This window comes from Pseudonocardia humida (assembly GCF_023898865.1).
Lineage (GTDB): Bacteria > Actinomycetota > Actinomycetes > Mycobacteriales > Pseudonocardiaceae > Pseudonocardia > Pseudonocardia humida.
The window spans coordinates 1-108,743 of the sequence record NZ_JAGSOV010000003.1 but is presented as its reverse complement, the minus strand read 5'-3'; the positions used below and the strand labels follow the sequence as shown (position 1 = coordinate 108,743).

General features: G+C 75.5%; 88 protein-coding genes. 42 read left to right on the top strand and 46 right to left on the bottom strand.

The window, feature by feature from the left end:
* Positions 1–65: 65 nt before the first annotated feature.
* Entirely contained in the window at positions 66–2,282 is a 2,217-nt protein-coding gene (treS, locus tag KDL28_RS00910) for a maltose alpha-D-glucosyltransferase (RefSeq protein ID WP_252435191.1), read from the bottom strand.
* A 483-nt stretch (positions 2,283–2,765) separates the two neighbouring features.
* On the opposite strand from treS, the gene KDL28_RS00905 reads away from it, so the two are divergent.
* The gene (locus KDL28_RS00905) at positions 2,766–3,758 is read left to right on the top strand and encodes a LacI family DNA-binding transcriptional regulator (protein ID WP_252435190.1); all 993 of its coding nucleotides are present in this window, start codon (positions 2,766–2,768) and stop codon (positions 3,756–3,758) included.
* A gap of 16 nt (positions 3,759–3,774) precedes the next feature.
* Here the strand turns inward: KDL28_RS00905 and KDL28_RS00900 are convergent, their stop codons facing one another.
* Positions 3,775–5,316, bottom strand: coding sequence for a hypothetical protein (locus tag KDL28_RS00900; protein WP_252435189.1), 1,542 nt, complete (start codon positions 5,314–5,316; stop codon positions 3,775–3,777).
* A 475-nt stretch (positions 5,317–5,791) separates the two neighbouring features.
* On the opposite strand from KDL28_RS00900, the gene KDL28_RS41230 reads away from it, so the two are divergent.
* Complete coding sequence (locus tag KDL28_RS41230; protein WP_252435188.1) at positions 5,792–8,200, top strand: putative bifunctional diguanylate cyclase/phosphodiesterase; 2,409 nt, start codon at positions 5,792–5,794, stop codon at positions 8,198–8,200.
* 12 nt (positions 8,201–8,212) lie between these two features.
* Here KDL28_RS41230 and KDL28_RS00890 read toward each other — a convergent pair whose 3' ends face one another.
* The gene (locus tag KDL28_RS00890) at positions 8,213–9,709 is read right to left on the bottom strand and encodes a PAS domain S-box protein (protein ID WP_252435187.1); all 1,497 of its coding nucleotides are present in this window, start codon (positions 9,707–9,709) and stop codon (positions 8,213–8,215) included.
* Positions 9,710–10,034: 325 nt separating this feature from the next.
* On the opposite strand from KDL28_RS00890, the gene KDL28_RS00885 reads away from it, so the two are divergent.
* Together KDL28_RS00885 and KDL28_RS41225 are read left to right on the top strand one after the other, a co-directional pair.
* Positions 10,035–10,268 (top strand): hypothetical protein, encoded by a 234-nt coding sequence (locus KDL28_RS00885; protein ID WP_252435186.1) that lies wholly within the window; start codon positions 10,035–10,037, stop codon positions 10,266–10,268.
* 8 nt (positions 10,269–10,276) lie between these two features.
* Positions 10,277–10,963: a helix-turn-helix transcriptional regulator gene (locus KDL28_RS41225; RefSeq protein ID WP_252435185.1), complete on the top strand. Its 687-nt coding sequence runs from the start codon at positions 10,277–10,279 to the stop codon at positions 10,961–10,963.
* On the opposite strand, the gene KDL28_RS00875 is transcribed toward KDL28_RS41225, so the two are convergent.
* The 7 genes from KDL28_RS00875 to KDL28_RS00845 all read right to left on the bottom strand — a co-directional run bounded on the left by KDL28_RS00875 (position 10,956) and on the right by KDL28_RS00845 (position 19,939).
* The gene (locus KDL28_RS00875) at positions 10,956–12,998 is read right to left on the bottom strand and encodes a glycoside hydrolase family 3 N-terminal domain-containing protein (RefSeq protein ID WP_252435184.1); all 2,043 of its coding nucleotides are present in this window, start codon (positions 12,996–12,998) and stop codon (positions 10,956–10,958) included. The two genes, KDL28_RS41225 and KDL28_RS00875, sit on opposite strands and share 8 nt — an antisense overlap.
* Positions 12,999–13,103: 105 nt before the next feature.
* Entirely contained in the window at positions 13,104–15,131 is a 2,028-nt protein-coding gene (locus tag KDL28_RS00870; protein ID WP_252435183.1) for a glycoside hydrolase family 3 N-terminal domain-containing protein, read from the bottom strand.
* The gene (locus tag KDL28_RS00865; RefSeq protein ID WP_252435182.1) at positions 15,128–16,147 is read right to left on the bottom strand and encodes a branched-chain amino acid ABC transporter permease; all 1,020 of its coding nucleotides are present in this window, start codon (positions 16,145–16,147) and stop codon (positions 15,128–15,130) included. Before KDL28_RS00865 ends, KDL28_RS00870 begins: the two co-directional genes overlap by 4 nt.
* The gene (locus KDL28_RS00860; RefSeq protein WP_252435181.1) at positions 16,144–17,013 is read right to left on the bottom strand and encodes a branched-chain amino acid ABC transporter permease; all 870 of its coding nucleotides are present in this window, start codon (positions 17,011–17,013) and stop codon (positions 16,144–16,146) included. The genes KDL28_RS00865 and KDL28_RS00860 overlap by 4 nt, the downstream gene beginning before the upstream one ends.
* Positions 17,014–17,072: 59 nt before the next feature.
* Positions 17,073–17,795 (bottom strand): ABC transporter ATP-binding protein, encoded by a 723-nt coding sequence (locus tag KDL28_RS00855; RefSeq protein ID WP_252435180.1) that lies wholly within the window; start codon positions 17,793–17,795, stop codon positions 17,073–17,075.
* Positions 17,792–18,583 (bottom strand): ABC transporter ATP-binding protein, encoded by a 792-nt coding sequence (locus tag KDL28_RS00850; RefSeq protein WP_252435179.1) that lies wholly within the window; start codon positions 18,581–18,583, stop codon positions 17,792–17,794. Before KDL28_RS00850 ends, KDL28_RS00855 begins: the two co-directional genes overlap by 4 nt.
* 9 nt (positions 18,584–18,592) lie before the next feature.
* Positions 18,593–19,939, bottom strand: a complete 1,347-nt coding sequence (locus KDL28_RS00845) for an ABC transporter substrate-binding protein (RefSeq protein WP_252435178.1) — start codon at positions 19,937–19,939, stop codon at positions 18,593–18,595.
* A gap of 344 nt (positions 19,940–20,283) precedes the next feature.
* Between KDL28_RS00845 and KDL28_RS00840 the strand changes: the two genes are divergently transcribed.
* The 8 genes from KDL28_RS00840 to KDL28_RS00805 all read left to right on the top strand — a co-directional run bounded on the left by KDL28_RS00840 (position 20,284) and on the right by KDL28_RS00805 (position 31,256).
* Positions 20,284–23,676 (top strand): sensor histidine kinase, encoded by a 3,393-nt coding sequence (locus tag KDL28_RS00840; RefSeq protein ID WP_252435177.1) that lies wholly within the window; start codon positions 20,284–20,286, stop codon positions 23,674–23,676.
* Positions 23,677–23,890: 214 nt separating this feature from the next.
* Positions 23,891–24,763 carry a DivIVA domain-containing protein gene (locus KDL28_RS00835; protein WP_252435176.1) on the top strand — a complete coding sequence of 291 codons (873 nt, stop codon included), beginning with the start codon at positions 23,891–23,893 and terminating at the stop codon, positions 24,761–24,763.
* A gap of 145 nt (positions 24,764–24,908) precedes the next feature.
* Positions 24,909–26,597 carry a monocarboxylic acid transporter gene (locus KDL28_RS00830; RefSeq protein WP_252435175.1) on the top strand — a complete coding sequence of 563 codons (1,689 nt, stop codon included), beginning with the start codon at positions 24,909–24,911 and terminating at the stop codon, positions 26,595–26,597.
* A 360-nt stretch (positions 26,598–26,957) separates the two neighbouring features.
* Positions 26,958–29,057 carry a sensor histidine kinase gene (locus tag KDL28_RS00825; protein WP_252435174.1) on the top strand — a complete coding sequence of 700 codons (2,100 nt, stop codon included), beginning with the start codon at positions 26,958–26,960 and terminating at the stop codon, positions 29,055–29,057.
* Entirely contained in the window at positions 29,051–29,485 is a 435-nt protein-coding gene (locus KDL28_RS00820; RefSeq protein WP_252435173.1) for a roadblock/LC7 domain-containing protein, read from the top strand. Before KDL28_RS00825 ends, KDL28_RS00820 begins: the two co-directional genes overlap by 7 nt.
* A gap of 68 nt (positions 29,486–29,553) precedes the next feature.
* Complete coding sequence (locus KDL28_RS00815) at positions 29,554–29,874, top strand: DUF742 domain-containing protein (RefSeq protein ID WP_252435172.1); 321 nt, start codon at positions 29,554–29,556, stop codon at positions 29,872–29,874.
* Positions 29,864–30,433 (top strand): GTP-binding protein, encoded by a 570-nt coding sequence (locus KDL28_RS00810; RefSeq protein ID WP_308215901.1) that lies wholly within the window; start codon positions 29,864–29,866, stop codon positions 30,431–30,433. Before KDL28_RS00815 ends, KDL28_RS00810 begins: the two co-directional genes overlap by 11 nt.
* Before the next feature lie 76 nt (positions 30,434–30,509).
* Positions 30,510–31,256: a flavin reductase gene (locus tag KDL28_RS00805; protein ID WP_252435171.1), complete on the top strand. Its 747-nt coding sequence runs from the start codon at positions 30,510–30,512 to the stop codon at positions 31,254–31,256.
* Here the strand turns inward: KDL28_RS00805 and KDL28_RS00800 are convergent.
* Positions 31,243–33,678, bottom strand: coding sequence for a putative bifunctional diguanylate cyclase/phosphodiesterase (locus KDL28_RS00800; RefSeq protein ID WP_252435170.1), 2,436 nt, complete (start codon positions 33,676–33,678; stop codon positions 31,243–31,245). The genes KDL28_RS00805 and KDL28_RS00800 overlap by 14 nt on opposite strands.
* A gap of 176 nt (positions 33,679–33,854) precedes the next feature.
* On the opposite strand from KDL28_RS00800, the gene KDL28_RS00795 reads away from it, so the two are divergent.
* A complete protein-coding gene (locus KDL28_RS00795) occupies positions 33,855–35,462 on the top strand; it encodes a peptide chain release factor 3 (RefSeq protein ID WP_252435169.1) in 1,608 nt (535 codons plus the stop codon).
* Between the two features lie 7 nt (positions 35,463–35,469).
* On the opposite strand, the gene KDL28_RS00790 is transcribed toward KDL28_RS00795, so the two are convergent.
* From KDL28_RS00790 to KDL28_RS00780, 3 genes are all read right to left on the bottom strand, one after another.
* Positions 35,470–35,808, bottom strand: coding sequence for a MoaD/ThiS family protein (locus KDL28_RS00790; RefSeq protein ID WP_252435168.1), 339 nt, complete (start codon positions 35,806–35,808; stop codon positions 35,470–35,472).
* Positions 35,805–36,920: a WD40/YVTN/BNR-like repeat-containing protein gene (locus tag KDL28_RS00785; protein ID WP_252435167.1), complete on the bottom strand. Its 1,116-nt coding sequence runs from the start codon at positions 36,918–36,920 to the stop codon at positions 35,805–35,807. Before KDL28_RS00785 ends, KDL28_RS00790 begins: the two co-directional genes overlap by 4 nt.
* Positions 36,921–37,008: 88 nt before the next feature.
* Positions 37,009–37,614: a TetR/AcrR family transcriptional regulator gene (locus tag KDL28_RS00780; protein ID WP_252435166.1), complete on the bottom strand. Its 606-nt coding sequence runs from the start codon at positions 37,612–37,614 to the stop codon at positions 37,009–37,011.
* A 92-nt stretch (positions 37,615–37,706) separates the two neighbouring features.
* Between KDL28_RS00780 and KDL28_RS00775 the strand changes: the two genes are divergently transcribed.
* Complete coding sequence (locus tag KDL28_RS00775; protein ID WP_252435165.1) at positions 37,707–38,600, top strand: alpha/beta fold hydrolase; 894 nt, start codon at positions 37,707–37,709, stop codon at positions 38,598–38,600.
* A gap of 5 nt (positions 38,601–38,605) precedes the next feature.
* On the opposite strand, the gene KDL28_RS00770 is transcribed toward KDL28_RS00775, so the two are convergent.
* The 5 genes from KDL28_RS00770 to KDL28_RS00750 form a co-directional block, all read right to left on the bottom strand.
* Complete coding sequence (locus KDL28_RS00770) at positions 38,606–39,712, bottom strand: mandelate racemase/muconate lactonizing enzyme family protein (RefSeq protein ID WP_252435164.1); 1,107 nt, start codon at positions 39,710–39,712, stop codon at positions 38,606–38,608.
* Between the two features lie 3 nt (positions 39,713–39,715).
* A complete protein-coding gene (locus tag KDL28_RS00765; RefSeq protein ID WP_252435163.1) occupies positions 39,716–40,699 on the bottom strand; it encodes a glycine betaine ABC transporter substrate-binding protein in 984 nt (327 codons plus the stop codon).
* Positions 40,700–40,760: 61 nt separating this feature from the next.
* Positions 40,761–41,534: an ABC transporter permease gene (locus KDL28_RS00760; protein WP_252435162.1), complete on the bottom strand. Its 774-nt coding sequence runs from the start codon at positions 41,532–41,534 to the stop codon at positions 40,761–40,763.
* The gene (locus KDL28_RS00755; RefSeq protein WP_372496843.1) at positions 41,531–42,610 is read right to left on the bottom strand and encodes an ABC transporter ATP-binding protein; all 1,080 of its coding nucleotides are present in this window, start codon (positions 42,608–42,610) and stop codon (positions 41,531–41,533) included. Before KDL28_RS00755 ends, KDL28_RS00760 begins: the two co-directional genes overlap by 4 nt.
* Entirely contained in the window at positions 42,603–43,286 is a 684-nt protein-coding gene (locus KDL28_RS00750) for an ABC transporter permease (protein WP_252435161.1), read from the bottom strand. The genes KDL28_RS00755 and KDL28_RS00750 overlap by 8 nt, the downstream gene beginning before the upstream one ends.
* 381 nt (positions 43,287–43,667) lie before the next feature.
* Here KDL28_RS00750 and KDL28_RS00745 point away from each other — a divergent pair, with 381 nt between their 5' ends.
* The 11 genes from KDL28_RS00745 to KDL28_RS00695 all read left to right on the top strand — a co-directional run bounded on the left by KDL28_RS00745 (position 43,668) and on the right by KDL28_RS00695 (position 53,415).
* On the top strand, positions 43,668–44,045 hold the full coding sequence (locus KDL28_RS00745; RefSeq protein WP_252435160.1) for an allophanate hydrolase-related protein: 378 nt from the start codon (positions 43,668–43,670) through the stop codon (positions 44,043–44,045).
* A complete protein-coding gene (allB, locus tag KDL28_RS00740) occupies positions 44,042–45,340 on the top strand; it encodes an allantoinase AllB (protein WP_252435159.1) in 1,299 nt (432 codons plus the stop codon). Before KDL28_RS00745 ends, allB begins: the two co-directional genes overlap by 4 nt.
* A gap of 7 nt (positions 45,341–45,347) precedes the next feature.
* A complete protein-coding gene (locus KDL28_RS00735; RefSeq protein WP_252435158.1) occupies positions 45,348–46,775 on the top strand; it encodes a four-carbon acid sugar kinase family protein in 1,428 nt (475 codons plus the stop codon).
* 62 nt (positions 46,776–46,837) lie between these two features.
* Positions 46,838–47,974 carry an allantoicase gene (gene alc, locus KDL28_RS00730; protein ID WP_252435157.1) on the top strand — a complete coding sequence of 379 codons (1,137 nt, stop codon included), beginning with the start codon at positions 46,838–46,840 and terminating at the stop codon, positions 47,972–47,974.
* A 185-nt stretch (positions 47,975–48,159) separates the two neighbouring features.
* Complete coding sequence (locus KDL28_RS00725; RefSeq protein WP_252435156.1) at positions 48,160–49,251, top strand: sensor histidine kinase; 1,092 nt, start codon at positions 48,160–48,162, stop codon at positions 49,249–49,251.
* Positions 49,248–50,081, top strand: a complete 834-nt coding sequence (locus KDL28_RS00720; RefSeq protein WP_252435155.1) for a LytR/AlgR family response regulator transcription factor — start codon at positions 49,248–49,250, stop codon at positions 50,079–50,081. Before KDL28_RS00725 ends, KDL28_RS00720 begins: the two co-directional genes overlap by 4 nt.
* A gap of 7 nt (positions 50,082–50,088) precedes the next feature.
* Entirely contained in the window at positions 50,089–50,490 is a 402-nt protein-coding gene (locus KDL28_RS00715) for a hypothetical protein (RefSeq protein WP_252435154.1), read from the top strand.
* Positions 50,491–50,498: 8 nt separating this feature from the next.
* Positions 50,499–52,175 (top strand): sodium/solute symporter, encoded by a 1,677-nt coding sequence (locus KDL28_RS00710; protein WP_252435195.1) that lies wholly within the window; start codon positions 50,499–50,501, stop codon positions 52,173–52,175.
* A gap of 27 nt (positions 52,176–52,202) precedes the next feature.
* Complete coding sequence (locus KDL28_RS00705) at positions 52,203–52,685, top strand: DUF5709 domain-containing protein (RefSeq protein ID WP_443698366.1); 483 nt, start codon at positions 52,203–52,205, stop codon at positions 52,683–52,685.
* An 80-nt stretch (positions 52,686–52,765) separates the two neighbouring features.
* Entirely contained in the window at positions 52,766–53,086 is a 321-nt protein-coding gene (locus KDL28_RS00700) for a sigma factor-like helix-turn-helix DNA-binding protein (protein ID WP_252435153.1), read from the top strand.
* Positions 53,086–53,415 (top strand): cupin domain-containing protein, encoded by a 330-nt coding sequence (locus KDL28_RS00695; protein WP_252435152.1) that lies wholly within the window; start codon positions 53,086–53,088, stop codon positions 53,413–53,415. The genes KDL28_RS00700 and KDL28_RS00695 overlap by 1 nt, the downstream gene beginning before the upstream one ends.
* A gap of 3 nt (positions 53,416–53,418) precedes the next feature.
* On the opposite strand, the gene KDL28_RS00690 is transcribed toward KDL28_RS00695, so the two are convergent.
* Positions 53,419–54,636: an ROK family protein gene (locus KDL28_RS00690; protein ID WP_252435151.1), complete on the bottom strand. Its 1,218-nt coding sequence runs from the start codon at positions 54,634–54,636 to the stop codon at positions 53,419–53,421.
* A gap of 159 nt (positions 54,637–54,795) precedes the next feature.
* On the opposite strand from KDL28_RS00690, the gene KDL28_RS00685 reads away from it, so the two are divergent.
* Genes KDL28_RS00685 through KDL28_RS00665 form a run of 5 tightly spaced genes read left to right on the top strand, consistent with a single transcriptional unit; the run spans position 54,796 to position 60,710 of the window.
* On the top strand, positions 54,796–56,301 hold the full coding sequence (locus tag KDL28_RS00685; protein WP_252435150.1) for a sugar ABC transporter ATP-binding protein: 1,506 nt from the start codon (positions 54,796–54,798) through the stop codon (positions 56,299–56,301).
* Complete coding sequence (locus KDL28_RS00680; protein ID WP_252435149.1) at positions 56,294–57,379, top strand: ABC transporter permease; 1,086 nt, start codon at positions 56,294–56,296, stop codon at positions 57,377–57,379. The genes KDL28_RS00685 and KDL28_RS00680 overlap by 8 nt, the downstream gene beginning before the upstream one ends.
* Positions 57,380–57,436: 57 nt before the next feature.
* Positions 57,437–58,507, top strand: a complete 1,071-nt coding sequence (locus tag KDL28_RS00675; RefSeq protein ID WP_252435148.1) for a substrate-binding domain-containing protein — start codon at positions 57,437–57,439, stop codon at positions 58,505–58,507.
* A gap of 41 nt (positions 58,508–58,548) precedes the next feature.
* Positions 58,549–59,703 (top strand): Gfo/Idh/MocA family protein, encoded by a 1,155-nt coding sequence (locus KDL28_RS00670; protein WP_252435194.1) that lies wholly within the window; start codon positions 58,549–58,551, stop codon positions 59,701–59,703.
* Positions 59,703–60,710, top strand: coding sequence for a sugar phosphate isomerase/epimerase family protein (locus tag KDL28_RS00665; protein WP_252435147.1), 1,008 nt, complete (start codon positions 59,703–59,705; stop codon positions 60,708–60,710). The genes KDL28_RS00670 and KDL28_RS00665 overlap by 1 nt, the downstream gene beginning before the upstream one ends.
* A gap of 60 nt (positions 60,711–60,770) precedes the next feature.
* Here the strand turns inward: KDL28_RS00665 and KDL28_RS00660 are convergent, their stop codons facing one another.
* From KDL28_RS00660 to KDL28_RS00620, 9 genes are all read right to left on the bottom strand, one after another.
* The gene (locus KDL28_RS00660) at positions 60,771–62,870 is read right to left on the bottom strand and encodes a hypothetical protein (RefSeq protein ID WP_252435146.1); all 2,100 of its coding nucleotides are present in this window, start codon (positions 62,868–62,870) and stop codon (positions 60,771–60,773) included.
* A 107-nt stretch (positions 62,871–62,977) separates the two neighbouring features.
* Complete coding sequence (locus KDL28_RS00655; protein ID WP_252435145.1) at positions 62,978–64,417, bottom strand: GH1 family beta-glucosidase; 1,440 nt, start codon at positions 64,415–64,417, stop codon at positions 62,978–62,980.
* A gap of 103 nt (positions 64,418–64,520) precedes the next feature.
* Complete coding sequence (locus KDL28_RS00650) at positions 64,521–65,417, bottom strand: carbohydrate ABC transporter permease (protein WP_252435144.1); 897 nt, start codon at positions 65,415–65,417, stop codon at positions 64,521–64,523.
* A complete protein-coding gene (locus KDL28_RS00645; protein WP_252435143.1) occupies positions 65,414–66,397 on the bottom strand; it encodes a carbohydrate ABC transporter permease in 984 nt (327 codons plus the stop codon). Before KDL28_RS00645 ends, KDL28_RS00650 begins: the two co-directional genes overlap by 4 nt.
* Positions 66,394–67,698 carry an ABC transporter substrate-binding protein gene (locus KDL28_RS00640; RefSeq protein WP_252435142.1) on the bottom strand — a complete coding sequence of 435 codons (1,305 nt, stop codon included), beginning with the start codon at positions 67,696–67,698 and terminating at the stop codon, positions 66,394–66,396. Before KDL28_RS00640 ends, KDL28_RS00645 begins: the two co-directional genes overlap by 4 nt.
* A 163-nt stretch (positions 67,699–67,861) precedes the next feature.
* On the bottom strand, positions 67,862–68,878 hold the full coding sequence (locus KDL28_RS00635) for a LacI family DNA-binding transcriptional regulator (protein WP_252435141.1): 1,017 nt from the start codon (positions 68,876–68,878) through the stop codon (positions 67,862–67,864).
* A gap of 63 nt (positions 68,879–68,941) precedes the next feature.
* Positions 68,942–69,868: a pseudouridine synthase gene (locus KDL28_RS00630; RefSeq protein WP_252435140.1), complete on the bottom strand. Its 927-nt coding sequence runs from the start codon at positions 69,866–69,868 to the stop codon at positions 68,942–68,944.
* Positions 69,869–69,972: 104 nt separating this feature from the next.
* Positions 69,973–70,875 carry a Sco1979 family transcriptional regulator gene (locus KDL28_RS00625; RefSeq protein ID WP_372496841.1) on the bottom strand — a complete coding sequence of 301 codons (903 nt, stop codon included), beginning with the start codon at positions 70,873–70,875 and terminating at the stop codon, positions 69,973–69,975.
* A gap of 238 nt (positions 70,876–71,113) precedes the next feature.
* Positions 71,114–71,344, bottom strand: coding sequence for a DUF397 domain-containing protein (locus KDL28_RS00620; RefSeq protein WP_372496840.1), 231 nt, complete (start codon positions 71,342–71,344; stop codon positions 71,114–71,116).
* 105 nt (positions 71,345–71,449) lie between these two features.
* Between KDL28_RS00620 and KDL28_RS00615 the strand changes: the two genes are divergently transcribed.
* Positions 71,450–71,653: a hypothetical protein gene (locus tag KDL28_RS00615; RefSeq protein ID WP_214406347.1), complete on the top strand. Its 204-nt coding sequence runs from the start codon at positions 71,450–71,452 to the stop codon at positions 71,651–71,653.
* Positions 71,654–72,424: 771 nt separating this feature from the next.
* On the opposite strand, the gene ggh is transcribed toward KDL28_RS00615, so the two are convergent.
* The gene (gene ggh / locus KDL28_RS00610; RefSeq protein ID WP_252435138.1) at positions 72,425–73,768 is read right to left on the bottom strand and encodes a glucosylglycerate hydrolase; all 1,344 of its coding nucleotides are present in this window, start codon (positions 73,766–73,768) and stop codon (positions 72,425–72,427) included.
* Positions 73,769–73,878: 110 nt separating this feature from the next.
* Positions 73,879–74,796: an EamA family transporter gene (locus KDL28_RS00605; protein ID WP_252435137.1), complete on the bottom strand. Its 918-nt coding sequence runs from the start codon at positions 74,794–74,796 to the stop codon at positions 73,879–73,881.
* A gap of 114 nt (positions 74,797–74,910) precedes the next feature.
* On the opposite strand from KDL28_RS00605, the gene pdxR reads away from it, so the two are divergent.
* The 5 genes from pdxR (at position 74,911) to yjfF (ending at position 81,300) form a co-directional block, all read left to right on the top strand.
* Positions 74,911–76,302 carry a MocR-like pyridoxine biosynthesis transcription factor PdxR gene (gene pdxR, locus KDL28_RS00600; protein WP_252435136.1) on the top strand — a complete coding sequence of 464 codons (1,392 nt, stop codon included), beginning with the start codon at positions 74,911–74,913 and terminating at the stop codon, positions 76,300–76,302.
* Positions 76,303–76,454: 152 nt separating this feature from the next.
* The gene (locus tag KDL28_RS00595; protein WP_252435135.1) at positions 76,455–77,486 is read left to right on the top strand and encodes an ABC transporter substrate-binding protein; all 1,032 of its coding nucleotides are present in this window, start codon (positions 76,455–76,457) and stop codon (positions 77,484–77,486) included.
* A 52-nt stretch (positions 77,487–77,538) separates the two neighbouring features.
* Positions 77,539–79,128, top strand: coding sequence for a sugar ABC transporter ATP-binding protein (locus KDL28_RS00590; RefSeq protein WP_252435134.1), 1,590 nt, complete (start codon positions 77,539–77,541; stop codon positions 79,126–79,128).
* Complete coding sequence (locus tag KDL28_RS00585) at positions 79,121–80,221, top strand: ABC transporter permease (protein ID WP_252435133.1); 1,101 nt, start codon at positions 79,121–79,123, stop codon at positions 80,219–80,221. The genes KDL28_RS00590 and KDL28_RS00585 overlap by 8 nt, the downstream gene beginning before the upstream one ends.
* Positions 80,218–81,300: a galactofuranose ABC transporter, permease protein YjfF gene (yjfF, locus tag KDL28_RS00580; RefSeq protein WP_372496838.1), complete on the top strand. Its 1,083-nt coding sequence runs from the start codon at positions 80,218–80,220 to the stop codon at positions 81,298–81,300. Before KDL28_RS00585 ends, yjfF begins: the two co-directional genes overlap by 4 nt.
* A gap of 122 nt (positions 81,301–81,422) precedes the next feature.
* On the opposite strand, the gene KDL28_RS00575 is transcribed toward yjfF, so the two are convergent.
* From KDL28_RS00575 to KDL28_RS00550, 6 genes are all read right to left on the bottom strand, one after another.
* Complete coding sequence (locus tag KDL28_RS00575) at positions 81,423–83,120, bottom strand: substrate-binding domain-containing protein (RefSeq protein WP_252435132.1); 1,698 nt, start codon at positions 83,118–83,120, stop codon at positions 81,423–81,425.
* Positions 83,121–83,293: 173 nt separating this feature from the next.
* Entirely contained in the window at positions 83,294–84,043 is a 750-nt protein-coding gene (locus KDL28_RS00570) for a TVP38/TMEM64 family protein (protein ID WP_252435131.1), read from the bottom strand.
* A 213-nt stretch (positions 84,044–84,256) separates the two neighbouring features.
* Complete coding sequence (locus KDL28_RS00565; protein ID WP_252435130.1) at positions 84,257–85,864, bottom strand: alpha-amylase family protein; 1,608 nt, start codon at positions 85,862–85,864, stop codon at positions 84,257–84,259.
* Positions 85,861–86,832 (bottom strand): TIGR03885 family FMN-dependent LLM class oxidoreductase, encoded by a 972-nt coding sequence (locus KDL28_RS00560; RefSeq protein WP_252435129.1) that lies wholly within the window; start codon positions 86,830–86,832, stop codon positions 85,861–85,863. The genes KDL28_RS00565 and KDL28_RS00560 overlap by 4 nt, the downstream gene beginning before the upstream one ends.
* Positions 86,833–86,974: 142 nt before the next feature.
* Positions 86,975–88,174, bottom strand: coding sequence for a GNAT family N-acetyltransferase (locus KDL28_RS00555; protein ID WP_252435128.1), 1,200 nt, complete (start codon positions 88,172–88,174; stop codon positions 86,975–86,977).
* Positions 88,175–88,260: 86 nt separating this feature from the next.
* Positions 88,261–88,866: a TetR/AcrR family transcriptional regulator gene (locus KDL28_RS00550; protein ID WP_252435127.1), complete on the bottom strand. Its 606-nt coding sequence runs from the start codon at positions 88,864–88,866 to the stop codon at positions 88,261–88,263.
* Positions 88,867–89,079: 213 nt separating this feature from the next.
* Between KDL28_RS00550 and KDL28_RS00545 the strand changes: the two genes are divergently transcribed.
* Positions 89,080–90,036, top strand: a complete 957-nt coding sequence (locus KDL28_RS00545; RefSeq protein WP_252435126.1) for a hypothetical protein — start codon at positions 89,080–89,082, stop codon at positions 90,034–90,036.
* A gap of 3 nt (positions 90,037–90,039) precedes the next feature.
* Here the strand turns inward: KDL28_RS00545 and KDL28_RS00540 are convergent, their stop codons facing one another.
* Both KDL28_RS00540 and KDL28_RS00535 read right to left on the bottom strand, forming a co-directional pair.
* Positions 90,040–91,020, bottom strand: a complete 981-nt coding sequence (locus KDL28_RS00540) for an RNA polymerase subunit sigma-70 (RefSeq protein ID WP_252435125.1) — start codon at positions 91,018–91,020, stop codon at positions 90,040–90,042.
* Positions 91,017–91,433 carry a glyoxalase superfamily protein gene (locus tag KDL28_RS00535; RefSeq protein ID WP_252435124.1) on the bottom strand — a complete coding sequence of 139 codons (417 nt, stop codon included), beginning with the start codon at positions 91,431–91,433 and terminating at the stop codon, positions 91,017–91,019. The genes KDL28_RS00540 and KDL28_RS00535 overlap by 4 nt, the downstream gene beginning before the upstream one ends.
* 355 nt (positions 91,434–91,788) lie before the next feature.
* Here KDL28_RS00535 and tuf point away from each other — a divergent pair, with 355 nt between their 5' ends.
* Positions 91,789–92,967 (top strand): elongation factor Tu, encoded by a 1,179-nt coding sequence (gene tuf / locus KDL28_RS00530; protein ID WP_252435123.1) that lies wholly within the window; start codon positions 91,789–91,791, stop codon positions 92,965–92,967.
* Between the two features lie 72 nt (positions 92,968–93,039).
* Here the strand turns inward: tuf and KDL28_RS00525 are convergent, their stop codons facing one another.
* Entirely contained in the window at positions 93,040–94,155 is a 1,116-nt protein-coding gene (locus tag KDL28_RS00525; RefSeq protein ID WP_252435122.1) for a glycosyltransferase family 4 protein, read from the bottom strand.
* A 174-nt stretch (positions 94,156–94,329) separates the two neighbouring features.
* Here KDL28_RS00525 and KDL28_RS00520 point away from each other — a divergent pair, with 174 nt between their 5' ends.
* Both KDL28_RS00520 and KDL28_RS00515 read left to right on the top strand, forming a co-directional pair.
* Positions 94,330–96,615, top strand: a complete 2,286-nt coding sequence (locus tag KDL28_RS00520; RefSeq protein WP_252435121.1) for a glycerol-3-phosphate 1-O-acyltransferase — start codon at positions 94,330–94,332, stop codon at positions 96,613–96,615.
* The gene (locus KDL28_RS00515) at positions 96,602–99,523 is read left to right on the top strand and encodes an HAD-IB family hydrolase (protein WP_252435120.1); all 2,922 of its coding nucleotides are present in this window, start codon (positions 96,602–96,604) and stop codon (positions 99,521–99,523) included. Before KDL28_RS00520 ends, KDL28_RS00515 begins: the two co-directional genes overlap by 14 nt.
* Before the next feature lie 21 nt (positions 99,524–99,544).
* On the opposite strand, the gene KDL28_RS00510 is transcribed toward KDL28_RS00515, so the two are convergent.
* The 3 genes from KDL28_RS00510 to hrpB all read right to left on the bottom strand — a co-directional run bounded on the left by KDL28_RS00510 (position 99,545) and on the right by hrpB (position 103,596).
* Positions 99,545–100,417: a metallophosphoesterase family protein gene (locus tag KDL28_RS00510; RefSeq protein WP_252435119.1), complete on the bottom strand. Its 873-nt coding sequence runs from the start codon at positions 100,415–100,417 to the stop codon at positions 99,545–99,547.
* A gap of 77 nt (positions 100,418–100,494) precedes the next feature.
* The gene (locus KDL28_RS00505) at positions 100,495–101,037 is read right to left on the bottom strand and encodes a DUF6319 family protein (protein WP_252435118.1); all 543 of its coding nucleotides are present in this window, start codon (positions 101,035–101,037) and stop codon (positions 100,495–100,497) included.
* Positions 101,038–101,142: 105 nt separating this feature from the next.
* Positions 101,143–103,596: an ATP-dependent helicase HrpB gene (hrpB, locus tag KDL28_RS00500; protein ID WP_256500502.1), complete on the bottom strand. Its 2,454-nt coding sequence runs from the start codon at positions 103,594–103,596 to the stop codon at positions 101,143–101,145.
* A 10-nt stretch (positions 103,597–103,606) separates the two neighbouring features.
* Here hrpB and KDL28_RS00495 point away from each other — a divergent pair, with 10 nt between their 5' ends.
* Positions 103,607–104,209, top strand: coding sequence for a GNAT family N-acetyltransferase (locus tag KDL28_RS00495; protein WP_252435116.1), 603 nt, complete (start codon positions 103,607–103,609; stop codon positions 104,207–104,209).
* Between the two features lie 15 nt (positions 104,210–104,224).
* Here the strand turns inward: KDL28_RS00495 and KDL28_RS00490 are convergent, their stop codons facing one another.
* The gene (locus KDL28_RS00490; protein ID WP_252435115.1) at positions 104,225–104,644 is read right to left on the bottom strand and encodes a M15 family metallopeptidase; all 420 of its coding nucleotides are present in this window, start codon (positions 104,642–104,644) and stop codon (positions 104,225–104,227) included.
* A gap of 674 nt (positions 104,645–105,318) precedes the next feature.
* On the opposite strand from KDL28_RS00490, the gene KDL28_RS00485 reads away from it, so the two are divergent.
* On the top strand, positions 105,319–106,413 hold the full coding sequence (locus tag KDL28_RS00485; RefSeq protein WP_252435114.1) for a sensor histidine kinase: 1,095 nt from the start codon (positions 105,319–105,321) through the stop codon (positions 106,411–106,413).
* Positions 106,414–106,516: 103 nt separating this feature from the next.
* On the opposite strand, the gene KDL28_RS00480 is transcribed toward KDL28_RS00485, so the two are convergent.
* Both KDL28_RS00480 and KDL28_RS00475 read right to left on the bottom strand, forming a co-directional pair.
* Positions 106,517–107,506 carry a ferritin-like domain-containing protein gene (locus tag KDL28_RS00480; RefSeq protein ID WP_252435113.1) on the bottom strand — a complete coding sequence of 330 codons (990 nt, stop codon included), beginning with the start codon at positions 107,504–107,506 and terminating at the stop codon, positions 106,517–106,519.
* A gap of 111 nt (positions 107,507–107,617) precedes the next feature.
* A complete protein-coding gene (locus tag KDL28_RS00475) occupies positions 107,618–108,589 on the bottom strand; it encodes a hypothetical protein (protein WP_252435112.1) in 972 nt (323 codons plus the stop codon).
* Between the last annotated feature and the right edge of the window lie 154 nt (positions 108,590–108,743).

The following is a 108,743-nucleotide window of genomic DNA, read 5'->3' as shown; positions in this document are numbered from 1 at the left end:
GGGTGGACCCCCCGGCCGGCCCGGGGGTGGGGGCGGCGGGGCGGCGCGCCCCCCCCGACGGTAGCTCAGGCCCGACCGGCCTCCGGGCGCCGGACCAGCAGGGCGTGGCCCTGGTGCGGTTCCAGCACCACCGGCACGCCGTGCCCGGCGTCGACGGTGGCGACCCGGCGCTCGGTGAACATGTCGGTCACCTCGGCGCCCGGGGGCAGGTGCGCGGAGGTCACCGAGGTGCTGATGGGGCGGTCGCTGAAGTTGAGCACCGACAGGTGCAGCTGCTCCGGGTCGGGCAGCTCGTGCACCAGCACCAGCAGGCCGGGGTCGGGCACGTCGGGGACGTCGACCTGGGAGCCGGTGGGGATGCCGTAGCGGTCGCGCACCGCCAGGATCGCCTGCAGCTGGCGGGCGAAGCTGGTCTCGTCGGCCAGCTGCTCGGGCAGCGGGCCGTAGAGCGAGCGCCCGCGCGGGATCCCGGCGGGCGAGCGGGTGGCGTCCGGGGCCACGCCCATGAGGTCGTGCGCCGAGCGGTGGATCCACCGGGTGTCGCCGTGCTCGAGCAGCGTGGCGACCTCGGAGGGGTGCAGGGTCAGCATCCCGCAGAGGTCCCAGCCCGACAGCGCGAAGACCCCCGGCTGCAGCGCGTTGAACATGGCCAGCAGCAGGTGCACGCGCATGATGCGGGCCCTCGCCTCGTCGTCGACGGCGTCGAGGTCGGCGAGGCCGAGGGTGGCGGCGATGACGGTCGCGGTGGTGCACGCGATCCCGTTGGTGGTGAAGATCAGGTTGTACGCCGCGGCCGGGCCGGTGAGCCGCTCGCACAGGTCGCGGCGCACGGTGTCGGCCAGCTCGGCGCCGGTGACCGCGCGCCCGCGGAAGGTGTAGACGTCGTCGCGGTGACCGGTGGACCAGTGCACCAGCTCGTAGGTGAGCTCGTCGTGGTTCTGCAGGGCGTGCACCAGCGAGGCCGGGTCGACCCCCAGCTCCAGCGAGGTGCGCAGGGTCAACCGCAGGAACTCGGTGTCGCCGGTGGCCAGCGCGTGGTGGTAGGCGGGCCGGTTGACGAAGTCGTAGGACAGGTCGGCCCCGGTCTGCGCGGTGGCCCGGATGTCGTCGATGGTGAGGTTGAGCTCCTGGAAGGTGAACCCGCCCAGCTTGCGCACCATCGAGCCGATCAGGTGGTTGGCCGCCTCGGACAGCGGGTGGCCCTCCGACCAGCCAGGTAGACCCTCGGCGCTCTTCTCCACCCCGAGGAAGCCGTTGGCGTCCAGGCGCAGCGCACCCGCGCCCAGGTCGGCCAGCGAGTGCAGGGCGTCGCCGATCACCAGCCGCATCCCGGCGAAGGACGGGTCGAGCCAGTTGATCGAGGGCTGGCCGTCCTTGAAGTAGTGCAGGTAGACCCACCGGCGCTCGAGGCCGTCCGCGCCGACCACGGGCGCGGTGGCGCTCCAGTTGGTCTCCTTGATCCCCTCCGCGTAGAAGATCACCCGCTGCAGCCTGCCGATGATGTATCCGGCCTTCTCCAACTGCTCCTCGGTGGACGGGTCGATGTTGACCGAGTCGTGCCCGGGCGGGACCTCGGGCAGGATCACCCAGTCCTCCGGCTCGATCTCGATCATGTGGTAGATGCCGGGGTAGTCGCCGTAGTTCATCTCGGCGAGCCGGAAGTCCGCACCCTTGCCGGTGTGGCCGGGCACGATGTCGTCGATGACGGTGCCGCCGAACCAGGTGGCCATGCCGACCATCGCGCGGTACTCGGCCTCGGTGCCGAACGCCGGGTCGATCTCGGTGCTCATCCGGTCGAAGTGGCCGTCCACGCTGGGCGTGGTGCGCCAGCCGGTGATCCCGCCCGCGCGCTTGACCGGCCCGGTGTGCACGGCGTGGATGCCGATCGTGGCGAACGCCTCCCAGAGCGCCTCGTCGGCCAGCGCGGCCAGGAACGACTCGCCGGGGCGGGTGATGAACGACAGCGGGTAGGCGGTGAACCAGACCGGGGCGGCCTCCACGGCGATCCGCGGGCTCGGGTTGGCGAACGGGTTCTGCCACATCGTGGCCTGCCCGGAGAACTGCCGGCTGATCTCGTTGGCGTCGGCCAGCATGGACTGCCCCAGCAGCCAGGAGACGTAGATCGGGTTCGCGCCGACCGGCTCGCCGTCGGTGGAGGCCGACCGGCGCCGGGTGAACGGCGCCTTGACCCGGGCGCGGTGGCGCAGGCTGCGCGGGCGGGCCGGATGGAAGTGCTCGGCGTAGGTGATCTCGCTCGGCTCGTGGGGCTGGTCGTCCGGCATGTCTTACTCCGTGCGAGAAACGCCGTGCGGGCGCGACCGGACGGCGGGGGGTCCGGGGCGGCACGTGGGTGGGTGGCGGCACCGTCGGCGCCACCGGGATTTCGCCGATCATCATTTCCCGGTCCGGACGCCCGTTCGCCGTCGACCCGCCGTCCGTGTGCGCGTCGTCGGCAGGGGGTCAGGCGCCGCGCCCGGTGGTCGCCCGACCGGGTCGGCGCGCGCCTGCTACGCGCCCGCGGGGCGGCCGGACCGCGGGGGAGCGGTCGGCCGCGGGCGCCGGTCAGCCGGTGGTCGGCCGTCCCCCGCGCGGTCCCGCCGGTCGGCGCGGAGGGAGGACCGTCCGCCGTGGTGGGCGCACCCGCCCGTGGGCGGCGTCGTTGCGCTGTCTGGGTCTGCGCGGTATCGGGTCGCGGCGGGGTCGGGGTCGCGTGGTAGGACTGGCGCGGGGGTCGGAGGGGGTGCCGGCTCCGATCGGGGGCGGGGATGGAGCGGCGGCGCACCGCGGTGACACTGGAGGACGTGGCCCGGGCGGCGGGGGTGTCGCGGGCCACCGCGTCGCGCGCGCTCCTGGAGGACGGGCCGGGCTCGACACCGGCCCGGGCCAGGGTGCGGGCGGTCGCGGAGGGCATGGGCTTCCGCCCCGACCCGACGGCCCGCGCGCTGGCCGGTGGAGCCGGTACGCGGGTGGTGATCGCCGTGCTCGGCGAGTCCCGCGCGGCGATCGAGAACTGCGAGTACGTCGGCCGGGCGCTCAGCGCGGCCGCCTCGGCGGCCGACCGGCACGGCGTGGGGGTGTCGCTGCGGTGGGCGCCCGTGCACGACCGGGGGCTGCTGCCCGGGCTCGCCGCCGAACGCGGCGTGCACGGCGTGGTTCTGGTCAACACGACCTGGCCGGTGCTCGAGTCGATGCCGGCCGACCTGCGCGGGCGGGTGGTCTCCATCGGCATCGGCGGCGGCGACATGCCCTCGGTCGACGTCGACAGCCTGGCCGGCTCCACGGCCGTGCTGCGCCACATGTGCGCCTCCGGGCGCAGGCGGGTGGCGATGATCCAGCCGCCGGCCTGGCTGCCCTGCGCGCGCCGGTTGACCCTGGCCTACCGGCACGTGATGGCCGGGGAAGGGCGCCCCGAGCGGTTGGTCGCCGGCGGGTTCGACCTCGACAGCGGCCGCCGGGGCGCGGCCGAGGTGATGGCCCGCTGGCCGGACACCGACGCGATCTTCGCCGCCTGCGACGAGGTGGCCTTCGGCGCCATGGCCACGCTGCGCTCGCTGGGCGTGCGCGTGCCCGGCGACGTGGCCGTGGCCGGGTTCGACGACGTGCCGGCGGCCGCGCTGGGCCCGCTGTCGCTGACCACGGCCAGCCACCCCGTCGAGCGGATCTACGCCGCCGCCGTCGAGGCGCTGCTCGGGTCGCCGGGCGCGATGGCGCCGCGCACGCTGCTGCCCTCGGAGCTGGTGCTGCGCGAGAGCGCCTGACGCCCGCCGGCTCGGCTCAGCCCAGCCCGAGCAGCCCGGTGACCGGTGCGGTCACCGGCTCCACGGCTCGGGCCACCGGGGCGACCAGCGGCGCGACGGGTGCGGCGGCGGTCTCGGCCGCCTCCGCGACCGGTTCGGTGACGGGCCGCAGCGCCGAGGTGACCGGCTCGACCACCGGGGTCACCGGTTCGGTCGCGATGGCCACGAGCTCACCGGCCGGTTCCACCACGGGTCGCGCCGCGGCCGCGAGCGGCTGCGCGACGGGCTCGACGACCGTCTCGGCGGTCGTTTCGGCCACGGCGGCCACCGGCTCGGTCACCGGGGCCAGGGCCTGGGCGGCCGGTGCGACGACCGCTCGCGTGGCCCCGCCGACGAGCTCGCCGGCCGGCTCGGCCACGGGGGCGACGACCGCGGTGGCGACGGCGCCGGTCGCGGCGGCCACCGGCTCGGTGACCGGTCGCAGGGCCTGCGCGGCGGGCTCCACCACGGCGTCGGAGACGAGCCCGGTCCCGGCGTCGAGGACATCGCCGACGGGGCGGGCGACCTCGCCGACGGGCGCGGCGACGGTCGTCGCGACGCCGCCGAGCACGTCGCGCACCGGGTTCCCCTCCTGAGGGGCGCCCGGCGTCGACGGGGTGCCGGGGCCCTGCGGGGTGCCGGGGCCCTGCGGGGTGCTCGGCGGGCCCGTCGGTGGCGTAGCCGGCGGCGCGGTGGGCGGCCCGGTCGGCGGCCCGGTCGGCGGCGACTCCGGGGCGGGGCCACCCGGTGCGCCGGGTCCGGCGCCCGGGCCGGTGCCGGGATCCGGCCCGGGAACCCCGCCGAGTCCCGGTGCGGGTCCTGGTGCGGGGGCCGGCGCGGGCGCGCTCGGGGCCGCCCCGGGTCCGGACGGACCGGGCGGCCCGAGCACGTCGACGGCGACCGCACCGACCGGGCGACCCGGGTCCGCGGCCGGCAGGTCGACGGCGCCGGCACCGCGCGGGAGCGGGATGGCGGCCAGTGCGGGGACCTCCGCGGCCGGACGCGGCACCGCCCCGAGCCCTCCGCCGGCCGCGGCGGGAGTCGTGGCCAGCGCGGCGAGCGCCCGACCGCCGGCCACCGGGAGGTCGGCGGCCGAGCGCTGAGCGGGCAGGGCGAGGGGCGCCACCACGGCGGCGGCCAGCGCGATCGGGGGCTCCACCGCGGTCCCGCGGAGCGCGTCGGCCCCCGTCGGTGGTGCGGTCCCCGCCCCGGAGGGGACGGCGGGGGCGGTGTCGCGCGCCTCGATGTCCGGGCGCAGGTGCTGCAGGTCGCTGAGCACGGCCGGGCCGAGCACGGCGGTCGCGGTGAACAGCACCCCGGCGGCCCCGGTGGCCCGCCGGAACCGCGTGCCGCCGGGGGTGGGGGCGGCGGGGACCGGCACCGGGCGGGAGTGGCCGCGCGGGAGCAGCGGCCGGTCGGCCGCGCGCCGCGCCCGTCCTTCGCGGCGCAGCAGCGCGCCCACCGAGACGGGGGCGGCGGGGCAGGGCGGCCCGGGCGGGGCGGCCGGTCGGTAGCGGGCGATCAGCTCGTGGACCGTCACCGGGTGGGTCTGGCCGTGGTGGGCGGCGGATCGACGACGATCGGACATGTCCACGGTCGGTGACCCCTCTCCGAGACGTGCGTTCAGCGGGCGGTGGCGGCTCACTTACTACTTGTGTTGGAGCGGTCACCGCCAGATGTCATTCGTCCGTTCGTCGCTACTCACCCGTTCAGCGCAGACAGCGTCTCGGCGCAGGCGGACGACCGGTAGGCGCCCCGTCAACTGGTGCATTACTCTGTTCGGGTGTACTACAGTAGTCAAATTGTCCGTAAACCGTGCGGCGTTACAGCCGCATCGGCACCGTGATCTGCACCGCTGCGACCACGGAGGGTGAGCAGGGCTACTCTGCCTGCCCGAATGGGCGGACGGTGTCGGGGACTGTGATGCGGGTGCTCGGCGTCCGATCGGTCTAGTGCACGTGCCGCTCTGAGTGGCTCGGTCAGCTCCGGGTGGCCGGGGACGGGAGAGGCTGGGAGTGGGACTCGACGGCTCGCCGGACGACGGCCCGACCGCCGCGTGCGCGCGACCGGTGGGGCCCGCGCGCGTCTGGGCCGCGCTGCGCCGCCCGCGCGGCCTGGTCGAGCAGGCCCGGTGGCTGTTCACGCTGAGCGCGGTGCTCTCGTTGCTGTCCACACTGCCCAAGCCCGTGCTGACGATGGACCCCGACGGGCTCGCCGTGGTCGCGGTGGCCGTCGTCGTCCTCATCGGGGCGTGGGTGCGGCGCTACCGCACCCGCCACGACGCGCTCCCGCTCGACGTGCTGGAGGCCGGGGCGCTGACGGCGATCGCCGCGGTGTTCCCGAACCCGACGGCCGTGTGGATCTTCACCTTCGCCGCGGTCTGGCTGCGGGCGCTCTACGGGACGGCACTGCGGGCCGTGCTGTACTGCGCGCTGGTCCCGGCCGGCGTGCTGGCCGCGGTCCCGCTGTGGGCCGACCTCTACGGCGGCGACGCCGCGGCCGAGGCGCTGAGCATGGCCCTGCCGATCCCGGCCCTGTGCTTCACCATGCTGGTGGCGCGGTCGCTGGCGCGCAGCCTGTTCGCCAGGGACCAGGCCCAGCAGCGCGACGCCGCGCTGGTGGAGCTGGGCAGGCGGCTGATCGGGCCGACCGACGGCGTGGCGATCGACCGCGAGGCCCGCCGCGTCGTCACGGCCATCTGCGCGGCGACGCCGGGGCTGTGCGCGATGCTGATGCGCGGCGAGCCGGGCGGGCTGCGGGTGCTGGCGCGCTCGGGGCCCTGCGGCGAGGAGGCCGGCCTGCTGCCGCGGTCGGTGCTGCCCGCGGGGGTGGCGCTGAACGAGGTCGCGCCCTGCGCCGACGACGCCGCGATGGCGCGGCTGGTCGGCTTCGCGGGTCAGTGGCTGTTCATGCCGGTGGCCGGCGGTCCCGACCGCTGGTTCGCGATGGGGTCGGCGGACAGGGTCCCGGGTGACGCGGTCGTGGCGGTGCGGTCGGTGGGCAACCAGATCGCGCTGGCCCTGCGCACCAGCGAGGCCCACCGCGACCTCACCGCGCAGGCGCTGGTCGACCCGCTGACCGGGTTGGCCAACCGCTCGGCGTTCACCGCCGCGCTGGCGGCCCAGCGCGACGCCCCCGACCGGCGCTTCGCGCTGCTGTTCCTCGACCTCGACGACTTCAAGGTCGTCAACGACGGCCTGGGCCACGCCGCGGGCGACGAGCTGCTGCGCCACGTCGCCACGCGGCTCGGCCGGGCGGTGCGCCCGCAGGACCTGTGCGCCCGCCTCGGCGGCGACGAGTTCGCCGTGCTGCTGCCCGACTCCGACGACACCGCGCTCGCGGTCGCCCAGCAGCTGGTCCGGCTGCTGGCCGCGCCGGTGTCGGTCAACGGGCGGCTGGTGCACGTCGGGGTGAGCATCGGGCTGGCCTTCGCGACCGCGGGCGTCTCGCCCGACGAGCTGCTGCGCCACGCCGACGCCGCGATGTACGCGGCCAAGGCCGCCGGGAAGAACCGGGTGCGCGTCTTCGACGCCGGCCTGCTCGGCGACGACGACCGCGCCGACTTCGAGGCCGAGCTGGCCGCGGCGGCCGACGCCGGCCAGCTCGAGGTGCACTACCAGCCGATCGTGTCGGTCTCCCGGGGGCACCCGGTGGCGGTGGAGGCCCTGGTGCGCTGGCGGCACCCCACCCGGGGCCTGCTGCCGCCGGGGGAGTTCGTGCCGGCCGCGGAGCGCAGCGGGGCGATCGTCGGCATCGGGGCGCACGTGCTGCGCCGGGCGTGCGCGGAGGCGGCGGGGTGGAGCGGTCCGGGCGGCCCGCTGGCCCTGCACGTGAACGTCTCGGCCGCGCAGCTGACCGAGGCGCCGTTCCTGGACGCCGTGCGCTCCTGCATCGCCGACTTCGCGCTGGCGCCGGGGCGGCTGGTGCTGGAGGTGACCGAGAGCATGGTGCTCGACTCGCCTGCCATCGAGGACGCCCTCGACCGGCTCATCGAGCTGGGCGCGGCCATCGCGATCGACGACTTCGGCACCGGCTACTCGGCGCTGAGCACCCTGCGCACGCTGCCGCTGGACATCGTCAAGATCGACCGCTCGTTCCTGGCCGGGTGCCCGGGCCGGGCAGCCGACGAGGCCGTGGTGGAGGCGATCATCGAGGTCGCCGGGCGGCTGGGTCTGACCGTCGTCGCCGAGGGCGTGGAGCGGGTCGAGCAGCAGGGCTTCCTGCGCGCGGTCGGGGCGCACGCGGCCCAGGGCTACCTGCACCTGCGCCCGGCGCCGGCCGAGGAGTTCGCCCGGTGGCTGCATGGGTGCAGCGGCAACGGGGCGGTCGAGCTGCTGCACCCGCCCGTGAGGGCCGCGGTCCGCGGCGCGGGCGGGCGCTGGGGCACGGTCGCCCCGCCACCCGCCCCGCGGCGCACCGGCTGAGCGCCCGCCGGCTCAGCCCGCGCCTTCGGTGCGCTCGTCGGGCTGCTGCGGCTCGGCCACCCGCGGCGGCCACACCGCCGGGTGCAGGATGCCCAGCGCGTAGGCCCGGGCGATGAGCGCCGCGCTGTTGGCCGGGGCGCCACCCGGGCCGTCGGCGCGCAGCTTGTGCCGCAGCCGGGTGATCCGGTAGTCCACCCCGCGCCGGCTCATGCCCAGGTCGGTGGCGATCTGCTGCAGGCTCGCGCCGGCCGCGAGCCGCTCCAGGACGGCGGCCTCCCCGGCCGAGGGCATGCTGCGGGCGGGCACCGTGACGGTCTCGGCGTCGGCGGCGAGGGGGGCGACGAGCCCCAGCCCGAGCGCCGGGGCGCCCTCCCGGGTGCGCACCAGCGTGACGGTCAGCCGGGCCGGGCGCTGGCGGCCCTCCGCGCTGCGCACCGTGACGGTCAGGTCGTAGCGGCTGCGCCGCCCGGCCACGAGCTCGGCCCACAGCGGGTCGTGGCGCTCCACGTCGGCGGCGGTCAGCGCGATGTCGATCGGCTGGCCGCGCACCTGCTGCGGGGTGCGCCCGGTGAGCCGCAGGGCGGCCGGGTTGGCGTCGACGACGCGCGCGTCCGGCGCGAGCAGCAGCACCCCGATATCGGCGGCGTTGAACAGCGCCCGGAAGCGCTGCTCGGAGTCGGCCAGCTCGCGGCGGGCCCGCTCCAGCGCGGTGACGTCGACGAAGACCTCGCCCACGCCGGGCCCGCCGTCCTCGGTGGGCAGCGCGAACACGTGGCCGTGCAGGTCGACGAGGTGGCCGTCGGGGTGGGGGATGCGGCCCTGCCAGACGCGCGACGCGCCGGACTCGCGCACCCGCCTGCCCGTGTCGAGCAGGTCGGCGACGTCGCTGTCGTCGGCGCCGGGCAGGTCGGGCCGCGGCCGGTAGCCGACGACGTCGGCCAGGCCCACGCCGAACGTGCGCAGGAACGCGGGGTTGGCCTGGGTGATGCGGTCGTCCGCGTCGCGCACGTCGATGACGGCGGGGGAGTTGTCCACGAGCCGGCGGAACTTCTCCTCGGCGACCTCGGCGCGCCGCCCGGCCCGCTCGGCGTCGGTGACGTCCAGGACGAGGGCGACGGCGCCGCCGGGCTCGCCGCCGTCCGCGCGCAGCGGGCCGGTCCACTGGTCGAGCCGGGCGCCGTCGGGACGGCGGCACTGCGCGCGGGCCTGCTCGCCGCCGAGCGCGATGCGCAGCGGCGCGATGCACGGGTGGTCGGGGTCGTCGGTCCCGAACGCCTCCCCGGCGCTGCGACCGATGAGCGTCCGGGCGTCGGGGTGGCCGGTGGCCTCGCCCGCCGCCCAGGTGATGCGCAGGTCGGCGTCGGTGACCAGCACCAGCAGGGGGGCGGTGTCGAGCACGCGGGCCAGTGCGGCCGCGGCGTCCGGGCCGAGCCCGCGGGACGGGCCGGCGCCCCCGCCGGTGGTGCGGACCCGACCGGTGCCGCGACCGTTGTCGATCCCGGTCGTCATGCGGGCGGCACCGGGCCGGTGGTCTGGTCGCCGTGGCGGCGCGTCACCGCGGCCACGGTCGAGCGGACGGTCATCGGAACTCCTGTGGCGGAGCGTGGTGGGGGAGGGGATCGACCGTATCCGCTCCGTGACGGGACGCGATACAGAGCACAAGCTGTTCACTCGGACGCACTAGTGATCGGTTCAGCAGGTGCGCGAACAGGCGTACGTTGTGGCTCTGGCGCGCGGTGAGTGCAGATGCACATGCATTCGTTCGTGCAGAGATCGTGAACGTTGGCATGCTCGGCGCACGGACGACCGGGCCCGGCCGGAAAGGGGAGCAGTGGTGGTGCCACGCGGAGAGAAGCGCTCGCGACCGCGGGCCAGTGCCTTCGCCGACGAGCTGGCCCCGATGGTGGGGGTCTGGTTGCGCCTGCTCAACGCCCACGTGCCCGACGCCTCCGGCCGCTGCCGGGCCTGCACCGCCGGTGGGACCGGGGTGCCCAGCGAGCCGTGGCCGTGCGTCATCCGCGGGATGGCCGAACTGGCCCGGATCAGCCACTCGGCCGGCGCCGCATGATGACCGGGGTGGGGCTCGGGGTCGAACGCGGCTCGCCGCCCGCGGGTGCCGAGACGTTCGTGCTGCGCCGGGTCCTGCTGGTGCACCCCGACCCGACCCAGCGCGCCCTGGTCACCGCCCAGCTGCACGAGTTCGGCGCGGTCCAGGTGCTGGAGGTCGGCGACCTCGCCGAGGCCCGCACCGCCGCCCGCTCACCGGGCGCGCGCGACCTGGCCGTGCTGGGTTGCGACCCCGGCGACCCCGAGTTCAGCAGCCTGCTCGCCGAGCTCGACGGCCAGGGCTGGTACCGCGTGGTCGTGGTGATGCCGGGGGGCGGCACCCGCCAGATCGTCTCGGCGCTGCTGGCCGGGGCCACCGGGGTCCTGACCGCGCCCGGCCCCGCCCCGGCCGACGGGGCCGCCCCGGGCACCGGCGCGCGCACCTGGAACGGTGCCGACGAACCGGAGGCGGGCCCCCGCCCGCCGGGCGTGCGCTACGTGCCCGACCTGCGCGGGATGCCGCGCGCGCTGACCCACCGCGAGCAGGAGATCCTGCAGCTCGCCGCGAACGGGCACCCCAACCGGGAGATCGCCGAGGAGCTCGGGCTGTCCCCGCTGACGATCAAGAGCCACCTCGGCCGGATCGGGCGCAAGCTGGGCTCGGGCGACCGGGCCCAGCTGGTGCTGCTGGCCCTGCGGGCCGGCGCCATCAGCTGAGGCGCGCCCCCCGCGCGGGGGGCGGGCGGTCGTCGGGCAGCACGACCAGCTCGGCGGCGAGCAGGACGTCGCGCGCCGACCTCCCGACCAGCACGTCGAACACCCCCGGCTCGACGATCCGGCGCATCCCGCGGTCCCAGATCGCGAACCGGTCCGCGGGCAGCAGCAGCCGCACGTCGCGCCCCTCGCCGGGGGCGAGGCCGATCGAGCTGAACGCGGCCAGGGACTGGTCGGGCCGGACCACCGAGGCGACCCGGTCGCGCACGTAGACCTGGACCACCTCGCGGCCGGGCAGCGCTCCGGCGTTCTGCACCCGGCAGGACACCTGCACCGTCTCCCCGGCCCGCACCCGCTCCGGCCCGACCAGCAGGCCGGAGTACTCGAAGGCGGCGTAGGAGCGGCCGTGCCCCAGCGGCGTGCCCACCCCGCGGCCCGCGCCCAGCGACACCGGCAGCCGGCCAGAGGGGGTGCGGGCACCGGTCAGCATGTCGGCGACCCGCTCCGCGGTGGCCGGGCCCGCTCCGCAGCACCACAGCACGCCCGAGAGCGTGGCCAGCACCGGCTCCAGCCCGTCCAGGCGCGGGCCGGTGAGCAGCAGCACGCAGCCCAGCCCGGCCGCGGCGAGCCGGGTGATCTCGGCGGTGGCCTGCGCGGGCGGGCCAGCGCTGACCACGATCACCGGCTCGCCCCGGCGCGCCGGGACGAGCTCGGTCACCGGGACGGTCGTGCGGCGGGGCGCGAGGTGGCGGCGCAGGGCCGCGGCCAGCGCGTCCGCGGGGCCGGGTCCGGGCAGCGCGACGACCGCGCACCGGCCGTGGCGCAGCGGCAGCAGCCGGCGCGGGTCCGACAGCAGCACCGCGCCGCCGGTGACGGTGGCGTCGAGCAGCTTCTCGTCGGGCGGCGGCACGGCCGGGGCGCCCGCGGCCGCCACGGTCCGCCCGGTGGCGTCGGTCGGCGCGGTGGCGGCCCGCGGGAAGGGGTCCTCGAACAGGCCCAGCCGGAACTTCAGGCCCAGAACGGCGGCCACGGCGTCGTCGAGCTGCCACTCCGGCAGCCCGCCGCGGCGCACCAGCTCCAGGAGCCGCTCCGCGGCCTGGCGCGGGCCGTCGGTACCGGTGGCGCCGGTTTCGACGGCGGTGGGGCAGACGGCGTCCACCCCGGACTCCACGGCCAGCGCCAGCGCCGCCGTAGGCGACGCGGCGACGCGGTAGGGCTCGTGCAGCCCGGCGACACCGGCCCGGTCGCCGAGCACGGCGCCGGTGAAGCCCCACTCGCCGCGCAGCACGGTGCGCAGCAGCCACGGGTCGGCGTGCGCCGGCACCCGCCCGTTGGCGGTGGCCGCCGGCACCACGGCGGCGACCCCGGCCAGCACGGCGGCCCGGGCGGGCGGGAGCAGCCTGCTGCGCAGCATCCGCTCCCCGACGGTCGCATCCGCGTCGGTGCCCAGCCCGAGCACGGCCCCGCCGACCTCCCCGCCCTCCTGCAGGCCCTGCACGTGGGCCGCGGTCAGCTCGGCGGCCAGCAGCGGGTCGCCGCCGAAGCGGTCCGGGCCGGGCTCGGTCCCGGCCGGGACGCTCACGACCGGCCCGAGCACGAGCCGGACGCCGAGCGCCCTGGCCCGTCGCGCGACGGCCCCGGCGACCCGGCGCACCAGCGCGGTGTCCCAGCCGGCGGCCAGTCCGAGCGGCGGCGGGAACGGCTCCTGTCCGGGCAGTGGGGCGGCCATCACCGGTAGCGCCGGGATGCCCGGCGCGGTGCCGGTCAGCGCGTGGCGCTGGGCGTCGCGCACGGCGCGGGCCACCGCGTCCGGGTCGGTGCCGGTGACGCGCAGCAGCCCCGCGGCGACGTTCTCGGCGGGCGCGGCGCCGTCCTCGAGCGCCAGCAGCGCGCCGCGCGGGGCGTCCGCGGTCGGGCCCAGCTCGGCCGTGACGACCTGGGCGGCCTTCTGGGCCAGCGACATCCGGGCCAGGAGGTCGCGGGTGCGGTGGGCGGGTGGTGCGCCGGGGTCCCGGTACACCGCCGCGGGCCCGCCCAACGTCCGTCCCTCCCCGACACACCGGCCGACACCGCCGACCGCGCCGTCAACGTCAGACGACGCCGATCGACGCTAACAGGCTGGGAAGATCCGGGCCCGCGGGCCTCACCCGAACGGCGTGACCGACTGCTCCGAGCGGGAGTGTCCGGCGGTCGGGGGCTCGGGCAGCACGGCCGTCGTCCGGCCCGACAGCCGGATGTCGGTGGCCGAACGGCCCACCAGCACCTCGAACTCGCCCGGCTCCACCGCGCGGCGCATGCCCCGGCCCCAGACGGCGAAGCGCTCGACCGGCACGCTGACCTCGACCCGCACCGCGGCGCCCGCGGGCACCCGCACGGCGGTGAACCCGCCGAGGCCGCGCTCGGGCGTGGTCACCGAGGCGATCCGGTGGCGCAGGTAGACCTGCACGACCTCCTTGCCGTCGCGGCGGCCGGTGTTGGTGAGCAGGCAGCCGACGCGCAGGGGCGCCCCGCCCGCGGGCAGCCGCGCCGGCAGCTCGAGGTCGGAGTACGCGAAGCCGGTGTAGCCCGAGCCGTGGCCCAGGGGCAGGTGCCCGCCCGCGCCCGGTCCCACCGGCATCCGGCCGCCGGGCTCGGCGGCTCCGCTCAACACGGCCGCGAGCGTGCCGGCCCACTCGGCCACGCCCTCCCAGCACAGCAGCAGCGCGGTGGGGCGCTCCAGCAGTTCGGCGACGCCCCCGGTCGAGCCGCCGGTCAACACGGCCACGACCGGCCGTCCGGTCGCGGCCTCGGCGACCGCGCGCAGGCGGGCGGTCGGGCGGTGCTCCGGCAGGAGGGCGACCAGCGTCTCCGCCCCCTCGGGCGGGTCGTCGGCGATGTCGAGCGCCACGGCCGCCCCGGGCAGCGCCGCGGCCAGCCTGCGGGCCAGCAGGGCGGCGCCGGGCAGGTCGGGAGGGGCCCACAGCCGCACCCCGCCCGACCCGCGCAGCGGCAGCACGCCGGTGGGGTCGGCGAGCAGCACCATCGACTCGACGGCGGCCCGGTCGGCCAGCTCCGCGGCAGCGGCGACCCGCGCCGGCCGCTCGTCCGGGTCGGGGGGCAGCGGGCGCGCCCACAGCCCGAGCCGCCACTTGAGCCGCAGCAGCGCGGCCACCGCCTCGTCGACGAGCCACTCCGGCAGCGAGCCGCGCCGGACCATCCCGGTGATCCGCTCCCCGCGCACGTCGGGGTGGGTGGCGATGAGCGAGGCGTCCACCCCGGACTCCCAGACCATCGCCCTGGCCGCGTCCAGGTCCTCGGCGACGCGGTGGCGGTGCACCAGCGCGGCCACCGCGCCGGGCGCGGCCAGTACCGGGCCGGCGAACTCCCACTCGTCGCGCAGCAGGGTGCGCAGCAGCGCGTCGTCGACGTGCGCGGGCAGCCCGTCGTTGCCGCCGTGGGTGGGCACGACCATGGCCACACCGGCCCGGACGGCGGCCTCGGCCGGCACGAGCACCTCGGCGCGCAGGGTGCGCCGGTCGAGGTCGGTCATCACCGCGGTGTCCGGCGACCGGCCGACGCCGCCGAACCCGGTGGCCGCCGCGGCCACGTGCTCGGCGTCGATCAGGTCGGGGTCGGGGCCCTGCGCCCCCCGCACGTGCGCCGCGACCAGCTCGGCGGCCAGCACCGCCGAGCCGCCGAAGCAGCCGCTCATCCGCGCGGTGTCGGGTCCGACGGCCAGCGCCACCGCGGGCGCGAGCTGCCCGACGACGCCGCCCGCCCGCAACTGCGCCGCGGCGGCCGCGGCGATGGCGCCGACCAGCTCCCGGTCCCAGCCCGCGGCCCGGGCCATCGGCGGGGGGAAGCGGGTCGCCCCGCGCGGCTCGGCCAGCGCGACCGGCAGCGCCGGGATGCGCATGCGGGTGCGGGTGGTCAGCTCCAGCTGCAGCCTGCGCACGGCCCGGTTGGACTCGGCCGCGGTCATCGCGGGCACGGCGAGCACACCGGGGGGCATGTCCAGCAGGCCGGGGGCCAGCTCGGTGTCGGCCGCCGGGAGCAGGGTGCCGACCAGCTGGCCGATCTTCTCGCCCAGCGTCATGTGCTCGAGCAGCGCGGTGATGAACGGCTCGGGCCGCTCGTCCGGCCCGGGCACCGCGACGACCGGGCCGCGCCGGGGGGACGGCGCTGGGCTCACCGGTCCTGCCGCAGGCGGTGGCCGGTGGGCAGCAGCCGCACGTCGCGGTGCAGCGTGACCAGCCCCCACAGCCCGCGCCGGGCCAGCAGCGCCGCGGCGATCGCGACCGCGCCGAGCACCACCAGGTACCAGGCCCCGTACGGCGCGAGCAGCTGCTGGATCGCGAAGAACACCACGGCGCCCAGCACCGGGCCCTCGATGGTGCCCAGCCCGCCGATCACCACCATGAAGATCATGAAGGCCGACCACTGCACGCTGTAGACCGAGTCGGGCTGCACGCGCAGCGAGTCGACCGCGATCAGCGCGCCGGCCAGCCCGCAGCCGGCCGCGGCGACCACGAAGACGATCCGCTTGGCCGACCGCACGCGCACGCCCAGCGTGGCCGCCGCGGTCGGCTCGTCGCGGATCGCGGTGAGCGCGAGGCCCAGCCGCGAGCGCATCAGCAGGTAGACCCCGCCGATCGCGACGACCACCGCGGCCAGGGCGCACCAGTAGGTGATCGCGCCGCGCAGCACCGGGGGGACGGCCGACAACCCGGTCACCGAGGCGCCCGATCCGGCGCCGACGGCCCGGAACTCCACGGTCACCAACCGGTAGACCTCGGCGACCACCCAGGTGCCGATCGCGAAGTAGCCGCCGTGCAGCCGGAAGACCAGCAGCGCCGTCGGCAGCGCCAGCACGGCCGCGGCGACCATCGCCAGCACCAGGCCCAGGTAGGGGTTGACGCCGAACAGGTCGGCGACGAGCACCGCGTAGGCGCCCAGGCCGATGAAGCCCTGCTGCCCGACCGAGATCATGCCCCCGTAGCCGGCCAGCAGGTTCCACATCGTGGCCAGCAGGACCAGCGTGAACAGGTCGACCAGCAGCCGGGTGACGTTCGGCGCGGCCAGGTAGGGCAGCGCGGCCAGCAGGAGCACCACGGGCAGCGCGACCACCGCCGCCACCCGCGACGCCGCCGTGGTCCGGCTGACCCGCGGCGCGGTCGTCGGCGCCGGGGTCGTCGGCACGTCGGTCATCGCAGCTCCTTGCGCCGCAGCAGGCCGCTGGGCCGGGCGGCCAGCACGACCAGGAACACCAGGTGCCCGGCCAGCACCCCGTAGCTCGGCTGGATCTGGGCCCCGACGGCCTGGGCGACGCCGAGCACCAGCCCGCCCAGCAGGGTGCCCCACAGCGAGCCCAGCCCGCCGATGATCACCGCCTCGAAGGCGAAGATCAGCAGCTGCGGGCCGAGGGTGGGGGTGAAGGTGCCGCGCATCCCGTAGAAGACCCCGGCGAGCGCGACGGTGGCCAGCGCGATCGCCGTGGCGATCGCGTAGACCCTGCGGTCGTCCAGGCCCATCAGCGCGGCGGTCTCCGGGTCGTCGCTGGTGGCCCGCATCGCCCGGCCGATCGGGGTGCGGGCCAGCACGACCTGCAGGCCGGCCAGCACCGCCACCGCGACCACCAGCGTGCTCAGCGCCAGCCAGCCCACGGCCAGGCCGTCGCCCAGCTGCAGGCTCGCGGTGCCGAACTCCCCGGCCGGCAGCGAGCGGGTGTCCGCGGAGAAGGTCTGCAGCAGCGCGTTCTGCAGCACGATCGACAGGCCGAAGGTGACCAGCAGCGGGGCCAGCTCACCGCCCTGCAGGCTGCGGTGCAGCAGCGCCCGCTGCAGCACGAAGCCCAGCAGCGCCATCACCGGCACCACCACGACCAGCGAGACCAGTGGGTTCACCCCGAGCGTCCCGGTGGCCACGACGGCGAGGAAGGCGGCCAGGACCGTCAGGTCGCCGTGGGCCAGGTTGACGATCCGCAGGACGCCGAAGACCAGCGAGAGCCCGCAGGCGAACAGGGCGTAGACCCCGCCGAGCAGCAGGCCCTGCACGATGGCGTTGACCCAGGTCACAGTTCAGTTCCGATCCCAGTCCCGGTCCCAGTCCCGTTCACAGCCCCACGTCCCGTGCCTCACTTGCCGAAGTAGGCCGCGGTGACCGCGGCCGCGGTGACCTGCGAGGCCGCGCCGGTGAGCGCCGTGCGCCCGGCCCGCAGGCACAGCACCCGACCGGCCAGCCGCAGCGCCGCGCCGACGTCCTGCTCGACGACGAGCATCGCCATCCCGGACGCGGCGATGGTGCCCAGCGCGGCGTAGAGCTGCTCGACGACCACCGGGGCCAGCCCGAGCGAGACCTCGTCGAGCAGCAGGACCCGCGGCTCGGCCATGAGCCCGCGGCCGATGGCCACCGCCTGCTGCTCACCGCCCGAGAGTGCCCCGCCCGGCCGGTCGCGCAGGCGCCCGACGTTGGGGAACAGGTCGTAGACCGCGTCCAGCGACCAGCGCCGCTCGCCGTCGCGGGAGCGCCCCGCCGCGGCGCTCGCCGCGATCAGCAGGTTCTCCCGCACCGTCAGGCTGGGGAAGAGCTTGCGGCCCTCGGGGACGAGGCTGACGCCCATCCGGGCCCGGCGGTGGGCCGGTACGCCGCGCAACTCGACGCCGTCGAGCTCGACGTGCGCGCCGGCCGGTTGGGCCACCAGCCCGGCGATCGCCCGCAGCAGCGTGCTCTTGCCCGCCCCGTTGGCCCCGATGACGGCGACGGCCTCCCCGGCGTCGACGTCGAGCTCGATGCCCGACAGCGCCTGGAAGTGGCCGTAGTAGGCGTCGAGGTCGCGGACCCGCAGCAGCGCACTCACGGGCGCTCTCCCGGCTCCGCGGCGGGCAGGCCCTCGCCCGCCGCCGGGACCGCGGTCACCCCGCCCAGGCCCTCGACGCTGGAGCCGAGGTAGACCTCGCGGACGGCCGGGTCGTCCAGCACCGCCGCCGGCTCGCCCTCGGCCAGCACCGCGCCCTGGGCCAGGCACAGCATCCGGTCGGCCACCTCCAGCAGCGCGTGCACGATGTGCTCGATCCAGATCACCGCCGTGCCGCCGTCGCGGACCTCGCGCACGATGGCGATCAGCTCCGGCAGCTCGGCGTCGGTGAGCCCGCCGGCGATCTCGTCGAGCAGCAGCAGCCGGGGGGCGCAGGCCAGCGCCCGCGACAGCTCGAGGCGCTTGCGGTCGAGCAGCCGCAGGTCGCCGGCCAGCTCGTTGGCCCGGTGCAGCAGCCCGGTGCGCTCCAGGCACCCCACCGCGGAGCGGTGCGCGGCCCCGGCCGACAGCCCGGCCCCGTGCACCGCTCCGACCAGCACGTTCTCGAACACGGTCATGCCGGAGAACGGGCGCGGCGTCTGGTGGGTGCGCCCGACGCCCGCCCGGCACCGCTGGGCGGCCGAGGCGCGCGTGACGTCCCGGCCGTCCAGCTCGATGCGCCCGGCGTCGGCGGCCAGCACGCCGTCGAGCAGGTTGAGCAGCGTGGTCTTGCCCGCCCCGTTGGGTCCCACGACCCCCAGCGCCGTGCCCGCCCCGACCTGCAGGGAGACGTCGTCGACGACGGTCAGGCCGCCGAACGAGCGCGACAGGCCGTGGACCGAGAGGATCACGTCCGGAGGCTAGCGGGCGACTGGGGCGCCCAGCGGCTGGACCTCGCCGGCCACCGGGATGTTCGGCGCCTGCTTGTTGCTGACGATCGTCAGGTCGAAGGCGAAGTCCGTGCCGGTGCGCCACTGGCCGCCGACCACCGGGGTCTTGGCCACGTTCGGCACCGGACCGGAGGTCCAGTCCAGCGAGCCGACCACGGTGTCCAGCTTCATCGTCGAGATCGCCGAGGCCAGCCCGGCCTTGTCGTCGATGGCCTGCACCGAGCCGAACGCCTTGGCGGCCACCTCGAACAGCGCGTGGGCGAAGCCGATCGGCTGGGTCCACTGCTTCTGGGTGGCCGCGGTGTAGGCCTCGGCCAGCTGCGCGGCGGTCTGGCCGGTCAGCGAGGAGGTGAACGGGTGGCTGGGGGACCACCAGACCTCGGTGCCCAGGTTGACCCCGAGCGGACCGAGGGCCTCCACGCTGGACGGGAACAGCAGCGCCTTGGCCACCGTGGCCAGCTTGGGCTGGTAGCCCTGCTGGGCGGCCTGCCGCCAGAACGTGGTGAAGTCCGGCGGGATCGGCACGCCGAGCAGGATCTCGGCGCCCTCGTTCTTGAACTGGGTGATCTGCGCGGAGAAGTCCTGGGTGCCGTTCGGGTAGTTGCCCGGGTCGACGATGGAGTAGCCGCGTTGGGCCTGCGCCGGTGCGAAGCCGGTGGTCGGGTCACCCCAGGCCAGGCCGTCGGGGTCGTTGGGCCAGAGCGCGCCGGCCTTCTTGTTGGTGGGGACCTCGTCCCACATGTCGGCGTAGACCGCCTCCACGTCCTCCAGGCCCCAGAAGAAGTTGAACGTCCATTGGAACTTGCTGCCCTCCTGGCCACCGCGGCCGAAGAACCAGGGCTGCCACGGGGTGACGGTCGCGATGCAGGGCATCCCCTGCGCTTCGCACTGGTCGCTCACGGGGTTGGACGTGTCCGGAGTGGACGACACCAGCATCAGGTGGATGCCGTTGTTCTGGATCAGGTCAGCGGCGACGTCGGCCGCGCGATTCGAGTCCGATTGGCTGTCGCGCTTGAGGACCTCGACCGCGTAACTCTGTCCGCCGACCTGGATCGGGTTCTGGGAGAAGTGTTCCTGTATCGATCCGATGACGAAATCATCGGCCTCGCCGAAAGCGGCGAGGGGGCCCGTGCTCGGGCTCACGTAACCAATCCTGATGGTGTCGCCGCCACCGTCGCCGTCGCCGCCGTCGGACCCCTGGAGGCCCGAGCTGCACGCCGCCGTCGCACCTCCGGCCGCCACCGCAGTGCCGGCCACGCCCACCGTGCGCAGGAAGCCGCGCCGGTCCAGCCGGAGGGCGCTCGCCCTGTCCGCCATGACACCTCTCGTTTCCATAAATGATCATCGGGGGGAGGGACGCGTCAGCATCTTCGGGTCTCAGCGGAGTGTCAACTCGACGTTCACCGATTGAGCGCTCCACAGCCGTCGTTGCGCCGTTCGACGTATCGGTTTCCGCCGCTGGGCACACAACGTAACGATTGTGCCCGGGCGCCAGCAACCGGGTGAAAGGGGGTCACTCCCCGGGTCTACACTCCGGGCGCCAACGGCCGGATTGCCCCGACGACGGTACGAACGGGCCCGCTGAGCAGGTCCGATCCGGACTCGACCGGTCGCTGCGGTGGCCGCCGCATCGAGCTTCACCGAGCTTGGAAGAGGTCGACGTGAGGAAGGATCAGCGCCCGTCGCCCGGCGGGCGTCCGGACAGGATCGCCCCCCGCAACTGGAGTCTGCGCACCAAGCTCGCCATCGTGCTCGCGGTGCCCGCGGTGCTGGCGGTCGTGCTGGGCGGTCTGCGGATCGTCGACCAGGTCTCGCAGGCCGACGAGCTGGACCGGGTCTCGCGCTTCATCGCCGCGCAGGGCGAGGTCTCCGACCTCGTCGCGCTGCTGCAGCAGGAGCGCCTGCGCGCCACGGAGTACGTGACCAGCAACCGCACCGAGGACGTCGGTGCGTTCGAGTCCGCAGGCCAGGCCACCGACCAGGCGGGCGCGGCCGTGCGGCCCGCGGTGGAGGGCCTCTACGCCGACGACGCCGGGCTGGTGGGCGCGCACCGCCAGGCCGACCAGGCCCTGGCCCGGCTGCCCGGCCTGCGCACCCTGGTCACCACCTCCAACGCCCCTCCCTCCGCGGTCATCTCGCGCTACGGCGATCTGATCGGCCAGATCGTGCAGCTCGACAACGCGCTCCTGCGCGGCGTGAACACGGCCGGTGCCAGCGGCCTGGCCAACGCGCTCACCGGGCTCACGCTCGCCCGCAACGAGGCGTCGCTGCAGGAGTCGCTGATGAACGTGGTCGCGCGCAGCCCCCAGCCGGCCCCGCCGGACCTGGTGGAGCTGCAGTCCAGCCAGGCGCGGTTGCAGCAGGGGCTCAACGAGTTCCGCGGCGCGCTCGACGCCGGCCAGCGCGTCCGCTACGCGGGGCTCATCGCCGGCCCGACCAACAACGACCGCGTCGGGCTGCTCAACGGGGTGCTCGCCGGGTCGATCCAGCGCGGTCCCGACGGCTTCGACGACCGGTCCTCCGCGGCGCTCTACGACGCCTTCCTCGGCGAGCTCGACCAGGCCGACGACGGCGTGCGCAACGAGCTGACCGGCACCGCGGCCGCCGCCCGGCAGTCCGCGGTCACCTTCGCCGGCATCAACGCCGTGGTGCTGGTGCTCGCCCTGCTGATCGGGGCCACGGTCGTCGGCCTCATCGCCCGGCAGATGATCCGCTCGCTGCGCACCCTGCGCCGCGGCGCGCTCGAGGTCGCCGACGCCCGGCTGCCCGACGCGGTCGCCCGGATGCGCCAGGGCTCGGTGCCCGACACCGACATCGTCCCGGTGGCGGTGGACACCCGCGAGGAGATCGGCCAGGTCGCCAGGGCGTTCGACGCCGTGCACGCCCAGGCGGTCCGGCTCGCCGCCGAGCAGGCCACCCTGCAGTCCAACGTCAACGCGATGTTCGTGAACCTGTCGCGGCGCTCGCAGACGCTGGTCGACCGCCAGCTCAAGCTCATCGAGGAGCTGGAGGCCGGCGAGGAGGACCCCGACCAGCTGTCCAACCTCTTCCGCCTCGACCACCTGGCCACCCGCATGCGGCGCAACAGCGAGAACCTGCTGGTCCTCGCGGGCACCGACCTGGGGCAGCGGTCCGCCCGGCCGGTGCCGGCGATCGAGGTGCTGCAGGCCGCGGTGTCGGAGGTGGAGCAGTACCGGCGGGTGGTCGTGCAGTCCACGCCCGACCTGGCCATCACCGGCCGGGTCAGCAACGACCTGCAGCACCTGCTGGCCGAGCTGCTGGAGAACGCCACCAACTTCTCCCCGCCCGAGTCCCGCGTCGTGATGACCAGCAGCCGCACCGCCGACGGCGCCCTTCTCGTGGAGATCACCGACGAGGGCGTGGGCATGTCCCCCGCGGAGCTGGCCCAGCTCAACGACCAGCTGCGCAAGTCCTCCGACGCCACGGTCGAGGCGTCGCGGCGGATGGGCCTGTTCGTGGTCGGCAGGCTGGCCGCCCGGCACGGCATCGACGTGGGGCTGTTCGCCGGCTCGTCGGTCGGCGGCGGCAACCCGGCCGAGCGCGGGTCGGCCAAGGCGGGCTCCGGGCTCACCGCGCGGGTGTGGCTGCCGCGCCAGCACATCGCCGAGCGCCACGGCGCCGCGCCGCAGCCCGCCCCGCCGTCGCTGCCGCAGCGGATCGGCGGCCAGCGCGACGACGGGCAGTTCCCGCGCGGCGGCGCGGGCCAGGGCCCCGGGCGCAACGGGGGCGCGGGCTCCGGGACGGGCGGTGCCGGCGTCCGACCGGGCCAGTCGCACCCCGCGGCGCCGACGCAGCCGACCGGGCCGCTGGGCGGTGCGCTGCCGGTGCGCTCGCCGCGTCCGGCGGCCGCCCGCAACGAGGCGCCCGAGCCGTTCCGCGACGCGTTCACCGAGCCGGAGTCCCGGCCCCGGCCCGCGCCGGCGCAGCGCACGGCGCCGCAGGTCGAGTCCGTCCCGCAGGCGCCGGGCGTGCCCGCTCCGCGCCCGGAGCGGCCGTCCCCGGTCGAACGCCCGGTGGTGGAGGCCGTGGCGGTGGACCTGCCGCCCTCGCAGAGCGACTCGGCCACGCTGTTCGCGGCGCAGACCCCGCCCGCCCCGCTGCCCGACCCGTTCGCGGCCGAGCGCCCGCGGGATCCGTTCGCGCAGCCGGACCCGCAGGCGAGCGCCCCGCTGACCGCGCCGCCCAGCCCGCAGCCCAGCCCGCTGCCGACGCCGCAGGCCTCCGTCGACGTCCCGTCGGGGTGGTTCCGGGTCGTCCCGCCGGCCGTCGAGCGCGCCGCGGCGGCGGCCGCCTCGGCGGAGCCGGCCGGCCGCGCGGCGCCGCTGTGGGAGGAGCCCGGTCGCGACCGGACCGAGCACAGCCGCGAGCCCGTCGGCGACACCGCGGGCAGCCGGTCGGGCGGGGTCTGGGAGCAGCCCGCGCCCCGGCCCGCGCCCGCGATGGCCCAGGGCAGGTCCTGGCCGGAAGCGGGGGAGCCCGGCGGTCGCGGGTCGCGCCCGGGCGACGCCCTCCCGGAGCGCCGCGGCGGTGCGGCACCGCCGCCCCGCCCGCCGTCCCCCGCGCCCCACGGGTCCGGACCCGGCGGGTCGGACCCGTCGTGGGGCTACCCCGGCCGGCAGCAGCCGCCGACCTGGCCGCCGCGGGAGCCGGGGCTGCCCGAGCAGCGCTGGCCGGAGGAGCAGAGCAGGCCCGACGACCAGCGCAGGCCCGGAGACCAGCGCAGGCCCGATGAGCAGCGCGAGTCCGACTTCGCCACCGCGGCGGACCAGGGCTGGCGGGCGGCGGAGGCGGTACGCGGGCAGAGCGCGCCGCCCGAGGTGACGGCGGCCGGGCTGCCCCGGCGCACGCCGCTGGCCCGGCTGGTGCCCGGCAGTGCGGCGACCACCGACACCACGGCCCCGGTGGCGCAGCGGCGCGACGCCGAAGCGGTCCGCGGCCGGCTGGCCAGCTACCAGCGCGGGGTCCGGTCGGGCCGGGAGAGCCGCGAGCGCTCCGCGGAGGGCGAGCAGCCCGCGGCGCCGCCCGAGGAGTAGGGGCGCGCAGCGCGGACGAAGGGGCGGGTGCCGCGGGCACCCCGCCCCTTCCCCCGCGGGCCAATGGTCCGTTCGCGCCCCGCTGCGGCCCGACTACTCGGCGCAGCAGCTCCGGGTAGGGCTGACCCGAACGTCGTACCGCTCACCAGATCGCCCGGGCTGACGCACCCGAACGGTCCATGACAGTGTGATCGTTCGTCGGCAGGATCTGCGCGTGGCTGAATCCGACCGGCCCGCGGAGCCCGCGGCCGCTCCTGGCCAGTCCTCCCCGAGCTCCCCGGCCGCGCCGGCCACCCCGTCCGGTGCCGCGCCCCGCCCCGACGGCCGGCGCTTCGACACCGTGCTGCGCGGGTACGACCGCGCCCAGGTCGACACCCACCTGGCCCGGCTCGCCGAGGAGAACTCGGCGCTGCGCCGCTGGGCCGCCGAGGCCGACCGCCGTCGGCAGACCGCCGAGCAGCACGCCGCGGCCGCCGAGAGCGAGTTCCGCGCGCTGCAGTCCCGGCGCCAGGGTGACGGGGGCGCGGAGGAGAGCGTCGGGTTCCGCGCCGAGAAGCTGCTGCGCCTGGCCGAGCAGGAGGCCGCCGACCTGCGCGCCGCGGCGGCCAGGGAGGCCGCCACCGTCGTCGAGCAGGCCAGGGCGCAGGCCGAGAAGCACCGCCACGAGGCCGAGCAGTCGCTCGTCCAGCGCTCGACCCGGCTCGACGAGCAGGTGAGCCGGCGCTCGGCCGAGCTGCAGGAGCGCGAGCGGCAGATCGCCGAGCAGTCGGCCGCGGCCCGCGGCGAGGCCGAGTCGCTGCATTCCGCCGCCCGCCGCGCCGCCGACGAGCTGCGCAAGCAGGCCGAGTCGGCTGCCGAGACGGTGCGCCTGCGCGCCGCGCAGGACGCCCAGCGCTTGCGCGAGCAGGCCCAGCAGGACGTGGCCCGGCTCGCCACGGTCCAGCAGGACGTGCGCACCGAGCTCACCCGGCTCGCCGACGCGCTCGCGGACGGCATGCGGACCGACGGCGAGCCCGGCGATACCGAGCGGCCCGCCGACGACCGGCCCGGTCGGCGCCGGCACCCGGCCGGGGCCGCCGGCGGCTGAACGCCGCCCACGTGTGCGGGCTGTGACGCCGGCTGGTCCTCCCGATACCCCCGCACGGCGTGTCGTCCGGTGAGCCGGGGGGCGGAGTGACGCATGGTCACGTGCAGTACCGTCGCGACAACTCCGAGTCAGCGACAGGTGAGCGATGCAGCCCGTTCCGGTCCCGGCCCCGGCCCCCGCCGGGGTCGGCAGCCCGTTCCTCAACATCGCCGTCTTCGGCGTCTTCGTGCTCGTCACGCTGGTCGTGGTGTTCCGGGTCAGCCGGAACAACAAGACCGCGTCGGACTACTACGCCGCAGGCCGCGGCTTCACCGGTCCGCAGAACGGCGTGGCGATCGCCGGGGACTACCTGTCCGCGGCGTCGTTCCTGGGTATCGCGGGAGCGATCGCGGTCAACGGCTACGACGGGTTCCTCTACTCGGTGGGTTTCCTGGTCGCCTGGCTGGTGGCCCTGCTGCTGGTGGCCGAGCTGTTGCGCAACACCGGCAAGTTCACGATGGGCGACGTGCTGGCGTTCCGGATGCGCCGGCGCCCGGTGCGGGCGGCCGCGGCGACCTCGACGCTGGTGGTGTCGTTCTTCTACCTGCTGGCCCAGATGGCCGGGGCCGGGGCGCTGGTGGCGCTGCTGCTGCAGATCCCCAACGACGACCCGATCGGGCAGAGCGTGGCCATCGCCGCGGTCGGCCTCGTCATGATCGTGTACGTGCTGGTGGGCGGCATGAAGGGCACCACCTGGGTGCAGATCATCAAGGCGGTGCTGCTGCTGGTGGGCGCGGGCGTGCTGACCACCTGGGTGCTGGGCTACTTCGGGTTCAACCTGTCCGCCCTGCTGGAGCGGGCGGTGCAGCGCAACCCCGAGGTGCTGCGCCCCGGCGCCACCGAGGCGGTGGCGCTGGGGGAGCGGCTGCTCGTGCCCGGCCTGCAGTACGGCGAGGACACCCTGTCGAAGGTCGACTTCCTGTCGCTGGGCCTCGCCCTGGTGCTGGGCACCGCCGGGCTGCCGCACATCCTGATGCGGTTCTACACCGTGCCCAACGCCCGCGAGGCCCGCCGCTCGGTGGTCTGGGCGATCTGGTTGATCGGTGTGTTCTACCTGTTCACCCTGGTCCTGGGCTACGGCGCGGCGGCGCTGGTGCCCGGCGGGGTCCAACGCATCATCGACGCGCCGGGCGGCAGCAACTCGGCGGTCCCGCTGCTGGCCCACCAGCTCGGCGGGGAGCTGATGCTGGGGCTGATCGCGGCCGTCGCGTTCGCCACGATCCTGGCCGTGGTGGCCGGGCTGACGATCACCGCGTCGGCGTCGTTCGCCCACGACGTCTACGCCAACGTGCTGCGCCGCGGCGCGGCCTCGCCCGACTCCGAGGTCCAGGTCGCCCGGACCACCGCGCTCGTGGTGGGGATCGTCGCGGTCGCGGCCGGGATCCTGGCCCGCAACCAGAACGTGGCCTTCCTGGTCGGGCTGGCCTTCGCGGTGGCCGCGTCGGCGAACCTGCCGACGCTGGTCTACTCGCTGTTCTGGAAGCGGTTCACCACGACCGGGGCGCTGTGGAGCATCTACGGCGGGCTGATCTCGTGCGTGGCGCTGATCGTGCTCTCGCCCGCGGTCTCCGGGCAGCCCACGTCGATGATCAAGGGCGCGGACTTCGACGTCTTCCCGCTGGCGAACCCCGGGCTGGTCTCGATCCCGCTGTCGTTCCTGCTCGGCGCGGCGGGCACGCTGTTCGGCCCGGCGGAGCCCGGCGGCCGGCGGCGCGCCGCGATGATGGAGGTGCGGGCGCTCACCGGCGCCGGGGCCGAACGGCCCGACGGGCGACCGGCGCGTCGGGCGCACTGATCCATCCGCGATGCGGGACCGGGGACGTGCGGCCACCGCGCCGCGCCGATGCGGCGTCCGCCCTGATCAGACGGTCTCACGCGGTGTCCCACGAGAGCTACATGGAGCTAACGTTACTGCGCCGTTCGCGTGATCCGCCTGCCCGGGTGGTTGGGCCGATCCGGCGAATCCTGTGGTGGGGCTGCGACTTTGCGTCAGCTGGACTGGACAGCGCGGGTCACCCGGGGCTGTACTTCATCCGGCTTGGCACGCCTCGAGCCGCTCCCCCGTTCAGTCGTATCGCGTACCGCCGTTCGTCCTCAGCGCAGACCACTGCGCAGCTCCCCAGGCGCAGGGCGACCGGGCGCAGGCGAGAGAGAAATGGTGCAGAGCACGATGTGGCAGGCACTGCTCGCTCAGCTCCCCCGTGGCTACACCCTCGACGAAGAGGACTGGCAGCGGCGCCACCGCCTGCTGCTGTGGGTGCTGGCGCTGCACATCCCCGGACTGGCGCTCTTCGACCTGGTGATGCAGGGCGGTCTGCTGACCCTCGTGGGCGCCCTCTCGGTCCCGCTGCTGTGCCTGGTCGTCGGCCGGTTCATCGGGAAGTACCGGCGCACGGCCTCGGTCGTGGTGACCGCCGGGCTGTCCTACAGCTCGGCCGCCCTGGTGGTGATCACCAAGGGCAGCATCGAGGCGCACTTCCACTTCTTCATCATCATCGGCTTCATCGCGCTCTACCAGGACTGGGCGCCGTTCCTGTTCAACATCCTGTTCACGATCCTCAGCCACGGGCTGGGGTCGATCTTCACCCAGAGCCTGATCTTCTCCCACCTGGCCGGGCAGACCAACCCGTGGATGTGGTCGCTGATCCACGGCGTCGCCGTGCTGCTGGCCTGCGTGGGCATGATGCTGTTCTGGCGGATCACCGAGGAGTCCCAGCAGCAGAAGGAAGCCCTGCAGCAGCGGCTGGCCGAGGCCGAGATCGGCCGCCGCCAGTTCGCCTCGGACATGCTGGTCAACCTGGCCCGCCGCAATCAGGGCATGGTCTACCGGCAGCTGGACATCATCAACCAGCTCGAGGAGTCCGAGCAGGACCCCGACGCGCTGGCCGAGCTGTTCAAGCTCGACCACCTGGCCACCCGGGTGCGGCGCAACGCCGAGAGCCTGCTGGTGCTCTCCGGTGAGCAGCCCGCCCGCGTCTGGAGCGAGCCGATCCCCCTGCGCGACGTCGTGCGCGCCGCCATCGCCGAGACCGAGGACCTCGACCGCGTGGTCTTCCTGGTCGGCGACGAGCCCGCGGTGACCGGCAGCGCCGTCACCGACCTCACCCACCTGCTGGCCGAGCTGACCGAGAACGCCGTGCGGTTCTCCCCGCCGGACAGCTCGGTGACCATCCGCGCCCGCCCCGACCCCCGCGGGTCCGGCGCGCAGCTGCTGACCGTGGAGGACTGGGGCGTCGGCATGCCCTCCGAGCAGCTCGAGGCGACCAACCAGCTGCTGGCCGACCCGCCGGAGATCGACCTGTCGGTCTCCAAGCGGCTGGGCTTCCACGTCGTGGCGCGCCTCGCCGCCCGCCACGACATCAGCGTGACCCTCTACGCCACCCCCGGCTCGGGCATCACGGCGGCGATCTCGCTGCCCGCCTCGCTGTTCGAGGCGAGCGGGCGCCCCTCGGCGCCCTCCGCGCCGCCCCCCGTCGTCGCGCCGCCCGCCGTCAACGGGCTGGCCGACCCGGAGCGGGTGCGCAGGCGGATCGCGCCGGCCCAGCGCGGCCTGAGCGCGGTCGCCGGCGGCCCGGGCAGCGGCCCCGACGAGACCACGCGCCTGCACGCTGTGCCGGTGGCCACGGCCGATCCGGCACCCGCTCCGGCGGCCCCCCGCCCGGCGCCCGCCGCCCGGGTCGAGCCCCGCGTGGAACCGCGGGTCGAACCGCCGCGGGAGCAGCCGGTGCCGGGCGCGGAGAGCCCCACGGTCGCCGCCCGCGTCCTCGGGACCGACGACGACCCGTTCCAGCAGACGGGTTGGTGGGGCGACGGCCAGACCGGCTCGGACGCCCCGGCGGCCCCGCTGCCCGCGCGGCCGTCGCCGTCCCCGCGCCCGGCCGCGGCCAACGGGAACGGGGTCGGCAACGGCAACGGCAACGGCCACGCCGCCCTGCGCCCGACCGCCGAGCTGCGGGTGGTGCCGGCCCCGCGCGACGAGCCCGCCGCCGAGTCGACCCCGGCCGAGGCCGAGGGCATCGCGCCCGACCGCGGCGAGACCGCGGGCGAGGCCGCGCCGTTCACCCTGCGCCGCCGCGTCCCGCAGGCCCACCTCACGCCGGAGCTGCGCCAGCCGACGACGACCCAGCCCGCGCCGCCCGCCGTCCCGGCGGCGAGCGCGGCGAGCGCCCTGTCGCGCTACCAGGCCAGCCGGCAGGCGGCCCGCGACGTGGTCGACGGCGACTCCGACGGCGGCGGTCGGGGTGCGGGATGGTGAGCGGCGGGCTCGACGGGCAGATGGACTGGCTGCTGGTGGACTTCGCCCGGGACACGCCCGGCGTCATGCGCGCCATCGTGGTCTCGGCCGACGGGCTGCGCCTGGCCACCTCGCCGGGCACCGACGCCGCGCTCGCCGACCGGCTCTCCGCGGCCTCGTCCGGGCTGGTCAGCCTGGCCAGGGGCACCGCGCACCTGCTGGAGGCGGGTCCGGTGACCCAGACGATCCTGGAGATGGCCGGCGGCTACCTGTTCGTCACCGCGATCAGCTACGGCGCCACCCTCGCCGTGCAGGCCGACCGGCGCTGCGACCTCGGCATCGTGGCCTACGAGATGACCATGCTGGCGGCGCGGGTCGAGCACGCGCTGACCCCGGCGCCGCGCGGCGACGCCCGGGCGGACGTGACGGGCGGTGCGAAGGGGTGGTGATGGGCCACGATCCCGGGGCGTCCTCCCGGCCGGCGAGCTCGGCCGGGCGGGTCGTCCCCGTCTTCGCGGTGACCGGCGGCCGGACCCGATCCACGGGGACCGACCTGCCCATCGAATCGCTGGTCACGCTCACCAGGCAGGCATCGCTCGGCGGTGACCTGCAGATGGAGTACCGGATCATCGTCCAGCTCGCGGCGCGCCCGGTGTCACTCGTCGAGATCGGCGCCGCGCTGCGCGTGCCGGTCGGCGTGGCCCGGGTGCTCGTGAGCGACCTGGCCGAAGCCGGATACCTCGAGGTGCACGCTCCGCAGGCCGCGGCCGACGGAACGGGCGGCGGCCCCGCGCCGGAGATCCTCGAGCGACTGCTGGAGGGACTTCGTGCACGCTGAGAGCCGGCCCGTACCGCTCAAGATCGTCATCGCCGGTGGGTTCGGCGTCGGCAAGACCACCATGGTGCGCACGCTGTCGGAGATCCCGCCGCTGCTCACCGAGGAGGCGATGACGACGGCCTCGCTGGGCATCGACGACAACGACTCCGTCCCGGACAAGACGACCACCACGGTCGCCATGGACTTCGGCCGGATCACCGTCGACGAGTCGCTGATCCTCTACCTGTTCGGCACCCCGGGCCAGGACCGGTTCTGGTTCATGTGGGACGAGCTGGCCCGCGGCGCCGTCGGCGCCGTCGTGCTGGTCGACCTGCGCCGCATCGACGAGTGCTTCGCCGCCGTGGACTACTTCGAGAACCGCAGGCTGCCGTTCGTGGTGGCCATCAACGGCTTCCCGCACTCCTCGGCGTTCAGCCCGGACGCGGTGCGCGAGGCACTGGCGATCAGCCGCGACACCCCGGTCGTGCACATGGACGCCCGCCGGGCCGACTCGTGCACCGAGACCCTGATCGTGCTGGTGCAGCACGCGCTGTCGCGCACGAGCGTGCAGGCCAGCTGACCGGCAGCCGCGCGCCGACCGCGCCGTGCGAGACTCCGCCCGGCCCGGGACGTCGACCCGGGAGGGACGAGGTCGGATGCGCGCCGTCGATCCGGCCGCGCTCGCTCCGCAGCAGCGCCACCGGCTGCTCGCCGGGCTGGCGCGGCCGCACACCGTCGCGGTGATCAGCACCGCCGACGCCGACGGCGCCCCGCTCGTCGCGCCGCTCGGGTACTGCCTGCCGATGCGCGGGCAGCGGGCGACGGTCGGGATCACCCTGGCCGCGGTGCGCGACGCCGGCGGCGAGCCCGAGCACGTGCGGGCGGCCGCCCTGGCCCGCGGCGAGCTGGTCGCCCACCTGACCAGCACCGACCTGGCCGGGCACCTGGTCGCGCTGGCCGCCGCCGAGCGCGACGCCACGGGCGCCGTGCGCTGGACGGCGGTCCAGTCGCACCGCGTCGGGGTGCCGTCGCTGGCCACCGGGCGGGCCCGGCTGGAGTGCCGGGTCCACGGACCGACCGGACCGCCCGGCGCCCCCGGCGCGCCCGCGGTCCGCACCTCGGCGCCGGCGGCCTCCACCTCGCCGACCGACTACGTGCTGCTCGCCGAGGTGGTCTGCGTCGTCGCCGAGGACGACGAGCTGGCCGCGATGGGCGAGCTCGCGCCGGTGGCGCCGCGCGCCCGCCCGGTCCCGGGCACGGTGTTCCCCTGGTTCCTCGGCCCGACCGACGGGTCCGTCGTCGACGGCGGCGCCGCCATGCCGGGGCGGGCCGGTGCCGGGCCGCTGGTCATCGACGGCTCGACCGGGCCGCCGACCGGGGACGGCCCGGTCACCAGGCGCTGAGCGTGCGGCCGCGGACCACCGCGGGGCGGGGCCGTGGGGGCACCGGGAGCACGGTCTGCTCGATCAGCCCGCGCGGCAGCAGCGACTGCTGGGCCAGCACCACGGGGGTCAGCTCGGCGGCCGTGGCCGGCCCGGCCACCAGGTGGCCCTGCACGAAGTCGCAGCCCAGCCTGCGCAGCTCCAGCAGCTGCCCGGTGCGCTCGACGCCGTCGGCCACGCTGCGCAGCCCGAGGTGGTGGGTCAGGGCCAGCACGCCGCGCAGCAACCGGCAGCGCCCGCCGTCGTGGTCGACGTCGGCGACGAGGTCGCTGTCGATCCGCACCGTGTCCAGCGGCGCGCCGGACAGCCAGGCCAGCGTGGCGTAGCCCGAGCCGAGCCCGCCCAGCCCGAGGCGCACCCCGAGGTGGCGCAGCCGGTGCAGGGAGTCCAGCGCCGCGGCCGACCGCTCGGGCAGCGCCCCGTCGTCGATCTCCAGCGTGAGCTGGCCGGGGGCCAGCCGGTAGCGGGCCAGGACGCGGTCGACCCTGGTCGGCAGCGTGGTGTCGGCCAGCTCGCCGACTCCCACGGTGACCACGATCCGCAACCGGTGGTGACCCAGCTGGTCGCTCCAGCGGGCCAGCTGGTGGCAGGACTGCTCCAGCAGGACCGCGGTCAGCGGCGGGGACGGGTGCAGCAGCGGCCCCACCGGCACCGCGCCCACCGCCTCCGACCAGCGCGGCACCGCCTCCAGGGCGACGATGCGGCCGTCCAGGGTGGACACGACCGGGCGGAAGACCGTGCGGACCGCGCCCAGCTCGATGGCCGCGGTCAGCGCCCGCTGCGCCGGCGGTTCGGCCCGGCGCGGCTGGTCGTGCACGGTGGGCGAGTGGATCTGCACACCGTCCTTGCCCGAGGTCTTGACCGCGTACATGGCCACGTCGGCGCGGTGGATGAGGGCGGGCGCCTGGTCGGCGCCCGCGCCCGGGTCGGCCATGGCCACCCCGATGCTCGCCGACACCGCCAGCTCCCGCCCACCCAGGACGAACGGCCTGCGCAGCGAGGCCAGCAGCGTGCGGGCCACCACGGCGGGGTCGCTGCCCTGCTCGGTCAGCACGGCGAACTCGTCGCCGCCCAGGCGGGCCAGGGTGTCGGTGGCCCGGATCGCGCCGCGCATCCGCCGGGCCACCGCCACCAGCAGCTCGTCGCCCGCCGCGTGCCCGAGGGTGTCGTTGACCGCCTTGAAGCCGTCGAGGTCGACGAAGACCACCGCCACCCGCCGCGGCTCGCGGGTCGCCAGCTCCAGCGCGTGCCCGAGCCGGTCAAGGAACAGGGTCCGGTTGGCCAGGCCGGTGAGCGCGTCGTGGAAGGCGAGGCGGTGCAGCTCGGCCTCGCGCTGGGCGATGGCGCGGGCGTGCCGGTGGTTGACCCGCAGCACGCAGTACTGGCGCAGCAGCACCAGCGCGACCAGCAGCGCCGTCAGCGCCGTCCCCACGGCGTCGAGCCCACGTCCGCGGGTGGCGTACTGCACGGCGGCCGCCCCGGCTACCGCCAGTAGCGGCAGGTAGGGCAGCAGCCCGGGGCGCCGCGGTCGCGGCTCCTCGGCGTCGGGCGCCGCGGCCGGACCGGCCGGCTCGACCACGCCGGCCATCCCCACCGTCGCCCCGGCCGTGGTGAGCAGGCAGAACGCCGCCCACCAGCCCCAGCCGGCCATGGTGAGCGCGCCGTGGTGCCCGCTGCCGCGCAGCAGCGCAACCGCGACGTCGGAGGCCGCCATGGCCAGCACCGCCGCGCCCAGCAGCGCCCAGCGCCATGGCAGGCGCCGGTCCTGGGCGACGGTCAGCACCACCACGGTCAGCAGGACCGCGTCGCCGACCGGGCGGGCCAGCCACAGCGCCACCGCGACCGGTGAACCGGCCACCAGCCCGCCGACCGCCGAGTCGACCACCACCGTCCAGGTGACCAGGGCCAGCGCGCAGCCCACGGTGAGCGCGTCGACGACGCGGCGCGACAGCGTCCGGTCCTGCGACCGGGGCGCCAGCAGGCACACCGCCACCAGCGCCACGACCGGGAACGCCAGCCCCACCACGTCGGCGGGGGTCGGCCCGCCGCCCGCCGCGGGCGGGGCGCCGGTGAGCACCCCGGTGGTGGCCGCCGCGCCCAGGTGCGCCGCGCCCCACGACCAGCTGGCCACGGCCAGCGTGCTCCAGCCCGCCCTGGCCCCGCCCGACGCCCGGCGCGAGGCCCGCAGGCAGCCCAGGCCCGAGCAGGCCGCGAACGCGACCGTGCCCAGCTCGGCCGCCCACATCGCCAGCGGCCCGCTCGAGGCCGTCGTCAGGCCGGCCAGCAGCACGAACGCGGTGGCGCGGCGCAGCGCGACGGCGGCCACCGTCCGCCGTGACCAGCCGGCGGTAGTGGCGGGCCGGTAGTGCCCACCTGCCGGCATGTTGAGCTCCCGTCCCCGGTCGGGAACCGGTCCGGCCCGGCTCCTCGTAACGCAAACGAGCCCGTCGGCGTTACGGCACGCCCGATCCGGTGGCAATTCGGCCGAGCTCCGTGGTCGTTCCGGGTGCCCGACGCGGCGCGGGTCGGCGGAGGGCGGCACGTAGCATGGTCGGTGAGATGTCAACGGATGCGGGGGAGTCGGCCCGGGTACCGACCGAGGCGCTGCGGCGCCGGACGTTCGCGGTGATCAGCCACCCGGACGCGGGCAAGTCGACGCTGACCGAGGCGCTCGCGCTGTACGCGGAGCGGATCGACCAGGCGGGCGCCGTGCACGGCAAGGCGGGCAGGCGCGGGGTCACCTCGGACTGGATGGAGATGGAGCGCAAGCGCGGCATCTCCATCACCTCCGCGGTGCTGCAGTTCTCCTACCGCGACCACGTGGTCAACCTGCTCGACACCCCCGGTCACGGCGACTTCTCCGAGGACACCTACCGGGTGCTCGCCGCCGTCGACGCCGCGGTCATGCTGCTCGACGCGGCCAAGGGCCTCGAGCCGCAGACGCTGAAGCTGTTCGACGTCTGCCGCGCGCGCGGCATCCCGGTGCTGACCTTCGTCAACAAGTGGGACCGGCCCGGCCGGGAGGCGCTCGAGCTGCTCGACGAGGTCGAGCAGACCATCGGGCTGCGGCCGATGCCGCTGACCTGGCCGCTGGGCATCGCCGGGCACCTGCGCGGGCTGATCGAGTGCGCGACCGGCGAGTTCAGCCGGTTCACCCGCACGGCGGGCGGAGCGACCCGGGCCGCGGTGGAGGTCGTGCCGGCCGCCGAGATCGCCGCCGCGGAGCCGGAGTTCTGGTCCGCCGCGCAGGACGAGCTGGCCCTGCTCACCGAGATCGGCGCCGGGTTCGACGAGAAGGCCTTCCTGGCCGGCACGGCGACCCCGGTGCTGTTCGGCGCCGCGCTGACCGGCGTCGGCGTGGCCCGGCTGCTCGACGCGCTGGTCGACCTGGCGCCCGCCCCCGAGGCCCGCGACGACGCCACGGGCACCCCGCGCCCGCTGCAGGCGCCGATGTCCGGGCTGGTGTTCAAGGTGCAGGCCGGCATGGACCGCTCCCACCGCGACCGGATGGCGTTCGTGCGGATCTGCTCGGGCCGGTTCGAGCGCGGCATGGTGCTCACCCACGCCGGCACCGGCCGCCCGTTCGCCACCAAGTACGCCCAGGCCGTCTTCGGCCAGCAGCGCACCACCGTCGAGGAGGCCTTCCCCGGCGACATCGTCGGGCTGGTGAACGCCGGTGCGCTGCGTCCCGGCGACACCCTCTACGCCGCCGACCCGGTCGAGTTCCCGGCGATCCCCAGCTTCGCCCCCGAGCACTTCGCCGCGGTCCGCGGCGCCGACGCCGGGTCGTTCAAGCAGTTCCGCCGGGGCATCGACCAGCTCGACAGCGAGGGCGTCATCCAGGTGCTGGTCTCCGACCTGCGCGGCGACCAGGCCCCGGTGCTGGCCGCGGTCGGGCCGCTGCAGTTCGAGGTCGTGCTCGACCGCCTGGAGAACGAGTTCCGCGCCCCCGCCCGCCTCGAGCACCTGGACTTCACGGTGGCCCGGCGCACCGACCAGGCCGGCGCCGAGCTGCTGCACGGGCAGAGCGACGTCGAGGTGCTCACTCGCCGCTCCGACGGGGTGCTGCTGGCGGTGTTCAGCACGAAGTGGCGGCTGGAGAACATCCGCCGCAAGTTCCCCGACGCCACCCTGGACCCGCTGCCCGCGGGGTCGGTGGCGCGCTGAGCCCGGTTCAGCCGCCCGCCATCGCCCCCACCACCAGGAACGGCTCCTCGCCCCGCGCCACCGCGGCGGGCAGCGGGTCGCCCGCCGGCTCGTGGGACAGGTCGCGCCCGCAGGCGAAGAACCGCACGAACGCCCGGCGCTTCCCGGTGCCGTGGTCGCGGACGGTGCCGCGCAGCGCCGGGTAGCGCGCCTCCAGGGCGTCCAGCACGGAGCGCTGGGTCACCGGACCGGCCACGGCCAGCGCCACCTCGCCGTTCACCCGCGCCAGCCTGCGCAGGTGCTCGGGGAGCTTGACCCGCACGGTGTGCTCCCGCTGTGCCGACGGTTCGCTCGCGAGCTCGCTCACGGCAGCGTCTGCACCTCCACCGACAGCACGGCGGGCAGGTCGCGCACGATCGCCGACCAGCTGTCCCCGCCGTCGGGGGAGCAGTAGACCTGCCCGCCGGTGGTGCCGAAGTAGACGCCGCAGTCGTCGAGGGTGTCGACGGCCATGGCGTCGCGCAGCACGTTGACGTAGCAGTGCTGCTGGGGCAGGCCCTCGGTGAGCGGCTCCCACTCGCCGCCGCCCGTGCGGCTGCGGTAGACGCGCAGCCTGCCTTCCGGCGGGACGTGCAGCGAGTCGCTGGTGATCGGCACGACGTAGACGGTGTCGGGCTCGTGGGCGTGCACGTCGATCGGGAAGCCGAAGTCCGATGGCAGGCCCTCGCCGATGTCGTACCAGCTGTCGCCGCCGTCGTCGGTGCGCATGACGTCCCAGTGCTTCTGCATGTAGAGGGTGTCGGGCCGCGACGGGTGCATGGCGAGGTTGTGCACGCAGTGGCCGACCTCGGCGTCGGAGTCCGGGATGCCATCGGACTGCAGTCCCCGGTTGGTCGCCTGCCAGGTCTTGCCGCCGTCCTCGGTGCGGAACACACCCGCGGCGGAGATGGCCACGTGCATGCGGGTCGGGTCGCGCGGGTCGGGCACGATCGTGTGCAGGCACATGCCCCCGGCGCCCGGCTGCCACTGCGGGCCGGAGCCGTGCTCGCGCAGGCCCGCCAGCTCCTGCCAGGTGGCGCCGCCGTCGACGGAGCGGAACAGCGCCGCGTCCTCGACCCCGGCCAGCACGGTGTCGGGGTCGGTCGCCGAGGGCGCGAAGTGCCACACCCGGGCGAACTCCCACGGGTGCGGGGTGCCGTCGTACCACTGGTGGGTGCCGGGCACGCCGGCGTAGGCGAACTCGTTGCCCACCGGCTCCCAGCTGCGCCCGCCGTCGTCGGAGCGCTGGATCACCTGCCCGAACCACCCGCCCGACGGCGCGGCGTAGACCCGCCGCGGGTCGGCGGGGGAGCCGGCGAGGTGGTAGACCTCCCAGCCGCCGAAGTGCGGCCCGTCGACCACCCAGTCCCTGCGCGCGCCGTCCGCGGTGAGGACGAACGCACCCTTGCGCGTGCCCACGAGTACCCGAACCGAGCTCATCCCCGCTCCTCCCGTGCCGGACGACCGCTGGCCACCGAACGTGGGCAGCGGCCGGCACCGATGGTTGGACCCCCGCCGGGCCGCGAACTCATCGCTCGGCGGAGCGGGGCCCACCCAACACCCGGTCGAGCAGCTCGTCCAGAGCGTCCTGGGCGCCGGCGAGCGCGGCGGCGGGGTCGTCGGCGCGGGCGACGAGCAGCGCGGTCTCGTTCGCCGAGGCGAGCAGCGCGTGCGCGAAGACGTCGACGTGCCCGCGGTCGAGGACGCCCTGCTCCGCGGCCGCGGCGAGCGCCCGGCGCAGATCGCCCAGGAACGTCGCCTCGTCGCGCTCGCGCCAGCGCTGCCAGCCGAGCACAGTGGGCGCGTCGATGAGCATGATCTGCTGCACCACCGGGTCGACGGCCAGCCGCACCCAGGCCGTGCAGCCGGCCCGGACGAGCCCCGCCGGCGTGCCCACCCCGACGGCCGCGCGGCGCAACGCCGCCTCGATCCGCGCGTCCAACCCGCCCAGGACCGCCTCGAACAGCGCGTCCTTTCCGGGGAAGTGGTGGTAGAGGGCGCCCTTGCTGACCCCCGACGCGCGCATCACCGCCTCGATGGAGGTGGCCTCGTAGCCGTCGGCGGCGAACAGGTCGGTGGCCACCGCGACGATGTGCTCGCGGGTGGCCCGGCCGCGGGTGGCGTTCCGGTTCACGGTCTCCTTCTCCGTTGACAAACAGACCGACCGTCGGTCTACTCAGTGACAGACCGGCGGTCGGTCTTTCGTAGGCTATCGGGAGGCACGGGATGGCACTCGCACGGCAGGACGACCGGTTCGCCGACTTCGACCGCCACCGGCGCGTGGTCGACACGGCGTCGGGCCCGGCGGGCTACGTCGACGTCGGCGACGGGCCCGTGGCGCTCTTCGTCCACGGGGTCGGGACCAGCAGCCACCTCTGGCGCCGGGTCATCGACCTGGTCGACGCGCACCGCCGCTGCATCGCCGTCGACCTGCCGGCGCACGGGTCCACCCCGGTGGCGCCGGACCAGGACCTCTCGCTCGGGGCGCTGGCGCGGTTCGTCGCCGACGTCCGCACCGCGCTCGACCTGGGGGAGGTCGACCTGGTCGCCAACGACACCGGGGGAGCGGTGGCCCAGATCGTCGCGGCGCGCGACCCGGCCCGGCTGCGCAGCCTGACGCTGACCGACTGCGACACCCACGACCGGGTCCCGCCGAAGGCCTTCCTGCCCTCGGTGCTGGCGGCCAGGGCGGGACTGCTGGCCCCGGCCCTGCGCAGGCTGGCGCGCGACCCCGACCGCGCCCGGCGGCGGATGTTCGGCTCCGGCTACCAGGACCCGGACCGGCTCGGCGACGACCTGCTCCGGGAGTGGATCCGGCCGCTGGCCACCGCGGAGTCGGCCCGCCGCTACCAGAGCCTCATCGCCGCCCTGCGCCCGGACGACCTGCTGGCCGTCGAACCGCAGCTGGCCCGGCTGCAGGTCCCGACGCTGATCGTGTGGGGGACCGACGACGCGTTCTTCCCGCTCACCGACGCCTACTGGCTGCGCGACACGATCCCCGGGGCGGGCGAGGTGGTGGAGCTGGCCGGGGCTCGGCTCTTCTTCCCCGACGAGCGGGCCGATGAGCTCGCCGAGCCCTTGCTGCGGCACTGGGCCGCGACCGCGCCGACGGTCTCCTGAGCCGGTCAGACCGCCCAGCGCGTCAGGGCGTCCGGGGCGAGCACGGCGCCGATGCCGGGCGCGGACGGCACGGCCACGCAGCCGTCGGCGTCGATCCGCACCGGCTCGGCGAGCATGAAGTCGCGCCGCTGCGGGGTCCAGCCCGGCGGGTCGTAGGGGAACTCCAGGTACGGGCCGCCGCCCACGCCCGCGACCACGTGCAGGTTGGCCAGCAGCCCGATGCCGTTGGTCCAGGTGTGCGGGGTGAAGGCCCGGTTGCGCAGCAGCGCCAGCTCGCCGATCGTGCGCGCCCGCGACATCCCCAGGGCCAGCACCACGTCGGTCTGGTAGACGTCGAGCAGGTCGTGCTCGAGGTGGGCGAGCACGTCGGCCACCGAGTCGAGCATCTCGCCCCCGGCGATCCGCGCACCGGTGCCGGCGCGCAGCGCGGTCAACCCGGCGCGGTCGGCGTAGGGCAGCGGCTCCTCCACCCAGAACACGTCCAGCTCGACCAGCCGCTCGACGATCCGGCGCACGGCGGGCAGGTCGTGCGCCCGGGTGGGGTCGCCCGCCATCCGCCAGGACTGGTTGAGGTCGACCATGATCGCCATGTCGGGCCCGACCGCCTCGCGCACGGCCGCCACCGCGGCCAGGCCCTCGGCCGGGCGGGTGCGGTCGATGCGCAGCTTGAGCGCCCGGAAGCCCCGCTCGCGCAGGGCCAGCGCCGACTCGGCGCGCTCCGGCGCCGCCATGGCCGCCCCGCAGGAGGCGTACGCGGGCACCCGGTCGAGCGCTCCGCCGAACAGGGTCGCCACCGGCAGCCCGGCCACCTGCCCGACGACGTCCCACAGCGCCACCTCCAGCGGCCAGCACCGCCCGCCGTGGAAGTTGATCGACTCGATCGTCCGGACGTGCCGCTGGACCTGCAGCGGGTCGGTGCCCACGAACAGGTGCTCGCGCCCGGCGAGGCCGGCCATCGAGTCGCCCGACCCGATGCCGACCACGCCCTCGTCGGTCTCCACCCGCACGACCACCGCCTCCGCCGCGCGGCGCGGGACGGGGTCCCACGCCGCGACGAACGGCGGGTCGAGGTCGAACCGCAACCGGTCCACCCGGACCGCGGTGATCCGCACGGTTCAGGACCCGCCGATGAAGCCCTTCTCGGTCATCCAGTCCCTGGCCACCTGGCGCGGCTCCATCCCGTCGGCGGACACCTTCTTGTTCAGGTCGGCCATGGTCTGGTTGTCCAGCGCCGCGGTGATCGGCTCGAACACCTTGGCGATGTCGGGGTTGCGGTCGAAGGCCTCCTTGCGGACGGTCAGCGACGCGTTGTAGTTCGGGTGGAAGCTCTTGTCGTCCTCCAGCACCCGCAGGCCCAGCTGGGGGATGCGGCCGTCGGTGGTGAAGACCTCGCCGAACAGGCACGGGTTCTGGTCCGCGGTCGCCTGGTAGATCACGCCGGTGGCCAGCACCTGCGGGCTGGGCACGGTGAAGCCGTAGGCCTGCTGCAGGCCCTGCAGGCCGTCGTCGCGGCTGGCGTACTCGGTCTCGATGCACACCGCGCCGGGCTGGCCGGAGTTCACGTAGGCGGCCATGTCCGACAGCGTCGTGAGGTTCAGCTCGGCGGCCTTCTCCTCCTTGACCGCGAACGCGTAGGTGTTGTTGAACGGGGTGCGCCCGATCCACTCGATCTGGTTCTCGGCGAGGTCGCGCTGCTTGACCGCCTCGTACTGCTCCTGCTCGTCGGCGATCGGGGTGGTCTCCTTGAGGAAGGTCACCCACGCCGTGCCGTTGTACTCCCAGTACAGGTCGATGTCGCCGCCGAGCAGCGCGTTGCGGGTGGCCTCGGTCCCGCCGGTGTTGCACTTGTCGTTCACCGTCGCCTGGACCGACTCCAGCGCGGCCACCGCGACCTGGCACAGCACCAGCTGCTCGTCGAAGTCCTTGCCCCCGACCGAGTAGGTCTGGCCCTCCAGCGAGACGCCCTCGGCCAGCCCGCCGCCCTCGGCGCTGGGGCCCGATGCGCTCAGCCCCCCGCAGCCGGCCACGGCCATCGCGACCGCCCCCGCCATCGCGGCGACCTTGGCGCCCCGCGCCCGTCCTGCTCGTCCTGCGTGCACGCGTTCTCCTCCTCGATGGTGGCCGGCCGCTCCCGGAACGGGGCGGCCGACCGGGTTCGGCTCAGCCGCCCCGCCGGCCGACCAGGTGCTCGGCCACTCCGGCCAGCCAGTCGATGATCAGGGCCAGGGCCGCGACCAGCGACGCGGCCACCAGCACGGCGGTCGGTCGGCCCAGCCGCAGCGAGCCGTCGATGATGGTCCCCAGGCCGCCCGCGCCGATGTAGGTGGCCAGCGTCGCGGTGCCGACGTTGAGCACCAGGGCCACCCGCACCCCGGCCACCATGACGGGCACCGCCAGCGGCAGCTCCACCTGGCGCAGCGTCTGGGCCGCCGACATGCCCACGCCGCGGGCGGCCTCGATCATCGCCCGGTCGACCTGGCGCAGCCCGACGACGGTATTGGTCACCACCGGCAGGAACGAGGCCAGCACCAGCGCGACGATCGCGGTGGTGGCGCCCAGCCCGAGCGGGGTGAAGGCGATCAGGATGATCACCCCGAACGGCGGGAGCGCCTGCAGGAAGCCGCTGATCGCGAGCACCGCGGGCTGCACCCGGCGCAGCGCCGGGCGGCTCAGCGCGATGCCCAGCGGGATCGCCAGCACGATGACGACCACCGTGGACAGCGCGGTCAGGTAGAGGTGCTCGCCGAGGCGGGTGGTGATGGTCTCGACGTTGATCGTGCGCCGCTCGACGCTGTCCAGGGTCTGGGTGGCCAGGTAGCCGAACACCAGGCCCAGCCCCACCAGCACGATGACCGGGGTCACCCACAGCCGCGACGGCGGCCCGGCGACCCCGCCCGTGGCCGCCGGGGGGGCGGTGGTGGTCGGCGCGGTCACGGGCGGCCCTTCGTCGGCAGCTCGCGCACGAGCGCCTCCCAGCGCAGCGCGCCCTTGGGCCTGTCCTCGTCGTCCACCACGGCGACCAGTGGTGCCCTGGCCTCCAGCATGACGTCGACGGCGTCGTAGACCGTGCCGGTGAGCGGGACGGTGACCAGCGGCGGCAGGTCGCCCGCCCCGGTGCCGGGCAGGTGCGCCCAGGCGACCGCGCGGCCGTCGGCGTCGGCGCGGTAGGTGGGGTGGCCGTTGGTGGCGCCGACGCCGTCCACCGTGACCTCGTCCAGCTCCAGCCGGTTCAGCTGCAGCAGCGACAGCCTGCGCACCGCGGCCCCGCTGCCGACGAACTCGGCGACGAAGTCGTTGGCCGGGTGGGTGAGGACCTGTTCGGGCGTGTCGTACTGCTCGACCACGCCGCCCGGTCCGAACACCGCGATCCGGTCGCCGAGCTTGACCGCCTCGGTGAGGTCGTGGGTGACGAAGCAGATGGTCTTGGCCACCTGGCGCTGGATCTCCAGGAACTCGTCCTGCAGCCGGTCGCGGGTGATCGGGTCGATGGCGCCGAACGGCTCGTCCATCAGCATCACGGCGGGGTCGGCGGCCAGCCCCCTGGCCACCCCGACCCGCTGCTGCTGGCCGCCGGAGAGCTGGCGGGGGTAGCGGTCGCGGAACTGGCCGGGCTCCAGCCCGACCAGGTGCAGCAGCTCGTCGACCCGGGCCGTGATGCGCTTGCGGTCCCAGCCGAGCACGCGCGGCACCACGGCGACGTTGTCGGCCACGGTGAAGTGCGGGAACAGGCCGACCTGCTGGATGACGTAGCCGATCCGGCGGCGCAGCTCGTCGCCGCCGACCGCGGTGACGTCCTCGCCGTCGAGCAGGATCCGCCCGCTGGTCGGCTCGATCAGCCGGTTCATCATCTTCAGCGTGGTGGTCTTCCCGCAGCCGGAGGGCCCCACCATCATCACGATGGCCCCGGCGGGCACGTGCAGGTCGAGCTCGCGCACGGCGGGCGCGGACTGGCCGGGGTAGGTCTTGGAGATGGCCTCGAGGGCGATCATCGGTCGGCTGCCGTCAGACACGGATCCCCCTCGGGGTGGTGAGGCGCTGGATGGCGAAGAAGGCGATCTCGTAGATCGCGGCGACGACCAGGCAGCCGAGGGTCCCGCTGAGCACCTGGTTGAAGGAGTTGACCGCGCCGAGCCGGGCCAGCCCGGTGAACAGCGGCTGGCCGAGCCCCGGTCCGCTCACGCTCGCGGCCACCACCGCGATGCCGATCAGGATCAGGGTCGCCACCCGGATCCCGGACACGATCACGGGCCAGGCCAGCGGAAGCTGCACCCGGACCATCCGCCAGGCCGGTCCCAGCCCCATGCCGCGGGCCGCCTCCAGCACCGCCGGGTCCACCGAGGACAGGCCGGCGACGGTGTTGCGCAGCACCGGGTAGACGCCGTAGATCGTCAGCGCCACCAGCGAGGGCGCGATCCCGATCCCCAGCGCCGGTTGGAGCAGCCCGAACAGGGCGAGCGACGGGATGGTGAGCGCGGCCGAGGACACCAGCAGCAGCGTCTCGCGGCTGCCCGCCCGCACCGGCCGCGACCAGCTCGGTGGGCTGACCGAGCTGGTGTGCAGCAGCACCCCGGCCGCCAGCGCGATGGCGGTGGCCGCGGCCACGGAGTAGAGCACGAGCAGGAAGTGCTGCTGGCCGTAGAACACCAGTGACGAGAAGTTGCTGGACACGTACTCGGTGAATCCCATGCCACCCCCTCTGCGCGACGGCGCTGCTCTTCGGGACTGCCTCCGCGCCTGCGGCGTTCACCCGACCGTCGTAGTCGTTTCGGAGGCTAACCGTCCGGTGACCGGCTTGGCACCACTGCGGGGCGACAGGCGGCGTGCCCGGCGGGGCCGTGGTCGGCGCCCGGAGGCGTTCCATCAGGCAGAACGCCGGGGTGCGGAGGCGGACCCGGAGGCACCTCTCAATTGGGTAACGCAGCGTGTCAGGCGGCTCCGCCCGCCCGAGATCGACGCCCGCACGCCCTGCGGGCGGGGCGCGGGGGCGCGGGTGATCGGGATCGGGGGCTCCCGCGCGGTGACCGCGGGCGGGATGATCCGGGGCAAGAGGCGAGCGAGGGGATCCGCATGAGGATGTTCCTGAACGGCACCGCGATGTCCGGCGGCGCCGACCACCACCTCGTCGGGGACTCCCCGCTGGTGGCCCGCACCACGACCGCGCCGCGCTACCGCTTCCACGCGGTCGACGGGCGCTACCCGGCGCTGGAGGACGTCGGCCCGGGCGGGGCGGCGGTGGTGGGGGAGGTCTACGAGATGGACCCCGCCCAGCTGCGCGAGGTGCTGCTGCCCGGCGAGCCCGACGGGCTCGAGCTGGGCGTCATCGAGCTGGCCGACGGCAGCGGGTCGCTGGCCATGGTGCTGCGCCGCGAGTACCCGCGGCTGCCCCCGCTGATCGACATCTCCGAGCTGGCGAGCTGGCGCGCGTACCTGGAGCGCCGACAGTGATCGTCTTCCGGGCCGACCGGGCCGTGGTCGACGGCGTCGAGCGCCCGGCCGCCGTGCTGGTCGACGGTGAGCGGATCGTCGCCGTGCTGGCCCGTGACGGGGAGGTCGACGCCGACCGGGAGGTCGTGCTCGCCGCCGACGAGGTGCTGCTGCCGGGCCTGGTCGACACGCACGTGCACGTCAACGAGCCGGGGCGCACCGAGTGGGAGGGCTTCGCCACCGCCACCCGCGCCGCCGCGGCCGGCGGGGTCACCACGATCGTCGACATGCCGCTGAACTCGCTCCCGCCCACGCTGGACGTGGCCGCGCTGGAGGTGAAGCGGGCCGCGGCGCGCGGCCAGTGCGCGGTCGACGTCGGGTTCTGGGGCGGCGCGGTGCCCGGCAACGAGGCGCAGCTGCGCGCGCTGCACGAGGCGGGGGTGTTCGGCGTCAAGTGCTTCATGATCGACAGCGGGGTGCCGGAGTTCCCCGCGCTGACCTCCCCCCGCGACGCGCTGCGCGAGGTCGCCGCGTTCGACGGGCTGCTCATCGCGCACGCCGAGGACGGCGAGCTGGTGCACGACGCGCACGGCCCCCGCTACGCCGACTTCGTCGCCTCCCGCCCGGGCGCGGCCGAGGACTCGGCCATCGCGCACCTGCTGGAGCTGGCCGCCGAGACGGGCGCGCGGGTGCACGTCGTGCACCTGTCCTCGGCCGACGCGCTGGATCGGTTGGCCAAGGCCCGCGCCGACGGCGTCCGCGTGACCGCCGAGACCTGCCCGCACTACCTCACGCTGGCCGCCGAGGAGGTGCCCGACGGCGACACCCGGTTCAAGTGCTGCCCGCCCATCCGCGACGCCGACAACCGCGACCGGCTCTGGCAGGCCCTCGCCGAGGGCACCATCGACCTCGTCGTCAGCGACCACTCGCCGTGCACCCCCGAGCTCAAGCGCCTCGACGTCGGCGACTTCGGGCTGGCCTGGGGCGGGATCGCGTCGCTGCAACTGGGCCTGCCGCTGGTGTGGACCCAGGCCCGCGCCCGCGGCCACGGCCCGGCCGACGTGGTCCGGTGGATGTCGCAGCGGCCCGCCGAGCTGGTCGGGCTGGCCCGCAAGGGCGGCATCGTCGCGGGCCACGACGCCGACCTGGTGGTGTTCGCCCCCGACGAGGAGTTCGAGGTGGGCCGGCTGCACCACCGCAACCCGGTGACGCCGTACGCGGGGCGCAGGCTGCACGGCGTCGTCCGCGCGACGTACCTGCGCGGCGCGCCGACCGACGGACCGCCGCGCGGCGAGCTGCTGCGCCGCGGCGGGTGAGCGCCCGATGAGCGCCGCGCAGGGCTCGCCGCCGCTGCCCCCGGTCCGGCCGGTGGCCGCGGCCGAGGTCGCCCGGGCGCTGGACGGGGCGCCGCGGGTGGTCTTCCTCGACGACGACCCGACCGGCACCCAGACGATCCGCGACCTGCCCGTGCTCACCCGCTGGGGCGTCGAGGACGTCCGCTGGGCGCTGGGGCGGCCGGGCGCGGGCTTCTTCGTGCTGACCAACACCCGCAGCCTGGCCCCCGACCGCGCCGCGGCGCGCGACCGGGAGGTCGTCGAGGCGTGCCTGGCCGCGTCGGCGGCCGAGGGGGTCGCGCTGGTGTTCGCCAGCCGCAGCGACTCCACGCTGCGCGGGCACTTCCCGCTGGAGACCGACGTCGTCGGCGAGGTCCTCGCCGAGCACGGCGGCGGCGTCGACGCGGTGCTGCTCGCACCGGCGTTCACCGACGCGGGGCGGCTCACGATCCGCGGGGTGCACCACGTGCGCACGCCCGAGGGCCTGGTCCCGGTGGCCGACAGCGAGTTCGCCCGGGACGCGACCTTCGGCTACCGGTCGTCGCGGCTGGCCGACTGGGTGGCCGAGAAGAGCGGTGGACGCATCCCCGCCGAGGGGGTCGTGGAGCTGACGGTCGACGCGATCCGCCCCGGCACCACCGACGACCTGGCCGCGCGGCTGGCCGCCGTGCGCGGCGGCGGGGTCGTCGCGGTGGACTCCGCCGTCGACGACGACCTGCGCGCGGTCGCGCTGGCCGTGCTGGCCGCGGAGCGGGGCGGCGCCCGGCTGGTCTACCGGATCGGCCCGTCCTTCGTGCGGGCCCGGGTCGGGCAGGACGCCCAGCCACCCATCGACGACGCGACCCTCGCCGACCTCGTCGGGTCCGACGCGCACGGCCTGGTCGTGGTCGGCTCGCACGTGGCGCTGACCAGCACCCAGCTCGCCCGGCTGGGCGAACGGCGCCGGTTCGCCGCCGTCGAGCTGGACGTCCCGACCCTGCTCGACGACGCCCGCGCCGGTGAGCACCTCGACGCGGCGGTCGCCGCGGCCACGGCCGCGCTGGCCTCCGGCCCGGTCGTGCTGAGCACCTCCCGCACCCTGGTCACCGGCGCGGACGAGGCGACCAGCCTGGACGTCGCGCGGCGGGTCAGCGCCGCGCTCAGCCGCACAGTCGGCCGGGTCGTGGCCGGTCGGCGGCCCGGCTACGTGGTCGCGAAGGGCGGGATCACCTCGTCGGACGTGGCCACCCACGCGCTGGGCATCGACCGGGCGGTGGTCCGGGGCTCGCTGCTGCCCGGGATCGTGTCGCTGTGGGAGCCCGTCTCCGGGCCGGCCGCGGGGCTGCCCTACGTGGTGTTCGCCGGCAACGTCGGCGACGCCGACTCGCTGGCCGACGTGGTCGACCGGTTGGAAGGTGCCGTGGGCTCGCGGTCGTGACCGGAGCGGGGATCACGCCGCAGGGCGTACCCCGCAGGGGCGCCGCCGGGGGAGACTGGGGCGTGGGTGACTTCCGACAGCTTCCCGACCTGGCCCTGCGCACCCTCGGCGGGAGCGTGGTGCACGCCAACGACGAGTCCTTCGCCGCCCGGGAGAACCTGATCACCCCGGGTCCCGCGGTGTTCGACCCGACCGAGTTCGGCCACCGCGGCAAGGTCTACGACGGCTGGGAGACGCGCAGGCGCCGCGAGCCCGGCCACGACGAGGCGATCGTGCGCCTGGGCGCTGCGGGGATCGTGCGCGGGGTCGTCGTCGACACCGCGTTCTTCACCGGGAACTACCCGCCCGAGGTGTCGGTGCAGGGCCTGTACGCGGGCGACGACGTCGACCCGGCCACCGCGCGGGGCTGGGAGGAGCTTGTCCCGCGGTCGGGGGTCGCGGGCGACTCGGAGAACTCCTTCGCGGTCGAGTCGGGATCGCTGCTCACCCACGTCCGGCTGCGCATCCACCCGGACGGCGGCGTGGCCCGGCTGCGGGTGCACGGCGAGGCCGTGCCGGACGTGCGCGTGCTCGACGCGCTGGGCACCGTCGACGTCGCGGCGCTGGAGAACGGCGGGATGGTCACCGACTGCTCGAACCTGTTCTACAGCTCCCCGCAGAACCTGCTGGTCCCCGGCCCGGCGCGGTCGATGGGGGAGGGCTGGGAGACCGCCCGGCGCCGCGACGACGGCAACGACTGGGTGGAGGTGCGGCTGGGCGCCGAGTGCACGCTCGCGGCGGTGGTGCTGGACACCTCGTACTTCCTGCACAACGCGCCGGGCGCGGCCGTGCTGAGCGGGCGGGTCGGCGGCGGTCCGTGGCGCGAGCTGCTGGCGCGCACGCCGCTGCGCCCCGACACCCGCCACCGCTACCTGCTGGCCGGGACCGGGGCGGGCACGACGCCCGTCGACGCGGTGCGCCTGGACATCCACCCCGACGGCGGGATGGCCCGGTTGCGCGTGTTCGGCACCCCGACGCCCGCCGGTCGGGAGGCCGCCGGGCTGCGCTGGTTCACCGCGCTCCCCCCGGCCGCCGCGGCCTCGGTGCTGGTCGGGGCGGGTGTCGAGGCGGAGGCGGCGGCCGCGCTGGCGGCGGGCCGCCCGCTCACCGCGGACGCGCTGCCCGCGGCGGCGCGGGCCATGGTGACCGGACGGGGTTGAGCGCACCCCCCGTCGTGCCTCCGGCGACGTGATCCGAGCCCGTCCTCGCGGACTCCCCGTGCTCCTCGCAGGTGCCTCTGCGAGGAGCACGGAGAGTCTGCGAAGACGCCGCCGCGATCACGGACCGCGGTCGCGGGGGACGCCCGGTATGTCCTACCGTCTCGGTTCCGGGACGGAGGCAGTCGATGGCGGTGGAGGCGGGTGCGGCACCGCGGGGCGGGCGGCGCTGGCCGGGGTTCGCCCGCGCCCGCGGGGCGGGTCGCGAGGCCGTGTCCGGGCTCGCCGCGGGCCGCCGCATCGCCGCCGGCCTGCGCGACGGGCTCGCCGGCCCCGGCGTGCCCGGGGCGGTGCGTGGGCTGCGCCGGCTGCTGGAGGCCGACGCCGCGGCGCTGGGCGGGCTGACCGGCGCGCTGGTGTGGTCGGGCCGGCCCGAGCGCCCGGACGCGGCGGTCGAGCTGGCCGAACGGGCCCTGCAGAGCGACAGCCGCGCGGCCGACGGGGCGCTGGTCGCGGTGCCGCTGCACGCCAGGGCGGAGCTGGCCGGGGTGCTGGTGGTGGCCGGGCCGGTCTCCGGCGCGGCGGTCCGCGAGGCGGCGCTGTGGGTGGGCGAGGCGCTGGAGCGCGCCCGGCTGGGGGCCTCCGCGCAGGTCGCCGAGCAGGCCGAGCTGCGGGCGCTGCGCGCGGAGATCTCGCCGCACTTCGTCTACAACAGCCTGACCGCGATCGCCTCGTTCGTCAGCTCCGACCCCGAGCGGGCCCACGACCTGATGCTCGACTTCGCCGCCTACACCCGCCACAGCCTGGCCCGCCACGGCGACCACACCACGGTCGCGGGGGAGTTCCAGGCGATCGAGGCCTACCTGGCGCTGGCCCGCGCGGTGCTCGGCGAGCGGCTGCGGGTACAGCTGCGCATCGCCCCCGAGGTGCTCCCGGTCGCGCTGCCCTATCTTGCGCTGCAACCGCTCGTGGAGAACGCCGTGCGCCACGGCGTGGAGCTGCCGGGCGGCAGCGGCCTGGTGCAGGTCACCGGCGAGGCGGACGGGACGGAGTGCGTGATCACGGTGGAGGACGACGGCCCGGGCATGGACCCCGACTACGCCGCCGCGGTGCTGGCCGGCCGCGGCACGCCGGGCCACCTCGGCCTGGTCAACGTCGACCGCAGGCTGCGCACCGTCTACGGCGCGGGCTACGGCCTGGTCCTGGAGACCGCGCCCGGGGCGGGCACGCGGGTCGTCGTGCGGCTGCCGCGCTTCCAGCCCGGGGTGGTCGTGTCGTGAACGGCCGGGGCAACGCGGCCGGGTCCGCCGCGGCGGGCGGCCTGCGCGTGCTGGCCGTGGACGACGTCGCCCCCGCGCTCGACGAGCTGCGCAGGCTGCTGGTCGGCTCGCCCGACGTGGCCGACGTGGTCACCGCGGGCGACGCGCTCACCGCGCTGCGGCTCATCCAGGCCGGTCCGCTGGACGCGGTGTTCCTCGACATCTCGATGCCCGGGATGGACGGCATGGAGCTGGCCGCGCTGCTGGCCCGGATGACCGATCCGCCGGTCGTGGTGTTCGTGACCGCCTACGAGGAGCACGCCGCGTCGGCCTACCGCATCGGCGCCGTCGACTACCTGCTCAAGCCGGTCAGCGCCGAGCGGCTGGCCGCGGCGCTGGGCCGGGTGCGCCGGTTCGCCGCGACCGGCCGCGACGCCGTCACCGGGGGCGGGGCCGCCCCGCCGCCGGTCGACGCGCTGGCCGCGGTGCCGGTCGAGCTGGGCGGGCGCACCCGCTACGTCCGCCGCGACGACGTGCGCTTCGTCGAGGCCCAGGGCGACTACGTGCGCCTGCACACCCCCGGCGGCGCCCACCTGGTGCGCATTCCGCTGTCGCGGCTGGAGGAGCACTGGGCGCACGCCGGGTTCAGCCGGGTGCACCGCAGCTACCTGCTGGCCGTGCACGCCGTCCGCGAGCTGCGCAGCGACCTGTCCGGCGGGCTGCTGGCCCACACCGACGTCGGCGACGTCCCGGTGAGCCGCCGCCACGCCCGCGACCTGCGCGAGCACCTGCTCGAGGCGGCGACCCGGGGCGCATTCGACGGGGGTCGGGGGACGGGGCCGGGGCGGTGAGCGGGGGATGACCCGCCAGCGCAGGGTCGCGGTGACCAGCCCGCAGACCCGGCTCGCGCTCTCGTCCCGGCGCGGCGGCGCCCCGGCGGTGCCGCCGCACCTGTCCGCCGGTGAGGCCGAGCGCGCCCGGCGCATCCACCGCCGCCAGCTGCGCCACGCGCTGAGCGCGCTGGGCCTGCTCGGGGTGCTGCTGCTGGGGCTGCCGCTGCTGCTGGCCGCGCTGCCCGAGCTGGACGCGGTGCGGGTGGTCGGGGTGCCGCTGTCCTGGCTGGCCGTGGCCGTGCTGCCTTACCCGCTGCTGGTGGCGCTGGCGCACTGGCAGCTACGCCGCGCCGAGCGGGCCGAGCGGATCGGGCACCCCGGGCGGACCGCGCGGGCGCGGTCGACCCGCCCGGTGCGGCCGGGATGACCGACGTCCTGTCCGTGCTGCTGGCCGTCGTGCCGGTGCTGCTGGTGACCCTGCTGATCGGGGCCCGTGGTGTGGCGGCCATGCGGACCACCTCGGACTTCCTGGTCGCCTCGCGGCGCATCTCGCCGACGGTCAACGCGGCCGCGGTGTCGGGGGAGTACCTCTCGGCGGCGTCGTTCCTCGGGGTGGCCGGGCTGGTGGTCAAGGACGGCGTCGGCGCGCTGTGGTACCCGGTCGGCTTCGCCGCGGGCTACGTCGCGATGCTCGCGCTGGTCGCGGCGCCCATGCGGCGCACCGGGGCGCTGACGGTGCCCGACTTCGCCGAGGCCCGGCTCGGCTCGCCGGGGCTGCGGCGGCTCTCGGCGGTCGTCGTGCTGGTGATCGGCTGCCTGTACCTGGTGCCGCAGTTCACCGCGGCCGGGCAGGTGCTGGGGGTGGTCAGCGGCAGCCCGTACTGGGTGGGCGTGGTGGTGGCGGGGGCGGCGGTCAGCATCACCCTGGCGCTGGGGGGCATGCGCGCGGCCACCTACGTGCAGGCGTTCCAGTTCGTGCTCAAGCTGGCGCTGTTCATCGTGCCGGCGGTCTGGCTGGTGCTGGCGGTCGGCCCGGACGCGCGGGCGGCGGCGCTGGCCCCGGTCGAGTTCAGCCGCTTCGCCGCGCCGACCCCGGTGGAGTTCCGGCTGGAGACCTCGGTCGTGCTGACCGAGCCGACCGCCGTCGCGGTCGACGGGCACCCGCCGCAGCTGCTCGCGCCCGGTCCGCACGAGGCGGCCGCGGGCAGCACCTGGACGTTCCCGGCGGGCGCGGCGGTGCCCGAGGTCGGGGGCGGGCCGCCGGGCGGGCCCGGCTGGGGGCGCCCGCTGCTCGACCCCGGCGACGCCGGGCACCCGGTGCTGGCCACCTGGTCGGTGCTGGTGGCGACGGTGCTGGGCACGATGGGCCTGCCGCACATCCTGATCCGCTTCCACACCAGCCCCGACGGGCGCGGCGCCCGCCGCACCGCGGCCATCACGGTGGCCATGCTCGGGGCCTTCTACCTGTTCCCCGGCGTGTACGGGCTGCTGGGCGCGCTGCTGCTGCCCGAGCTGTACCTGTCCGGGGCGACCGACACCGTCGTCGTGCAGCTGCCGGCGCGGGTCGACCCCGGCTGGGCGGGCGCGCTGTTCACCGCGCTGCTCACCGCGGGCGCGTTCGCCGCGTTCCTGGCCACCTCGCTGGGGTTGCTGCTGGCGGTCTCCGGGGCGCTGTCGCACGACCTGGTGCCCGGCTCCCTGCGCCGGCTGCGGTTCACCCCGCTCGCGGCGGCCGCCGCGGTGGTCCTGCTGGCGCTGCCCGCCGCGTCCATCGACGTCGGGGTGCTGGTCACCTCGGCGTTCGCGGTGGCCGCGTCGACGTTCTGCCCGCTGCTGGTGCTGGGGATCTGGTGGAGCGGGCTGACCGCCCGCGGCGCGACGGTCGGGGTCGTGGTCGGGCTGCTGTCCTCGGCCGGGGTGATCGGCGTCGACCTGTTCCTGGGCTCGCCGCCCGGGCTGGCCGCGATCCTGCTCGGCCAGCCCGCGCTGTGGTCGGTGCCGCTGGCGTTCGCCACGATGGTGCTGGTGTCGCTGCGCGGGCGCCCCCCGGCGTGGGCGACCACGGCGATGCTGCGGTTGCACCTGGACGAGAGCGGACCCGGCCGCGCCTGAGGGCGCCGCCGGTGGGAGGCTGGGGCGATGAACGGCGACGAGGACACCTCCCCGGACGTGACCGAGGACGACGGGCTGCTCGACCCCTCCGACACCCTCCTCGACCGCGACCAGCTCGACGAGGGCTACTCGCCGCCGGAGCGCCCGTACGCGGTGAACGACTGGGGCACCACCCCGGCCGAGGAGGCCGCGGGCGAGTCCCTGGGCGCCCGCCTGCGCCGCGAGCTCCCCGAAGGCGCCCCCGACGAGGGCGACGGCCTCGGCGACGCCTCCGACACCGACGGCGAGCTGCGCGACCGCGAGGTCGGCGACACCCGCTCGGGCCGGCTGGCCGACGAGGGCGAGGAGCTGTTCGCCAGCGACGTCGGCATCGACGGCGGCGCCGCCTCCGCCGAGGAGGCCGCCGTGCACCTCGTCCCCGACGAGGACGGCAGCGACGACGGCAGCGACGACGACGGCAGCGACGACGGCGGCGACGACGCCGCGGCGGAGTTCCTCCGCGACCGCTGACCCGCCCGTCCCGCGAGACCCCCGGGGCCTCGTCCGGTGCCGGGCGATGAGTTCGGGGCCGGCCGGCGGTCGTACCCGACATGCACCTTCCCGAACACCTCCCCGCGGACGCCCCGTCGGATGCGGCCGGGCCGCTGCCGCCCGCGCAGTGGACCGTGCTGATCCTGTGCGACGTCCTGCACTGGTCCACCGCCGACGCCGCCGCGCTGCTCGGGGCCTCCCGCGCGGAGCTGACCGCGGCCCTGCGCCGGGCGCGTGGGGCGGTGCGGCGGGGCGAGGTGCCCGGTGCGGCCGAGCGGGCCGTGCTGAGCCGGTTGGTCGGCACCACCGACGCCCGGGTCGTCTCGCTGACCGGGGCGCTGCTGCGCGAGCACGCGCCACCGGTCGCCCGGAGCGCGTGATGGAACCGGCCGGGGAGGCCGATGCGGCCCGGGTGTCGTTCCTGCACCGGCGGCTGAGCGCGAGCTTCGACAAGCGGGTGGTCACGGTCGCGCCCGGTGCGCGGCGGCCCTACCGGGCCGAGGAGTGGCGCGACGCGCTGGTCGTCGTGGAGAGCGGTGAGGTCCAGCTGGAGTGCGCCGACGGCGGCCGGCGGGCCTTCGCCACGGGCGCGGTGCTCTGGCTGGCCGGGCTGGGGCTGGTCGCCCTGCGCAACGAGAGCCGTGAGCCGGCCGTGCTGGTGGCGGTCTCGCGGCGGGCGCCCCCGGCCGACGAGCCCGCGGAGGCGTGACGGTCAGGGCCGCGGCGCGGTGAGGGCGTCCATGCCCGGAGGGGAGAGCACCCGCTCGATGCCCAGCACGGCCGCTCCGGCCAACCCGGCGTACTCGCCCAGCACGCTGTTGGTGAGCACGAGGTTGCGGGTGGCCAGCGGCAGCGCCCGCTGGTAGACGACGCTGCGCACCCCGGCCAGCAGCTCGTCGCTGGCCGCGGTGAGCGAACCGCCCAGCGTCACCCGGGCGGGGTTGTAGAAGTGCACCAGGGTGGCCACCAGCTCGCCGATCACGCCGGCGGCCTCGCGGACCACCCCCAGGGCGTCCGGGTCGCCGCGCGCGATCAGCGCGCGGACGTCGGCGATGGTGGCCACGCCGAGCTGGTGCGGCTCGGCGGCCAGCCGCCGGGCGATGGCCCCGGCCGAGGCCACGGCCTCGATGCAGCCCACGTTGCCGCAGACACAGGCGGTGTCCGGGCCGCCGCGCACGCGCACGTGACCGATGTCGCCCGCCGCGCCGTCGGCGCCGTGGTGCAGCACGCCCTCCCGGGAGACCAGCCCCCCGCCGATGCCGGTGCCGACCTTGACGAACAGCAGCGGGACCTGGTCGGCGGGCAGCGCCCTGGCCTCGCCGAGCGCGCGCAGGTTGACGTCGTTCTCCAGCACGGCGGGGCAGTCGAAGGTGCGCTGCAGGCGCGCGGAGACCGGGTAGGCGTGCCAGCCGGGCATGATCGGCGGCCGGACCGGGATGCCCAGGTTGCCGTCGACCGGTCCGGGCAGCCCGATGACCACCGCGCGCACGGCCGGGTCGCCGTCGCCGGGGTGGCGCGCGCGCCCCCGCAGCGCGGTCAGCGCGTCCTCCACCGCCGCCAGCACCGCGTCCGGGCCGTCCTGCACGTCGATGTCGATGTGCTCGTGGGCCAGCACGCGCTGGCTCAGGTCGACCACGGCCAGGTGCGCTCCGCGGGCCCCGACGTCGGCGAGCAGCACGTGCCCGCCGCGCGCGGACATGGCGAGCCGGTCGGCCGGGCGCCCGCGACCGGTGGTGGGCCGGGCGCCGTCCGGGCGCAGCACACCGCGGGCGAGCAGCTCGTCGACCGCGGTGCTGACCGTCGTGCGGGCCAGCCCGGCCGCCGCGACCAGGTCGGCCTTGCTCACCGCGGCCCCCGACGCGACCAGTCGCGCGACGGTGCTGAGGGTGACCGCGGCGTCCGCCCGACCGGAGGGGCCGGGGACGCTCAAGCGCAGGGGCGGCAGAGGAGACGTGGGCTGCATCACGGTCCGATATCGACGGAAAAATAGCTCGAAAGAGCATTATTCGGTCGTTGCACGGCACTGGTCAACCCTCCTACGGTCATGGCGCCCACCGACCCACACACCAGGCCCCACACCGAGGTGGACATGCCAGACACACCGCTGCTGTCGATGCGGGGGATCGTCAAGGAGTTCCCCGGCGTCCGCGCCCTCGACGGCGTCGACCTCGACGTCGTCGAGGGCGAGGTGCACTGCCTGCTCGGCCAGAACGGCGCCGGCAAGTCCACACTGATCAAGGTGCTGGCCGGGGCCCACCGACCGGACGCGGGTGAGGTCACCTTCGCCGGCGAGGTCGTGTCGTTCGCCTCCCCGCAGGCCGCCGACGCCGCCGGCATCGCGACCATCCACCAGGAGCTCGACCTCGTGCCGGGCATCTCGGTCGCCGACAACGTCATGCTCGGCCACGAGCCCGCCCGCTTCGGGTTCACCCGCGACCGGGCCGCCGAGGAGACCACCGCCGCCCTGCTGCGCAGGCTCGGCCACCCCGAGATCCGCCCGCGCCGCGAGCTGGGCCGGCTCTCGGCCGCCGGGCAGCAGGTGGTGAGCATGGCCAGGGCGCTGGCCCGCGACGCCCGGCTGATCGTGATGGACGAGCCCTCCGCCGTGCTCGACCCGGAGGAGGTCCGCAACCTGTTCCGGGTGATCCGCGAGCTCACCGCCGACGGCGTCGCCGTGGTCTACATCTCCCACCGGCTCGAGGAGATCCGCGAGATCGGCGACCGCGTCACCGTCCTCAAGGACGGCCGCACCGTGGCCCGCAACCTCTCCGCCCGCGACACCCCGACCGCCGAGGTCATCACGCTGATGACCGGACGCAGCATCGAGTACGTCTTCCCCGAACGGACCGGGGGGCCGCCCGGTGACGTCGTGCTCGATGTCGAGGGCCTCGGCCGGCCCGGCGAGTTCACCGACGTGTCGTTCTCCGTGCGCGAGGGCGAGATCGTCGGGCTCGCCGGGTTGGTCGGGTCCGGGCGGTCGGAGATCCTGGAGACCGTCTACGGCGCGCGCAAGGCCGCCGCCGGGACCGTGCGGGTCGAGGGCAAGGCGCTGCGGCCGGGGTCGGTGCCCGCCGCGGTGCGCGCGGGCCTGGGCCTGGCCCCCGAGGAGCGCAAGAGCCAGGCGCTGCTGCTGGGCGAACCGGTCTACCGCAACGTCACGCTCTCGGCGATGAGCCGCTTCGCCCGCAGCGGCTTCGTCCGCGAGGACGCGGAGCGCGACGCGGCCCGCACCGAGACCGCCCGGCTCGACGTGCGCCCCGCCGACGTCCGCCGCCCCGCCCGCACGCTCTCCGGCGGCAACCAGCAGAAGGTCGTGCTGGCCCGGTGGCTGCTGCAGGGCTGCAAGGTGCTGCTGCTCGACGAGCCCACCCGCGGCGTCGACGTCGGCGCCCGCAGCGAGATCTACGCGTTGATCCGCGAGCTGGCCGCGTCCGGGGTCGCGGTCGTCGTGGTGTCCAGCGAGGTGCCCGAGGTGCTCGGGCTGGCCGACCGCGTGCTCGTCGTCCGCGAGGGGCGGGTGGTGCACAGCGCGCCCGCCGACGAGCTCGACGAGGGCCGCGTGCTCGACCTGGTGATGGAGGGAGCTCATGTCTGACCGCACACCGGTGTCGCCGCCGACGCCGACCGGGGCCCACGGGCCCGAGCTGAGCAAGACCGGTGCCCCGGCGGCCGACGAGCACCAGCGCGTGGAGCGGGCCGCCCGCGAGGCGGGCGGCGACTCGGCGGCCGGCCGGCTGCTGGACAGCGGCGCCGGGCGCAACCTCGGCCTGGTGGCCGTGATGGTGCTGCTGGGGGTGGTCGGCGCGGTCACCGCGGGCGAGCGGTTCCTGTCGGTGCCGAACCTGCTGACCGTGCTCACCCAGGCCTCGATCATCGGCGTGATCACCGTCGGGGTCACCTTCGTGATCATCGGCGGCGGGATCGACCTGTCGGTCGGCAAGGTCATGGCGCTGTCGTCGGTGTGGGCGACGACGGTGGCCACGCAGGCCTACGGCCCGCTGGTGATGGTCCTCTGCGCGCTGCTCGTGGGGGCGGGGGCGGGCCTGGTCAACGGCCTGCTCATCGCCTACGGGCGGATCGTGCCGTTCATCGTCACGCTGGCCATGCTGATCTCCGCGCAGGGCCTGGCCGAGCAGATCTCCGGGCGGCGCAGCCAGATCGTCACCGACCCGACCATCGCCGGGATCGCCACCACCCGGCTGCTGGGCATCCCGCTGCTGATCTACATCTTCGCGGTCGTGGTGGCGCTGGGCTGGGTCCTGCTCAACCGCACCACGTTCGGCAGGCGCACCTTCGCCATCGGCGGCAACTCCGAGGCGGCCCGGCTGGCCGGGCTGAACGTGCGCCGCCACACCGCGGCGCTCTACGTGCTGTCCGGGCTGTGCTGCGGCATCGCCGCGATCATGATCGCCTCGCTGACCACGACCGGGTCGAGCACCCACGGCACCCTCTACGAGCTGGACGCGATCGCCGCGGTGATCATCGGCGGCACGCTGCTGACCGGCGGGCGCGGCACGCTGATCGGCTCGATCCTCGGCGTGCTGGTCTTCACCACGATCACCAACCTGTTCGTGCTCAACAACCTGGCCACCGAGGTCCAGAACATCGCCAAGGGCGCGATCATCGTCGTCGCGGTGCTGATCCAGGCCCGCGCCCGGCGCGCCGACCCCTAGCCACACCACCCACCCCATCCCAGGTCGACCCCTCCATCGATGAAGGAGCGCACCACCATGTCCGAGAACCTCACCAGCGGCCTGGGCCGCCGCCGCTTCCTGCTGAGCTCCCTCGGCATCGGCGCCGGCGCGGCGCTGACCGCGTGCACCAGCAACGCCCCGGCCGGCGGCCCGCCCGCCGCCTCGGCGCCCGTGGCCGGCGGCGCCGGGGCCAACTCCGAGCCCGGCGAGCAGGTCACCATCGGCTTCTCCGCACCGGCCGCGGACCACGGCTGGATCGCCGCGATCGCCAACAACGCCCAGGCCCAGGCCGACCAGTACCCCGACGTCACGTTCTCGCCGGTCAACCCGACCAACGACATCGCCCAGCAGATCGCCGCGGTGCAGACGCTGATCAACCAGAGGGTCAACGCGCTGGTCATCCTGCCCAACGACGGCAGCCAGCTGACCTCGGTCGGGCGCCAGGCCATGGAGGCCGGCATCCCGGTGATCAACCTGGACCGGATCTTCGACTCGCCGCTGGCCTACCGCACCTGGATCGGCGGCGACAACTACGGCATGGGCGTCTCGGCGGGCAACTACATCGGGCAGCGGCTGCGCGACGCCGGCGTCGCCAACCCGGTCATCGGCGAGATCGCCGGCATCGACAACCTGCCGCTGACCCAGCAGCGCAGCCAGGGCTTCGCCGATGCGCTGCAGACCTACGGCTTCGCCGTCGGCCCGCGCCAGGCCGCCGACTTCACCGCCCAGGGCGGGCAGCGGGTCACCGCGAACCTGCTGCAGGCCGCGCCCCAGCTCGACGCCGTCTGGAACCACGACGACGACCAGGGCATCGGCGTGCTCGCCGCGATCCAGCAGGCCGGGCGCAGCGAGTTCTTCATGGTCGGCGGGGCCGGCTCGGCCAACGCGATGCGCGCGATCCAGGAGGACAACACCGTCCTCAAGGCCACCGTCACCTACAGCCCGTCGATGGCGTCCTCCGCGGTGTCGGTGGCCCGGCTGGTCGCCCAGGGCCGCGGGCTGAGCGACTTCGCCGAGCGCGAGGTCCCGGCGTCGATCACGCTGGCCTCGGCCACCATCACCAAGGAGAACGTGGGCGAGTACCTGCCCCTGGGCTTCGAGTCGTGACGGCGGGTCCGACGAGCGGTACCCGCAAGCTCGGCGTCGGCATGGTGGGCTACGCCTTCATGGGTGCGGCCCACTCCCAGGCCTGGCGCACCGCCGGGCGGTTCTTCGACCTGCCGGTCGAGCCCGACATGGCCGTGCTCTGCGGCCGCGACGGCGACGCGACGCGGTCGGCGGCGGCCAAGCTGGGCTGGCGCTCGGTGGAGACCGACTGGAAGCAGCTGCTGACCCGCGACGACGTGCAGCTGATCGACATCTGCACGCCGGGCGACACCCACGCCGAGATCGCGATCGCGGCACTGGACGCCGGCAAGCACGTGCTGTGCGAGAAGCCGCTGGCCAACACGGTGGACGAGGCCAGGGCGATGGTCGCGGCCGCCGAGCGGGCCAGGGCCCGCGGGGTGCACAGCATGGTCGGGTTCAACTACCGGCGGGTGCCGGCGATCGCGCTGGCCCGCCAGCTGATCGCGCAGGGGCGCATCGGCGAGGTCCGCCACGTCCGCGGCACCTACCTGCAGGACTGGATCGTCGATCCGGAGTTCCCGCTGGTGTGGCGGCTGCAGAAGGACAAGGCCGGGTCCGGGGCGCTGGGCGACATCGGCGCCCACGTGATCGACCTGGCCCAGTTCGTCACCGGCGACCGGCTGACCGGGGTCAGCGCGCTCACCGAGACGTTCGTCAAGCAGCGCCCGCTGCCCGCGGCGTCCAGCGGGCTGTCCGCGTCCGGGTCGACCGAGCGGGGCGAGGTCACCGTCGACGACACCGCGCTGTTCATCGGCCGGTTCGGCGGGGGAGCGGTGGCCGGCTTCGAGGCCACCCGGTTCGCGACGGGGCGCAAGAACGCGCTGCGGCTGGAGGTCAACGGCAGCGCGGGCTCGCTGGCGTTCGACTTCGAGGCGATGAACGAGCTGTCGTTCTTCGACGGCGCCGAGGACCCCGCGACGGCGGGCTTCCGGCGGATACTGGTCACCGAACCCACGCACCCCTACGCCGGGGCATGGTGGCCGCCCGGCCACGGACTCGGCTACGAGCACACCTTCACCCACGAGATCGCCGACCTGCTGCGCGACCTGGGCACCGGCGCCGAGCCCTCGCCGTCCTTCGCCGACGGGCTGCAGGTGCAGCTGGTGCTGGACGCCGTGGCCCGGTCGGCCGAGGCCGGCAGCGGCTGGCAGCGGATCGAGGAGGTCAACGACTGATGGCGCGACCGATCACCCTGTTCACCGGGCAGTGGGCCGACCTGCCGTTCACCGAGGTCGCCCGGCTCGCCGGGGAGTGGGGCTACGACGGGCTGGAGATCGCCTGCTGGGGCGACCACTTCGACCCGTGGGCCGCCGTCGAGGACGACGGCTACGTCCAGGGCCGCCGCGACATCCTGGACAAGCACGGCCTGCAGGTGTTCGCGATCTCCAACCACCTCACCGGCCAGGCCGTCTGCGACGACCCGATCGACGCCCGCCACCAGGGCATCCTGCCCGCGCGGGTGTGGGGCGACGGCGAGCCGGAGGGCGTGCGGCAGCGCGCGGCCGACGCGATGAGGACGACCGCGCGCGCCGCGGCGAAGCTCGGGGTCGACACGGTCGTCGGGTTCACCGGGTCGAGCATCTGGAAGACGGTGGCGATGTTCCCGCCGGTGCCCCAGGAGATGGTCGACGCGGGCTACCGCGACTTCGCCGACCGCTGGAACCCGATCCTGGACGTGTTCGACGAGGTCGGGGTGCGGTTCGCGCACGAGGTGCACCCCAGCGAGATCGCCTACGACTACTGGACCACGGTCGCGGCGATGGAGGCCGTCGGGCACCGCGAGGCGTTCGGCCTCAACTGGGACCCGAGCCACTTCGTCTGGCAGGACCTCGACCCGGTCGGCTTCCTGCTCGACTTCCGCGACCGCATCTACCACGTCGACTGCAAGGACGCCAAGCGCCAGGTCGGCAACGGCCGCAACGGGCGGATGGGCTCGCACCTGGCCTGGGCCGACCCGCGGCGGGGCTGGGACTTCGTCTCCACCGGGCACGGCGACGTGCCGTGGGAGGCATGCTTCCGGATGCTCAACCACATCGGCTACTCCGGCCCGATCTCCGTCGAGTGGGAGGACGCCGGGATGGACCGGCTGGTCGGGGCGCCGGAGGCCCTGCAGTTCGTGCGCAGGCTGGCGTTCGACCCGCCGTCGGCGGCGTTCGACGCCGCGTTCAGCAGCGGCGGCTGACACCCGCCCGAGCACGACGGACCGACGACGGGCCGCCCCCACGGGGGCGGCCCGTCGTCGTCAGTCCGAGGCGCGGTGGCGGCCGGGGCGGTCGTCGGTGTCGGTGTCGGTCTTCGCGTCAGCGGCGTCGCCGTCGTCGTGGGAGGCCCGCTCCTCGGCGTCGGACGGCTCGTCGGGGCGCGCGTGGCGCGGGCCGGAGCGCTCCGGTGCGGGGGCGTCGAGGCCGGGGCGGTCGACGGAGAACCCGAAGGACGGGTCGATCACCGGCTCGCGCGGCTCGTCGACGGGCTCCGCCGCGGGGGCGGGGTCGTCGACGGCCGCGGGCTCCTCCTGGGCCGGGGGTCCGGCGGGTGGGTCGGCGGGTGGGTCGGCGGGGGTGTCGACGGGCGGCCGGGTCGGGGCCTCGGCGACCGGGTCGGGCGCGCTGGGCCCGGGCTCCGGCGCCGGTGGGGTGTCGTCGTCCGGCGCGGTCACCGGGTCGGACGCGGTGTCGGGGGTGGTGTCGGACGCGGTGTCGGGGGCGGTGTCGGGGGTGGTGTCGGGGGTGGTGTCGGGGGTGCTGGTCGACCCACCGCCGGTGCTCGGGGTCGAGGTGTCGGTGCGGGAGCCCCCCGAACCCGACGAGCCCGACGAGGACGAGCCGGTGGTCGGGGTGTCGTCGGAGGACGACGCCGCGTCGGGTTCGTCCGTGGTGGTCGGCGCCGAGGCGCTGCTGTCGGAGAAGGTGACCGCGTCCTCCACGGACGGTCCGGGGTCGTCCTCGGGGAGCGTGGCCTCGGGCAGGAGGGCGGCGTCGTCGCCGGTGTCGGTGCGGTTGGACGGCGCACCGCCCGGTGCGGGGGTCGGCGTGGCGGCCGCCGACGTGGCCGCCTGTTCCGGGGCCGCGGCGCCCAGCTGGGCGGCGAGCTGCATCGCGGCCTGCACGGCGTTGGTGAGGGCGGCGGTGCCGTCGATCCCGGCCGGCGGCGCCGCCGGCGACGTCGTGGGCAGGACGCCGGCCAACGCGGCCTGGGTGGGCGTCGGGTTCGCCAGCACCGGGCCGGGGGTCGGGCCGGCCGGGTCGAGGGGAGCGGGCCGCTCGGCCAGGGCCGCGAGCGAGGCGTCGCCGGTGATCACGACGAGGTCGTCGACCAGGCGCTGCTGCAGGGCGAGCAGCTGGTCGTGGCCCTCGGCGGGGAGCACGAGCGGCAGCTGGGCGGCGACCGCGTTGACCGCGCGCACGGCGTCGGCGGTGCGGCCCTGCCGCAGGGCGGTGTCGGCCGCGGCCAGTGCGGTCTCCACCTCGATGGCGGCCTGCACGGAGCGGGCCTTGTCGTGGTGGAAGACCTGGGTGATCTGCCAGAGCGGATCGCCGGGGCGGGCGTCGTGGGCCTCGAACAGCACGCTGGAGGCGGCCACCGTGAACAGCGCCGCAGCCGCGGCGGCCGCGGTGCGCGGGCGGCGGTAGGGGCCGCTGCGGGCGCGGTGGCGGCCCTGCCCCTCCGCGGACGGCGCGAGCGCGCGGCGGATCGGCCACCGGTTGGCGGCCGGGTCGCGGCGCCGCCCCGCGCGCGGGGACCCGGAGGCCGGGGCGGTGCTCGCGGGCCGCAGCGGCAGCACCGGCGCCACGTGCTCCGGCCCGGCGGACGGGTCCGCGTCGGGCTCGTCGGAACCCGCATCGGGCTCCGTCCCGGCGTCGGGCCCCGCGTCGGACTCGGGGTCGGTCCGGCTGGCGAACGCCGGGTCGGACTCGGCGTCGAACTCGGCGTCGAACTCGGGGTCGAACTCGGTGCCGAACTCCCGGCCCTCAGCCGGCCCGGGGTTCACGTCGGCCACCCAGGCGGCCAGCATGGTCACCAGCTCGTCGTCCGGGCCGATCGGCTCGGGGTGCAGGTCGTCGACCGAGAGCCGGCCCCCGGCCAGCGCCTCGATCAGCGCGTCGTCGGAGTCGAGCGCGTCGCGGTCGATCGGGGCCAGGTCGATCCTGGCCATCTCGATCTGCTCCATCTCCAGGCGCGCCGTGGCGGCGTCGTCGAGCTCGGCCCCGGCCGGGTGGGGGGCCGGGTCGGGCCCCCCACCGCCGCCGAACGGGTCCAGGTCGGCCTGGTCGACACCGGGACGGGCGGTGCGGAGGGGATCGGGTCCCTGGTCGGGCCCGTCGTCCTGGTCACCGCGCGGCACCCGCACCCTCCGATTCCTCGTGTTCAGCCGTCCCGCGTCGTACCGCCGGGTAGCGCGGGAAGGCTACCCCGTCCGGTGCAGACCACCGTGACTGATGAGTAGTCGCTTCAGGCGGGCACAGCGTTTCCTCGGATCACGTCCGCGTAGAACAGCGCGCTGCCCTTCGGCGTCCGGGCGAGGGTCGCGTAATCGACGTGCACGATCCCGAAGCGCTTGGCGTAGCCCCAGGCCCATTCGAAGTTGTCCAGGAACGACCAGACGAAGTAGGCCGTCACCGGCGCGCCCTCGCCGATGGCCCGGTGCACCGCCGCGAGGTGGGTGCGCAGGTAGTCGATGCGGTCGGTGTCGACCACCCGCCCGTCCGCGCCGACCTCGTCGGGGAAGGCCGCCCCGTTCTCGGTGACCATCAGCTCCAGCCCGGGCCGCTCCGCGGCCACCCGCAGCAGCAGCTCGGTCAGCCCGCGGGGGTCGATGCTCCAGCCCATGTCGGTCTTGGTGCCGTGCTGGACCGGGAACTCCACGTCCTCGCAGGCGATCCAGGGGCTGGCCGCGCCGTCGCCGTGCCCGTCGGCCTGCTCCTTGGGGCGCTCGCGGGTCCAGTACCGCACGATGGTGGGGGAGTAGTAGTTCAGGCCGAAGGCGTCCAGGGGCGCCGCGATGACCTCCAGGTCGCCCGGGAGCACGAACGACCAGTCGGTGACGCCCGCGGTGTCGTCGAGCACGTCCTGCGGGTAGCGCCCGTGCAGGACGGGGTCGAGGAACAGCCGGTTCTGCAGGCCGTCCACCCGGCGGGCGGCGTCGGCGTCGCGCGGGGAGTCGCTCTCGGGCAGCACCCAGGCCAGGTTCAGCGTGATGGCCACCCTGGCGGTGGGCGCCGCGGCGCGGATCGCCGCCGCGGCCAGCCCGTGGGCCAGGTTGAGGTGGTGCACCGCGGTCAGCGCCGCGGCGTCCTCGGTGCGCCCCGGCGCGTGCACGCCGCTGGCGTAGCCCAGGAAGGCGCTGCACCACGGCTCGTTCAGGGTGATGAACATCGGCACGCGGTCGCCCAGCGCGGCCGCGACGACCGCGGCGTACTCGCCGAATCGCTCCGCGGTGCGCCGCGAGGTCCAGCCGCCCGCGTCCTCCAGGGCCTGCGGCAGGTCCCAGTGGTACAGCGTGACCGACGGCTGGATGCCGGCCTCCAGCAGCGCGTCGACGAGGTCGGAGTAGAACGCGATGCCCTCGGCGTTGACCGGGCCGATGCCGTCCGGGCCGACCTGCGGGGTGATCCGGCTCCAGGAGATCGAGAACCGGTAGGAGGTCAGCCCGAGCTCGGCCATCAGCGCGACGTCGTCGCGGAACCGGTGGTAGTGGTCGTCGGCCACGTCGCCGGTGTCGCCGCCCTGCACCCGTCCCGGGGTGTGGGAGTAGGTGTCCCAGATCGACGGGGTGCGTCCGCCCTCGGCGACGGCCCCCTCGATCTGGTAGGAGGCGGTCGCCGAGCCCCAGAGGAAACCGGGCGGGAACTGCAAGGTCTCGGCGGCCGTGGCGTCCTGCGTCGTGGTCATCCGTCCTCTTCCGTCGATTGTGCCGCGATGGTGGCCGGGGGGTGGTCCGGGTCCTGGTGGTGCGCCGCCCCCCGGTCGGCGCACCACCAGTGTCTGACGAGGATCAGCCCTTCACCGCGCCGGCGATGATCCCGCCCACGATCTGGCGACCCAGCAGCAGGAACACCACGATCACCGGCAGGGTGCCGACGAGCGTGCCGGCCATGATCACCGACGTGTCCGGCACGTAGCCGCTGCCCAGGTTGTTCAGCGCGACCTGGATCGTGGGGTTCGACGAGTTGAGGACGATGACCGGCCAGAAGAAGTCGTTCCAGGCCGTCATGAACGTGAGCATCCCGAGCACCGCCATGCCCGGTCGGGCGATCGGCAGCACGATGCTCCAGAACGTGCGCAGCGAGGTCGCCCCGTCCACGCGGGCGGCCTCCAGCAGCTCGTCGGGCAGCGCGTCCTGCAGGTACTGGCGCATGAAGAACAGCCCGAAGCACTGCACCAGCGTCGGCAGGATCACCGAGCTGAGGTCGCCGGCCAGGCCGAGCGTGGCCATCAGGCTGTAGAGCGGGACGACTCCCAGGCTCGGCGGGATCATCATCGTGCCCAGCGCGATCGCGAACAGCACGTTGCGCCCGCGGAAGCGCATCTTGGCGAACGCGTAGCCGGCCAGCGTGCAGAACAGCACGGTGCTGAGCGTGATGATCCCGGACACGATGAACGAGTTCACCAGGGCCAGGCCGATGTTCTGCTGCTCGATCGCCTTGACGATGTTCGACCACAGGTCGGGCCCGGGCAGGATCGGCGGCGGCTGCTGGTTCATCTCCGCCATCGGCCGGCTGGCGGCCACGATCATGTAGTAGAACGGCACGATGAAGACCACCGCGGTGGCGATCAGCGCCACGTAGGTGAGCCAGCCCGCGCTGTCGACGGCGCCCCGCGTGCGCGGTCGTCGGGACGGTGGTGTCGTCCCGACGACCGCGGTGACCGGCGGGGGGAGGGTGGCGGTCATGACTGCCCCAGCTTCCCCTGGCGCCGGCGGGCCAGCCGGGTGTTCAGCCAGACCAGGCCGATGATCAGCACGAACATCACCCAGGCGACGGCCGCGGCCCGCCCGAGCGCGTTGTAGGTCCAGCCCTGCTGGTACATGAACAGCCCGAGGGTCTGGTACTGGTTCACCGCGCCGCCGTCGGACTTGCCGCCGCCGAAGATCAGCGGCTCGCCGAACACCTGGCTGGCGCCGATCGTGGAGACCACGACGGTGAACAGGATGGTGGGGCGCAGGCCGGGCAGCGTGACGTGCCGGAACTGCTGCCACTTCGTGGCGCCGTCGAGCGTGGCGGCCTCGTAGAGGTCCTTCGAGATCGACTGCATGCCCGCCAGGTAGATCAGCGCGTTGTAGCCGGTCCAGCGCCAGATGATGATCACCGAGATGGCGATCTGGGCGGTCCAGTCGCCGTTGCGCCAGTCCACCGCGTCGATGCCGACGAGTCCGAGCAGCCAGTTGATGGCGCCCGCGTCGCGGCCGAACAGCTGGGCGAACACCAGCGTCGCCGCGGCCACCGAGGTGGCGTAGGGCATGATCATCGCGACCCGGAAGAAGGTGCGCCCGCGCAGCTTGTAGTTCAGCAGGTGGGCCAGGCCCAGCGCGAGCAGCAGCTGGGGCACCGTGGACAGGATCCCGATGGTGAACGTCTTGAACAGCGCGTTGTAGAACTTCTCGTTGGTGAACAGCCAGATGAAGTTGTCGAGACCGACCCACTTCATCCGGGAGCCGAGCCGGTACTGGTGCAGGCTGATCCAGGCGGTGTAGATGAGCGGGAACAGCCCGAACGCCAGGAAGAGCAGGAAGAACGGCGCGACGTAGACGTAGGGGGCCGAGCGGCCCTCCCACCGGTAGAGGCGGGAGCGCCAGCCGGGCCGACGTGGGGACCCGCCCCCCGGGGGCGCCGAGCGCTCCCCGGGGGCCGGGCGTTGGAGGGAGAGGGTCACGCGCCGACCTGGTTGTTGACCTGCGTCCCGGCTGCGGTCCAGGCGTCGGCCGGGCTGACGCCGTTGGCCTCGACCGAGAGCAGTGCCTGCGCCATCGCGTTCTTCACGACGCCGTCGTTCGGCCCGAGGATCTGGACGGGCGCGGCCTGGGAGGACTTGGAGAAGATCTCGCCGATCGGGGCGTTGTTGAAGTACGGGTCGGTGGTGCCGGCGACCGCGTCGATGGCCTCGGTGGTCGAGGGGAAGTTGCCGACCTCGTTGAAGACCTTGGCCTGCTGCTCGGGGGCGGTCAGCCAGGCGATCAGCTTGGCGGCCTCCTCCTTGTTCTGGCTCACGGCGGGGATGCCCAGGTAGGCGCCGCCCCAGTTGCCGCCGGCGCCGCCGGGCAGGCTGGTGACGTTCCACTTGCCGGAGCCGGCGTCACCGGCCTTGCCCTTGATGTAGCCGATCATCCAGGACGGGCAGGCGATGGTGGCGAAGCTGCCCGAGGAGAAGCCGGCGTCCCAGCCCGGGTCGACGAACTGCTCCAGCTTGGCGGTCAGACCGGCCTGGCCGGCGGCCGCGGCGGTGTCGAAGGCGTTCTTGACGGCGGGGTTGGTCTCGAAGACGAGGTTGCCGCCCTCGTCGTAGTAGATCTTCTCCTCGGTGGAGACCATCGCGTTGTAGAACCCGCCTGCGGAGTCCATCCACGCGGTGCCGGCCGGCGCCTTGGCCTTGAACTCGTTGCCCAGCGCCACGTAGTCGTCCCAGCTCGACATGCGCGCCGCGAGCTGCTGCGGGTCGGTCGGCAGCCCGGCCGCGCCGAGCAGGTCGCTGCGGTAGCAGATGCCCATCGGGCCGATGTCGGTGCCCAGCCCGAGCACGGCGCCGTCCTCGGTGGTGGCGGCCGGCTCCTTCCACGGGATGTAGTTGGCGATGCTGTCCGCGGCCGGGGTCTCGCGCAGGTCGGTCCACAGGTCCTGCTGGTTCTGCACGACGTCGGCGATGCGGGCGACCTCGATGCCCTGCACGTCGGCGACGCCGCTGCCCGAGCTCAGCCGGGTCTGCAGGGCCGGCCAGTACTTGTCCTCGCCCTGGGTGGACTCGTAGGCGATCTTCACGCCGGGGTTGGCCGCCTCGTACTCCTTGAACAGCCCGACCTCGTCGTAGCCGAAGGTGCCGAACAGGCTGACCTTGAGCTCGACCGGACCGCCGCTCGCCGCCGGTTCGGCCTCGCCGCCACCGCCGCACGCGGTCAGCACGAGCGCGCTGCTGAGCGCGAGGGCCGCCAGCGCGACCGGATTACTCCGTGGGGTCTGCATTGATCCTCCAAAGTCTGTGAGAGCGCTCTCTCAGCCGTCCGCGAGAATTCCGTCACACCGGGGTAGCTGTCAAGAGAGCGCTCTCACCGTGACCGAACCGTGGCTGGCCTGGACTAGCGCATTCATGCGAACGGCTCAGCGCCCCTGGTCGGAGTCAGGACCGTCAGGCCGAGTCGCGGATGATGAGCTCGGTGTCCATCACCAGCGGCGGCAGGGCCTCGTCCTGCTCGATGCCGTCGAGCAGGCGCTCGGCCAGCGCCGCGCCCATGGCCACGATCGGCTGGCGGACGGTGGTGATGGCCGGGCGCGCCTCGGCGGCCAGCGGCGAGTCGTCGAACCCGACGATCGCGATGTCCTCGGGCACCCGGCGCCCGGCGTCGCCCACGGCCTGCAGTGCGCCCAGCGCCATCAGGTCGTTGGCCACGAAGACGCCGTCGATGTCGGGGTCCGCGGCCATCAGCCGGTGCATCGCCGCCCGGCCGCCGATCATGCTGAAGTCGCCGTCCTCGGCGCCGTGGCCGGTCATCCCGCGCGCCTCGAGCTCGGCGAAGAACCCGTCGTGCCGGTCGATGGCCGCGATCATGTCCATCGGCCCGGTGATGGTGGCCAGCCGCCTGCGGCCGCGTTCGGCCAGCAGCTCGACCGCGGAACGGGCGCCGCCGAGGTTGTCGGCGTCCACGTAGGACAGGCCCTCGACCGGGGAGAACGGGCGCCCGGACAGCATCACCGGGATGCCGGCGCGCAGCAGCCTGCGCGGCATCGGGTCGTCGCCGTGCAGCGACACCATGATCACGCCGTCCAGGTGGCCGCCGCGGGCGAAGCGCTCGAAGCGGTCGCGCCCCTCGTCGCCGGCCAGCACGCTGAACACGAGCTGCACGTCGCGTTCGGCGAGGGCGGCGTGCGCCCCGCGCAGCACCAGCGAGAAGTACGGGTCGTCGAAGAAGCGGCCCTCGGACTCGGCGGCGACGATGGCGATCGAGTCGCTGCGCCGGGTCATCAGCGAGCGGGCGGCCCGGTTGGTGACGTAGGACAGCTCCGCGGCGGCCCGCAGCACGGCTTCGCGGGCGTGCTCGCCGACCGTCGTGGCGCCGGACAGCACCCGGCCCGCCGTCGCCCGGGACACGCCGGCCCGCTCGGCCACCGACTCGAGGGTCGGCGCCCGTCCCGTGGGTCGTGCCATGCGCACAGGATGGCAGCCCGTCACCCGGGCGTGTCGCGCGGCGCGCGTGATCGCCGCCGAGGATCACCCGGCGGCAGGCTCCCCGGCGCCGGCGGAGGCCGGCCACGACTCCAGGTCGAGGCGGGTCCGGAAGCGCCGCGGCCGGCCGGTCACCGGGTCGGTGAACTCCAGTGTGCTGGCCAGCAGCTGCAACGGCGCGGTGAAGTCGTCGAGCGGGCGCTCGTCGAGGTCGGGGTAGAAGTCGTCGCCGAGGATGGGCACGCCCAGCCCGCTCATGTGCAGCCGCAGCTGGTGGGTGCGCCCGGTGCGCGGGGTCAGCAGGTAGCGGCCCAGCCCGCCGCGCACCTCCAGCAGCTCGACCAGCGTCTCGGCGTTCGGCTCGCCGGGCACCTCGGTGGCGCGCACGATGCCGCGCTCCTTGACGATCCGCGAGCGGACCGTGCGCGGCAGCTCCAGGTCGGGGTCGTGGCGGGCCACGGCCTGGTAGGTCTTGTGGACCAGCCGGTCGCGGAAGAGCGTCTGGTAGGCGCCGCGCTCGTCCCTGGCCACGACGAACATCAGCAGGCCCGCGGTCATCCGGTCGAGCCGGTGCGCCGCGCTCAGCTCGGGCAGGCCCAGATCGCGCCGCAGCCGGACCAGCGCGGTCTCCAGGATGTGGCTCCCGCGCGGGATCGTGGCCAGGAAGTGCGGCTTGTCCACGACCACGAGGTGCTCGTCGCGGTGCACGACGCCGATCCCGAACGGCACCGGCACCTCCACCGGCAGGTCGCGGTGGAACCACAGGTAGGCGCCCGGCGCGTAGGGGGCGTCGGGGGCCAGCGGGCCCGCGGCGTCGACGATCAGCCGCTCGCGCAGCATCGCGTCGATCCGCTCCGGGGGCACCCGGGGCAGCCGCTCGACGAGGTGGTCGCGCATCGTCGCCCAGGCCCCGTCCACGGGCGTGCGCAGGCGCACGGCGTCGAGGCCGTGGCGCTGGGGGAGCGGGGACACCGGCGCACGGCTGCCCCGGCGCGCGGGACCGCGCCGGGCGGCGCGGCGGGACGTGCTCAGCGTGCTGACCGGGAGGTGGGACGGGTGCGGCGGAACCGCCCCCGTCACAGCTCCTTGCGGATCTTGTCGAGCAGCTCGGCGGTGCGCGCCGGCGGCTCGACCTGGGCCACCAGCCGGTCCATGACCAGCGCGTAGTGCTCGACGTCGGCGCGCTTGTCCAGGTACAGGGCGCTGGTCAGCTGCTCGAGGTAGACGATGTCGGGGAGGTCGGGCTGGGCGAAGCGCAGCAGCGTGAACGGCCCGCCCGCGGCGGGGTGGCCGCCGTAGCTCAGCGGCGCGATCTGCAGCGACACGTTCGGCTGCTCGTTGACCTCGAGCAGGTGGGTGAGCTGCTCGCGGGCCAGCTCGGTGCCGCCGATGGAGCGGCGCAGCGCGGCCTCGTCGATGACCGCCCAGAGGGTGGGGCCGTCGGGGGCGCTGAGCAGGTCCTGGCGGCGCATGCGCAGCTCGACCCGGCGCTCGATCTCCTCGGCGCGGGTGCAGGCGAGCTGGGTGACGGCGCGGGCGTACTCGCGGGTCTGCAGCAGGCCGGGGATGAACTGCAGCTCGTAGGTCCGGATGACCGCGGCGGCCTGCTCGAGGCCGAGGTAGGTCTCGAACCAGTTGGGCAGCAGGTCGGCGTAGCGGTGCCACCAGCCCGGCGCGTTGGCCTTGCGCACGAGGTCGAGGAACTCGGCGCGCTCGGCCTCGTCGGTGACCTTGTACAGGGTGAGCAGGTCGGCGACGTCGCGCTCCTTGAAGCTGACCCGCCCGAGCTCCAGCCGACTGATCTTGGCCGTGGACGCGCGGATGGCGTCGCCGGCCACCTCGCGGGTGATGCCGGCCAGCTCGCGTCGCCTGCGCAGCTCGGCGCCCAGGCCCATCCGCAGGACGGTGGGGCCCGACGACGCGCTGCTCTCGGCGTTGGGGCCGCCCGCGAGCGGCTCGTGGTTCCTCGCCACGTTCATCGCTGTAACCGCGCTCTCCCGAGATGGATCGATGCTCGAACCCCGTGCCCCGGCACGGCGCGCCGGATGCGCTGTGCAGTGGCTGCTTCACTCTGCCGGGTCCTCATGGCGGAAGCAAGTCGATGGTCAACCGCTGTCCGGTGAGAAGTCCGATGTCGCTGCGTGATCGCCTCGGCCATGTCGGTGAGCTGCGCAGTTCAGCGGCGTGGGTCCGATGTGGGCACCGCTGTGTCCATCATCATGTCAGTGACCCGTAACGCGGGTCGAGGTCGTCGAACTCGCCCGCCCGCACCCCCGCCAGGAAGGCGGCGATCTCGGCGCGGGAGTAGACCAGGACCGGCCCCTGCGGGCTGCGGGAGTTGCGCACGGCGACCCCCCCGCCCGGAAGTTCGGCCAGCTCGACGCAGTTGCCGGTGGGGTTGCTCGCCGTGCTCTTCCGCCACCGGACGTCGGACCGCTCTGTGTGCACGTGCAGATGCTCATGCATCCGAACTTGCGAATGCAAGGCCGAATCGCCACGATAGGACGACGGGTCGACTCCGTGAGGTCGGCGGTCGACGGATCGGAGAAGCGCATGACCGAGGGCGGGCGGCTGGCCGCGGAGCTGGCCCCGATGGTTGACGTGTGGCAGAAGCTGCTGGACCAGCACGTGCCGGATCGCACCGGCCGCTGCCGAACCTGCACGAAGGGCGGCACCGGGCTGCCGGGCGTGCGCTGGCCCTGCTCCCTGCACGGCATCGCCGACGCCGCCCGCCGCTCGCACAGCGGCGGCCACTGAGCCCCAGGACGTTCGAGCACGACATCCGGCCGGTCGGGCCGGCTCCGGTCCGGAGGGGGGCCGGGGCCGACCCGACCGGCCGGACCTGTTCACGGCCCCCGTGGCGTCGGTCGCGCCACCCGTTCGGTGAGGCCGCAAGACGGGGTCGAGCCCCGCCCGCTCGCGCCGCGATGATCACAGTTGCCCCCTGGAAGCGCTCTCTCCCGCCGAAGGCACTCATGCCGCCAGGTGGGACGAGAGCCGCTCTCGTTCGGTCGGGACGAGAGTCGCTCTCGCTCCGCCATATCGGACGGAAGTCGCTCTCGCTCCGCGCCGACGGGCCCGGCCCTCCGCCCCGGTCGAGCAAATGGCGGTCTCGCCCAACGAGGCTGGCCCAACGCGCCACTCGCTCGGCCCAGTGGGACGGGAGTCGCGTTCGCTCCGCCGGGCGAGAGCGCCGTTCGCTCAAGTCGGGCCGGACGAGAGCGACTTTCGTCCGGCTGGGCGGGACGAGAGCCGCTTTGTCCCGCCAGGCGGGACGAGAGTCACTATCGTTCGCGGCGGGTCGGCCGAAGAGCACAGCGGCGCCGTCGGGGCGAGCGCGACTGACGTCCGCCCAGCCGGGCGAGCGCGGCAGCCCCGCCGGACGAGAGTGGCTTTCGTCCCGCCCCGCCGGACGAGAGTGGCTCTCGTCCCACCAGGCCGAGCGAGAGTGACTCTCGTCCCACGCGCCGGGGCGAGAGGCACTCTCGCCCAACGTGGGGGGCGCCCGACAGTCGAGCAGGGTGCTCGTTAAGCCAGCCACTCCAGCGCCGCCGCCGCCGTCCACGACTGGTTCCGGCTGCCCAGCGCCTCGCCGGTGATGGGCTCGTAGTACTCGGCGAACGTCAGGTCGGCCAGCTGGTCGAGCGAGGCGTCGCGCAGCACCCAGCGCAGGTCCCATGCGCTGTCGCGGAGCGAGGCCCAGCCCAGCAGGAGGTTCAGGAAGGGCCAGACCGGGCCCCGCCAATAGGTGCGGCGGCGGAAGTCGGGGCTGACCGGGGAGGTCGAGGGGGGCAGCGGGAAGCGCAGGGCGGGGTGGCCCATCCACTGGTCGCCGAGCAGCAGGCTGCGCTGGCGGGTGAGCAGGCCGGGGTCGCCGCCGGCGACCAGGGGCGCGAAGCCGGCCACCGTGAGCGGGGCCACCCACTGGTCGGCCAGGACGTCCCAGTCGCGGGCGAGCCCGGTCGCGGGGTCGACGGTGGCCGCCACACCGGCGCGGAAGCGCCGGGCGACCGCGCGCTGCTCGGCGGCCTCGGCGTCGCGGCCCAGGTCGTCGCCGATGTCGGCGAGCACCTCGGCCGCGGCGGCCAGGATGGCGGAGACGAACACGTCGCGGACGCGGAAGTCGATGCTCTCGCGCACCCGGTCGTCCTCGAAGCCGACGGCGCGCATCTGGTCGACCAGCCACAGGTAGCGGCGGTACTCCTCGTCGGTGGGGCGCTGCGCGGCGTCCTCGACGTGGGTGGTGTCGCGGCGGGTGAACGGGGCCACGGGGCCCGGGACGACCCGCGAGTACGGGCCGTCCCAGCGCGGGGAGTTGTCGAACCCGGACTCCCAGCTGTGGTGGATCTCGACCAGCCCGACGCCGTCGGGGTCGCGGGCGCGGACCAGCCACCGGTGCCAGGCCAGCAGGGCGTCGAAGGTCTCCGCGGCGAAGACCTCGGCGGCCTCCTGGACGGCGCCGCCCTCCTCGCGGCCGCGGTCGAGGATGTGGCGCACGGCGATCGCGTGCACGGGCGGCTGGCAGATGCCGCTGGTGCGCCGGTCGGCGGGGCGGGCGGGGGCGTCGTCGGTGCCCCAGCGGTCGGGGCCGGGGAAGTAGTCGGCGGCGCCGGGGGAGAACACGATGTGCGGGATCATCCCGGTGCTCCACTGGGCGCCCAGCAGGCTGCGCAGCTCGGCGGCGGCGCGCGGCACGTCGATGCGGGAGAGCCCGATGGCGATGAAGGCCGAGTCCCAGCTCCACTGGTGCGGGTAGAGCCCGGGTGCGGCGACCGTGGCGGTGCCGAGGTCGTTGCGGCGGAGCACCTCGACCGCGGCGCGGCGCAGGACGGCGACGTCGAGCGCGGGGCCGTCCACGGTCGTGCGGGTCACGGTGGTCCCCCCGGGGCCGGTTGGCAGCGGTTCAGTGTAAGGCGTGGAGTATCGATTCCGTAGCCCGCGAAAAGGCGGGGAACGCCTCCGCCACCGACCGATGTGGACGATCAGCCGCGGGGGCGCGGCCGGCTGCGCAGCCCGAGCAGCGGGGCGAGCGCCACGACCGCCACCCCGGCCACCGCCGTCGGGCCGGGGGCCGGTCCGCCCAGCAGCAGGCCGCCGGCCGCCGCGGAGGCCGGGGCGAGCCCGGTGAGCAGCCCGGCCCGGGCCGAGCCGAGCGCGCCGACCGTGGAGTACCAGAGCACGAACGCCAGCGCGGTGACGACGACGGCGAGGTAGGCGGCGGCCAGGAGTTCGGGGGCGCCGAGCGCGAGGACGGCGGTGGGGCCCTCGGTGGTCAGGCCCAGCCCGGCCAGCGCCACGGCGGCGATCCAGCACGCGTGCATCGAGACGCCCCACGGGCCGAGCCTGCCCAGTACGGGCACGGCCAGCAGGGTGAACCCGACCTCGCAGGCCAGCGCCACCGCGGCCCAGGCCAGGCCGATGGAGTCGGTGCGCCCGCCGCCCTGGATCAGCGCCGCCCCCGCGGTGACCGCCCCGGCGGCCAGCAGGACGGCGGGGACCGGGCGGGCGCGGGCCAGCAGCGGGCCGACCAGCGCCAGCAGGACCGGCGCTCCGGCCACGGCGACGCCGAGCACGGCGGGTTCGGCGTGCTCGGCGCCGCGCACGAGGGCGACGTTGAACAGCACCAGCCCGCACGCGGCCACCGCAGCCAGCCACGCCCACTCGGCGCCGCGGGGGCGGGGCACGGCGCGGCCGGTGAGGCGGGCCAGCGCCAGCAGCAGCGCCGCCGCGACGGCGTAGCGCAGGGACTGCACGGTGAACAGCGGGGCGCGGGTGAGCAGCCCGGAGACCGCCACGCTGCCGCCGACGCACACCATGCCGACCGCTCCCGGGAGGCTGTCGCGCAGGAGCCGGGGCGCGGGGGCGGCGGACGTCGGCGGCGAGATGATCCTGGTGGGCACCACGCCATGCTCGGGCGCCTATGGTCCTCTCGATAGAGCCAAGAATGCCCGTGTCGATTGGTCCATCGGTCGTCCAGGCCATCATGGTGGGGCGTGGACGACGGGTGGAGGGGCATGACCGGCGGCACCGACTTCCTCCAGCTCGACCCGCGCGGCGTGCCGCGCGGAGGCCTCACGACCTGGCTGACCGACGCCCTGCGCTCGGCCGCCGCCGACGGCGGGCTGCGGGTGGGCGACCGGCTGCCCTCGTCCCGGTTGCTGGCCGCCGACCTGGGCGTCTCCCGCGGGGTCGTGGTGGCCGCCTACCAGCGGCTGGTCGACGAGGGGGTGGCGGTCGCCGACGGCGCCCGCGGCACCGTCGTGGCGGTCTCGCCGCACCGCTCCCGCCCGCCCGCGCCCCCCGCCGCGCCCGCCGGCCCCGACTTCGACCTCTCGCCCGGCGTGCCCGACCTGTCCGCCTTCCCCCGGGCCGCCTGGTTGCGCGCCGAACGCGCGGTGCTGGGCTCGGCCGGTCCCGCCGACCTCGGCTACGGCGACCCGCAGGGCAACCCCGTGCTGCGCGCGGCGCTGGCCCGGTGGCTACGCCGCGTGCGGGGCGTGCGCGCCGAGGCCGAGGACATCGTCGTGGTGGCCGGGGTCGCGCAGGCGATCGCGCTGGTGGCGCAGGTCCTGCGCAACCGGGGCGCCGACTCGCTCGCCGTGGAGGACCCGGGCTCGCGCGGCGCGCACGACGAGCTCGCGCACTGGGGCCTGACGCCGGTGCCGGTGCCGGTCGACGACGAGGGCCTGGACGTGGCCGCGCTGGCGCGCACGGGTGAGTCGGTGGTGCTGGTGACCCCGGCCCACCACTTCCCGACCGGCGTCGTGCTCGGCCCGGGCAGGCGCCGCGAGCTGCTCGCCCCGAGCACCGGCATCGAGCTGGTCCTGGAGGACGACTACGACGCCGAGCACCGCTACGACCGGGCCCCCGTGCCCGCGCTGCAGGCGATGGCGCCCGACCGGGTCGTGCACACCGGCAGCGTGTCCAAGACGCTCGCCCCGGCGATGCGGCTGGGCTGGATGATCGTGCCGCCCCGGCTGCGGGCCGAGGTGGTGACCCAGAAGTACATGTCCGACCTGGGCAACGCCGCGCTGCCGCAGCTGGTGCTGGCCGAGCTGATGGCCTCCGGCGAGCTGGAGCGGCACCTGCGCCGGGTGCGCGCGCGCCAGCGCCGCCGCCGCGACGCGATGCTGGGCGCGCTGGGCGAGCACCTGCCCGGCGCCACCGTGCACGGCATCGCCGCCGGGCTGCACCTGCTGGTCACCTTCCCCGAGCACCCCGGCGCCGCGCGCCTCGACGACGTGGCGCTGGCCGAGCGGGCCCGCGCGGCGGGCGTCGTGGTGCACCCGCTGTCGCGCCACCGGCAGCGGGAGGGGCCCGCCGGGCTGGTGCTGGGCTACGCCGCGCACCCGCCGGACCGCATCCGCGCGGCGATCGCGCTGCTGGGGCGCAGCCTGCCCGGCTGAGAGGGCGCAGCCCCCGGCCGGCTGCTCTCGTATAACGACGGCATCGCGGTCGGCGCAAGGCCTTGACGGCGCGGATTGTTAGCGCTCACAATCCGCCGGACCGTGTGACCCGTCACACCTCTCTGCCCGACGACGAGCACCAGGAGGCGCGCGTGCGCTGGACAACCGAGTCCGCCCCGAGGTCCACCATCCGCAGGCCGGTCGCCCGGCTGGCCGCAGCCGCCGCGCTCGCGCTGGCCGTCACCGCGTGCGGCGGTGGCGGAGGCGGCGGCGACGCCCCCGCCGACGCCGCCGCGGGCGGCGAGGACACGATCGTGATGGGGTTCTCCCAGGTCGGCGCGGAGAGCGGCTGGCGGACGGCGAACACCAAGTCGGTCAACGACGCGGCCGCCGAGGCCGGTATCGAGCTGAAGTTCTCCGACGCCCAGCAGAAGCAGGAGAACCAGATCAAGGCGATCCGCTCGTTCATCCAGCAGCGGGTCGACGTCATCGCGTTCAGCCCGGTCGTGGAGTCCGGGTGGGACACCGTGCTGATGGAGGCCAAGCGGGCCAACATCCCGGTCATCCTGACCGACCGCGCGGTCGACTCGGCCGACACCAGCCTCTACGCGACCTTCCTCGGCTCGGACTTCGTCGAGGAGGGCAAGAAGGCCGGCCAGTGGCTGCTGGAGCAGCCCGAGAGCAGCGCCGGACCGGTCAACATCGTCGAGCTGCAGGGCACCACCGGTTCGGCGCCGGCCATCGACCGGCAGGAGGGCTTCGCCGAGGTGATCGCGGGCAACCCGAACCTGAAGGTCATCGCCTCGCAGACCGGCGACTTCACCCGCTCGGGCGGCAAGCAGGTCATGGAGGCGTTCCTCAAGGCGCACCCGGACATCGACGTGCTCTACGCGCACAACGACGACATGGGCCTGGGTGCGATCGAGGCGATCGAGGCGGCCGGCAAGGTGCCCGGCCAGGACATCAAGATCATCACGGTGGACGCGGTCAAGGACGGCATGCAGGCCCTGGCCGACGGCAAGATCAACTTCATCGTGGAGTGCAACCCGCTGCTCGGCGGGCAGCTGATGGACCTGGCCAAGAAGGTGGTGGCCGGCGAGCAGATCCCGCCGCGGGTGGTCACCGAGGAGACCACCTTCGACCAGGCCGCGGCCAAGGAGGCGCTGCCGACCAGGCAGTACTGACCGCCCGGCGGGAACCGACGGGACCGACTGCACCGACGAGCGGGAAGCACCGATGACTGCAGTACCGCAACCGGGTCCGGACGCCGCGCCGCTGCTGGAGATGACCGGCATCAGCGTGGCGTTCGGGCCCGTGCGCGCCCTCGACGGCGTCGACTTCCGGCTGCACGCCGGCGAGGTGCACGCGCTGATGGGCGAGAACGGCGCCGGCAAGTCCACCCTGATCAAGGCGCTGACCGGGGTCTACCCGGTCGACGCGGGCCGGGTGGTGCTCGACGGCGCCGAGGTCGCGTTCGCCGGGCCCGCGCAGGCCCAGGCGGCCGGGATCAGCACCGTCTACCAGGAGGTCAACCTCTGCCCGAACCTGTCCGTGGCGGAGAACCTCCTGCTCGGACGGGAGCCGCGGCGATGGGGGCGGATCGACGGACGGGGGGTGCGCAGGCGGGCCCGCGAGGTGCTGGCCCGCCTGCACCTGGACGTCGACCCGGCCTCGCCGCTGGACAGCCACTCCATCGCGGTCCAGCAGCTGGTCTCGATCGGCCGGGCGGTCCAGGTCGACTGCAAGGTGCTGATCCTGGACGAGCCCACCTCCAGCCTGGACGCCGACGAGGTCGCCGAGCTGTTCCGGGTGATCTCCCGACTGCGCGCCGACGGGGTGGCGATCCTGTTCGTCACGCACTTCCTCGACCAGGTCTACGCCATCTCCGACCGGACGACGGTGCTGCGCAACGGCCGGCTGGTGGGGGAGTACCGCACGGCGGAGCTGCCCCGGTTGCAGCTGGTCTCGGCCATGGTGGGGCGCGAGCTGGAGACCCTCGAGCAGCTCGAGCGGGTGCCGGCCGAGCCCGCGTCGCAGGCGGTGGCGCCGGTGCTGGCGGCCTCGGGGGTGAGCCGGCGGGGTGCGATCGAGCCGGTCGACCTCGTGGTGCGCCCCGGTGAGGTCGTCGGGCTGGCCGGGCTGCTCGGCTCCGGGCGCACCGAGCTGGCCCGGCTGCTGTTCGGCGCCGACCGCGCCGACACCGGCGAGATCACCGTCGACGGGACCGTCCTGCCGATGCGCACCCCGCGCGACGCGATCTCCGCGGGCGTGGCCTTCACATCGGAGAACCGCGGCGCCGAGGGCGTCGTCGGCGACCTGACGGTGCGCGACAACATCGTGCTGGCCATGCAGGCGGCGCGGGGTCTGCGCCGGATCCCGCGCCGCGCGCAGGACGAGGCGGCGGCCCGCTGGATCGAGGTGCTGGACATCCGTCCGCCCGACCCGGACGCCCTGCTGCGCAACCTGTCCGGGGGCAACCAGCAGAAGGTGCTGCTCGCGCGGTGGTTGGCCACCGGGCCGCGACTGCTCATCCTGGACGAGCCCACCCGCGGCATCGACGTCGGCGCCAAGGCCCAGATCCAGGCCCTGGTCGCCGACCTGGCCCGGGAGGGCATGGGGGTGGTGTACATCTCCGCCGAGCTGGAGGAGGTGGTCCGGTTGGCCGACCGGGTGCTGGTGCTGCGCGACCGCCGCCCGGTCGCGGAGCTGGCCGGCGAGGACGTGGAGGTGGATCGGGTGATGGAGCTGATCGCGACCGGTCACGGGGAGCCCGATGCCGAGCGCCGCGGCGGGGCCGACTGGGAGTACGGGCGGTCCGATGCGTGAGCTGTGGCGCAAGCCGTTCTGGCCGCTGGTCGTCCTGCTGCTGCTGAACCTGGTGCTCGCGCCGGGGTTCTTCGCGGTGCGCCTGCAGGACGGGCGCCTCTACGGCAGCCTGGTCGACATCCTGCACAACGGCGCCCCGGTGGCGCTGATGGCGCTGGGCATGACGCTGGTCATCGCCACCCGCGGCATCGACCTGTCGGTGGGCGCGATCGTGGCCATCTGCGGTGCGGTCACCTGCGCCTGGATCGCCGCGAGCCCCGACCCGACCTCCCCGGGCGCCGCGATCGGCGGGATCGGCGTCGCGCTCGGCCTGGCCGTCGCGCTCGGCGCCTGGAACGGGTTCCTGGTCTCGGTGCTGGGCATCCAGCCGATCATCGCCACGCTGGTGCTGATGACCGCCGGGCGCGGGCTGGCCCAGCTGGTCACCGACGGTCAGATCATCACCGTGAACAACCCGCTCTTCTCCGCCATCGCCGGCGGCGAGCTGCTCGCGGTGCCGCTCACCGTGATCGTGGCCGCGGCGGTGTACGCGCTGGTCGCGCTGGCCACCCGGCGCACCGCCCTCGGCACGCTGGTCGAGGCGGTCGGCATCAACCCGGCGGCCAGCCGGCTGGCCGGCGTGCGCGCCCGCACGCTGATCTGGACCGTCTACGTCTTCTCCGCCCTCTGCGCAGGCGTCGCCGGACTGATGATCAGCTCGAACGTCAACGCCGCGGACGCCAACAACGCCGGGCTCTGGCTGGAGCTCGACGCGATCCTGGCCGTGGTCATCGGCGGGACGTCCCTGGCCGGCGGCCGGTTCTCGATCACCGGGACGCTGTTCGGGGCGCTGACCATCCAGACCCTGACCACGACGATCCTCTCGCTGGGCATCCCGCCGGAGGTCTCGCTGGTGTTCAAGGCGGTCGTGGTGATCGTGGTCTGCCTGCTGCAGTCGCCCAAGGCCCGCGCCCTGCTCGGCCGGCGCCGCAGGCGCCGGGGCGCGGCCGGTGGCGCACCGCCCGCCGACCCGCCGCCCGGCCCCCCGACCCCCGACCCCGACCGGGCCGACGGGGCCGCGACCCCGATCCCCGCGCAGAGGAGCACGCCGTGACGACCGCGCCCCCGCCCGTCGTGGGCCCGTCGCCCGTCGCCGCCGGGGGGCGCGCCGGGCGCGTCCCGGCCCGATTCGTCCCGGTGCTGGTGACGTTCGGGCTGTTCGTGGCCCTGTTCGCGGTCGGCGGCCTGCGCTACGAGGCCTTCGCCTCCGGGCAGGTGCTGCTCAACCTGCTGATCGACAACGCCTTCCTGGTGGTGCTCGCGGTCGGCATGACCTTCGTGATCCTCACCGGCGGGATCGACCTGTCGGTCGGGTCGGTGGTCGCGCTCTCGACGATGGTCACCGCGGCCATGCTGCGCGCGGGCTGGTCGGCCCCGGTCGTGATCGTCGCGGTGCTGGCCGGCGGCGCGCTGTTCGGGCTGGCCATGGGCGCGGTCATCCACTACCTGGAGATCCAGCCGTTCATCGTGACGCTGGCCGGGCTGTTCCTGGCCCGCGGACTGTGCTACCTGATCGACCTCAGCTCGATCCCGATCACCGACCCCCTGTTCCGCGACCTGTCGCAGACCGCGATCCCGCTGGGTGAGGACATGTTCCTCACCCCGAGCGTGCTCGTCGCGCTGGCCGCGGTCGCGGTCGGCGCCTACGTGCTGCACCTGACCCGGTTCGGGCGCACGGTCTACGCCGTGGGCGGCAACCAGCAGTCCGCGCTGCTGATGGGCCTGGGCGTGGGGCGCGCGCGGGTGGGCGTCTACGTCATCAGCGGGTTCTGCTCGGCGCTGGGCGGGCTGCTGTTCAGCGTCTACCTGCTCTCGGGCTACAGCCTCAACGCCGTCGGCATGGAGCTCGACGCGATCGCGGCCGTGGTCATCGGCGGGACGCTGCTCACCGGCGGCTCGGGCTACGTGCTCGGCTCGCTGCTGGGCGTGCTGGTGCTGGGCACCGTGCAGACGATCATCTCCTTCGAGGGCACCCTCAGCACCTGGTGGGTCAAGATCGTCATCGGCCTGCTGCTGCTCGCCTTCGTGGTGCTGCAGCGGATCCTCGCCGTCGGCCCCCGCCGACGACGGGCGCCCGCCCCGGCCCCGTCGGCGCCCGCCGGCCGAACCGACCCGCCCCAGGGCGACGGGTGAGCGGGCGACGCCGTCGCCGGCGCGTCCGCCCGGCCCGCCCGCCCCGTTCCGGGCGGCGCGCGCCGCGCCGCCCGCGCTGCACCCGCGCCCCGCGCTGACGCCGTCGGCCCGCCCGGCCCGCGTCAGCAGCCGGGGCGGCACACCCGCTGGGACAGCGCGTCGAGGAACACCGTGCGGATGTCCTGCGGGTTCTCCGCGGCGTAGGCGCGGCCCCCGGTCGCCTCGGCGAGCTGGCGCAGGGCGTCCTGGTCCGAGTCGGGGCCGATGCCGATGGCGATCAGCGCGACCGGGCGGGTGGGGTCGGCTTCGGCGCGCAGGGTCTGCACGGCCAGCGGCAGGTCGATGCCGCCCTCGATCTCGTTGCGCCCGTCGGTGATCAGCACGACGGCGTTGGACCGGCCCGGTTCGTAGCCCGAGCGGACCTCCCGGACCGCCGCGATCGCGGTGTCGTAGAGGGCGGTCTTCCCGCCGAGCCGGTCGCGCAGGGTGGCGGCCTGGGTGGCCAGCGCGGCCCGCCGCGACGGCGCGGAGCCGACCGGCTCGGTGAGCCTGCCCAGGGGCACCAGCTCCTCCCATGGCCGCTCGCCGTCCGGCCCGGAGGAGAACGCCCACAGCCCGATCGAGGAGCTGTCCGGGAACAGCGACAGCCCGCCCTGCGCGGCCGAGGAGGCCAGGCCGATGCGGTCGGTCGGGCCCTCCTGGGCGGCCATCGAGCCGGAGGTGTCGATGACGGCCAGCACGCGGCTCTGCAGGGTCAGCGCGCTCCACAGGCGCAACGTCTCCACCGCGGCCGCGGTGTCGGGCACGGCCCCCGTCGTGACCTCGACGGGCAGCATGCCCGCGGCGGCCCGGGTGGCGCGGGAGCCGTCCGGGGCGCGCAGGCCGGAGTCGGCGAAGGCCTGGTGGGCTGCCGGGGAGCGCAGCCGCTCGTCGAGCCGGTCGACGGCCTCGCGCACCCGGGCGGCCCGGGCCTCGGAGTCCGGACCGACGTCCTGCGGGCGGATCCGGACCAGCGGGTAGTCGAGGACGGCGGTGCCGTCGGCGAGCGCGACCGCGGCGGCGGGGGCCGGGGCGGCGCCCGCCGGAGTGGTGGTGCTGCCCTCGCTCGCGGCGTTGTGCCGGACGACGGCCTGCTCGGAGGCCAGGAAGGCGCGCGCGGCGGCGCCCTCCGTGGCGATCGCCTGGAAGGCCTCCTCGGCCGAGGCGGGCGAGCCCTCGGCCAGCACCAGCACCGCGGCGACGAACGCCGCCTTGGGGCGGCCGTCGTCGTCGCCGATGGCGGTGCGCAGCGCGGTGAGCGCGGCCAGCCCGCCGGGCTCCTGCACCGGGTCGGGGAGGGTGGGCGGCTTCTCGCTGGTCAGCAGCGTGTTCCAGGCGATCGGCTGGGACGGGTCGCCGTAACGGGCGGCGTCTGCGGCGGGCAGCGCCAGGACCACGGGCGAGTACGCCAGCGGCGCTCCGCGCTCGACCAGGGACTCGCCGCTCTCGTCGAGCGGGTCGAGGGTGAGGGAGGACTCCGGGATCCACACGTCGGGCAACCCCGGCGAGCCGGAGCGGATCTCGCTGGCCAGCCCGGGGTCGGCGGCGACGATGTCGTAGCGGGCGCAGGTGTCGACGGCGTCCGGATCGGCGGCGAGCAACCGGCTCACCGGCTCCAGGATCGACGGGTCGGCGGCCACCACGACGGGCACGGGCTCGCAGGTCGGCGCGCTCATGGTGCGGTAGACGACCACCCCCGCGGCCGCCGCCACGGCCACCACCACGCCGAGCACGACCAGCGGCCAGCGGCGTCGCCGCGACAGCTTCCGGTGCTGCCCCATCGCGCCCTCCGTCCCCCGGTCGATCCGCGTCGGGTACGGCCTGGATCGTGACGCGGAGCAGCTCGTCGCAGGGGAGCTGAAGCGCTACTCCGCGTGTCAGGGACCCGTCGGCGCGAGCGTACTCCCTGCCTGCATCGATCGGGTGAGGGCCGGGGCGGGAACCCCGAGGATGATCACTCTCGGTGGTCGGCGATGTGCGCGGTCCCGGGCGCGCTGTCGACAGCGGCCTCGACAGCGGCGGGCTGGATGATCGCGGTGGCGCCCGCCGGTCGGCCGGGCCGGTCGACCCGGGCCGCGATCACCAGACCGCGCCGGGCGGCCAGCGCGGCGCCGCCGACGAGCACGCCGAGCGCCCCGAGGGAGACCAGGAAGGGCAGCGAGCCGGGGGAGGTGCCGAAGGCACCGACCGCGACGAAGGTGACCGTGCCCGGCAGCAGCCCGAACGCGGAGCCGAGGACGTAGTCGCGCACGCGCACGCCGCTCAGGCCGCAGGCGGCGTTGACGATCGCGAAGGGGGCCATCGGGACCAGCCGGATGCCGATCACCGCCAGCACCCCGCGCCGGCGCAGCGCGGCGTCCAGGCGCTCCAGCCGGTCGCCGGCCAGCCCCTGCACGGTCGACCGGCCCAGCAGCCTGGCCATCGTGAAGTTGACCAGGGCGCTGGTCAGCGAGGCGGTCAGGGCGACGGGGACGCCGCCCGGCCAGCCGAAGAGCACCCCGGAGCCGACGGTCAGCATCGTGGCCGGGCCGGGCGTCAGGGAGGCCAGGGCGGCGATCGCGGCGTAGAGGACCGGGCCCGCCCACCCGGCGGACCGCACCCAGGCCTGGATCTCCGACAGCGGCGGGACGCCGACGGTCAGCGCGAGCACGGCGCCGGCCACGACCAGCACCACCAGCAACGCGGGCCGAGCCCAACGTGCCATCGGCTGCCTCCCCGACGTCGGCTCCCCGATCGAGACCCCGACGTCCGGATTATCACCGACGCGCGGCGTCCTGAAACCCCTTCGGCCCAACTCGCCGTGACACCGAGCGACGGCGGGGCCGACTCACGCCCCAGGAACCTCACGATCGCGGCGGTGGACTCCGGCCGGCCCACCGCCCCCAGGTGGTCGTCGGGCGCCGCGCCCGGGAGTGCGTCAGCCCGCGCCGCCCTCCGGTCCCGAGCCCGCCCGCAGCCAGCGGCAGCCGTGCCCGCCGAGCTCCACGGCGATGCGGCCCTCGTCGTCGACGGGGACCGGGTCGGCGCGCGGGTCGAGCACGTCGTGCAACTCGCGGCCGGCCAGCCCGGTGAGCAGCAGCTCCGCGGTCGCCTTCTGGTCGGCCAGGTTGTGCAGCGCGATCAGCGAGGCGTCGTCGGCGTCGCAGCGGTGCGCCAGCACCGAGCGGGCCTTCGGGCCGGGGTCGAGGACCTCGTAGCCGCCCCAGGCCAGCTCGGGGCAGTCGCGGTAGCGGTCGATCAGCAGCCGGAACCAGGCCAGCAGGGAGTCGGGCTCGGCGCGCTGGCGCCGCACGGCGGCCCAGTCCATGTCCGAGCGCACCGCGAACCGGCCCGGCAGCTCCAGGTTCTCGACCATTCCGACTTCCTCGCCGTAGAACATCACCGGCGTGCCGGGCAGCGAGAACAGCAGGCTGTAGACCATCCGGATGTGCTGCTCGTCCCCGTTGAGCATGCCGGGCAGGCGCCTGCGCAGCCCGCGGCCGTAGAGCTGCATGTCCTCGTCGGGCCCGAAGGCGTCGAAGACCTCCTTGCGCTGCGACTCGGTCAGCTTGTCCAGGGTCAGCTCGTCGTGGTTGCGCACGAACGTGGCCCAGTGCCCGTCGGCGGGCGGAGCCGGCCGCTGGCGCAGCGCCTCGGCCAGCGGCTCGGCGTCGCCGCGGGCCAGCGCCAGGTACATCTGCTGCATCCCGACGAAGTCGAAGCACATCGTGAGCTCGCTGGGGGTGTTGCCGCCGTCGACCCCGCCGAAGAACGGCATGAGGTCGGGGTAGGGCAGGTTGACCTCGCCGAGCAGCACCGCCTCGCCGTTGCGCCGGGTCATGAACGAGCGCAGGTCGGCCAGGTAGTCGTGCGGGTCGGGCAGCGAGTCCTTGTCGTCCTGGCCCGAGGTCTCCAGCAGGAACGGCACCGCGTCCACCCGGAACCCGGACAGCCCCAGCTCCATCCAGAACCCGATGATCCGGGCGATCTCGTCGCGGACCTCGGGGTTGGCCACGTTCAGGTCGGGCTGGTGCTTGTAGAACCGGTGCAGGTAGTACTGCTTGGTCTTCTTGTCGTACTCCCACAGGGAGGTCTCCTGGTCGGGGAAGACCACCCCCTGCGGGCCGTCGGTGGGGGGCTCGTCCTGCCAGACGTACCAGTCGCGCCTGGGGGACTCGCGGCTGCTGCGCGACTCCTTGAACCACGGGTGCTCGGCGGAGGTGTGGTTGACCACCAGGTCGGCGATCACCCGCATGCCCCGGTCGCGGGCGGTGCGGATCAGCTCGACCATGTCGCCGTGGGTGCCCAGCCGCGGGTCGACGCCGTAGAAGTCGGTGATGTCGTAGCCGTCGTCGCGGTCCGGGGTGGGGTAGAAGGGCATCAGCCACAGGCAGGTGACGCCCAGCCGGTGCAGGTGGTCGATGTGCTGGATCAGCCCGCGGATGTCACCGCGGTCCGAGCCGGTCGAGCTGGCGAAGGTCTCGATGTCCAGGCAGTAGAAGACCGCGTTCTTCCACCACAGGTCGGCGGTGCGGGTCAGCTTCACGCGGGCACCTTCTCGCGGAGCTGCGGGAGCACCGAGTTGCCGAAGGCGTCGAGGAACTCGTCCTGCTCGACCCCGACGTGGTGCAGGGCGATCTCGTCGAAGCCCAGCTCGGCGTACTCGGCGAGGGTGGCGGCGTGCTGACCGAGGTCGCTGGAGATGTGCACGCTCTGGGCCACCGTCGACAGCGGCACGTCCTGGGACGCCGCGTCGAAGGTCTCGGCGCTGTCGATGTCCCAGCAGGCAGGCGGCGGGAAGACGTTGCTGCGCCACTGGTGGTGCGCCAGCTGCTCGGCGCGCTCCTGCTCGGGGGCCCAGCTCAGGTGCGCCTGCAGGTGCAGCTCACCGCGCCCGCCCGCGTCGCGGTAGGCGTCGATCATCTTGCGCAGGTGCTCGACCGGCGCGTTGACGGTGATCAGGCCGTCGGCCCACTCGGCGCACCAGCGCGCGGTCTCCACGCTGACCGCCGCGCCGACCAGCGGCGGCGGCTCCGGCGGGCGGGTCCACACGCGGGCCCGGTCGACGGTCACCAGCCCGTCGTGGCTGACCTCCTCGCCGCGCAGCAGGGCGCGGATGATGTCGACGCACTCGCGCAGGCGGGCGTTGCGGACCTCCTTGCGCGGCCAGGGCGCCCCGGTGATGTGCTCGTTGCTGGCCTCGCCGCTGCCCAGCGCGGCCCAGAAGCGGCCCGGGTAGAGCACCCCGAGGGTGCCGATGGCCTGCGCGATGATCGCCGGGTGGTAGCGCTGGCCGGGCGCGTTGACCACGCCGAAGGGCAGCGAGGTGGCCTGCATCGCGGCGCCGAGCCAGGTCCACGCGAACCCCGACTGGCCCTGGCGCTCGCTCCAGGGCGAGAAGTGGTCCGACGACATGGCGCCGTCGAACCCGACCTGCTCGGCCTTCCGGGCCGCGGCCAGCAGGGTGTCGGGTGGAACCTGTTCGTGGGAGGCGTGCCAGGCGAAGCGGGTCATGCCCGGCTTCTACCCGTTCGCCCGGGTCGGCCAACCACGAACCCGCGCGGGCCGGACCAGGGCCGCGCCGCTGCTGCCGCCTCCGGGTCGGCGCCGGGCCGCCCTGGCCGTGCGCTCGTGGTCCTCGGACCGATCTCGGCGATCAGAACTCGGTGCCGTGCACCGGGAGCCGGTCGGTCAGGAAGGCGAGGTCGATCCGGTGCAGCAGCGCCGGGTCGTCGGCGGTGAGCAGCCCGGCCCCGGCCAGCGGCCGGGTGCGCTGCCCGCCCAGCACCAGCGGGCCCAGCGCGGTCGCGTCGACGCGCACGTCGGCGGGGGCCGTCGTCGGCTCGCAGGTGGCGCCGTCGGGCCCGCCGCGCAACCGGAACCGCCCGCCCCGGTCGAGGAACGGGTCGCCCACGTCGAGCACGGCGTCGATCTCGATGCCGTAGCGGCGCGCCGACAGCAGGGCGGGCACGTCCAGCGCCCGGGTCCACATGCCGTCGTGGAGGCCCGTGGTGCGGACCTGGCGCGGGTCTGTCAGCAGCAGCGGCAGCGGGTCGTCGAGGGCCAGGGCGCGGCAGCGGACCGTCTCGACGAGGTCCATCGCCAGCAGGGCGCGCCACAGCTCGCGGTGGGCCTGCGCCGTGGTGGCCACCACCTCGGTGACCACGGCGGCCCGCTCGGAGTGCAGCCGGCGGTAGGAGGCGTAGCCGTCGGGGTGGACCAGGTGGAACAGCGCCGTGGCCCCGCCCCGGCGGTGCTCGTGGTCGGCGAGCTGCGGCGTCCACTGGGCCGGCCCGCGGTGCACCGCGCCGGGCACACCCGCCGCCCACCTGCGGTGCAGCTCCGGGGCGAGCTCGCGGACCTCCTCGGTGCCGGCCTGGCGGACCCCGCCGGTGTCGGGCAGGTCGGCGCGCAGCACCGCGCGCCTGCGGTCGATCTCCACCGAGCGGTTCGCGGTGGTCGGGCCGTAGCCGAACCGGCCGTAGATCGCGCCCTCGCTGGCGGTGAGCCCGCACAGCGCATGGCCCTGCTCGACGAACTCGCGGTGCTGCTCGGTGAGCAGGGCGCGCAGCACGCCGCGGCGGCGGTGGGTCAGGGCCACCGACACCCAGGTGACGCCGGGCATCGGCAGCACGGCTCCACCGGGCACCGTGACGTGGAGGTCGAACGCCCCCGTGACGCCGACGATCGCGTCGTCGGTGTCGACGGCCAGCCAGAACCGGTCCGGGTCCAGCACCGACTCGATCTCCTGCAGGTCGGAGTCGGTGTAGTGGACGCCGAAGGCACGACCGTCCGCCTCGGCCATGGCGGCGAGGTCCTTGCTGGTGGCCCGGCGCAGGGCGAACGACGTCGTCACGCGGGGAGTGTCCCCGCGGTGGTGGTGGGACGTCGACCGAGTTAGGCCCGTTGCTTCGTGGTCTGCGGCCCCGCCCGACCTGGAGGTCACAGCAGGCCCTCCGGCGCAGGACGCGGGGACGCGGTGATCTGGTCCAGGTGGTGGTGCAGCACTGCGAGCAGCCCCTCGGCGCTGCTCTGCTCCGGGCGCATGGCGGCGTGCACCGCGAGCCCGTCCAGCAGCGCGAACAAGCGCTCGGTCTCCAGGTCGACGCCCGGCTCGGTTGTCCCTGTCGGGAGGAGCACGCGGACCCATCGCCGGCACGCGTTGCGCAGGAGGTCGTAGGCCTCGTCGCGCAGCGCCCGCAGTTGGGGGTCTACGAGCGCGCGGGCGGTGAAGGCGAGCCAGACCTCGTTCTCCGCCCGGCGCTCGGGATCCAACGGCAGCAGCTCGGCGAGCACGCGTCCCGCCGCGAGGCGGGGGTCGTCGGGTACCTGCAGCACGGCCACGCGGTGCTCGACCCGCTCGATGACCATCCGCATGGCGAAGGTCAGCAGTTCGGACTGGTCGTCGAAGTAGTGCCGCAGCGAGCCCATCGACACCCCGGCCTCACGGGCGACCTCCCGCACCGAGGCGCGCTCCAGCCCTTCGCGTCGGACCACCCGCCACACCGCCTCGGCCAGGTGCCTCCTGCGCTCGACCGGATCCACCACCCGCGGCACCCGCCTTTCATAGCACAGTCGTGCTACGTTGCCAGTATCTAGCACAGTCGTGCTAGTAACGCGGTCGACGGGAGCACGACCATGAGCAGGAACCGGCCGCTGCCGGGCATCGCACCGGCGCGAGCGGGAGCGGCTGCCGGGCCGGAGTCGTCGACACCGGGGCGTCCGCTCCGGTCCCGTGGGCCCGGTCGCGCCAGTGTCCGGGTGGCCGCCACCCTCTGGGTGGCCGCCAACTGCTGGGTCGGGCTGACGGCCGGCGAGACCCTGCCCTTCGACTGGCCGGCCAGGACGCAGAGGTCGACGGTCGAGCACCTCCTCGAGGTCAACCTGGCACTCCTGCAGGTGCTGCTCCTGATGGGGGTGGTCCATGTCATCACCCGGCGCCGCACGCTACCCGACATCGCCGCACGCGCCCCGGATCGTGCCCTCGCCCTGCGCGAGACGCTCCTGCTCCTCGGCTACGGGGTCCTCGCTCTCGGCGGGGGGTTCCTCCTGGCCACGTCCTCCGGCTGGCACCCGTTCGGCCTGCACCTGGCGGGGACGATCTACGGCACCCACGCCCAGCTCGAGCCGGCCGAGGTCCTCACCTGGGCCGGCTACAACCTCGTGGTATTCGCCGTCCTCCCGCTGATCTTCTTCGGCAGGCGGTACTCCGCGCGGGCGCTGGGCCTGCGCTCGACCGACCGGAAGAACGATCTACTGGTGATCGTCGTCGTGCTCGCGCTGGAGGCCACCTTCCAGATCGTCGCCGTCCAGCCGGAGATCTTCACCCTGCCGGCCGGTCAGCTCCTCCTCGGCGCCGCCGTCACCTTCGCGCTCTACCTCGCCGGTGCGGTCCTTCCCGCCATGGTCTTCATCTACGCGATCCTCGTGCCGCGCTACCTCACGCTGACCGGCTCGGCGACCACCACCGTGCTCCTGGGCGGGCTGACCTACACCGGCCTGCACGCCTGGGACGCCTGGGCGGTGTTCACCTCCCCGCACGGAGCCGCCCTCTCGGTGATCTTCCTGTTCTTCACCTACCTCGGACCCGGCATGATCAAGACATTCCTGACGCTGCGTACCGGCAACGCCTGGGTGCACGTCTGGGCCTACCACGCCTTCGCCCCGCACACCCTCCTGGACACCCCGCACATCGTCGACGTCCTCCGGATCCGGTGATGTTCAGAGCCGGTCGGGCAGGCCCAGCGCGCCGAACAGCTCCGGCCCGAACGTGGTGACCTCCGAGATCAACCCCTCCTCGACGCGCAGCACGTCGAGCTTGAACGGGCGGAACACCGTGTCGCCCGTGCGGCGCAGGTAGCTCGCGGCGGCCGGCATCCGGTTGACCGCGGTGGGCAGCAGGCGCCAGTCGCCCTCGCGGTCGGGGCCGAACGCGCGCTCCAGCAGCGTGGCGAGCCCGTCGGTGCCTTCGAACACGTACGGGTACGGGGGCATGGATATCCGGATGTCGGTCGCGGCGACCGCCAGCGCGGCGGTGGCGTCGCCGCGCTGGTGGGCGTCGACGAACCGGTCGAGCAGCTCGCGCTCCCGCGCCGACAGCGGCGCCCCGCCCGCCGACCAGCCGCTGCGCTGCGCCGGCAGGTGCTGGGCCATGGTGGCGCGGGCACGCTGCAGCGCGCTGTTGGCCGCGGGGACGCTGGTGCCCAGCAGCTCGGCGGTCTCGGCGGCCGACATGTCCAGCACGTCGCGCAGCAGCAGCGCGGCGCGCTGGCGGGCCGGCAGCACCTGCAGCGCGGTCAGGAACGCCAGCTCGATCGTCTCCCTGGCCACGGCCACCGCGTCGGGGCCGTCGTCGGGGGCGGCGAGCTCGTCGAGCAGCGTGTCGGGGTAGGGCTGCAGCCAGGAGACCTCCGGGGAGGACGCGCGCCGCGGGCGGCGGGCGCGGGCCCGGATCGCGTCCAGGCACACGTTGGTCGCGATCCGGTAGAGCCACGCCCGCACGGGGGCTTCCGCGTCGGAGCCGCCGGTGAACCGGTCGCGGTGGCGCCAGGCGTTGAGCAGCGCCTCCTGCACGGCGTCCTCGGCCTCGTCGAACGAGGCCAGCATCCGGTAGCAGTGCACGTGCAGCTCCCGGCGGTGCCGCTCGACCTGCTCGCGGAAGCCGGCCTCGTCGAGGACCGGACCGACCACCGGGCCGGTCACGACCCGCCGTGGCCCTTCTCCTGCAGCACCCAGGTGTTGCCGTCGGGGTCGGCGAGGTCGGCGAAGGAGGCGAAGTCGGCGCGGTCCGGGGCGGGGCCGGGCTGCCAGCCCTGCGCGCTCATGTGCTTGACCTCGCCGACCTCCGCGCCCCGCGCCAGCAGCTCCTCGCGGGCGGCGACGACGTCGCGGACCACCAGGTGCGTGCCGCGGACCGACCCCGGCTCGGCGTCGGTGATGCCGACCCCGATGGAGATCGAGCAGGCCGAGCCGGGCGGGGTCAGCTGCACGACGCGGAACTCCTCGCCCGCGCGGTGGTCGACGTCGACGGCGAAGCCGAGCGTCTGGCTGTAGAAGGCCTTGGCCCGGTCGACGTCGCTCACCGGGATCAGCACCAGCTCGATGCGGAAGTCCATGCGCTCTCTCCGATCCTCGTGCGGCGGCGGTCCGCCACCGTCGCACGTGTAACGACGGCCGCGGCGACGACTCATCGGTGCACCGGTGATCCGGTGAAAAGAAGTTGCCCGCGGCGGCCCACGGGCCCGACGCTGTGCGGGTGTTCCGGCCGGTCGCGTTCTGCGCACCGCTGGCTGCAGATGCAGCAGCGGCGCCGCGGCCTGCCCTGATCGTCCTGTCGATCACCGACGGCGCCCGAGGCTGACCCCTTCCCGGCCGGCACCGGGATCTCCCGGGAAGCGGGTCGCGGCCACACGAGGGATCCCGGACGTCCGCCGCCCGCGGACGATCAGCACCGCAGACCGGAGCACCACCATGGCCAAGCAGCCCTACCTGCGCACCAAGCCGCACCTCAACATCGGCACGATGGGCCACGTCGACCACGGCAAGACCACCCTGACCGCCGCCATCACCAAGGTCCTCGCCGACCGCGTCGGCGGCCGCTACGTGCCGTTCGAGCGGATCGACCGGACCCCGGAGGAGGCCCGGCGCGGCATCACGATCGACGTCGCGCACGTCGAGTACGAGACGGCGACGCGCCACTACGCGCACGTCGACATGCCCGGCCACGCCGACTACGTGAAGAACATGATCACCGGCGCGGCCCAGGTCGACGGCGCGATCCTGGTCGTCTCGGCGACCGACGGCGTGATGCCGCAGACCCGCGAGCACGTGCTGCTGGCCCGCAGGCTCGGCGTCGGGCACCTGGCGGTGGCGCTGAACAAGGCCGACGCCGGTGACCCCGAGCTGCTGGAGCTGGTCGAGCTGGAGATCCGCGAGCTGCTCGACCGGCACGGCTTCGACGGGGCGGCCACCCCGGTGGTGGCGGTGTCGGCGCTCGGCGCGCTGGCCGGCGAGCCGCGCTGGACGGCGTCGGTCGTGGCGCTGCTCGACGCGGTCGAGGAGCACGTCCCCGTGCCGCACCGCGACCTGGACTCGCCGTTCCTCATGCCGGTGGAGAACGTGCTGACGATCACCGGTCGGGGCACGGTGCTCACCGGAGCGATCGAGCGGGGCGTGGTCGCCGTCGGCGATACCGTCGACGCGCTGGGCCTGGGGCGGGGAGTGTCGGCCGTGGTGACCGGCATCGAGACCTTCGGCCGCACGATGGAGCGCGGCGAGGCCGGGGACAACGCGGCGCTGCTGCTGCGCGGGGTGCGCCGCGAGCAGGTCGCCCGCGGACAGGTGGTCGCGGCGGCGGGCTCGATCGGGCTGCACGGCGCCTTCCGCGGTGAGCTGCGGCTGCTGGGCGCGGCCGAGGGCGGGCGGCACACGCCCGTTCGCTCGGGCTACCGCCCGCAGTTCCACCTGCGCACGGCCGACGTGGTCGGGGTGCTCGACCTCGGTGAGGTCGAGGCGGTCGAGCCGGGCACGACCGTCGCGGCCACCGTGCGCCTGGGCGCCCCGGAGCCGCTGGAGGTCGGTCTCGGCTTCGCCGTCCGCGAAGGCGGCCGGACCGTCGCCGAAGGCACGGTCCACGACCTCCTGCCCTGACCCACCCCCGTCGAGAACGAAGCTGTTGTCGTTTGGACCGGTCCAAAACGACGGCGACTTCGTTCTCGACGGTCAGGTGGGGGTGGGGTCGAGGACCGAGGCGTAGACCTCGGCCAGCCGCTTGGCCCAGCCGACGGCCTCGTGCTCGGCCAGGAACCGGGCGCGGGCGGCTGCGCCGAGCCGGCCGCGCCGCTCGCCGTCCTCGGTGAGGGCGACCAGGGCGTCGGCCAGCCGGCCGGCGTCCTGCGGGACGAGCACGCCGGTGGTCGGGGTGACGATCTCCGGGATGCCGCCCACCTGCGTGGACACCACCGGCAGCCCGGCGGCCATCGCGCGCAGCAGCACCGTCGGCGCCGCGCCGTACTCGGCCGGGTAGACGACCAGGTCGGCGGCGTTGAGCAGGCTGGCGTGGTCGGTGTGGCGGTGCACGAACCGGACCCGGCCGTCGAGCTCCTCGGTGTCGTCCACCCTCGACTCCAGGTACGGGCGCATCGGCCCGTCGCCGCACAGCGCGACCACCAGCGGCAGCTGGTCGGGCAGCGCCTCGCAGGCGTCGAGCAGCAGTTCGAGGCCCTCGCCGCGGCGCATCGGGACGGTGCAGACCGCCAGCACCTCCCGGTCGTCGACGCCGAGGGCCTCGCGGCGCCGGTTGCGCTCGGCCAGGTCGCCGGGGCCGGGGTCGACGACGCCGTCGGGTACGAGCACCGTGTCGACCGCGGCGTTGAGCCCGCGGTACCAGTCCTGCTGGACCCGGGAGATGGCGATCGTGCGCCGGACGAAGCGCCGGCGGGCCACGATGCGGGCCGTGCGGCGCAACCGGTCGCCGCCGTCGGCCAGATCGTTCTTGACGTTGTGCAGCGTGGACACCGCCGGGATGCGGTTGCGCATGGCCGCCGCCGCGGCCACCACGTCGGCGTGGCCCAGGTGGCTGTGCACGAGCTCGGCGCCGTGCTCGCGCAGCGCCCTGGCGGTGCGCGAGACCGCCCGCGGGTCGAGCGGGGCCAGCCCCAGCTCGACGACCGGCACCCCCAGCCTGCGCAGGGCGCTGACCTGGGCCGTGTCCGACGTCGAGGCCAGCGCGACCACCGAGATGTCCAGCCCGGCCCGCGGGGCCGCCGTGGCCAGGTCGACCAACCCGATCTCGGGACCGCCGGGGTGCAGGGACGGGACCAGGTGGGTGATCTTCACGGGCGCTCCGGTGGAAGGGTCGACGAGGGAGGGCCATCGACACTACCCACGACCGGGTGATCACCGAGCGCGGTCCCGGACCGCGCCCGTGCCGCGCCAGGTGACCCGGGTCACCCGATGGGCCAGGATGGTGGACCGGGCCTGCGGTCGGGGCCGGGGGACGAGAGGACACCGATGGGGTTGCAGCAGCCAGGGCCGGACGAGCGGGCGCAGGCGCCGGTGGTCGTGCTCGCCGACACCGCGACGGCCGTCGAGCGCCGCCTGGTCCAGGAGTGGATGCGCGAGAGCGGCCTGAGCCCCGACGTCGTGCTGCCGTTGCGCGTCGATGCGCTGGTCGGCACGCTGACCGACGCCGACGACGCCACGGTCGTCGCCCCGGTGCGGGTGCTCTGGCGCCCCCGCGAGCGCGACGGCCGCCGCCGGGTGCGCTGGGCGGACGTCGTCTCGCTGGGCAACCCCCGCCGCCCCGCCCCGCACCTGCAGGGCCGCATCGCCCGCCGCGAGCCCGACCGGGCCGCCGTCGCCGTCGCCGAGACCGCGACCCTGGGCGACCTGCGCGCCCGGTTCGCCGAGCGCACCGGCCGGGAGCAGCCCCCCAGCCCGGCCGAGCTGGCCGCGTTCGTCGCCCACCAGGCCGAGCTGGCCCTGCAGCGCGCGGAGCGCGCGCTGCTCGGCGACCGCTACAAGGTCCCCACGCACATCGTGGAGGCGGTCGAGGCCAGCCCGCAGTTCCGCGACGGGGTCGTCGAGCTGGCCGCCCGGCTGGAGCTGCCCGAGGCCGAGGTCCGCGAGCGCGCGGTGCACGACCTGCACGGGCTGGTCGCCTCGCTGAGCCCGGTGGCGGTCGACCTGCTCAGCGGGGTGCTGCGGCCCCTGCACGCCAGGGCGTGGGACGTGCACGTCGACGCGGCCGGGCTGGAGAAGCTGCGCGAGCTCAACCGCACCCACCCGCTGGTGTTCCTGCCCAGCCACCGCTCCTACACCGACCCGTTCCTGCTGGCCGACGTGCTCGCCGAGCACGACTTCCCCCGCAACCACGTGCTCGGCGGGGAGAACCTGCGGTTCTGGCCGATCGGCCCGCTGGCCAAGCGGGCCGGGATCGTGTTCATCCGGCGCAGCTTCGGCGACGACGAGGTCTACAAGCTGGCCGTGCGCGAGTACTTCGGCTACCTGCTGGCCAAGCGGTTCAACCTGGAGTGGTACATGGAGGGTGGCCGCTCGCGCACCGGCAAGCTGCGCGCCCCGCGCCACGGGCTGCTGGCCGGGGTGGCCGAGGCGGTCGAGCGGGGCCGCGTCGACGACGTCCACCTGGTCCCGGTCTCGATCACCCACGACCAGCTGCGCGAGGTCTCGGCGATGGCCGCCGAGCAGCTCGGCGCCCCGAAGAAGGGGGAGGGGCTGGGCTGGCTGGCCCGCTACGCCAAGGCGCAGCTGGAGCCGATCGGCGCCGCCTACGTCCGGTTCGCCGAACCCGTCTCGCTGCGCCGGGCGCTGGAGGGCGTCGACCCGGACGACCCGGGCTCGCGCCGGCTGGCGCTGCAGAAAGCGGTGTTCGAGGTCGCCGTGGGCATCAACCAGGTCACCCCGGTCGTGGCCACCGCCCTGGTCACGCTGGCGCTGCTGGGCGTGCGCGACCGGGCGCTGACGCTGGGGCAGGTGCAGCGCGTGCTCGAACCGGTGCGGGCGTACGTGGAGTCGCGGGGCGCCGTCGAGAGCGGGCCGTCGACCGAGGCCGTGCGCACCCCGGCCGGGCTGCGCCGGGTGCTGCACGCGCTGGCCGCGTCGAAGGTGGTGTCGATCTACTCCGGGGGCGGGGAGCCGGTCTACGCGATCGACCGCGGCCAGCACCTCGTCGCCGCGTTCTACCGCAACAGCGCGATCCACCACTTCGTCGACCGCGCGCTCGCCGAACTTGCGCTGCTCAGCGAGCCGGGTCAGCGCCGCGACGCCGTGGCCGCGCTGCGCGACCTGCTCAAGTTCGAGTTCTTCTTCCCCGACCGGCGCACCCACGAGGCCCAGGTCGAGGCCGAGCTGGAGCGGCTGGGCGCGGGCTGGGACGCCCCCGACGGGTCGGCCGCGCTGGCCGGCGCCGAGTTCCTCATCGCCCACCGGGTGCTGCGCTCGTTCCTCGACTCGCAGCTGGTGGTGGCCGAGCGGCTGGCGGCCCGCGACCCGCGCACCCCGGTCGTGGAGAAGGAGTTCCTCGACGAGTGCGCCGGGTACGGGCAGCAGATGCTGCTGCAGGGCGTGCTGCACGGGTCCGAGTCGCTGTCGCGGGAGCTGTTCACCACCGCGCTCAAGCTGGCCGCCAACCTCGACCTCGTCGACCCGGGCCGCGAGGAGCTGGCCCGGTCGCGGCGGGGGTTCGCCGCGCGGATGCGCGACATGGTGGCCAGGGTGGTGCGCATCGACGAGATCGACGCGCGGCTGCGGCGGGAGGCCACCGGTGTCGCACCCTGAGCCCGGCCACCCCGACCCGAACCGCACCTGGACCGAGGACGACCTGATCGCCGACGTCGCCGCGGGCCCGCAGGGCCCGCGGATCGGCGCGTTCTTCGACTTCGACGGCACCCTCATCGACGGCTACTCGCTGGGCGCCTTCGCCCGCCACCACCTGCGCTCCGGGCACGTCACCCCGCTCGACGCCGGGCGGATGCTGCTGCTGGGGATGCGCGGGGTCACCACCGAGGAGGACTTCGAGAGCTTCTTCGTGCTCGGCATGCGGGCCTGGGCCGGGCGCAGCGAGGACGAGCTGGTCGAGCTGGGCGAGCGGCTCTGGCGCCAGGGCGTCGCCGGCGCGCTGTACCCGGAGGCCTGGCGGCTCGTGCAGGCCCACCGCCGCGCCGGGCACACCATCGTGCTGGCCTCCTCGGCCACCCGGTTCCAGGTCGCCCCGGCCGCCGCCGCGCTCGGCGTCGGCCACGTGCTGGTCACCCCGGTCGAGGTCGAGGACGGGCTGTGCACCGGTCGGCCCGGCGGGCCGCCGCTGTGGCGGGCGGGCAAGGCGGCCGCGGTGCGCGCGTTCGGCGCCGCGCACGACCTCGATCTGATCAACAGCTACGCCTACTCCAACGGCACCGAGGACGTGCCGTTCCTGGCCACCGTCGGGCGGGCCAGGGCGCTCAACCCGGAGCCGGGGCTGGCCGCCGCGGCCGCCGAGAAGGACTGGCCGAGCGCCCGGTTCCGCTCCCGCGGCCGGCCCGGGGTGCGCGAGCTGGCGCGCACCGCGGGGGCCGTGGGCGGCACGCTCGGCGGGTTCGGCACCGGGCTCGCACTGGGCGCGGTCAACGCCCTCATCGGCACCGGCACCCGCCGCGACGCCGTCGACCTCGGCCTCACCCTCGGCGGCGAGCTGGGCACCGCGCTGGGCGGGATCACCCTCGACGTGCGCGGCGCCGAGCACCTAGCCACCCGGCCCGCGGTCTTCCTGTTCAACCACCAGAGCCAGCTCGACGTGCTGATCCTGGCCAAGCTCCTGCGTTCGGGGTTCAGCGCGGTGGCCAAGAAGGAGGCCGCCCGCATCCCCGGCTTCGGGCTGGCGTTCCGGCTGGCCGACGTGGCCTTCGTCGACCGCTCCGACACGACCTCGGCCCGCGCCGCGCTGGAACCGGCCGTGCAGCGGCTGCGCGAAGGGGTCTCGCTCGTGGTCGCCCCGGAGGGCACCCGCTCGGCGACGCCCGCGCTGGGGCCGTTCAAGAAGGGCGCCTTCCACGTGGCGATGCAGGCCGGCGTGCCGATCGTGCCGATCGTCATCCGCAACGCGGGCGAGCTGATGTGGAAGGGCGCCTCGACGCTGCGCGAGGGCACCATCCAGATCACGGTGCTGCCCCCGGTGCCCACCGACGGCTGGACGGTCGAGGAGCTCGACAAGCGCGTCGACGACGTCCGCAACCGCTACCTCGACGCCCTGGCCACCTGGGACGGGCCGACGCCGGGCCGACCGGTGCGGGTCACCACCGGGCCCACCGGCCCGATCGCCGCCCCGCTGGAGTGGGGCTCCGCGCCGGAGATGAACGCGCTGGAGGCCGCGGCCTGGCGCGCCGAGGCCGCCGACCCGCGGCTGCGGGCCAACGTGACGGTGCTGGAGCTGCTCGACTCCGCGCCCGACTGGGAGAGGCTGCGCGACGCGCACGAGTGGGCGTCGCGCATGGTGCCGCGGATGCGCCAGCGGGCGGTCGAGCCCGCGCTCGGCCTCGGGGCGCCGTCCTGGGTGACGGTCGACCGGATCGACATCGACCGGCACCTGGGCCGCGTCCGGCTGGAGCGGCCCACGATGCGCGCGCTGCTGGACGCGGTCGCCGAGTTCGCCGCCGCCCCGCTCGACCGCGACCGGCCGCTGTGGCGCGCGATGCTGGTCGAAGGGCTGTCCGAGGGACGCGCGGCGTACGTGGTGGTGACCCACCACGGGGTGACCGACGGCCTGGGCGCGGTGCGGCTGCTCGGTCGGCTGCACAGCCGCACGCCCGCCCACGACCCCGACCGCCCCGAGCCGCCGGTGCCCGCCCCGGGCCGGGTGCCCACCCCGGTGGAGGTGCTGGCCGAGCAGGCAGGCCGGCGCGCCCGCGGGCTGCCCGCGGAGGCGCTGCGCCGGGGTGGGCGGCTGGCCGGGGCGCTGGCCCGGCCGTGGGGGCTGGCCGGCGACGCGGTCAACGCGGCCCGCACGTGGCGGGCGTCGGCCGACCGCGCCACCGGCGGGGCGCCGCTGCTCGCCGAGCGCGGCGGCCGCTGGCACCTGGAGCTGCTCGACGTCCCGCTCGACCCCCTGCGCGCCGGCGCCGCCGCGGCCGGCGGATCGGTCAACGACGGCCTGGTCGCCGCGGTCGTCGAGGCGTTCCGCCGCTACCACCTGGAGCTGGGCGCCGAGCCGGGCGAGCTGGCGGTCGGGGTCCCGATCAGCCTGCGCACCCCGGACGACCCGCCCGGCGCCGACCGGCTCACCGCGGCCACCCTGCGCGCCTCGCTGGCCCCGGCGAGCCCGACCGAGCGGGTGCGCGCGGTCCGCGAGTTCGTGCTGGAGGCCGGCGCCCGCACGGCGACCGACGCGCTGTCGCCGGTGGTCGGCCAGGTCGTCGGCGCGCTCCCGGACGCGCTGCGCCCGGGTGCGACCGGCTGGGTCGGCGGCGGGGTGGACGTGCGGGTGGGCGTGCTGCCCGGCGTCGGGCACGCGGTGCACCTGGCCGGTCCGCGGATCACCCGGGTGTTCCCGTTCGGCCCGCCGGCCGGGGCCGCGGCGTCGGTCGGGCTGGTCCCGCACGACGGCACGTGCTGCGTGGGCATCACCCTCGACCCGGCCGCGGTCACCCGACCGGCGGTGCTGACCTCCGCGCTGCGCTCGGCCCTGGCGGACCTGGCCGCGACGGCGGGCTGAGCGGGGACCGACCGGCCCCGATCACCCGCCCACCGGCTCGGCCGGCAGCTCGGCGCGCAACCGGGCCACCGTCCGCGCCGTGGCCTCCCCGTCGAAGTCGGCGATCAGGCCGCGGTCCAGCGGCACCGCCGTGGCGATCACCGAGTCGGCGAACAGGTCGATGCGCGCCACGGTCGGCGCGGCCACCAGCCGCGACCCGACGCCCGCCGGGGGCAGCGCGTCGGCGGTGCTGGCCAGCGCGCCCGGCGTCCAGACCGGGACGCCCGCCAGCGCGCCCGCGCTGGTCATGTGGGTGTGCCCGGCCAGCACGATCCGCGCGTCGCTGCCGGCGAGCACCGCGCCCAGCCCAGCCCGGTCGCGCAGCGGGATCGCCGCGGCCACCGGCAGCACCGCGGGCAGCGGCGGGTGGTGCAGCACCACGACGGTGCCGTCGGGGGCGGGCTCGGCCAGCTCGGCGCGCAGGCGGTCGAGCTGGTCGGGTGACAGCTCGCCGTAGGCCCGACCCGGCACCGAGCTGTCGAGCACGACGATCCGCAGGCCGTGCACCCGCACCACCTGGAACACCGGGTCGGTGGAGCCGGAGCCGTCGCCCAGCAGCACCCCGCGCATCGCGGCGCGGTCGTCGTGGTTGCCCATCGCGTACGCGAACGGGACGGCGAGCCGCGCCGCCACCGGCTCCACCACCGAGCGGAACCGGCGGTACTGGGCGGGGGTGCCGTCCTCGGTGAGGTCGCCGGTGAACAGCACCGCGTCGGGCCGCACGGTGCTCTCCTCGAGGCGGCGCAGCGCGAGCTCGAGCGCCTCGGCGGTGTCGGTGCCGTAGCGCTGCCGGGTGCCGGGGTCCTCGATGTGCGGGTCGGAGATCTGGATCAGCGTGTAGCGCGGATCGTCCACCCGCCCATCCTCGTACCGGGAGGGGTGCCGTGGTGACCGGTTTCCGGTCGGCCACGGCACCCCTCGCGGCGGGTCTGTCAGCCCTCGATCTCGGCGAGGGCCTTGCGGGCCTGCTCCAGCTCGGCCTCCAGCGCCGCGACCCGGGCCGCGCGCTGCTCGCGGGCGGCGCCGATGGCCGCGTCGATCGGGTCGGCCAGCTCGGGGTGCAGCTCGCGGGCGGCGGCGGCGACGGCCGTCGCCGACACCGGCAGGCCCCGGCTCAGCCAGGCGCTGCCCTGCTTCAGCTCGGCCTGCCACTCGCCGTCGACGGTGCCGCTGACGGTGAGGATCAGCTCGATCGTGCGGGTGGTGCGGGCGGTCGAACCCTTCGGGCGGCCGCGGCGGCGCTTCTCCGGCGCGGCCTCGTCCACGCCCTCGGCCGCGGCACCGTCGGTGGTGCCGGACGCGTCCTCGGGAGCGGTGTCGGCAGGAGCGGTGTCGGCGGGAGCGGCGGCGGCCGGGGCGGCGTCCGCGGGCTCGGGGGCCGTCCGGGCGGCGGCCTTCCCGGTCCGGCCCCCGGCCTTGGCTGGGGTGGCCGGGTCGGCCGGGTCGGTCGCGGTGGGCTGCTCGGGCGTGGTCATCGGGCCGTTGTGCTCCCTACTCGTGCCTGGTTCGCGGAAGTGCGGGCCATCCAGGCTGATGCTAGAACGTCTGTTCGATCGGGTCGGGTCCGGGTGGGGTCCGGCTCACGGGCGGGGCCGCCGCGGCCGCCGCGAGGGCGCGGCGGCCAGCGGGTCCTCCGGCCAGTCGTGCTTGGGGTAGCGCCCGCGCAGCTCCGCGCGCACCTGCGGGTAGCCCGTCGCCCAGAACGAGGCCAGGTCGGCGGTGACCGCCGCCGGTCGCCCGGCCGGGGACAGCAGGTGCAGCAGGACCGGCAGCCTGCCGTCGGCCACGGTCGGCGAGTCGGTCCAGCCGAACGCCTCCTGCACCCGCACCGGCAGCACCGGCTGCTCGCCCGACCAGTCCAGCGCGATCCGCGACCCGGACGGCACCGCGATCCGCTCCGGGGCGAGCTCGTCGAGCCGCGGTGCGGTGCGCCAGTCCAGCAGGCCGCGCAGCACCTCCCCGGCGTCGACGCGGGCCAGGTCGGCGCGCGAGCGGGCACCGACCAGCCGCCCGGTCCACCAGCGGTCGGGATCGGCCAGCAGGGCGGCGTCGGAGACGTCGGGCCACGGCTCGCCCAGCACCCGGTGCAGGGTGGCGAGCCGGTCGCGCAGCCGCCGGGAGGTGTCGCTCCAGCGCAGCAGGCCCAAGCCCTCCGCGCGCAGACCGTCGAGCACCGCGGCGCGCACCGCGTCCCGTGGCGGGTCGGGCAGCCTGCGCTGCTCCAGCTCGATGGCGCCCAGCCGGCGGACCCGGCGCGCCAGCACGTCGCCGTCCTGCCAGCGCACCTCCTCGGCCTCGGCCAGCAGCGCCGGGGCCGCGCGTTCGGCGAGCTCCCGGTCGGCCGCGGCGGCCAGCCGGATGCGCGCGTTGGCCGCACCGGGGGAGCGGTCGGCCACCGCGACGGCGAGCCACTCCTGGCCGGCCAGCGCGCTGCCGGCGGGCAGCTCCGCGGCCGTGCCGCCGGCCATCAGGTACACCGGCGCGCCGGCGGAGCGGCGCCGGGCGAGCCGCTCGGGCTGGGCCATCGCCACCACCAGCGCCGCGGCCCCGGCCCGGCCGCCCGCCTCCGACCGGGCGCCCGCTCCCGCCCCGACCGCCCGGACCAGCCGACCGACCTCCCCGCGCCAGCGCCCCGACCCCGGCGCGCCGCCCGAGCGCAGCCTGCCCAGCTCGGCGTCGACCTCGGCCCCGGCGGCCAGGGTGTCGTCGTCGAGCAACGCCACCACCTCGGCCGCCGTCCGCGTACCGACTGCCGCCGACCCGTCCAGCAGCGCCCGGGCCAGCCGCGGGTGCAGGCCCAGCCCGGCCATCCGCCGCCCGCGCCCGGTCACCCGCCCGTCGCGCACCGCGCCCAGCGCCCGCAGCACCTCGCGCCCGGCGGCCAGCGGTCCCGCCGGGGGCGGGTCCCACCAGGTCAGCGCCGACCCGTCCGGGGTGCCCCAGCAGGCCAGGTCGAGCGCGAGGCGGGTGAGGTCGGCGGTGCGGATCTCCGGCTCGGGGTAGCGCGCCAGCAGCTCGCCGCGCGGCCAGCAGCGGTACGCGCGCCCCGGCGCCTCCCGCCCGGCCCGGCCGGCGCGCTGCTCGGCCACCGCCGCCGACACCCGCACGGTGACCAGCCCCGACAGCCCGCGCCGGTGGTCGGTGCGCGGCACCCGGGCCAGCCCGGCGTCCACCACCGCCCGCACCCCCGGCACGGTCAGGCTCGACTCGGCCACCGCCGTCGCCAGCACGACGCGGCGCCGCTCGCCCGGGCGCAGCGCGGCGTCCTGCTCGGCCGGTGGCAGCCGCCCGTGCAGCGGGCGCACGTCGACGTCCAGCCCGCCCAGCGCGGCCGCGGTGCGCCGGATCTCCGCCACCCCCGGCAGGAACACGAGCACGTCGCCGTCGCCGTCGGCCAGGGCCGCGCGCACCGCTCTGGCCGCGCACGCCTCCACGGCCTCCCCCCGCACCGGCGGCAGGTGCTGCACGTCGACGGGGAACGTCCTGGCCGAGACCCGCAGCACCGGGGCCGTGCCCGCCGGGTCGAGCAGCTCGGCCAGCCGCTCGCCGGCCACGGTCGCCGAGGTGGCCAGCAGGCCCAGCTCGGGGCGCAGGCCCGCGCGGGCGTCGAGCAACAGGGCGAGCAGCAGGTCGGCGTCGAGGTGGCGCTCGTGGCACTCGTCCAGCACGACGGTGCCCACGCCCGCCAGCTCCGGGTCGGCCACCAGCCTGCGCAGCAGCAACCCGGAGGTGACCACCTCGATCCGGGTCCGGGCCGAGCTGCGCGACTCGCCGCGCACGGCGTAGCCGACCCGCTCGCCCACCGCCTCGCCCAGCAGCGACGCCATCCGCGCCGCGGCCGCGCGGGTGGCCAACCGGCGGGGCTCGGCCACCACGACCCGCTGCTCGCTCGCGGCGGCGAGCGCGAGCGGCACGAGCGTGGTCTTGCCGGTGCCCGGGGGAGCGACCAGCACCGCCGCCCCGTGCGCCGCGAGGGCACCGGTCACCTCGCCGAGCGCGGCCCGGACCGGGAGGTCGGGCAGGTCATCAGGCAGGGTGTTGGCTATGGCCGTGATTTTCCCGCACGACCAGCTCGGCCCGGACACGGGGTTCACCGCCCTGCGCACCGGACGGCTCGTCCTGCGCCGGTTCGGCGCCGCCGACCTGCCCGCCTTCGTGGCCTACCGCAGCGACCCGGCGATCGCCCGCTACCAGGGCTGGGAGGCGCCCTACCCGATGGAGCGGGCACGGCGCATGCTGGCCGAGCTGGACCAGGAGCACCCCGACACCCCCGGGCGCTGGTTCCAGTTCGCGGTGGCCCTGCCCGGCACCGACGAGCTGGTCGGCGACTGCGGCGTGCACGTGCCGCTCGAGCGCCCCTGCCAGGCCGAGCTGGGCTTCACCTTCGCCGCCGCGCACCACGGCCGCGGCTACGCCACCGAGGCCGTGCGCCGGGTGCTCGACTACCTGTTCCTCGACCGCGGCAAGCACCGCGTCACCGCCAGCTGTGACGACCGCAACGCGCGCTCGGCCGCCCTGCTGCGCCGGGTGGGCATGCGCCGCGAGGGGCTGCAGCTGCAGAGCACCTGGAGCAAGGGGGAGTGGACCAACGACGAGCTGTACGCCGTGCTGCACCACGAATGGCCCGGCGGGAGCCGCCGAGCGTGATCCGTGGGCGACGGGTCACTCCTGCATCCTCGGATCGTGCGTGGGGTCGGCGTAGGGGGGCGGGCAACCGTCGTCGACGGCGTCGGGGCGCAGCTCGTAGTGCCAGGGCTCGTTGCGGTAGGTCTGGCACAGCCCGTGGTCGGCGCCGTTCTCCGACAGCCACGCCGTGGCCGCGGCGGGCCCGATGTCGACCGCGTCCCCGGACACGTGCGGGGAGGTGTCCGCGGTGGCCACCCACCGGGCCGCCGCCTCCTCCGAGCCGTGCTCGGCGATGGCCTCGCGGAGCAGCTGGTCCTGGTACCGCGGGGACCGCCAACCGCTGTTGACCGAGAACGCGACCCCGTCGTCCGCGGCCTGCGTCGCGGCCCGGCGCAGGGCATCGAGGAGAGCCGGATCGAGCTTGGCCACGGCGGCGACGTCGTCGAAGACCGTCACGCCGTCGGGAACGACACCGTCTGCCTCGCCGAGCGCACCACGGCCGGCGCCGTCACGGTCGTCGGTGCCCGGTGGTGGGGGGCGCCGCGGGACGTCGTCCGCCCGCGGAGTCTGCGGTGCCGGGCCCGGGGCGGGGACGGATCCCCCCGGTGGCACGGGGGCCGCCGACGGGGACGAGGTCGCCCACGACCGGAGACCGAGGGCTCCGGTCACCGCGGCGGCGACCACGACCGCGACGACGAGGACCGTCGATCGGGCGGGGCCGGCGGCGGTCCGGGCCGGTTCGCGGTAGGACACGCGGTCGGTCGCAGGCGCGTGGTGCTGCCGGGCCGGCGGCGGTCGTCGGTGCGGCGGTCGTCGGTACGCCGACGACGTGTGCCGGCTCGTGACCCCGGGAGCACGCCCGCCGTGCTCGTCGAGGACGAGCCCTCTCCGGTGGTGGCCGACCGCGATGGGCTGGGTCGGGAAGCGATCGCCGTACGCGCCGGGGGCCGAGGGCACCGGAGACCGGTCTGCTGCTCGTGCTGGTCCGCTGCGGGTCATGGCGCCAGTGAAGGCAGCGCGGTATCGCCGGAACGTATGCGGTTCTCGATATCCCGGCGATACGCCCCGGCTCGTAGCATCGAGGGCCCGTGCGTGGGGGCACCCGGCACCCGGGCGTGAGGGAGCAGACCGTGCACAGGCGACCCGGCCCGAGCGTCCGGCTCAAGCTCACCCTCAGCTACGCCGGGTTCCTCATGTTCGCCGGGGCCCTGCTGCTCGGGGCCGTGTGGGTGTTCCTGCTGCGGGGCTCGCCCGCCAGCACGTTCGTCCCCACCCTCCCCGACCTCCTGCGCGCCTTCGACCCGAGCAACTTCGGCCCGCGGGTATTCGGTTCGGCGGTCTTCGCGGCGATGGGCTTCCTGCTGGTGTTCGGTCTGGTGGGAGGGTGGGTCCTGGCCGGGCGCATGCTCGCCCCGCTGACCCGCATCACCCACGCCACCCGCATGGCCGCGAACGGGTCGCTCTCCCACCGGATCCGGCTACCGGGGCGCAGCGACGAGTTCCGCGAGCTCGCCGACGCCTTCGACACCATGCTCACGCGGCTCGAGGCGCACGTCGGCGAACAGCGCAGGTTCGCCGCCAACGCCTCGCACGAACTGCGCACCCCGCTGGCCATCACGCGGACGCTCCTCGACGTGGCCCGCAACGACCCGACCCGCGATCCCGGCGAGCTCGTCGACCGCCTGCACGGCGTCACCACCCGGGCGATCGACCTCACCGAGGCGCTGCTCCTGCTCAGCCGGGCCGACCAGCGGTCCTTCGCCCGCGAGCGCGTCGACCTGTCCCTGCTCGCGGAGGAGGCCACCGAGACGCTCCTGCCCCTGGCGGAGGAGCACGGCGTCGCCGTCCGGACCTCCGGCGACATCACCGCGACCATCGGCTCGCACGCCCTGCTGCTGCAGCTGACCACGAACCTCGTGCACAACGCGATCGTGCACAACCGGCCGGAGAAGGGCACCGTGCTGGTCCGGACCGGTGTCCGCGCCGGGAGCGCGGTGCTCACCGTCGAGAACACCGGCGAGAAGCTCACGGCGGAATCGGTCTCCCGGCTCGCCGAGCCGTTCCAGCGCGGCAGCGAACGCGTCCGCACCGACCACGCCGGCGTCGGCCTCGGCCTGGCGATCGTCACGAGCATCACCCGCGCGCACGACGGGACCCTCACCCTCACCCCCTCGGCCGCCGGGGGGCTCCACGTCACGGTGCGGCTCCCGGCCGCGCCCGGGTGACCGGACGGCGGCTCGCGGGGATGGTGCCGGACCCGGGGGGGGGGGGGCCCGGCGGGCCCCCCCCCCCCGGCGAGGGGTCATGCGGTGTCGATCAGGACGTCGATCAGGACCTGGCGGCGTCCTTGGCGAGCGCGGCGAACCGGCTGCGCGCGGCCGAGACGACCCCGGCGCGGTTGCGGTTGCGCTCCTCGAAGGCCAGCATCGTGGTGACCTGGTCCGGGTCGGTCAGCTCCCGGACCGCCGCCGCGGCGCCCTGGGCGCTGAGCTCCTCGAAGCCCTTGATCGGCAGCTCGCTGGCCTTGAGGCTGCCCAGCTCGGCGCGGGTCGCGTGCACGGCGTCGGCCACCGGCTCGGCGCCGTCGCGGCCGGCGACCTGCTCGGCCTTGCGCAGCGCGGCGTCGCGCCCGGCCGTCACGACCTCGCGGCCGTCGGTGCCGACGCGCGCGACCGACCCGACCACGGAGTTGACCGTGTCGCGGGCCTGGTCGCCGACCCGGCTCAGGCCGTCGACGGCGCGGTTGACGCCCTGCATGGCGACCCGCGTGGGCAGGGTGATGGCCTGCGCCACCCCGCCCGCGACCCGCTGCAGCGGGGTGGGGGCGAGCTTGGCCGGACCGCCCAGCGCCTCCTCGGCGAGCACGGTGGTGATCCACTCGATGGTCTCGCCGTGCTTGGCGACGAGGTCGTCGGCCAGCTTCTCCACGGCGGGCAGCCCGGCCCGCTTGGCGAGCACCTTGACGTAGCGGGCGCGGTCGCGGAGCTGGTGCTCCAGGGTCAGGTCGGTCAGCAGCGCCTCCTCGACCGGCTGGGCCTGCTCCAGGGTGCTCTTGACCAGCGTCACCACGCGGCTGATGGTCGGCGTGAGGACGTCGGGGGCGGCGTCGAGGGCGCGCAGGCGGGCCGTGATGCGCTCGATGCGCCGGTCGGCGTCGGCGGCGTTGTCGCGCAGCTCGCGGCGCACCTCGTCGGTGCGGGCCTGCGCGACGCGGATGCGCGCGGTCAGGGCCTCGGTCCGGGTGAGCTGCTCGATGGCCCTCAGCTGGGCGATGATCGTGTCGGTGGCGACGGTCTCCGGGGTGATGGTGAGTGCCATACCCGTGGGGTAACCGCACGCCCGGCCCGCATGCGCGACGGGCGTGTGAGGAGGTTCTCCCGTGGTCCCGCGCACTTCCGCGTGCGTCGGGGTGGCGCGGATCGCCGCCGGTCAGGAGCCGTCGAGCTCGTCGAGCGCCGCCTGCGCGCGGGCGGTGCGCGAGGCCGCGGCCCCGGCCTCCCGGCCCGCGGCCCGCGCCGCGGTCTCGGCGTCGCGCGCGGCGTCGGCGGCCGCCCGTTCGGCCTCGCGGGCCGACTCCAGCTCGGCGGCGAGCCGGGCGACCCGGTCGCGGGCGTCGTCGCGGGCGGCGACGGCGTCGTCGCGGGCGCCCTCGGCGGCGAACTGCCGGTCGCGGGCGGTCTCCTCCTCGGCCCGCGCCTCGGCCAGCGCCCGCTCCCGGCGCTCGCGCTCTGCCCGGCGTTCGCGCTCGCGGCGCTCCCGCTCCCGCTCGTCCTCGTCGGGCTCGGGTTCGGGGGCGGGCTCGGCGGGTTCGCGGCGCGGGGGCGCCGGGCGGGTGCGCGCGGGCCGCGGCGCGGCGTCGGCACGGGCACCGGGACCGAAGCCGGAGTAGGAGACCGAGCGCGTGAGCCGCCCGGAGCGCACCTCGTCGGCGATGTCCGGGTCGGCCAGCGCGGCCTCCAGGATCTCCTGCAGCTCGCGCAGCAGCCCGTCGCCGACGGGCTCGTGCTCGGCCCTGGCCAGCCGGGAGGCCTCCTGGGCCACCGCGCCCACCAGCTTGCGGCGCTGGCTGGACAGCTGGCGCAGCGCCGCGCCGTCCAGGGTGCGCTGGGCGTCGGCCAGCCCCTCGGCCAACCCGAGCAGGCCCTCGAGCTGGTCGGGGCGCTCGCGGGCGAGCAGGTTGGACAGCCAGGCGGCGCGGGTGGGGCGGCGCAGGCGGCCGATCGCCCGGGCCAGGTCGCGATCGCCCGCCTCGCGGGCACGGGCGACGGCCTCGTCGCGGCGCGGGATGAACTCGTCGGGGCGCACGCCGTACAGCTCGTCGGCCACCTCGTCGAGTCCGCCCCCCGCCTCGGCGGGGCCGTCGGCGTCGGCGCCTGCGCTGCCGGTCTCCGTCTCGGGCACGTCCCGACCCTAGGGGACCGGCCCCCGCCTCGGTCCGCAAGCGACCTCCGGTGGGGTGCTCGCAGGGGTAGGCGGGCCCCTCGCAGCGTGGGGTGGGTCGTGGGCGCGCGCCGCCGGGCGGGGCCCCCCCCGCCCGGGCGGGGTGGGGCGGCGG

Bases quoted from the DNA above. Each gene is read 5' to 3' on its own strand.
- treS (WP_252435191.1), bottom strand. From the start codon at position 2,282: ATGCCGGACGACCAGCCCCACGAGCCGAGCGAGATCACCTACGCCGAG.
- KDL28_RS00905 (WP_252435190.1), top strand. From the start codon at position 2,766: ATGGAGCGGCGGCGCACCGCGGTGACACTGGAGGACGTGGCCCGGGCG.
- KDL28_RS00890 (WP_252435187.1), bottom strand. From the start codon at position 9,709: ATGACGACCGGGATCGACAACGGTCGCGGCACCGGTCGGGTCCGCACC.
- KDL28_RS00865 (WP_252435182.1), bottom strand. From the start codon at position 16,147: ATGACCGACGTGCCGACGACCCCGGCGCCGACGACCGCGCCGCGGGTC.
- KDL28_RS00845 (WP_252435178.1), bottom strand. From the start codon at position 19,939: ATGGCGGACAGGGCGAGCGCCCTCCGGCTGGACCGGCGCGGCTTCCTG.
- KDL28_RS00830 (WP_252435175.1), top strand. From the start codon at position 24,909: ATGCAGCCCGTTCCGGTCCCGGCCCCGGCCCCCGCCGGGGTCGGCAGC.
- KDL28_RS00825 (WP_252435174.1), top strand. From the start codon at position 26,958: ATGGTGCAGAGCACGATGTGGCAGGCACTGCTCGCTCAGCTCCCCCGT.
- KDL28_RS00820 (WP_252435173.1), top strand. From the start codon at position 29,051: ATGGTGAGCGGCGGGCTCGACGGGCAGATGGACTGGCTGCTGGTGGAC.
- KDL28_RS00805 (WP_252435171.1), top strand. From the start codon at position 30,510: ATGCGCGCCGTCGATCCGGCCGCGCTCGCTCCGCAGCAGCGCCACCGG.
- KDL28_RS00800 (WP_252435170.1), bottom strand. From the start codon at position 33,678: ATGCCGGCAGGTGGGCACTACCGGCCCGCCACTACCGCCGGCTGGTCA.
- KDL28_RS00795 (WP_252435169.1), top strand. From the start codon at position 33,855: ATGTCAACGGATGCGGGGGAGTCGGCCCGGGTACCGACCGAGGCGCTG.
- KDL28_RS00785 (WP_252435167.1), bottom strand. From the start codon at position 36,920: ATGAGCTCGGTTCGGGTACTCGTGGGCACGCGCAAGGGTGCGTTCGTC.
- KDL28_RS00775 (WP_252435165.1), top strand. From the start codon at position 37,707: ATGGCACTCGCACGGCAGGACGACCGGTTCGCCGACTTCGACCGCCAC.
- KDL28_RS00750 (WP_252435161.1), bottom strand. From the start codon at position 43,286: ATGGGATTCACCGAGTACGTGTCCAGCAACTTCTCGTCACTGGTGTTC.
- KDL28_RS00745 (WP_252435160.1), top strand. From the start codon at position 43,668: ATGAGGATGTTCCTGAACGGCACCGCGATGTCCGGCGGCGCCGACCAC.
- KDL28_RS00735 (WP_252435158.1), top strand. From the start codon at position 45,348: ATGAGCGCCGCGCAGGGCTCGCCGCCGCTGCCCCCGGTCCGGCCGGTG.
- KDL28_RS00725 (WP_252435156.1), top strand. From the start codon at position 48,160: ATGGCGGTGGAGGCGGGTGCGGCACCGCGGGGCGGGCGGCGCTGGCCG.
- KDL28_RS00715 (WP_252435154.1), top strand. From the start codon at position 50,089: ATGACCCGCCAGCGCAGGGTCGCGGTGACCAGCCCGCAGACCCGGCTC.
- KDL28_RS00705 (WP_443698366.1), top strand. From the start codon at position 52,203: ATGAACGGCGACGAGGACACCTCCCCGGACGTGACCGAGGACGACGGG.
- KDL28_RS00700 (WP_252435153.1), top strand. From the start codon at position 52,766: ATGCACCTTCCCGAACACCTCCCCGCGGACGCCCCGTCGGATGCGGCC.
- KDL28_RS00695 (WP_252435152.1), top strand. From the start codon at position 53,086: ATGGAACCGGCCGGGGAGGCCGATGCGGCCCGGGTGTCGTTCCTGCAC.
- KDL28_RS00685 (WP_252435150.1), top strand. From the start codon at position 54,796: ATGCCAGACACACCGCTGCTGTCGATGCGGGGGATCGTCAAGGAGTTC.
- KDL28_RS00680 (WP_252435149.1), top strand. From the start codon at position 56,294: ATGTCTGACCGCACACCGGTGTCGCCGCCGACGCCGACCGGGGCCCAC.
- KDL28_RS00675 (WP_252435148.1), top strand. From the start codon at position 57,437: ATGTCCGAGAACCTCACCAGCGGCCTGGGCCGCCGCCGCTTCCTGCTG.
- KDL28_RS00670 (WP_252435194.1), top strand. From the start codon at position 58,549: ATGGTGGGCTACGCCTTCATGGGTGCGGCCCACTCCCAGGCCTGGCGC.
- KDL28_RS00665 (WP_252435147.1), top strand. From the start codon at position 59,703: ATGGCGCGACCGATCACCCTGTTCACCGGGCAGTGGGCCGACCTGCCG.
- KDL28_RS00655 (WP_252435145.1), bottom strand. From the start codon at position 64,417: ATGACCACGACGCAGGACGCCACGGCCGCCGAGACCTTGCAGTTCCCG.
- KDL28_RS00650 (WP_252435144.1), bottom strand. From the start codon at position 65,417: ATGACCGCCACCCTCCCCCCGCCGGTCACCGCGGTCGTCGGGACGACA.
- KDL28_RS00640 (WP_252435142.1), bottom strand. From the start codon at position 67,698: ATGCAGACCCCACGGAGTAATCCGGTCGCGCTGGCGGCCCTCGCGCTC.
- KDL28_RS00635 (WP_252435141.1), bottom strand. From the start codon at position 68,878: ATGGCACGACCCACGGGACGGGCGCCGACCCTCGAGTCGGTGGCCGAG.
- KDL28_RS00625 (WP_372496841.1), bottom strand. From the start codon at position 70,875: ATGAACGTGGCGAGGAACCACGAGCCGCTCGCGGGCGGCCCCAACGCC.
- KDL28_RS00615 (WP_214406347.1), top strand. From the start codon at position 71,450: ATGACCGAGGGCGGGCGGCTGGCCGCGGAGCTGGCCCCGATGGTTGAC.
- pdxR (WP_252435136.1), top strand. From the start codon at position 74,911: ATGACCGGCGGCACCGACTTCCTCCAGCTCGACCCGCGCGGCGTGCCG.
- KDL28_RS00590 (WP_252435134.1), top strand. From the start codon at position 77,539: ATGACTGCAGTACCGCAACCGGGTCCGGACGCCGCGCCGCTGCTGGAG.
- KDL28_RS00585 (WP_252435133.1), top strand. From the start codon at position 79,121: ATGCGTGAGCTGTGGCGCAAGCCGTTCTGGCCGCTGGTCGTCCTGCTG.
- KDL28_RS00575 (WP_252435132.1), bottom strand. From the start codon at position 83,120: ATGGGGCAGCACCGGAAGCTGTCGCGGCGACGCCGCTGGCCGCTGGTC.
- KDL28_RS00570 (WP_252435131.1), bottom strand. From the start codon at position 84,043: ATGGCACGTTGGGCTCGGCCCGCGTTGCTGGTGGTGCTGGTCGTGGCC.
- KDL28_RS00560 (WP_252435129.1), bottom strand. From the start codon at position 86,832: ATGACCCGCTTCGCCTGGCACGCCTCCCACGAACAGGTTCCACCCGAC.
- KDL28_RS00535 (WP_252435124.1), bottom strand. From the start codon at position 91,433: ATGGACTTCCGCATCGAGCTGGTGCTGATCCCGGTGAGCGACGTCGAC.
- tuf (WP_252435123.1), top strand. From the start codon at position 91,789: ATGGCCAAGCAGCCCTACCTGCGCACCAAGCCGCACCTCAACATCGGC.
- KDL28_RS00520 (WP_252435121.1), top strand. From the start codon at position 94,330: ATGGGGTTGCAGCAGCCAGGGCCGGACGAGCGGGCGCAGGCGCCGGTG.
- KDL28_RS00505 (WP_252435118.1), bottom strand. From the start codon at position 101,037: ATGACCACGCCCGAGCAGCCCACCGCGACCGACCCGGCCGACCCGGCC.
- KDL28_RS00495 (WP_252435116.1), top strand. From the start codon at position 103,607: ATGGCCGTGATTTTCCCGCACGACCAGCTCGGCCCGGACACGGGGTTC.
- KDL28_RS00480 (WP_252435113.1), bottom strand. From the start codon at position 107,506: ATGGCACTCACCATCACCCCGGAGACCGTCGCCACCGACACGATCATC.